The sequence below is a fragment of the Rheinheimera sediminis genome, from assembly GCF_004005375.1.
In the GTDB taxonomy this organism is placed as follows: domain Bacteria; phylum Pseudomonadota; class Gammaproteobacteria; order Enterobacterales; family Alteromonadaceae; genus Pararheinheimera.
Window position 1 is genome coordinate 1 of record NZ_RZUF01000004.1, and the last position, 115,343, is coordinate 115,343.

General features: G+C 47.2%; 101 protein-coding genes, 2 CRISPR repeat arrays and 1 riboswitch. Of the genes, 59 read left to right on the top strand and 42 right to left on the bottom strand.

Annotated features, from left to right (window positions below; all coding sequences use genetic code 11):
* Positions 1 to 634: 634 nt before the first annotated feature.
* A complete protein-coding gene (locus EMM73_RS03235; protein WP_127685027.1) occupies positions 635 to 862 on the bottom strand; it encodes a hypothetical protein in 228 nt (75 codons plus the stop codon).
* A 339-nt stretch (positions 863 to 1,201) separates the two neighbouring features.
* Here EMM73_RS03235 and EMM73_RS03240 point away from each other — a divergent pair, with 339 nt between their 5' ends.
* Entirely contained in the window at positions 1,202 to 2,224 is a 1,023-nt protein-coding gene (locus tag EMM73_RS03240; RefSeq protein ID WP_127685028.1) for an integron integrase, read from the top strand.
* 168 nt (positions 2,225 to 2,392) lie between these two features.
* Here EMM73_RS03240 and EMM73_RS03245 read toward each other — a convergent pair whose 3' ends face one another.
* On the bottom strand, positions 2,393 to 3,541 hold the full coding sequence (locus tag EMM73_RS03245; RefSeq protein WP_127685029.1) for an E22 family MetX-like putative esterase: 1,149 nt from the start codon (positions 3,539 to 3,541) through the stop codon (positions 2,393 to 2,395).
* Positions 3,542 to 3,567: 26 nt separating this feature from the next.
* A complete protein-coding gene (locus EMM73_RS03250; RefSeq protein ID WP_127685030.1) occupies positions 3,568 to 4,869 on the bottom strand; it encodes a GntP family permease in 1,302 nt (433 codons plus the stop codon).
* A gap of 211 nt (positions 4,870 to 5,080) precedes the next feature.
* On the opposite strand from EMM73_RS03250, the gene EMM73_RS03255 reads away from it, so the two are divergent.
* Positions 5,081 to 7,384, top strand: coding sequence for a TonB-dependent receptor (locus tag EMM73_RS03255; RefSeq protein WP_127685031.1), 2,304 nt, complete (start codon positions 5,081 to 5,083; stop codon positions 7,382 to 7,384).
* Positions 7,385 to 7,518: 134 nt separating this feature from the next.
* A complete protein-coding gene (locus EMM73_RS03260) occupies positions 7,519 to 8,166 on the top strand; it encodes a response regulator (RefSeq protein WP_127685032.1) in 648 nt (215 codons plus the stop codon).
* Positions 8,167 to 8,314: 148 nt separating this feature from the next.
* Here EMM73_RS03260 and EMM73_RS03265 read toward each other — a convergent pair whose 3' ends face one another.
* The 4 genes from EMM73_RS03265 to EMM73_RS19980 all read right to left on the bottom strand — a co-directional run bounded on the left by EMM73_RS03265 (position 8,315) and on the right by EMM73_RS19980 (position 13,950).
* The gene (locus EMM73_RS03265) at positions 8,315 to 9,115 is read right to left on the bottom strand and encodes a glycoside hydrolase family 19 protein (RefSeq protein ID WP_127685033.1); all 801 of its coding nucleotides are present in this window, start codon (positions 9,113 to 9,115) and stop codon (positions 8,315 to 8,317) included.
* A 164-nt stretch (positions 9,116 to 9,279) separates the two neighbouring features.
* On the bottom strand, positions 9,280 to 12,768 hold the full coding sequence (locus EMM73_RS03270) for a PAS domain-containing hybrid sensor histidine kinase/response regulator (RefSeq protein WP_261373315.1): 3,489 nt from the start codon (positions 12,766 to 12,768) through the stop codon (positions 9,280 to 9,282).
* 70 nt (positions 12,769 to 12,838) lie between these two features.
* A complete protein-coding gene (locus EMM73_RS03275) occupies positions 12,839 to 13,588 on the bottom strand; it encodes a 3-hydroxybutyrate dehydrogenase (protein WP_127685034.1) in 750 nt (249 codons plus the stop codon).
* 14 nt (positions 13,589 to 13,602) lie between these two features.
* On the bottom strand, positions 13,603 to 13,950 hold the full coding sequence (locus EMM73_RS19980; RefSeq protein ID WP_127685035.1) for a hypothetical protein: 348 nt from the start codon (positions 13,948 to 13,950) through the stop codon (positions 13,603 to 13,605).
* Positions 13,951 to 13,992: 42 nt separating this feature from the next.
* Here EMM73_RS19980 and EMM73_RS03285 point away from each other — a divergent pair, with 42 nt between their 5' ends.
* Positions 13,993 to 15,243, top strand: coding sequence for a DUF819 family protein (locus EMM73_RS03285; protein WP_127685036.1), 1,251 nt, complete (start codon positions 13,993 to 13,995; stop codon positions 15,241 to 15,243).
* A gap of 142 nt (positions 15,244 to 15,385) precedes the next feature.
* Here the strand turns inward: EMM73_RS03285 and EMM73_RS03290 are convergent, their stop codons facing one another.
* Positions 15,386 to 16,411, bottom strand: coding sequence for a LacI family DNA-binding transcriptional regulator (locus EMM73_RS03290; RefSeq protein ID WP_127685037.1), 1,026 nt, complete (start codon positions 16,409 to 16,411; stop codon positions 15,386 to 15,388).
* A gap of 485 nt (positions 16,412 to 16,896) precedes the next feature.
* Between EMM73_RS03290 and EMM73_RS03295 the strand changes: the two genes are divergently transcribed.
* The 6 genes from EMM73_RS03295 (at position 16,897) to EMM73_RS03320 (ending at position 25,997) form a co-directional block, all read left to right on the top strand.
* Positions 16,897 to 19,461, top strand: coding sequence for a TonB-dependent receptor (locus EMM73_RS03295; protein ID WP_186435108.1), 2,565 nt, complete (start codon positions 16,897 to 16,899; stop codon positions 19,459 to 19,461).
* Between the two features lie 84 nt (positions 19,462 to 19,545).
* Complete coding sequence (locus EMM73_RS03300; protein ID WP_127685039.1) at positions 19,546 to 21,093, top strand: tryptophan halogenase family protein; 1,548 nt, start codon at positions 19,546 to 19,548, stop codon at positions 21,091 to 21,093.
* Between the two features lie 28 nt (positions 21,094 to 21,121).
* A complete protein-coding gene (locus tag EMM73_RS03305) occupies positions 21,122 to 21,820 on the top strand; it encodes a SapC family protein (RefSeq protein ID WP_186435109.1) in 699 nt (232 codons plus the stop codon).
* A 12-nt stretch (positions 21,821 to 21,832) separates the two neighbouring features.
* Positions 21,833 to 23,392, top strand: coding sequence for a tryptophan halogenase family protein (locus EMM73_RS03310; protein WP_127685041.1), 1,560 nt, complete (start codon positions 21,833 to 21,835; stop codon positions 23,390 to 23,392).
* Between the two features lie 245 nt (positions 23,393 to 23,637).
* The gene (locus EMM73_RS03315) at positions 23,638 to 24,357 is read left to right on the top strand and encodes a SapC family protein (protein ID WP_127685042.1); all 720 of its coding nucleotides are present in this window, start codon (positions 23,638 to 23,640) and stop codon (positions 24,355 to 24,357) included.
* Positions 24,358 to 25,028: 671 nt separating this feature from the next.
* Positions 25,029 to 25,997 (top strand): Gfo/Idh/MocA family protein, encoded by a 969-nt coding sequence (locus EMM73_RS03320; RefSeq protein WP_127685043.1) that lies wholly within the window; start codon positions 25,029 to 25,031, stop codon positions 25,995 to 25,997.
* 61 nt (positions 25,998 to 26,058) lie between these two features.
* Here EMM73_RS03320 and EMM73_RS03325 read toward each other — a convergent pair whose 3' ends face one another.
* The gene (locus EMM73_RS03325) at positions 26,059 to 28,626 is read right to left on the bottom strand and encodes a family 20 glycosylhydrolase (protein ID WP_127685044.1); all 2,568 of its coding nucleotides are present in this window, start codon (positions 28,624 to 28,626) and stop codon (positions 26,059 to 26,061) included.
* Positions 28,627 to 28,986: 360 nt separating this feature from the next.
* Between EMM73_RS03325 and nagK the strand changes: the two genes are divergently transcribed.
* The 5 genes from nagK to EMM73_RS03350 are packed head-to-tail and all read left to right on the top strand — an operon-like array spanning position 28,987 to position 34,547.
* The gene (gene nagK, locus EMM73_RS03330) at positions 28,987 to 29,895 is read left to right on the top strand and encodes an N-acetylglucosamine kinase (RefSeq protein WP_127685045.1); all 909 of its coding nucleotides are present in this window, start codon (positions 28,987 to 28,989) and stop codon (positions 29,893 to 29,895) included.
* A 47-nt stretch (positions 29,896 to 29,942) separates the two neighbouring features.
* On the top strand, positions 29,943 to 30,941 hold the full coding sequence (nagB-II, locus tag EMM73_RS03335) for a glucosamine-6-phosphate deaminase NagB-II (protein ID WP_186435110.1): 999 nt from the start codon (positions 29,943 to 29,945) through the stop codon (positions 30,939 to 30,941).
* A gap of 10 nt (positions 30,942 to 30,951) precedes the next feature.
* On the top strand, positions 30,952 to 32,073 hold the full coding sequence (gene nagA / locus EMM73_RS03340) for an N-acetylglucosamine-6-phosphate deacetylase (protein ID WP_127685047.1): 1,122 nt from the start codon (positions 30,952 to 30,954) through the stop codon (positions 32,071 to 32,073).
* 59 nt (positions 32,074 to 32,132) lie between these two features.
* A complete protein-coding gene (nagP, locus tag EMM73_RS03345; RefSeq protein ID WP_222422588.1) occupies positions 32,133 to 33,437 on the top strand; it encodes an N-acetylglucosamine MFS transporter NagP in 1,305 nt (434 codons plus the stop codon).
* Between the two features lie 18 nt (positions 33,438 to 33,455).
* Positions 33,456 to 34,547 (top strand): acyltransferase family protein, encoded by a 1,092-nt coding sequence (locus EMM73_RS03350; protein WP_127685048.1) that lies wholly within the window; start codon positions 33,456 to 33,458, stop codon positions 34,545 to 34,547.
* Between the two features lie 118 nt (positions 34,548 to 34,665).
* On the opposite strand, the gene EMM73_RS03355 is transcribed toward EMM73_RS03350, so the two are convergent.
* Complete coding sequence (locus tag EMM73_RS03355) at positions 34,666 to 36,081, bottom strand: capsule assembly Wzi family protein (RefSeq protein ID WP_127685049.1); 1,416 nt, start codon at positions 36,079 to 36,081, stop codon at positions 34,666 to 34,668.
* A 24-nt stretch (positions 36,082 to 36,105) separates the two neighbouring features.
* On the bottom strand, positions 36,106 to 36,591 hold the full coding sequence (gene coaD, locus EMM73_RS03360; RefSeq protein WP_127685050.1) for a pantetheine-phosphate adenylyltransferase: 486 nt from the start codon (positions 36,589 to 36,591) through the stop codon (positions 36,106 to 36,108).
* Positions 36,592 to 36,697: 106 nt separating this feature from the next.
* Here coaD and EMM73_RS03365 point away from each other — a divergent pair, with 106 nt between their 5' ends.
* From EMM73_RS03365 to EMM73_RS03380, 4 genes are all read left to right on the top strand, one after another.
* The gene (locus EMM73_RS03365) at positions 36,698 to 37,357 is read left to right on the top strand and encodes a TetR/AcrR family transcriptional regulator (RefSeq protein WP_127685051.1); all 660 of its coding nucleotides are present in this window, start codon (positions 36,698 to 36,700) and stop codon (positions 37,355 to 37,357) included.
* A gap of 146 nt (positions 37,358 to 37,503) precedes the next feature.
* Positions 37,504 to 38,700, top strand: coding sequence for a glycine C-acetyltransferase (locus EMM73_RS03370; RefSeq protein ID WP_127685052.1), 1,197 nt, complete (start codon positions 37,504 to 37,506; stop codon positions 38,698 to 38,700).
* Positions 38,701 to 38,710: 10 nt separating this feature from the next.
* A complete protein-coding gene (gene tdh / locus EMM73_RS03375) occupies positions 38,711 to 39,733 on the top strand; it encodes an L-threonine 3-dehydrogenase (protein ID WP_127685053.1) in 1,023 nt (340 codons plus the stop codon).
* A gap of 212 nt (positions 39,734 to 39,945) precedes the next feature.
* On the top strand, positions 39,946 to 40,968 hold the full coding sequence (locus EMM73_RS03380) for a 2Fe-2S iron-sulfur cluster-binding protein (protein WP_186435111.1): 1,023 nt from the start codon (positions 39,946 to 39,948) through the stop codon (positions 40,966 to 40,968).
* Positions 40,969 to 41,703: 735 nt separating this feature from the next.
* Here EMM73_RS03380 and EMM73_RS03385 read toward each other — a convergent pair.
* From EMM73_RS03385 to EMM73_RS03410, 6 genes are all read right to left on the bottom strand, one after another.
* Positions 41,704 to 42,297, bottom strand: coding sequence for a class I SAM-dependent methyltransferase (locus EMM73_RS03385; RefSeq protein WP_127685055.1), 594 nt, complete (start codon positions 42,295 to 42,297; stop codon positions 41,704 to 41,706).
* Between the two features lie 441 nt (positions 42,298 to 42,738).
* A complete protein-coding gene (locus EMM73_RS03390) occupies positions 42,739 to 43,713 on the bottom strand; it encodes a tRNA-dihydrouridine synthase (RefSeq protein WP_127685056.1) in 975 nt (324 codons plus the stop codon).
* A gap of 47 nt (positions 43,714 to 43,760) precedes the next feature.
* Positions 43,761 to 44,633, bottom strand: a complete 873-nt coding sequence (locus EMM73_RS03395; RefSeq protein ID WP_127685057.1) for an HDOD domain-containing protein — start codon at positions 44,631 to 44,633, stop codon at positions 43,761 to 43,763.
* Positions 44,634 to 44,738: 105 nt separating this feature from the next.
* Complete coding sequence (locus EMM73_RS03400; protein WP_127685058.1) at positions 44,739 to 45,713, bottom strand: tetratricopeptide repeat protein; 975 nt, start codon at positions 45,711 to 45,713, stop codon at positions 44,739 to 44,741.
* A 69-nt stretch (positions 45,714 to 45,782) separates the two neighbouring features.
* Complete coding sequence (locus EMM73_RS03405) at positions 45,783 to 45,917, bottom strand: DUF2256 domain-containing protein (protein ID WP_127685059.1); 135 nt, start codon at positions 45,915 to 45,917, stop codon at positions 45,783 to 45,785.
* Between the two features lie 48 nt (positions 45,918 to 45,965).
* Positions 45,966 to 46,430 (bottom strand): hypothetical protein, encoded by a 465-nt coding sequence (locus tag EMM73_RS03410; RefSeq protein WP_127685060.1) that lies wholly within the window; start codon positions 46,428 to 46,430, stop codon positions 45,966 to 45,968.
* 236 nt (positions 46,431 to 46,666) lie between these two features.
* Between EMM73_RS03410 and glpE the strand changes: the two genes are divergently transcribed.
* Together glpE and EMM73_RS03420 are read left to right on the top strand one after the other, a co-directional pair.
* Positions 46,667 to 46,993: a thiosulfate sulfurtransferase GlpE gene (gene glpE, locus EMM73_RS03415; RefSeq protein WP_127685061.1), complete on the top strand. Its 327-nt coding sequence runs from the start codon at positions 46,667 to 46,669 to the stop codon at positions 46,991 to 46,993.
* On the top strand, positions 46,986 to 47,834 hold the full coding sequence (locus tag EMM73_RS03420; RefSeq protein WP_127685062.1) for a rhomboid family intramembrane serine protease: 849 nt from the start codon (positions 46,986 to 46,988) through the stop codon (positions 47,832 to 47,834). Before glpE ends, EMM73_RS03420 begins: the two co-directional genes overlap by 8 nt.
* Before the next feature lie 26 nt (positions 47,835 to 47,860).
* On the opposite strand, the gene EMM73_RS03425 is transcribed toward EMM73_RS03420, so the two are convergent.
* Both EMM73_RS03425 and EMM73_RS03430 read right to left on the bottom strand, forming a co-directional pair.
* Positions 47,861 to 48,271: a flagellar basal body-associated FliL family protein gene (locus tag EMM73_RS03425; RefSeq protein WP_127685063.1), complete on the bottom strand. Its 411-nt coding sequence runs from the start codon at positions 48,269 to 48,271 to the stop codon at positions 47,861 to 47,863.
* A gap of 60 nt (positions 48,272 to 48,331) precedes the next feature.
* A complete protein-coding gene (locus tag EMM73_RS03430; protein ID WP_127685064.1) occupies positions 48,332 to 49,483 on the bottom strand; it encodes an FAD-dependent oxidoreductase in 1,152 nt (383 codons plus the stop codon).
* Between the two features lie 342 nt (positions 49,484 to 49,825).
* Between EMM73_RS03430 and EMM73_RS03435 the strand changes: the two genes are divergently transcribed.
* Together EMM73_RS03435 and ubiA are read left to right on the top strand one after the other, a co-directional pair.
* Positions 49,826 to 50,365, top strand: coding sequence for a chorismate--pyruvate lyase family protein (locus tag EMM73_RS03435; protein ID WP_222422589.1), 540 nt, complete (start codon positions 49,826 to 49,828; stop codon positions 50,363 to 50,365).
* A complete protein-coding gene (ubiA, locus tag EMM73_RS03440) occupies positions 50,362 to 51,228 on the top strand; it encodes a 4-hydroxybenzoate octaprenyltransferase (RefSeq protein ID WP_127685065.1) in 867 nt (288 codons plus the stop codon). Before EMM73_RS03435 ends, ubiA begins: the two co-directional genes overlap by 4 nt.
* A 17-nt stretch (positions 51,229 to 51,245) precedes the next feature.
* Here ubiA and EMM73_RS03445 read toward each other — a convergent pair whose 3' ends face one another.
* The 4 genes from EMM73_RS03445 to EMM73_RS03460 all read right to left on the bottom strand — a co-directional run bounded on the left by EMM73_RS03445 (position 51,246) and on the right by EMM73_RS03460 (position 54,079).
* Complete coding sequence (locus EMM73_RS03445; protein ID WP_127685066.1) at positions 51,246 to 51,872, bottom strand: 2OG-Fe(II) oxygenase; 627 nt, start codon at positions 51,870 to 51,872, stop codon at positions 51,246 to 51,248.
* A gap of 110 nt (positions 51,873 to 51,982) precedes the next feature.
* Positions 51,983 to 52,894 carry a GAS domain-containing protein gene (locus EMM73_RS03450; protein WP_127685067.1) on the bottom strand — a complete coding sequence of 304 codons (912 nt, stop codon included), beginning with the start codon at positions 52,892 to 52,894 and terminating at the stop codon, positions 51,983 to 51,985.
* Positions 52,895 to 52,914: 20 nt separating this feature from the next.
* Positions 52,915 to 53,541, bottom strand: a complete 627-nt coding sequence (locus tag EMM73_RS03455) for a hypothetical protein (RefSeq protein WP_127685068.1) — start codon at positions 53,539 to 53,541, stop codon at positions 52,915 to 52,917.
* A complete protein-coding gene (locus EMM73_RS03460) occupies positions 53,516 to 54,079 on the bottom strand; it encodes an RNA polymerase sigma factor (protein ID WP_127685069.1) in 564 nt (187 codons plus the stop codon). Before EMM73_RS03460 ends, EMM73_RS03455 begins: the two co-directional genes overlap by 26 nt.
* Positions 54,080 to 54,485: 406 nt before the next feature.
* Here EMM73_RS03460 and EMM73_RS03465 point away from each other — a divergent pair, with 406 nt between their 5' ends.
* The 15 genes from EMM73_RS03465 (at position 54,486) to EMM73_RS19985 (ending at position 70,936) form a co-directional block, all read left to right on the top strand.
* Entirely contained in the window at positions 54,486 to 54,911 is a 426-nt protein-coding gene (locus EMM73_RS03465) for a hypothetical protein (RefSeq protein ID WP_127685070.1), read from the top strand.
* An 18-nt stretch (positions 54,912 to 54,929) separates the two neighbouring features.
* Positions 54,930 to 55,268 carry a CRISPR-associated protein Csx16 gene (gene csx16 / locus EMM73_RS03470; protein ID WP_127685071.1) on the top strand — a complete coding sequence of 113 codons (339 nt, stop codon included), beginning with the start codon at positions 54,930 to 54,932 and terminating at the stop codon, positions 55,266 to 55,268.
* A gap of 335 nt (positions 55,269 to 55,603) precedes the next feature.
* On the top strand, positions 55,604 to 56,932 hold the full coding sequence (gene cmr1, locus EMM73_RS03475) for a type III-B CRISPR module RAMP protein Cmr1 (RefSeq protein WP_127685072.1): 1,329 nt from the start codon (positions 55,604 to 55,606) through the stop codon (positions 56,930 to 56,932).
* Positions 56,932 to 58,770: a type III-B CRISPR-associated protein Cas10/Cmr2 gene (cas10, locus tag EMM73_RS03480; protein WP_127685073.1), complete on the top strand. Its 1,839-nt coding sequence runs from the start codon at positions 56,932 to 56,934 to the stop codon at positions 58,768 to 58,770. The genes cmr1 and cas10 overlap by 1 nt, the downstream gene beginning before the upstream one ends.
* Positions 58,767 to 59,960, top strand: coding sequence for a type III-B CRISPR module-associated Cmr3 family protein (locus EMM73_RS03485; RefSeq protein ID WP_127685074.1), 1,194 nt, complete (start codon positions 58,767 to 58,769; stop codon positions 59,958 to 59,960). Before cas10 ends, EMM73_RS03485 begins: the two co-directional genes overlap by 4 nt.
* 25 nt (positions 59,961 to 59,985) lie before the next feature.
* Entirely contained in the window at positions 59,986 to 60,843 is an 858-nt protein-coding gene (gene cmr4, locus EMM73_RS03490) for a type III-B CRISPR module RAMP protein Cmr4 (RefSeq protein ID WP_127685075.1), read from the top strand.
* Positions 60,840 to 61,256, top strand: coding sequence for a type III-B CRISPR module-associated protein Cmr5 (gene cmr5 / locus EMM73_RS03495; protein ID WP_127685076.1), 417 nt, complete (start codon positions 60,840 to 60,842; stop codon positions 61,254 to 61,256). The genes cmr4 and cmr5 overlap by 4 nt, the downstream gene beginning before the upstream one ends.
* Entirely contained in the window at positions 61,256 to 62,305 is a 1,050-nt protein-coding gene (gene cmr6 / locus EMM73_RS03500; protein WP_127685077.1) for a type III-B CRISPR module RAMP protein Cmr6, read from the top strand. The genes cmr5 and cmr6 overlap by 1 nt, the downstream gene beginning before the upstream one ends.
* Positions 62,306 to 62,369: 64 nt before the next feature.
* A CRISPR array of direct repeats spans positions 62,370 to 62,743; the repeat unit is 35 nt; unit sequence GTCTTAATCCCGTCATAACCGGGCAGTGGTTAAAC.
* A gap of 400 nt (positions 62,744 to 63,143) precedes the next feature.
* Entirely contained in the window at positions 63,144 to 63,464 is a 321-nt protein-coding gene (locus EMM73_RS03505; protein ID WP_186435112.1) for a CRISPR-associated protein Csx16, read from the top strand.
* Between the two features lie 65 nt (positions 63,465 to 63,529).
* Positions 63,530 to 64,525 (top strand): CRISPR system precrRNA processing endoribonuclease RAMP protein Cas6, encoded by a 996-nt coding sequence (gene cas6, locus EMM73_RS03510; protein ID WP_127685079.1) that lies wholly within the window; start codon positions 63,530 to 63,532, stop codon positions 64,523 to 64,525.
* 87 nt (positions 64,526 to 64,612) lie between these two features.
* On the top strand, positions 64,613 to 66,691 hold the full coding sequence (locus EMM73_RS03515) for an InlB B-repeat-containing protein (protein WP_127685080.1): 2,079 nt from the start codon (positions 64,613 to 64,615) through the stop codon (positions 66,689 to 66,691).
* 79 nt (positions 66,692 to 66,770) lie between these two features.
* Complete coding sequence (gene cas1, locus EMM73_RS03520; RefSeq protein ID WP_127685081.1) at positions 66,771 to 68,927, top strand: CRISPR-associated endonuclease Cas1; 2,157 nt, start codon at positions 66,771 to 66,773, stop codon at positions 68,925 to 68,927.
* Positions 68,927 to 69,211 (top strand): CRISPR-associated endonuclease Cas2, encoded by a 285-nt coding sequence (gene cas2, locus EMM73_RS03525; protein ID WP_127685082.1) that lies wholly within the window; start codon positions 68,927 to 68,929, stop codon positions 69,209 to 69,211. The genes cas1 and cas2 (EMM73_RS03525) overlap by 1 nt, the downstream gene beginning before the upstream one ends.
* Before the next feature lies 1 nt (position 69,212).
* Positions 69,213 to 69,488, top strand: coding sequence for a CRISPR-associated endonuclease Cas2 (gene cas2 / locus EMM73_RS03530; protein WP_127685083.1), 276 nt, complete (start codon positions 69,213 to 69,215; stop codon positions 69,486 to 69,488).
* A 319-nt stretch (positions 69,489 to 69,807) separates the two neighbouring features.
* Positions 69,808 to 70,656: direct repeats of the CRISPR family, unit length 35 nt; unit sequence GTTTGATCACTGCCCGGTTATGACGGGATTAAGAC.
* Between the two features lie 118 nt (positions 70,657 to 70,774).
* Positions 70,775 to 70,936 carry a hypothetical protein gene (locus EMM73_RS19985; protein WP_186435113.1) on the top strand — a complete coding sequence of 54 codons (162 nt, stop codon included), beginning with the start codon at positions 70,775 to 70,777 and terminating at the stop codon, positions 70,934 to 70,936.
* On the opposite strand, the gene EMM73_RS03535 is transcribed toward EMM73_RS19985, so the two are convergent.
* The 4 genes from EMM73_RS03535 to EMM73_RS03550 all read right to left on the bottom strand — a co-directional run bounded on the left by EMM73_RS03535 (position 70,933) and on the right by EMM73_RS03550 (position 75,789).
* The gene (locus tag EMM73_RS03535) at positions 70,933 to 71,694 is read right to left on the bottom strand and encodes a hypothetical protein (protein WP_127685084.1); all 762 of its coding nucleotides are present in this window, start codon (positions 71,692 to 71,694) and stop codon (positions 70,933 to 70,935) included. The two genes, EMM73_RS19985 and EMM73_RS03535, sit on opposite strands and share 4 nt — an antisense overlap.
* Positions 71,695 to 72,236: 542 nt before the next feature.
* On the bottom strand, positions 72,237 to 73,469 hold the full coding sequence (locus EMM73_RS03540; RefSeq protein ID WP_127685085.1) for a Card1-like endonuclease domain-containing protein: 1,233 nt from the start codon (positions 73,467 to 73,469) through the stop codon (positions 72,237 to 72,239).
* Entirely contained in the window at positions 73,469 to 74,704 is a 1,236-nt protein-coding gene (gene csm6, locus EMM73_RS03545) for a CRISPR-associated ring nuclease Csm6 (RefSeq protein WP_127685086.1), read from the bottom strand. The genes EMM73_RS03540 and csm6 overlap by 1 nt, the downstream gene beginning before the upstream one ends.
* A gap of 347 nt (positions 74,705 to 75,051) precedes the next feature.
* Positions 75,052 to 75,789, bottom strand: coding sequence for a hypothetical protein (locus EMM73_RS03550; protein ID WP_127685087.1), 738 nt, complete (start codon positions 75,787 to 75,789; stop codon positions 75,052 to 75,054).
* Between the two features lie 156 nt (positions 75,790 to 75,945).
* On the opposite strand from EMM73_RS03550, the gene EMM73_RS03555 reads away from it, so the two are divergent.
* The 4 genes from EMM73_RS03555 (at position 75,946) to EMM73_RS03570 (ending at position 81,712) form a co-directional block, all read left to right on the top strand.
* On the top strand, positions 75,946 to 77,079 hold the full coding sequence (locus EMM73_RS03555) for a sensor histidine kinase (RefSeq protein WP_127685088.1): 1,134 nt from the start codon (positions 75,946 to 75,948) through the stop codon (positions 77,077 to 77,079).
* Positions 77,076 to 77,720, top strand: a complete 645-nt coding sequence (locus EMM73_RS03560; RefSeq protein ID WP_127685089.1) for a response regulator transcription factor — start codon at positions 77,076 to 77,078, stop codon at positions 77,718 to 77,720. The genes EMM73_RS03555 and EMM73_RS03560 overlap by 4 nt, the downstream gene beginning before the upstream one ends.
* Before the next feature lie 134 nt (positions 77,721 to 77,854).
* Positions 77,855 to 81,079, top strand: coding sequence for a PAS domain S-box protein (locus EMM73_RS03565; protein WP_186435114.1), 3,225 nt, complete (start codon positions 77,855 to 77,857; stop codon positions 81,077 to 81,079).
* 54 nt (positions 81,080 to 81,133) lie between these two features.
* A complete protein-coding gene (locus EMM73_RS03570; protein WP_261373316.1) occupies positions 81,134 to 81,712 on the top strand; it encodes a DUF3833 domain-containing protein in 579 nt (192 codons plus the stop codon).
* On the opposite strand, the gene EMM73_RS03575 is transcribed toward EMM73_RS03570, so the two are convergent.
* Positions 81,709 to 82,107 carry a DUF2721 domain-containing protein gene (locus tag EMM73_RS03575; protein WP_222422590.1) on the bottom strand — a complete coding sequence of 133 codons (399 nt, stop codon included), beginning with the start codon at positions 82,105 to 82,107 and terminating at the stop codon, positions 81,709 to 81,711. The two genes, EMM73_RS03570 and EMM73_RS03575, sit on opposite strands and share 4 nt — an antisense overlap.
* A 168-nt stretch (positions 82,108 to 82,275) precedes the next feature.
* Between EMM73_RS03575 and EMM73_RS03580 the strand changes: the two genes are divergently transcribed.
* The 3 genes from EMM73_RS03580 to EMM73_RS03590 all read left to right on the top strand — a co-directional run bounded on the left by EMM73_RS03580 (position 82,276) and on the right by EMM73_RS03590 (position 84,366).
* A complete protein-coding gene (locus EMM73_RS03580) occupies positions 82,276 to 82,908 on the top strand; it encodes a YjaG family protein (protein ID WP_127685091.1) in 633 nt (210 codons plus the stop codon).
* A 107-nt stretch (positions 82,909 to 83,015) separates the two neighbouring features.
* Positions 83,016 to 83,099: riboswitch (cyclic di-GMP riboswitch) on the top strand.
* A 169-nt stretch (positions 83,100 to 83,268) separates the two neighbouring features.
* The gene (locus EMM73_RS03585; RefSeq protein ID WP_127685092.1) at positions 83,269 to 83,637 is read left to right on the top strand and encodes a DUF3718 domain-containing protein; all 369 of its coding nucleotides are present in this window, start codon (positions 83,269 to 83,271) and stop codon (positions 83,635 to 83,637) included.
* A 498-nt stretch (positions 83,638 to 84,135) separates the two neighbouring features.
* The gene (locus EMM73_RS03590) at positions 84,136 to 84,366 is read left to right on the top strand and encodes a hypothetical protein (protein ID WP_127685093.1); all 231 of its coding nucleotides are present in this window, start codon (positions 84,136 to 84,138) and stop codon (positions 84,364 to 84,366) included.
* 176 nt (positions 84,367 to 84,542) lie between these two features.
* Here EMM73_RS03590 and rsmD read toward each other — a convergent pair whose 3' ends face one another.
* A complete protein-coding gene (gene rsmD / locus EMM73_RS03595) occupies positions 84,543 to 85,136 on the bottom strand; it encodes a 16S rRNA (guanine(966)-N(2))-methyltransferase RsmD (RefSeq protein WP_127685094.1) in 594 nt (197 codons plus the stop codon).
* Between the two features lie 84 nt (positions 85,137 to 85,220).
* Between rsmD and ftsY the strand changes: the two genes are divergently transcribed.
* The 4 genes from ftsY (at position 85,221) to rpoH (ending at position 89,468) form a co-directional block, all read left to right on the top strand.
* Positions 85,221 to 86,420 (top strand): signal recognition particle-docking protein FtsY, encoded by a 1,200-nt coding sequence (gene ftsY / locus EMM73_RS03600; RefSeq protein WP_127685095.1) that lies wholly within the window; start codon positions 85,221 to 85,223, stop codon positions 86,418 to 86,420.
* Positions 86,421 to 86,422: 2 nt separating this feature from the next.
* The gene (gene ftsE / locus EMM73_RS03605) at positions 86,423 to 87,106 is read left to right on the top strand and encodes a cell division ATP-binding protein FtsE (protein WP_127685096.1); all 684 of its coding nucleotides are present in this window, start codon (positions 86,423 to 86,425) and stop codon (positions 87,104 to 87,106) included.
* Positions 87,103 to 88,083: a permease-like cell division protein FtsX gene (gene ftsX, locus EMM73_RS03610; protein WP_127685097.1), complete on the top strand. Its 981-nt coding sequence runs from the start codon at positions 87,103 to 87,105 to the stop codon at positions 88,081 to 88,083. Before ftsE ends, ftsX begins: the two co-directional genes overlap by 4 nt.
* Positions 88,084 to 88,613: 530 nt before the next feature.
* Positions 88,614 to 89,468 (top strand): RNA polymerase sigma factor RpoH, encoded by an 855-nt coding sequence (gene rpoH, locus EMM73_RS03615; RefSeq protein WP_127685098.1) that lies wholly within the window; start codon positions 88,614 to 88,616, stop codon positions 89,466 to 89,468.
* A 60-nt stretch (positions 89,469 to 89,528) separates the two neighbouring features.
* Here rpoH and EMM73_RS03620 read toward each other — a convergent pair whose 3' ends face one another.
* The 3 genes from EMM73_RS03620 to gpmM are packed head-to-tail and all read right to left on the bottom strand — an operon-like array spanning position 89,529 to position 93,270.
* A complete protein-coding gene (locus EMM73_RS03620) occupies positions 89,529 to 90,563 on the bottom strand; it encodes a divergent polysaccharide deacetylase family protein (protein WP_127685099.1) in 1,035 nt (344 codons plus the stop codon).
* Between the two features lie 2 nt (positions 90,564 to 90,565).
* Positions 90,566 to 91,696, bottom strand: coding sequence for a murein hydrolase activator EnvC family protein (locus EMM73_RS03625; protein ID WP_127685100.1), 1,131 nt, complete (start codon positions 91,694 to 91,696; stop codon positions 90,566 to 90,568).
* A gap of 32 nt (positions 91,697 to 91,728) precedes the next feature.
* Entirely contained in the window at positions 91,729 to 93,270 is a 1,542-nt protein-coding gene (gpmM, locus tag EMM73_RS03630; RefSeq protein ID WP_127685101.1) for a 2,3-bisphosphoglycerate-independent phosphoglycerate mutase, read from the bottom strand.
* Positions 93,271 to 93,569: 299 nt separating this feature from the next.
* On the opposite strand from gpmM, the gene EMM73_RS03635 reads away from it, so the two are divergent.
* From EMM73_RS03635 to gpsA, 4 genes are read left to right on the top strand one after another with little or no spacing between them, the layout of a single operon-like run.
* Positions 93,570 to 93,998 (top strand): rhodanese-like domain-containing protein, encoded by a 429-nt coding sequence (locus EMM73_RS03635; RefSeq protein ID WP_127685102.1) that lies wholly within the window; start codon positions 93,570 to 93,572, stop codon positions 93,996 to 93,998.
* A 12-nt stretch (positions 93,999 to 94,010) separates the two neighbouring features.
* Positions 94,011 to 94,268, top strand: coding sequence for a glutaredoxin 3 (grxC, locus tag EMM73_RS03640; RefSeq protein ID WP_127685103.1), 258 nt, complete (start codon positions 94,011 to 94,013; stop codon positions 94,266 to 94,268).
* A gap of 52 nt (positions 94,269 to 94,320) precedes the next feature.
* Positions 94,321 to 94,794 (top strand): protein-export chaperone SecB, encoded by a 474-nt coding sequence (gene secB, locus EMM73_RS03645; RefSeq protein ID WP_127685104.1) that lies wholly within the window; start codon positions 94,321 to 94,323, stop codon positions 94,792 to 94,794.
* A 1-nt stretch (position 94,795) separates the two neighbouring features.
* A complete protein-coding gene (gpsA, locus tag EMM73_RS03650; protein WP_127685105.1) occupies positions 94,796 to 95,794 on the top strand; it encodes an NAD(P)H-dependent glycerol-3-phosphate dehydrogenase in 999 nt (332 codons plus the stop codon).
* Between the two features lie 232 nt (positions 95,795 to 96,026).
* On the opposite strand, the gene EMM73_RS03655 is transcribed toward gpsA, so the two are convergent.
* Entirely contained in the window at positions 96,027 to 99,914 is a 3,888-nt protein-coding gene (locus tag EMM73_RS03655; RefSeq protein WP_186435115.1) for an EAL domain-containing protein, read from the bottom strand.
* Positions 99,915 to 100,009: 95 nt separating this feature from the next.
* On the bottom strand, positions 100,010 to 100,477 hold the full coding sequence (trmL, locus tag EMM73_RS03660) for a tRNA (uridine(34)/cytosine(34)/5-carboxymethylaminomethyluridine(34)-2'-O)-methyltransferase TrmL (protein WP_127685107.1): 468 nt from the start codon (positions 100,475 to 100,477) through the stop codon (positions 100,010 to 100,012).
* A gap of 93 nt (positions 100,478 to 100,570) precedes the next feature.
* On the opposite strand from trmL, the gene EMM73_RS03665 reads away from it, so the two are divergent.
* On the top strand, positions 100,571 to 101,476 hold the full coding sequence (locus tag EMM73_RS03665) for a cation diffusion facilitator family transporter (protein ID WP_186435116.1): 906 nt from the start codon (positions 100,571 to 100,573) through the stop codon (positions 101,474 to 101,476).
* Positions 101,477 to 101,486: 10 nt separating this feature from the next.
* On the opposite strand, the gene EMM73_RS03670 is transcribed toward EMM73_RS03665, so the two are convergent.
* Genes EMM73_RS03670 through EMM73_RS03680 form a run of 3 tightly spaced genes read right to left on the bottom strand, consistent with a single transcriptional unit; the run spans position 101,487 to position 104,546 of the window.
* Complete coding sequence (locus tag EMM73_RS03670) at positions 101,487 to 102,479, bottom strand: alpha/beta fold hydrolase (RefSeq protein WP_186435117.1); 993 nt, start codon at positions 102,477 to 102,479, stop codon at positions 101,487 to 101,489.
* Positions 102,472 to 103,851 carry an ATP-binding protein gene (locus tag EMM73_RS03675; protein WP_127685110.1) on the bottom strand — a complete coding sequence of 460 codons (1,380 nt, stop codon included), beginning with the start codon at positions 103,849 to 103,851 and terminating at the stop codon, positions 102,472 to 102,474. Before EMM73_RS03675 ends, EMM73_RS03670 begins: the two co-directional genes overlap by 8 nt.
* Positions 103,851 to 104,546, bottom strand: coding sequence for a response regulator transcription factor (locus EMM73_RS03680; RefSeq protein WP_127685111.1), 696 nt, complete (start codon positions 104,544 to 104,546; stop codon positions 103,851 to 103,853). Before EMM73_RS03680 ends, EMM73_RS03675 begins: the two co-directional genes overlap by 1 nt.
* A gap of 158 nt (positions 104,547 to 104,704) precedes the next feature.
* On the opposite strand from EMM73_RS03680, the gene EMM73_RS03685 reads away from it, so the two are divergent.
* The 3 genes from EMM73_RS03685 to EMM73_RS03695 all read left to right on the top strand — a co-directional run bounded on the left by EMM73_RS03685 (position 104,705) and on the right by EMM73_RS03695 (position 106,948).
* Positions 104,705 to 105,172 carry a Spy/CpxP family protein refolding chaperone gene (locus EMM73_RS03685; protein WP_186435118.1) on the top strand — a complete coding sequence of 156 codons (468 nt, stop codon included), beginning with the start codon at positions 104,705 to 104,707 and terminating at the stop codon, positions 105,170 to 105,172.
* Between the two features lie 337 nt (positions 105,173 to 105,509).
* Positions 105,510 to 106,154: a putative glycoside hydrolase gene (locus tag EMM73_RS03690; protein ID WP_127685113.1), complete on the top strand. Its 645-nt coding sequence runs from the start codon at positions 105,510 to 105,512 to the stop codon at positions 106,152 to 106,154.
* A gap of 278 nt (positions 106,155 to 106,432) precedes the next feature.
* On the top strand, positions 106,433 to 106,948 hold the full coding sequence (locus EMM73_RS03695; protein WP_127685114.1) for a hypothetical protein: 516 nt from the start codon (positions 106,433 to 106,435) through the stop codon (positions 106,946 to 106,948).
* 265 nt (positions 106,949 to 107,213) lie between these two features.
* Here the strand turns inward: EMM73_RS03695 and EMM73_RS03700 are convergent, their stop codons facing one another.
* Complete coding sequence (locus tag EMM73_RS03700; RefSeq protein ID WP_127685115.1) at positions 107,214 to 108,086, bottom strand: LysR family transcriptional regulator; 873 nt, start codon at positions 108,084 to 108,086, stop codon at positions 107,214 to 107,216.
* Positions 108,087 to 108,183: 97 nt separating this feature from the next.
* Between EMM73_RS03700 and EMM73_RS03705 the strand changes: the two genes are divergently transcribed.
* Together EMM73_RS03705 and EMM73_RS03710 are read left to right on the top strand one after the other, a co-directional pair.
* Positions 108,184 to 109,401 carry a M24 family metallopeptidase gene (locus EMM73_RS03705; protein WP_315851036.1) on the top strand — a complete coding sequence of 406 codons (1,218 nt, stop codon included), beginning with the start codon at positions 108,184 to 108,186 and terminating at the stop codon, positions 109,399 to 109,401.
* Between the two features lie 141 nt (positions 109,402 to 109,542).
* Complete coding sequence (locus EMM73_RS03710) at positions 109,543 to 110,235, top strand: hypothetical protein (RefSeq protein WP_127685116.1); 693 nt, start codon at positions 109,543 to 109,545, stop codon at positions 110,233 to 110,235.
* A 93-nt stretch (positions 110,236 to 110,328) separates the two neighbouring features.
* On the opposite strand, the gene glnG is transcribed toward EMM73_RS03710, so the two are convergent.
* The 4 genes from glnG to glnA all read right to left on the bottom strand — a co-directional run bounded on the left by glnG (position 110,329) and on the right by glnA (position 114,963).
* On the bottom strand, positions 110,329 to 111,738 hold the full coding sequence (glnG, locus tag EMM73_RS03715; protein ID WP_127685117.1) for a nitrogen regulation protein NR(I): 1,410 nt from the start codon (positions 111,736 to 111,738) through the stop codon (positions 110,329 to 110,331).
* Positions 111,726 to 112,811 carry a nitrogen regulation protein NR(II) gene (gene glnL / locus EMM73_RS03720; protein ID WP_261373317.1) on the bottom strand — a complete coding sequence of 362 codons (1,086 nt, stop codon included), beginning with the start codon at positions 112,809 to 112,811 and terminating at the stop codon, positions 111,726 to 111,728. Before glnL ends, glnG begins: the two co-directional genes overlap by 13 nt.
* A gap of 79 nt (positions 112,812 to 112,890) precedes the next feature.
* Positions 112,891 to 113,148, bottom strand: coding sequence for a hypothetical protein (locus EMM73_RS19990; RefSeq protein WP_186435119.1), 258 nt, complete (start codon positions 113,146 to 113,148; stop codon positions 112,891 to 112,893).
* A 405-nt stretch (positions 113,149 to 113,553) separates the two neighbouring features.
* Entirely contained in the window at positions 113,554 to 114,963 is a 1,410-nt protein-coding gene (glnA, locus tag EMM73_RS03730) for a glutamate--ammonia ligase (protein WP_127685119.1), read from the bottom strand.
* Positions 114,964 to 115,343 lie beyond the last annotated feature (380 nt).

Sequence of the window (115,343 nt, forward strand, 5' to 3'; positions counted from 1 at the left end):
ACCCTTAAAACCCGAAAACCTGCTAACGCCTTGCTAATTGGCTGCCGCAGCGAAGCGTAGGCAGTCCAGTGGTGGCCACGCTGTTTGTGGCCGGAACGAAATTAAGCAACTTGTTAACTGGTTGTACTTGGAGTTTCACAAGAACAATAGTAACCAGCATACAGCCTATTCAATAAGGTTTTTTCCATACTTTGGCTTATGTTTATAAAATAGATAGAGATGCACGATAAACATAAATATGAAATAAAGCGCGCCAAACAGTAATCCTTTATCTAAACCTTTAGCCCAACTAATTATGGTTCCTGAAAATAAAGCTACGCCTAAATGAGCAAGTAACATGTGAAAGTGTATTCTCAAAAATGCTATCAATTTATTATTCCGACTTAACTTGTCACTCAACTCTAAAAATCCAGTTAACGCTCAAAGCAGCTGCGCGGTACGCGTCGGCTGCCTTTGCTTGTTAGCAGCCTGAACCGAACTTGCGCGGCTTGCCGCACTGGCAAACCTGAACAACGGCATGACTGCTTTTTATTAAAAACTAAACCAGCCAGCTGCGATACGGCGNAAAGCTTTGGGGCGGCTGGAGCGCAGCGTAAGCCGTCCCAGCCACGATAGTGGCGACAACAGCGCCTTGTTATGTGTTGAGTTGAAGCTGCGCATTCACTTTGCCCAATAATACTTTTTGTATTGCATCATCCCAGTCACTTTTTGCTGCTGGATCTGCACTGCCGCCGTCGGGCAGCAATGATAAACCGCCAAGTAAAGCCCCAATTTCATCTGCATTAGTTAATGAATAATAGTTTTCAAGAAACGCAATCATTGCCAGGTATGCCTGCTCCGTTGTAATTTTAATTTCATCCATAATTCATCAACTACTCTTGATTAAACTGAACACATAACATTTGTATATTGTGCTGGCACGATTTACCTGGTTCTACCAGTTGGCGTGCTGCGGTTAATCATTTGATTCACAAAATGTATTTTTAAAAGGTTTATCTACGTATTGGGTAAATCGTGCTGGCACATTATTCCCTTTTGGAGGCCTGTTATTTACTTGCTCTGTGATCCTAAGCCTCTAAATTAGATTGTTTTTCCTTCTTCAGCAACAAATAACTGTGCCTGCCGATCAGCGAAAGCGTGCTTGATTTTGGGAAAAAACAAATAATACTGTATATAAACACATAGTTTGGTGGGCTTCGAAATGGCTAAAAGTGCTTTTTTACAAGCTGTATCTGAAGACATTAGGTTAAGGGGCTACAGTATTCGTACAGAGCATTCCTACTTGTATTGGATAAAAAGTTTTATTTTGTACCATCAGAAAAAGCATCCACAACAGATGGGGGCTGATGAAGTTAAAGCTTTTTTAAGCTGGTTGGCGAATCAGCGCCATGTTGCAGTGAACACTCAAAAAGTAGCCTTAAATGCGTTAGTTTTTTTGTACCACAAGTTTTTGAAAATAGAGTTGGGTGAGCTGGGGTTTACTCATGCGACGAAACAGCGCAGCTTGCCTGTCGTATTATCTGTTAGTGAAGTCGCTGCACTGCTGCCCCATCTGAAAGGGATGTGTGCACTCATTGTGTCTTTGTTATATGGCAGCGGGTTAAGAGTTTCGGAGTGTTTACGTTTGCGTGTGCAAGATATTGATCTGGAGCACTTGTCTATTACGGTCAGGGACGGTAAAGGCAAAAAAGACAGGCAAACTTTGTTGAGTAGTAGCCTGGTTACGGCACTCAAACAACAGATAACACGAGCTTTGGCGTTGCAGCAGCAAGACAATCTGCGTGGCATAGGTCCGTCTTTACCTTTTGCATTGGGGCGTAAGTACCCTTCGGCGTATCGGCAAGCGGGTTGGATGTTTTTGTTTCCTTCAACCAGTCTGTGTGCACACCCACTGACGGGGGGACTTTGCAGGCATCATTTGCATGATAGTGCGGTCAGAAAGGCGTTGCAGCCAGCTGTGGTCGCCTGCGGTATTTGTAAAAAGGTGAATTGCCATACCTTTCGCCATTCGTTTGCTACCCATTTGTTGCAATCGGGTTATGACATTCGTACCGTGCAAGAATTGCTGGGTCATAACGATGTGGCAACCACTCAAATTTATACTCATGTGATTGGCCAGCACTACGCGGGCACAGTCAGCCCGTTGGATAAGCTGTTTAACCCTCCTGAACTCAAAGAATCTCGGTGTATTTATGGCAAACAGGAACCGCATTGTGCCGCATGAATCTTTAGTTTTCTTATAGTTGTGACCATGGTGTTTAGCGCGGTATCAGTTACGTAAAAAGATCCTGGCCAACCATGCACGAAAAAAAACAGCTAAAGCAAGGGCTTTAGCTGAACCAGAGGAAGGCGAACCTCTACTTGGGGTGGATAGAAAGTGTGGTGTTTAAATTTAGTCTGCTAAAAAGCTCCGGATTTGCTCTGCTTTGCTTTGAATATTCAAAAGCCCGTCCAAATGACCTGCCTGACCTGAAATCTCTTCATACAATGCATCAGGCATCTGAGCTTTACTTTGTTTTGCCATAGCCGGAGTCAGTAATAAATCTCCTGTGGCCGGTAACCAGAGGGTTTTGGCCTTTACGGTTTTTAGCTTTTGTTGCCAGTTATCGCCCATACCAGCGCGCCATAACTGCGAAGCCCTGACCAGGTACAACAGCGAATTGGCGTCCATTTGGGCTGAACGTTGTGTAGCTGCTTTGATTAATTGATCCCAGGCTGGTAACTCTGCCTGGATATCCTGATGAATAGCTTTATCCAAAGCTGGGGCAGGGTAGCTTTGGTTAAATAAATCCGGGTGCAAGGCATCCTGCATCACATATGCCAAAGCCCGTGTTAAGCCTTGAGGTTGCTCTGTTAAGGGATATGCACCTTTATGCCACTTTGGGTCCTGTTTTATCGGCTGAGCCCAGCGTTCTAAGCGCACTGCACTGAAACTATCGATATAAGCTGTGCCTATTACGGGCAATAAACGCTCAACTTTGTCTGGATAACTAACAGCCCATTCAATAGCCTGAAAGGAGCCCATCGAAGGGCCTATCACAGCATAGAGTTTTTCAATACCGAGTTTATCCAGCAGGGCTTTTTGTACTTCGACAAAATCACGAATGGTCACCACAGGAAAACTCAGGCCATAAGCCTTGCCCGTATCCGGATTAATGCTGGCAGGGCCTGTGGTGATTACATCAGGCGAAAAGGCATTCAGATTGGCCAGACTATCAACACTTACTACATAAAATGTATTGGTATCTATGGCTTTGCCGGGGCCAATAATACTATCCCAGTAGCCAGCTGCTGCATCAGTAGAGCGGTACTTGCCTGCGGCATGGGAAGTGCCGGAAAAAAAATGAGTAATTAAAATCACATTGGATTTATCGGCATTCAGTTGGCCATAGGCTTCCCAGCCCACTTTCACCTGTTTTAATACCACGCCGCTTTGGGTGGTAAAACTTTCCAGCTCCAACTGCTGCTTTTGTACCAAAGGCAGCTCTGCTGCAGCTAAAAAGCTGCTGAAGAGTAAAATAAATCCCAGCCATAATTTCATCAGTCTGTCCTTTTAAAAGCCTTTGCTCAGAACCATTGGAACAGGAAAATAGCCATAATTACACCCAGTGTGGGTACCACTACTGTCACAGCTGCTACAGGCCAGTAGGCATTTTGATGGCTTTCACCGCAGATAGCACGAATGGTAGTGACCACATAACCATTGTGCGGCAGTGAGTCTAAAGCGCCGGATGAGATAGCAACGACGCGGTGCAGCTGTTCGGCATCTACTCCACGCTCTAAATAGACTGGGGCTATTTCTGGCAGGGCTATGGCCTGACCGCCAGAAGCTGAACCTGTTAAACCAGCAATCACACTAACAGCTACTGCAGCTCCTATCAGCTCGGAACCTGGTAAATGCGTCATGCTGTCTACCACAGCAGCAAAAGCCGGTGTTAACTTAGCAACAGAACCAAAACCAACCACTGCCGCTGTATTGCCTATAGCAATTAATGCCCCTGTTGCACCTTGATCCAGCGTCTGGCCCAAAGAGGTTAAAAATTTGCGATTCAGCAGATACAAGCTAGTGACACCACCTGTTAAAGCCACAATCAAGGCAGCTTGTTGCATGGAATCGTGCAGCAGATAAGACAATATCAACACCACCAGCAAAGGCAAAATGCCCATCATTGGATGAGGTAAAGCTTTATCACCTACTACAGGATCTGCGTCGCGACCTTCAAACACCTCACCTTTTGACATCGCAGTTTTGATCATTTTCATCAGCCAGCAGTAGCCAATAATAGCCATAAAAACTGCCACTATGATGCTGACTTCCCAGCCAGCATAAGGGCTGGTGCCCAGGTATTGAATTGGGATCCAGTTTTGAATTTCCGGTGAGCCTGCTGATGTCATGGTAAAAGTGACAGAACCTAAACCTAAAGTAGCCGGAATAAAGCGCCGTGGCAGGTTGGCGTCTTTAAATAAACTCACCGCCATGGGGTAAGCGGAAAAAGCCACCACAAAAATACTGACGCCACCGTACGTTAAAACAGCACAGGCCAGCACGACAGCCAGCACAGCGCGCTGTTTGCCTATACGTTTTACAATAGCAAGTGCCACAGCATCAGCGGCTCCTGTGTGTTCCATCAGCTTGCCAAACAGTGCGCCCAATAAAAACATCAAAAACCAGCTAGAGACAAAACCAGCAAAACCTGACATATAGCCCTGGACAAAATTGGCCGGGTTGTCGGCCAACCAAAATGGGATGCCATTAAATAAAGCGACAAACAAAGCGCACAGCGGAGCCAGAACAAACAGATTCACGCCACGCATGGTCAGCACTATCAGTAACACCAGCCCTGCTAACAGACCAAATAAACTCAGCATAGAAACAACCTTGTGTTTTTTCTTTAGTCTGGTGCAAAGCTGCAGGGCAAACCATAGTACTAAGGTACAGTCTTCTTGCTGCTACGCTAGTTAATTCTATTATTTTCAGTCGGTTAAGTGTAGTTTGTGGTGGCTATAGTACTAAGGTACAGCTTAACATTTCAGCAGGACAGCCTAGAGTGGTACTGGACAAGTTAGCAGGAGAAGGCACATGGCCCATAACAATAACAAGACGAAGACTGTATTCCACCCGACCTTATTAGCGCTGCTGGTAGGCTCAGTTTTATGTAATCCGGCCTTGGCACAACAAGCCAGCGACGACACAGCAGAACAAGAAGAAGCAACGCTGGAAGTGATTCAGGTTACTGCACGTAAAACGACAGAAAATCTGCAGGATGTTCCAGTGGCAGTTACCTCATTAGGGGCTACAGATATTAGCGAACGTGGTTTATCTTCAGTGATTGAGGTTGCACAGTTTTCACCTAATACCACCTTACAACAAAGCCGTGGTACCAATAGTACCCTGACGGCTTTTATCCGTGGCGTAGGGCAGGAGGATCCACTCTGGGGTTATGAGCCAGGTGTAGGTATTTATATTGATGATGTGTATGTGGCCCGGCCACAAGGCGCTGTGCTGGACATCATGAATATTGAACGTATTGAAGTATTGCGTGGTCCGCAGGGCACCTTATATGGCAAAAATACCATAGGTGGTGCTGTGAAGTACGTCACCAAAGCTATGTCTGGTGATGCAGAAATGGCAGTTGATTTTGGCATAGGCAGTTATAATCAGCGTGATGTCAAACTGACGGGGCAGTTGCCTCTGGTTGAAAACAAACTCTATTTAGGTGTGGGATATGCCAATCTGCAACGTGACGGTTTTGGTGAGTTTTTAACTTCAGCTATTCCTGGTCAGGACACTGAAAACTATAACAAAGATTTGCAGGCTGCTCGTTTGACTCTGGAATACCGTCCTTCTGATGAGCTATTTTTCCGGCTGAATTACGATAAAACAGATGACAAGTCGAACTCCAAGGGCGGCTATCGTTTAGTGCCAAGCCTGCTGACGAATGCTCCGGTACCAGATAGTGTGTATGACTCTTACACCAGTTTACCAACCTGGAACAAAGTCGAAACTGAAGGTCTGAGTTTAACGGCTGACTGGATTCTGACTGACAGCTTTACCTTTAAGTCTGTCACTTCTCAGCGGGAAAGTTATTCACCCACCAACATTGATTTTGATAATACCTCTGTTGTGATTTTTGACGTGCCGGCCATTTACGATGATGAGCAGTTTACGCAAGAATTTCAGTTGAATTACACAGGCGACAAGCTGACCGCTGTATCTGGTTTGTACTATTACACAGCCGACTCCTGTGGTGTGTTTGATGCTATTTTGGGCGTGTTAGGTCAGTCTTTAGGCCAGCCAGGTTTAACCCGTGAAGTAGGCGGCTGCAGTAACAGCGACAGTTTTGCGGCTTATTCACAAGGCTCTTATCAGTTGGATGAGCAATGGTCTTTGACTGCTGGTTTGCGTTACACCAAAGACGATAAAGCTGCTGTTGTGCGTAATGGCCTGATTTTTAACAATGTATATCCCGAATCGGGTTGGGTGCCAGGTTATGTTCGTCCTGATGGTTTAACGACGCCTGTGGTGCTGGATGACGAAGAAAGCTGGTCGAAACTGACGCCTAAACTTGGGGTGGAATTTAAGCAAACCGATGATCTGATGTGGTTTGCCAGTTTCAGCCAAGGCTTTAAATCCGGTACTTTTAACCCGCGCGCTACCATTGCTGAACCCGCTGCTGATCCTGAAACTGTCAACTCTTATGAGTTGGGTATGAAAAGTGACTGGAGCCGAACTGTTCGGGTGAATGCAACCTTGTTTATGCTCGACCACAAAGACCGTCAGTATATTTCAGTGATCCCTGACCCAACAGATGCGTCAGTACTGAATCAGCGTTTAGGTAACGTAGGTCGTTCTGAAGCCACGGGTGCAGAGCTGGAGTTCACCTGGGCGGCCAGTGCAGATCTTGAAATTTACGCAAACCTGGGTTTAATTGATGCTGAGTTTGAAGAAGCTATCAGCTTTACTCCTGCTGGGCAGCCTGTGGATATTTCGGATCGTTTCTCCATTACCAATACGCCTGAAACTACCGGCAATATTGGCTTTACTTACAGTATGGGCATGGCCAGCGGTGATGTTATTTTGACCGGTAACTATAGCTACCGCAGTGATTACTCTCTGGTGGAACTGGATAACCTGTTAACTCAGGACAGCTATGGTTTAGTCAACTTAGGCGTTACCTGGTACAGCAATGACGGCCACTGGATTCTGGGCTTACATGGCAAAAACCTGACGGATGAGGAGTACTTAGTGGGTAACTACGCTTTTGTAACGCCCGATGAAACTCAGCCAAGCGGATTCAGGCCTGGTTTAGGTGGAGACAATACCTTTATCGGCTACTATGGTTCACCACGAACAGTCAGCTTAAACCTCGGTTATCGCTTCTGATAAAAGATGTAGGGGAGGGGCTTGCCCCTCCCGGTCTTTTGTTCAAACTAATGTAAGTACGAGCGAAAAGCGGCCAACTAAGTGCTGGTTTAGTATGCTATAAAGGGGTTTAATTACGTTGATACAGTATTGTTATGATTGCAATTATTGCTGATGACCACCCATTATTCCGTGTCGCTCTGGCACAGGCTTCCCAACAAATTCTTGGCACTGATGCTGTGCTGCTGCAAGCCAATAGCATGGCGCAGTTATGGGCTTTATTGCTGCAACACCCTGATACCCAGTTGATATTCCTCGATTTAAAATTACCTGATGCAGAAGGTTTTGCCGGTTTAACTTCACTTCGTACTGAATACCCCGACATCTCTATTTTAATGGTGTCGGCCATTGAGGACCCGGCAGTGATTAAACAGGCGTTGCAGCTGGGTGCTTCAGCCTATATTCCAAAATCTGCGCCTTTGGATTTGCTCTCTGAAGCAGTGGCTCAGGTGGTAGCAGGAGAAAGCTGGGTACCAGCTGAGCTGGTGAACGATGTCGAAAAAGCCAGAGATCTGATTGACCAGGATTTTGCCCGCAGGCTGGAGCAACTGACCCCTCAGCAATTCCGCGTGCTTAAAATGATTGCCGATGGTTTACTGAATAAACAAATTGCTTTTGAAATGCAGGTGCAGGAAACCACTATCAAACAGCATGTGTCGGCAATACTGCGCAAATTGAACGTGAATAATCGCACTTTGGCCGGTATTTTGTTTGAGAAATTAAAGCTACCAGACGAGTTTTAATTTATCCCTGTCCGAACCGACATTGGATTTAAGTTATAGACGGGCGGGTCGTAGGGGCCGTGGCTTGTCCCGGCCCGCCCATCTGCACCGCAGTATCATTAAGAAGAGCGGACACAGGGCCCGCCTCATGTATCTGGGATTTTTGTGATTAATTTAGCCCCATTTGTTGTTTGGCTATATTGAGCAAATGCGCTCTGTCTTCAAGGCCGTTGGTGCCGCCGTTAATCAGCTTAGTGACTTTGGTTAAATCATCCGCTTGTGCTGCGGCATTAATATTGCGCTTTTGCCAATACCAACAGCCCGACGCCACAGCTAACACAGGATCTGTAGCCACTAAATCTGGTTGACTGACCACATCTACGCCCCAATCCTGGCTAAAAGCCTGATAGTTGGCTTTACCTGTCAGTTGAATAATACCCCGGCCTCTGTAAGCCCAGCCATCGCCGCTTTGTTCATCACTGTTACCCATACGCTTGGCATAGACAAGGTTGGCGATTTTTGCTGGCTGGCGGGCGTAATTATTCACATCGACGCCAACAAAGTATTTTGCAAACAAGGAAGTCAGTGCTGAAGCACTGTAGTTCAGGTTCTCTCTGAGCTGGGTATAACCTGCACTTTCGTGGGCAGTTTGAGCCATAAAATGCGCGACACATAAAGGTTGGGTAATCTGAGCTTTGGGCAAATCCAGCTCTAAGGCTTTGCAGAAAAGATTCAGATCGCTGGCGTTTAAATTAGGGCATAAGGCTGATAGCAAAGCCGGACTGACGAAAGTTGACTCTGTTGACGCTAAGTCTGGTAGCTCTGGTAGTTCCAGTTGTTGACCAGGGTAAATCTGATTGGCATTGGCCAAATGATTATGGCTGGCTATCCAGTTTGCTTTGCTGCTGTCACCATAATAACGGGCGGCAATGGCGCTTAACGTATCTCCGCTTTTGACCTGATAAAGCATGATGCTCTCCCTGTAGTTTAAGCAAAGTAGGTACAAAGTATGATGCAATTTTTATGAAATAAAAGACGATATTTTTACGTCATCTAAGGTATTTGCATGATCGCAGGCGCAATTGGGGATAAAAGTAGGGACCTGCTTTATACAAGACTTTGCTGTATAAACTACTAATTCAATAAACGCTGTAACAGCCGTTTTAACGACATTTCTTTGAGCGGTTTGAGCATAAAATGAAAACCAGCATTCAGTGCGTGTTGACGAATATCGCCCCTTTGATTGGCTGAGTTAATAACAACAGGTGCGCTGATGCCAAAATGTTCTGCCAGCTGTATCGCCACTTCAACTCCGGTAGCGCCATGATCCAGATGGTAATCAAACAACATCAGATCAGGTTTAAACCCTTGTTGTACAGCGGCCAGCGCTTCATTGGGGGAGTGAACAGCCTGAACCTCACAGTGCCAGCTTTGCAGTAATTGCGACATGGCCTGCAGCAAAACGGCTTCGTTGTCCATCAGCAGAATACGTTGTCCGGCAAAACCTGAGGGCTGGTTGGCTTTGAGTTGAGGCAAGACTCTTTGACTGACTCTGGCCAGCGGAACTGTGATGTAAAAACAGCTGCCTTTGCCAACAACAGAGCGAAAGCCGACTTGATGTCCTAACAAGCCGCAAATCCGTTGACTTATTGCAAGACCAATACCCAGCCCTTTTTGATCGGCCTGACTGCCTTGCTGGAATTCATCAAAGATTTTCTGTTGATCTAATTCACTGATCCCTATTCCGGTATCACGGACACAAATCTGGAGCTGGGTGCCTTGTCGTTTGACTCCCAACAGAATTTTGCCGCTGTGGGTGTAACGTAAGGCATTGGCTAATAAATTCTGGATCACCCGTTTTAACAGTTTGGCATCACTAAAGGTGCCAAGGCGGGTCGGAATATAACTGAAACTTAAGCCTTTGTTATGGGCTAGTACAGCAGCCTCGCGCGCGCTTTGATCCAATAATTCAGCTAAGGCAAAAGTTTCAGGTTGAGCTTTGACCACACCGGCATCCAGCTTAGTCAGCTCCAGAATAGCTGCCAGTAATTCTTCAGCCGAATTCAGCGAATGACTTAAATTTTGTGCCAGTTGCTTTACTTCATCCTGCTGGCTTTGCTGACGGATCAAGCCACAAAACAAAGCTGCCGCATTAAAAGGTTGCATCAAATCATGACTGGCGGCGGCAAAAAAACGGGTTTTAGCGGCCGTATTGGCTTCCAGTTGTTGTTGGGTTTGTTCCAGTTGGCGGTTCAGTTGTTCCAGCTCTGCAGTGCGGCTTTTCACGCGTTGTTCCAGCGTATTATTGCTTTGTTCCAGTTCACGCTGTACTTCAATAAAGGAGCTGACATCGCTGTACGTCGTGACAAAACCACCACCGGGCAACGGATTGCCCTGCATTTCAAAAATACGGCCATTTTGCTGCTGGCGCTGAAATTTATAGCTGCTGCCCTGACGTAAGTAATTTAGTCGCTTGTGTATTTCCTGGCTGAGTTCCAGTTGAGATAAAGGCTGACCCGCTAAACCGCGCTGCAGATTGTAACGGATCAGTTCTTCCACCGGCCTGCCTACTTCAACCAGACCTTGAGGATAGTCAAATAATTCCAGGTAACGCTGATTCCAGGCAATAAGCCGCATATCGGCGTCTACGACACTGATGCCCATGCTGATATTGTCGATGGTGGCGTGCAACAACGCCTGATTAAACTGAAACACCTGGCTGGCTTCGTCAACAAAACGTGCAACAGATTCAATAGGCAGCTGAGCATGCTTACCTGAAGCTTGCAGTAACAACCGCATAGAAGCGCCTCCTACTACAGCAGCCAGACTGCGTTCTACCGCCTGCATAAACTGCGGATTGGCCCATTCTTCAGGTTCCAGAGTAGTTTTGCTGTAGCGTTGCAGCAGTTTTTTTGCTTCTTTTTCTCCGGCAAAACGCCGTACTAATAAGTAGCCGTCCTGCACACTCAATATAGGGTTGTGGTTAGCGGCGTTTGGCTGACTTGGACGACGTAAAAAACGGTAACTTTCCAGCCATTCACCTAAGCGGGTTTGGCTGAAGTGACTGACCAGCAGTAACATCAAGGTATTCACAGTTAAGCTCAATACAACCCCTAAACTGACCGAATCGAGATGGCCGCCAAACAGCTGGGTGGGGGCAAGCCAGCTCAGGCCTAAAGGCCCTTCAGTCAGCCAGTCGCCGCTGATAAAACCCGCTCTGGCAAGTTCCGGCAGTAATAAAATATAAGCCCAAATCGCCAGACCGCTGCACAGTGCTGCCACTGTGCCCTGACGGTTAATGCGTTGACTGAATAAACCTAAAATCAGCGGTGGTGCCAGTTGAGCTATTAAGGCAAAAGCCATCAAACCCAACTGAGCTAAACCAGTACCAGTGCCTATCCAGCGATAATACAAATAGCCCAGAAACAGTACAGCCAACATGGACCAGCGCCTTAAAGTGACAACTTTGATTTTTTGCTGGCCCGGAGCTTCGTTGTGTTGTCTGCGGTAAATCAGCGGAGTGAGTAAGTCGTTGGTGACCATTATACCCAGCACCACAGTGGCCACTATTACCATGCTGGTGGCTGCAGAAAACCCGCCTAAATAGGCCAGCAAAGCGATATCGGTGCGGTTGGCCGCCAGCGGTAGTTGCAGTACCACTAAATCTACATTGGCTTGCGGCCCCAGCATCATAATGCCGGCTAATGCTAAGGGCAGAGTAAAGAAGCTCATCAGCAGTAAGTAGCCAGGGAAAATCCAGCGGGCCTGATGCAGGTGACTTAACTGCTGGTTTTCGACAAAACTGACATGGAACTGGCGGGGTAAACATAAAGTGGCAACAAAACCTAATAACACATGCACCCAGTACACATAAGAGGGCTGACCTTGTTGCTGCAACTCTTGCACGGCCTGGTGTTCAGCCGCTTTGCTGAAAATATCACTGATACCATCAAACATGCCCCAACAGACAAAAATACCAATGGCAATCAGCGCCAGTAATTTCACCAGAGATTCAAAAGCTATAGCCGCCATTAAACCCGGGTTCGGCTGATGGGCTTTGGCGCTACGTCCGGAAAATAGTAAAGCGAAAACAGCTAACCAAAGCGTGACATAAAGCCCTGTGTCCTGATACCAGGGCCTGTTGTCCTGCATCACCACCAGCGCCTGAATGCTGGTGCTGATGGCCTGCAACTGCAGCGAAATATAAGGAATAATAGCGATCAGCACTATCACTGTGGTGAGTATCGCCAGTAAGCGGGAATGACCATAGCGGGTGGCAATAAAGTCGGCGACAGAGGTAATACGGTAGCGACGACAGGCAATAGCTATCCGGCCTATTAAACCAAAAGCAAACCAGAATAAAATTAATGAGCCTATGTAAGTGGGAGGGATCCACCAGCCATTTACTGCAGCCTGAGCGGTAACGCCATAAAATGCCCATGAAGTGCAATAAATAGACAAAGCAAAGCTGAAAATCCAGGGCGACAGTGGATGGCGACGCTGCAGCCTGCGGCCTACAGCACCTACCCCCAATAACACCAGTAAATACAGTAAAGACAACGCAGCAATGGTTCCCAAACCAATGGTGCTGGCAGGTAAGGTCATAATCACTTCAGCGGCCACAGCATGTTTTCATTCTGCCCTGATGTTGGAGCAGCTGTCCAGCCAACTGACAATAGTTGCGCTCTGACATTTATCGCGCTGTCCAGCCGCCATCCAGTACCAGGGTTTGAGCGGTAATATGTCGGGCCGCAGGTTCGCATAAAAAAGCTGCTGTGCTGGCAATTTCGTCCACACCAATAAAAGCTTTTTGTGGCATGGGTGCCAGCATGATTTGGTCAATCACCTGCTGTTCTGTCAGGTTATGTTCTTTGCTCTGAGCTGCTATTTGCTGATCAACCAAAGGGGTGCGCACATAAGCAGGGCAAATAGTATTAATAGTGAAATCAAAGTTGGCATTTTCTAAGGCCACTACTTTGCTAAAGCCCAATAAGCCATGTTTGGCTGCCACATAAGCGGATTTAAAAGGCGATGCCACCAGCGCATGGATAGACCCTATATTAATAACCCGGCCATAGCCTTGCTGTTGCATGCGGGGTAATACAGCCTTGGTCAGCATAGCCGGTCCTGTCAGCATCACCTGTAGCAGTTGTTGCCATTTTTCTTCAGGGAAGTCTTCCAGCCGGGCTACATGCTGCACTCCGGCATTATTGATCAGAATATCGATTTGATAAGCCGAAGCGCAGGCTTCAATAGACGCCTGTTCAGTTAAATTCAGCAGTATGCTGCTTGCTTTGTAGCCTGCGGCTATTAATTCTTGCTGGCTGATCTCTAACTGGGCTGCGTTGAGATCAGCCAGAATGACATGATGGCCTAAAGCACCAAAATGTTCGGCTACTGCAAACCCAATACCACCTGTGCCACCTGTGATCAGTACATTCATTGCCAACTCCGCTACTAACACTGTTCTGTCTGGCAGGTTAAGAGTTTTGATTTTTTACCACAACGGTACTTTAGTGCTATAGCCTGACAATTTTGTCTGTGACGGGATTTAGTCGTTATTTTTTGCTGAACTATGGCGTAGCAAGCAACTTTGTTTTTGACCGTCCCGCCTGCTGTGATAGATTTAGCCGTCACGTTAAAAATAACTACAAAGTTCTGTTGGTGGAATGGCATGGATAACTGATGTTTTTGTCTGTTATCACAAATAAATAGCTTTAAAGCTGAAAATAATAGCCATTTACTACACATCACCAGCGCTATACCCAAAGTAACTGGAATTGCAGTGCGGCGACACGCCAGCAAGATTGCAGCTTCAATTAGGACGGGGATAACCGAGGAAAAATCATGGAACAATCAACCGCATTAATTACCAATGATGCTGTGGTACTGGGATTGCTGGCAGTGATTCTGGGTTTGGTATTTCATACCAGCCAAAGCAGTAATAAATATTGTCAGAGCTTCTATAAATATGTGCCGGCTTTATTGCTGTGTTATTTCATTCCTTCGCTGTTTAACAGCTTTGGCGTAATAGATGGCGATCAATCTGCGTTGTACAAAGTTGCATCACGTTACTTATTGCCTGCCAGTTTAGTGTTGTTAACTTTAAGTATTGATTTTAAAGCTATTTTAGGTTTAGGGCCTAAAGCTTTGATTATGTTTTTAACAGGCACAGCCGGTATCATTATTGGCGGGCCTTTGGCTTTAGCTCTTGTCGGAAGTTTTGCGCCTGAAGCTGTAGGCGGAGAAGGCGAAAATGCGATTTGGCGAGGTATGACGACCATTGCGGGCAGCTGGATTGGTGGTGGCGCTAATCAGGCCGCAATGAAAGAAGTATTTGAAGTAGGTGGGCCTATTTTCTCAGTGATGATTACTGTAGATGTGATAGTGGCCAATATCTGGATGGCCGTGTTGTTGTGGATGGCCAGTAATTCAGCACGTTTTGATAAAGCCAATGGTGCAGATACTTCAGGTATTGAAGCGTTAAAACTAAAAATTGAAAAATATCAGGCCGAAAACTCCCGCAACCCAAGTTTACCTGACTTAATGAAACTGCTGGCTGTCGCCTTTGGTGTCACAGGTTTGTCGCATCTGCTGGCAGACTGGATAGCTCCATGGATTGGTGCCAATGCGCCAGCTCTTGAAATGTACAGCTTAGACAGCGTGTTTTTCTGGCTGGTATTGCTGGCCACTACTTTTGGTTTGTTATTGTCTACCACGAAAGCCCGTAACCTGGAATCGGTAGGGGCCTCAAAATTAGGCTCTGCCTTTTTATATATTCTGGTCGCTACCATAGGTATGCATATGGATGTGACGGCAATTCTGGATTATCCGGTGATGTTTGTGGTAGGTATTATCTGGATGAGTTTCCATGCTGGATTACTGATTTTTGTCGCCAGGCTGATCAAAGCACCGCTGTTTTATCTGGCTGTCGGTAGCCAGGCAAATGTGGGCGGTGCGGCTTCAGCTCCTATAGTTGCCGCAGCTTTCCACCCTGCATTAGCTCCTGTTGGTGTATTGCTGGCTGTATTTGGGTATGCACTGGGTACTTATGGTGGCTACCTCACAGGTATATTGCTGCAACTGGTCGCGCCTTAAACAGAAATAAAAACATTGCCCGGAGCAATGTTTAACAACGCGGAGCCTTGGCCCTTTAGGGAGATCGCCATAGATGGCGGCGAATAAAATGGGGTGAGAATACATAAGTTATGCGTAACTTATGTGTTCTCACCCCATTTTTTTAGCTAGTGAGCTGAGCTGTAGATTCCCGCACTAAAAGTTCAGGAATAAAAACCGGCTGATCCTCTGTCTGATTTACGCTGCCTGGCCTGGTGTGTTTAAATAATAACTCCGCTGCACTTTGCGCTATGGTGCTGTTTGGCTGGTGAGCTGTGGTCAGTGGTGGCCAGGTTTGACGCGAAAATGGGCTGTTTTCAAAACCTACAATAGAAAGCTGCTGCGGGATTTCAATATGTTGTAAACGCGCGCTAAACAGAGCGCCGGCTGCAATTTCATCGTTACAGGCAAAAATAGCTGTGGGTCTGTTGGGTAATGCCAGCAATTGAGTTGCACCTTGCACGCCGGATTCAAACGAATAGCTGCCTGGCACAATAAACTTTGGATTGGCGTTTATCCCTCTTTTCGTTAACGCTGCCTTGAAGCCCGCAAGGCGTTCACCGCTTGAGCTATGCTCGTCATCGCCGCATAAAAATGCAATCTGGCTATGACCCAGTTCCAAAAGATGATTAGTGATCTTGAAGGCTGCGGTGAAATCGTCGACCAGGACGCAGTTGGTTTGCTTGGGTGATGGCGTAGAACCGGAAATAATACGGACAAAATCAACATTAATGCTGCTCAGCGCTTCAGCTATTTCCGGCATTTCGGAAAATGGCGGCGTTAATACCAAACCAGCAAGCCTGGAATGCTGCACTAGATCAATGACTTCCTGCACTATGCCAGGCGATTTTGCATTGGTAGGGTGGATCAGCAACTCGTAACCGTGACGGCGGCAGGCATCCAACAAGCCTCTCTGCATATCAATGACATAGTAGGCATTTGGATTATCGTAAATGTAACCTATGCTGTACGACTTAGTACTGGCAAGATTACGGGCAGCTGCGCTCGGTTGATAATGCAGCTCCTGCATCGCCTGATTCACTTTGTCGATCGTCGCCTGTTTTACCGACGGCTCGTTGTTCATCACCCGCGACACTGTCTTGATCGACACACCGGCTTTAGCCGCTACGTCATGAATGGTCACTTTCATTGCTGGATCCCAAAAAGCACAGCACCAAATGGCCTTATGCTGAAAATAAATAAGCTAATTTTTCTACTGATCCAGCTAACTTTATGACAGCGCTGGTCATTTTGTAACAAAGATTGAGTTTAGGCATAACTCTTTTTTGCCAAAACGGCAAACATTTATTCCATATTTTTTAGCCTGAAAAATCCTCATTTTTGGCACTTTGAAAATAAAAAACAATTTTTTGTATATAAATCAATTGGATAATTTGGTTGTTTTTTGTTTTCCTCCGGCAAGCATCAAAAACTGGTTATAAAAAACAGTTCTAACCTGCCATATGTTACTTTTTAAATTCGTTTAAATTTTCAGCTGAAGGAGTTTGCAAAGCTGGATTTTTTTGTGTATGTTAAATTTCAATGACAGCGTTGTCATGATGGAATCATGAAAATCTGTTGTTTCAGGACATAAAAAAATCATCGCACAAAAAAACAGGAATGGGAGAGAAGCTTATGCTGCACAATAAAATGAATAAGTGCGCCGTGGCGGTCAAATTAGGTTTGTTAGTAGGAACTGCTGCTTTAGCCTTTCCAGCTATGGCAGATCAGGCTGTAGAAGAAGGCGCAAAAAAAGAACAACAGGTTGAAGTCATCCAGGTCCGTGGTATTAAAGCCTCACAGGAAGCATCGTTAAATGCAAAACGTTATGCTGTTGCTACAGTAGAAGCTATCACGTCGGAGGATATAGGTAAGTTTCCTGATAAAAATATCGCTGAGTCGTTACAGCGGATAGCAGGTGTTGCTATTAACCGTGGTTTTGTTGGCGAAGGCGCAGAAGTATCTATTCGTGGTGTCGATCCGACGCTTACTCAGGTACAAATGAATGGCCAATTTGTGGCGTCCACATCCTGGTTTTCACAGGGAGCGAACAAACGTAGTTTTAATATGGATTTGATGCCATCAGAGATGATTTCAGATCTGGAAGTGTATAAATCACCAGTCGCCTCACTGGATGAAGGTGGTGTAGGTGGTACTGTGATTCTGCATACCCGCAAACCACTGGATTTGGATAGCAACACCTTGTTTGCTTCTGTAGAAGCTAACCAGAACTCACTTGCTGATGAGACTGGGTTGGGGGCTTCTACATTGTACAGTTGGAAAAATGACGACGAGACCTTCGGTGTGCTTGGTATGATTTCCACGCTGGAACAAATAGGTCGTGGCCGTAAAGCGGAGAACTATTGGGAAGAGGGCTGGTCAGCTTCTGGTATTGCTGGTTTTGATCAGGACCGTAAACGAGACGCTTACGATATCACCGCCCAGTTTCAGGCAACAGAAGAGTTAGGTATTACCTTACATGCGTTTCGCACCAAGTTAGATGCCTTTAATACCAACCAAAACTTTTTAGTCATTGGTGCAGATCCCGCTTTTATGACGAATACCAGTGGACGCGTTGCTCCTAATGGTTTGCCGTTAAAAGGAACTGTGACCAGAGCTGCCTGGCTGGCTCAGGATACCAATACTCGTAACGCCGAAATGATCAGTGACGTTCTGGATTTGCGAGTTGACTACCAGGCTTCGAATTATAAGTTGTCAGGTGTTATTGGTACTACAAAGGCCGATGGTGGTAATGGTGGCAATGCCAACGGTTTATGGGGCCAGCCTATAAATGGCACTAACGGTATCAGTGTTGATGTTGATATGGATTTAGCCAATGCCATGTTGCTTGCGCCAAAAGGTGTCAGCCTGAGCGATACTTCATGGCAGGATTTCCAGGGTGGGTCATTGGCTCGTACTGAACTGGAAGACGAAGAAAGCTATGCTCAGGCTGATTTAAAGCTGGACGTAGATTACGGTGCCATCCAGAGTATCGAAACCGGTGTTAAAATCCGCTCACATGAATTTATTTACAATTCTTATGGTGCTGAATTAGGTGATCATGGCATTACCAATATCAGCCAGTTTGATGACGGATTATTAAAAGATTTTGGCGGCGTTATGGCTGCAGGTTCGCCTGGTAGCTATGTCAAAATTGATGGTAAGGCATACTGGAATGCATTAAATGATTCGGTAACAGCCTGGAACAGGCAGCTTGCCAGTTTCAGTTCAGTGACTGAGGACGTGTATGCGGCATATGTGCAGGGTAATTTTTCTGGTGATAGTTATCGCGGCAATGTGGGTATGCGCTATGTCAAAACAGAAACTGACGGCCGTGCATATAACGGTAACCTGACCGGGATCGATTCCTTCAAAGGCGACTATAGTGACTTCCTGCCCTCTTTAAACCTGGCCATTGATCTGTCAGATGAGCTGATTTTACGCATGTCTGCCTCTAAAGTGATGACCCGCGCTGGCTATAGCCAACTAGCACCAGGTTATAAAGGTTTACCGGACACGCCTCCAGAGAGTGGCCGTTTGCAGGCTTCACGTGGTAACCCTGCTATAGATCCTTTCCGCGCTACTCAGATGGATATTGGCCTGGAGTGGTATTACAACGAATCTTCTCTGTTGTCTTTTGCCGTGTTTAATAAAGATATTGCTTCTTTTATCAGCACCAAAAAGATAGTTGAAAATTTAGTAGATGTACCTGTACCTGGTGAGTACGAAGTGTCGGTACCAGATCAGGGTCGTGGCGGTAAAATTGAAGGTCTGGAACTCCAATGGCAAACCAACTTTGGTAATGGTTTTGGTGCCTTGTTTAACTATACCTACGTGGATGCAACTGGTGAGACTGATAATGGCGAGCAGATTATTCTGCCGGGTTCATCGCGCAATCAGTTCAACGTGACTGGTTATTATGAACATGAGATGTTCTCTGCCCGTTTAGCTTATACCAACCGCAGCCAGTTCTTTGCTGAGGGCACTGCATTGGGTAACGGCAATGACTCCTTTGATGGCCAGGATTTTATTGATGCTACTTTAGTGTTCAAAGTAACTGACCAACTGGATGTCTCATTGGAGGGTGTGAACCTTGCGAATGAAATCACTTATCAGCGTCACAGTACCGGAGCTGAAACAGTGCGCGTTATTACAGAAAATGGTCGTCGTTATGCATTGAAAGCGTCTTATCGTTTTTGATTATGACTAAAAAGGAAGGCAGTCGCCTTCCTTTTTTTCTGAGTTGTTGTAACGTGAAACAGTTCCGTTTTTAAAGGTTGCAGTATGCAAACAGAAGCAATTCGCTCAGTGCTGGTCGTTGGCGGAGGCACTGCTGGCTGGCTGACAGCGGCCAATCTGGCCCAGTCATTTAACAGTGCTGAACCAGGCGCTATTCAGGTCACCTTAATTGAATCGCCAGATATAGCTACCATTGGGGTTGGGGAAGGCACCTGGCCTACTATGAGAGCGACCTTGCAAAAGCTAGGTATAAAAGAAGAAGACTTTTTGCGCAGTTGTAATGCGACTTTTAAGCAAGGCACTAAATTTGTGGACTGGCAGCACAGTGATTTGCCAGCGAGTTATCATCATTTATTCACCTCAGTCAGCGACCCGACGCAATTCAACCTGGCACCTTATTGGTTACAGGGACGTGCGGGCCAGCATAAGTCTTATGCCAGTGCAGTGAGCGCCCAAGGTGTTATTGCTGAACTTGGGTTGGCGCCAAAAAAAATCACCAATAAGGCCTATGAAGGCGTTCTCAACTATGCATATCATCTGGACGCTGGTAAATTTGCCGACCTGTTGAAAAACCATGCACAGCAAAAACTGGGCGTACATTTTATCAGTGCCAATGTGTTGGATGTCAGTCTGGCTATCGATGGCAGTATAGCTGCAGTGATAACTGACAGTGCAGGCCGACAGCAGGCCGACTTTTATGTTGATTGCACAGGTTTTCAAAGTCTATTGCTGGGGAAAGCAATGGGAGTGGGTTTCCGGCCTGTATCGGATACCTTGCTGACAGACCATGCAGTGACTATACAGGTGCCGTACCCCACGCCTGACTCTCCTATCAATGCTTGTACTCATTCTACAGCCCAAGCTGCTGGTTGGATTTGGGATATTGGTCTGACAAATCGCCGTGGTGTGGGCTATGTCTACAGCAGCAACTATGTGTCTCATGAGCAAGCTGAACAATGCTTGCGACGTTATATTGGTCCGGCAGCCGATACACTGGAAGCCAGAAAACTGGCGATGCAGGTCGGTTATCGTGAAAAGTTCTGGCACAAAAATTGTGTCGCCATAGGTTTGTCAGCAGCTTTCGTTGAACCCCTGGAGGCATCCGCGATTTTTCTGATTGAAGCTGCGGCTAATATGCTGGCCGATCAGTTACCTGCACTGAAAGAGAATCTGCCACTGGCGGAGAGTAAATTTAATAAGTCCTTTTTGTTTCGCTGGCAAAGAACTATTGATTTTATCAAGTTGCACTATGCCTTATCGGGTCGGACCGAGCCTTTTTGGCAAGCTGCAAGAGCAAAGCAATTGATACCCCAATCGCTGCAGGATGTGCTGCAAAGCTGGCAGACTCAACCTGTCAGTCCTTATGATTTTGCACATGTGTACGAACCCTTTCCAATGGAAAGTTACCAGTATGTGTTGTACGGCATGGGCTTTAAGCAGCAATTAGCCGACTTGCAACGTTATCAACAAGGTGGCAAAGCCGCTTTGTATTTTCAGCGGGTGCAGCAGTTGACTCATCAATTGCAACAGGAATTGCCAGCTCAGCGGGAGCTGCTGGCGAAAATTTATCGGTATGGTTTTTCTGCACTCTAGCAGCAGATATAAAGCGGAATTAGTAAGAATGACTCAACGTATAGCGCTGGATAGCCAGCAACATCAGCATTACAAACTACAAGAAGATAAGCTGTTTTCGCATACAAAACTTGCACATATATTGCCACTGGAGGTCAATGAATTTGCCGCAGCAGCTGCATATTTTCCTATTGTTTTTGTCAAAGACAGCAATACAGGGCAATTTCGTGCCTGCGTGATGACTGGTATCAAACCAGGGCAAAATTTGTACTGGCATCAGGCGGGGTGGCAGGCGGGTTATACGCCTCAGGCGTTGCGCAATTACCCTCTGCTGGCAGTACAGCCAGATACCACTTCAGGCGATTACGTCATTGTGGTTGACACACAAAGCAGCTTGTTTAACCCGCAATCAGGGCACTCATTGTTCGCTGCTGGGCAAGCCACTGAGTATCTGCAACAAAGAGCTGGCGCTGCGATAGCTCAGGCAAAAAGTGTTTTACTAACCCAGCAGTTTATCCAGCTTTTGCTTGAGCTCGAGCTATTAGTCGCCCGAACTCTGACGTTGACACCCCAGGGCGCTGAAGCTTATGACTTGACTGGGCTTTACCTCATTGATGAGCAACGGCTGGCAGAATTAACTGATCAGCAGTGGTTATCACTGCGGCAGAATAATAGTTTGCTTGCGGTGCACGCTGTGTTGATGTCGATGAACCAAGTGTCGGCTTTGATTCAGCGATCAGTACTTTAAAGGAATAGTAATATGTTGAAGTCAACTCTGGACGAGATTGTGATTGTTGGAGGCGGCACAGCGGGTTGGTTAACTGCGGCTATTCTGGCAAAAAAGCTCAACGCCGGTAAGCCGGGCAGCGTACAAATCACAGTGATCGAGTCGCCTGATATTGCTATTTTAGGTGTTGGCGAAGGAACCTGGCCAACCATGAGAACCACCTTGCAGACAGTGGGCGTGGATGAAGGCGAGTTTATGCGCGAATGTGATGCCACCTTCAAGCAGGGCGCTGAATTTGTGAACTGGCAACACACGCCAGTTCCAGGCGAAAAGCATAGCTATTTTCATCCGCTCAGTGCAGTGTTTCATTCATCCTATGATTTTAATCTCGCGCCCTACTGGCTGCAGGGGGCTTCTGACTTACCCTACGATTTAGCTGTGGCATCACAAAGTCGTATTTGTCAGCTGGGACTGGCACCAAAAAAAATTACCACTGCGGCTTATTCAGCACTGCAAAATTATGCTTACCATTTTAATGCGTTAAAGTTTGCTGCTTTTATGAAAAAGCACTGCACCGAAAAATTATCGGTACGTTTTATATCGGGCAACGTACAGCAGGTGAGTTTGCACCCTTGTGGTGCTATTGCCAGCGTGTCTACCGATAGCGCAGGTGAAATAAAGGCGGACTTTTTTGTTGATTGTACCGGCAGTAAGGCTCTGTTGTTGGGGGAGGCCTTAGGCGTGCCTTGGCATGGTATTAACGATATTATTTTTAACGATACAGCACTGGCAATGCAGGTGCCTTATCCTGCGCCTGACTGGCCCATAGCCACCCATACCATAGCAACAGCGCATGAAGCAGGCTGGACTTGGGATATAGGTTTACACAACAGGCGTGGAGTAGGGTATGTTTATTCCAGCTCGCACAGCACAGATGAGCGTGCTGAGCAGATACTGCGACAACACATAGGTGTGCAGTCCGAGGGGCTTGAGGCGAGAAAAATAAAACTGAATCTGGGGTATCGGCAACAGTTTTGGCGCAAAAACTGTGTGGCTATCGGAATGTCGGCAGCTTTTATAGAACCTCTGGAGGCTTCAGCCATTTTTCTGATTGAAGCTGCGGCCAATATGCTTGCAGATCAGTTTCCTCGAAGCAGTGCTTCACTGGAGTTTGTGGAAAAAAAATTCAACGATACCTTTAAGTTACGCTGGGATAAAAGCATCGACTTTATTAAGTTGCATTATTGCATCAGTCAGCGCCGTGATACAGAGTATTGGGTGGACAACTGCACAGACAGCTCAATTCCTCAGTCTTTACAACAGCGACTGGCACACTGGCGATTGCACCCGCCAGGTAAGTATGATTTTGATTATGCCTTTGAACCCTTTGTGCTCGACAGCTACTTGTTTGTCTTGTACGGCATGAAATTTAATACCGATATCAGCCATAATCTGAGTAGTTACTCTGATATACAGAGCGCACATCAGTTGTTTGCCGAGATTGATCGCACCACAGCTATACTGCAACAGCAACTGCCTACACATAGGGAGTTACTCGATAAGGTCTATCAATATGGGATGCCAAAACTATAAAGACTACTCTTTTGGCGTGTTGTGAGTCGTATTTTAGGTTTTTCTAAAGTCGATAGCCTGGCGGTCTCGAGGCCTCAGTCTTGGGTTCAATGTTAAAAGTTTTTTGTCGGGAAACCAGATGGCTCTGGTGTCAGCCGGATTTCTAAGGTAAGTTGAGGCCTCAGTTTTACACGCACTTATTGCGGTAAATTTATCACGGCCTCCTGTGAGGCTTATATTGTTGGATGTGTTAAGAGGTTTCATTCATGTCACTGCAAATTGCTCCGCTACAAAAAGAAAAACATGCACAAACTAAAATCAATACTGCTAACGCTTTTACCTTCGCACAAGAGCAGCATATTCTGCCTGTAGTGGTTCAGGAGTTCGTTCGTATTGGTGCAGAAATGCCGATAGTTTTTATTAAAGATTCTGCGTCAGAACGTTTCGATGTTGTGGCCATGCTTGGATTGAAAACAGGTGAAAACCTGATGGTGACCGAAGGTCAATGGCAGGGCTTTTATGTACCAAGAGTGCTGTGGAATCATCCATTGATTCTGGCTGATGACCCGAGCAAAGAAGGGCAGCTGTTGGTTGCATTGGTGGAGTCGAGCCATATGGTCAACACTGAGACTGGCCATGCATTATTCAACGAAGATGGTACTGAATCTGATTTCCTGAAATCCCGTGTTGAGTCTATGCGTGAGTTTTTTATGCAGTCTCAAACGACCAGAGCTTTTAACAAAACTCTGGCTGATATGGATTTATTAGTGCCTCAGACCTTAACTATCAAGCTTGAAGGCCAACCACGTGAGATTTCAGGCATCTATATTGTCGACGAGAAAAAACTAAATTCATTGTCTGATGAGCAGTTACTGGATTTAAACAAGCGCGGTCTGATACCAGCAATTTACGCACATTTAATGTCGTTGCAACAGGTTCAGCGTTTAGGTGAAAGAGCCAATAAAGCTGTAGCTAAAACGGCCTGAACCAGCGCCATCTAACCAAGCAGCACAGTATGTGCTGCTTGCTGTTCCTCCCCTGATCTTCTTTATTCGCCCTTACTGCACCTGCTGTCTTCATTCCTTACCCAGTTGGTTTAGATATACTTTTTTAGTGCAAATAACACTTGATTTGATGAAAAAAAATACATAACATCAAGATGACAGCGTTGTCATATTGTCGGGAGTGCCTTTGCTGCGGTCCTGGACTTGCAGCAATACGTTGTAAAGAAAGGGGCGGTCAGACCTTTGCTGGGGTCTGATTGTGGTTTTCACCCTTGCCAAAGTCAGGTTGATTGGTAGTTGGTCAACAGGATTTACCAGCAGACATGGATGTTGTGTTTTGTTTGCCAATCTTGATCCAAGGGATCTTTGAGGGTACTGCTTGCAGTACCCTCTTTTTTATTTATTCGCAATCATCCATGGCGCTCACTCGTCTCAATCCAAATACACAGAGTAGACTATGCTCCTTGAGTCTCGATTGCTTGTTGCCTGGCTGCAACAGCAATTAATGTGGCACATTGCTGACATGCTATCCCCAGAGTGGTGCGCCTGAATCACATCTTTGGCTCCGACGGAAGCCTTGCTCTCGTGGCAAAGACATTCTTGCCATAAACAAGTAAAGTAGCCTTAGTTCAATGAGTTGTGGAAACATGGTTATGCGGCAGATAGGGTGGGGAATTATTGGTTGTGGCAATGTCACCGAATTAAAAAGTGGTCCGGCTTTTAATAAAGTGGAACACTCCAGTCTGGTCGCTGTGATGCGTCGCGATGCGGCCAAGGCTGAAGATTATGCCAAGCGTCATCTGGTACCGCGCTGGTATAGTGATGCTCTACAACTGATCAATGACCCTGCTGTGGATGCTGTCTACATCGCCACTCCACCTGATAGTCACAAAGCCTATGCTTTGTTGGTGGCCGCAGCAGGGAAAATTTGTTGTGTCGAAAAACCTATGGCATTAAATACTGCAGAATGTATTGAAATGACTGAGGTGTTCGAACAAAAGCAATTGCCTTTGTATGTGGCTTATTACCGTCGCTCATTACCACGTTTTTTAAAAATTAAAGAATGGCTGGAACAGGATTTGATTGGTGCTCCACGCCAGGTGCAATGGAGCTTCAGCCGCACTCCGAATACGGCTGATCTGGCCGGACAATACAATTGGCGCACCGATCCGGCAAAAGCTGGTGGTGGTTATTTTGTTGATCTGGCCAGTCATGGCCTGGATTTATTACTCTATCTGCTGGGCGATATAGCCACTGTGCAGGGGATCACTACCAATCAGCAACAGCTTTATGCTGCAGAAGATGCAGTGACTGCAGTCTGGCAATTTCAGTCGGGTTGTTTAGGCGCTGGGTTCTGGAACTTTGCCGCAGCTGAGCGCAACGATAAAGTGGTGATTTATGGCAGCAAAGGCCGGATTGAGTTTTCGGTATTTGAGCAGGAACCCGTGCAGTTGTTTACCAAAGAGCAGCAGTTAAGTCTGGACGTACCGCATCCGGAAAATATCCAGTTTTACCATATTCAGGCAATGGTAAGCGACATACTCCATGGCTCAGGGCATCCTTCTACTGGAAAAACCGCGCTAAAAGCCAGCTGGATGATGGAGCAGATTTTAAAAAACTAAAATTGGGTTCAGCTCACATTGTTAACAGTGAATAATGTGAGCTGAACCCATTTTAAGACGGCTAATCCAGCTTGGTTACTCTACTGATGGCCCCATTTTTGGCTTTTGTGCGAAGCAGTAAGTTGCTACTCACTTTCACAGCTTCAGTATAAACTAACCAACTTTTTCCCTGGTCTTCACTGTATTCAACCACTAAACCTGGCCATGCACTGTTGGCCAGCAATAGGCCATCCTGCAGCACTGCACCTGGTGGTGGCAGATATAAAGCCACACCAGCTTCTGCTAAACGCGGCAATTCCTTTTGAGTTAAAGTCCAGCCAAAACGTTGCCAGTCTTGTTGTCTGGCTTTTGTGTCAGGCTTGTCAGCTTCCCACTCTGCTTTGTGCCAGGCCCGTTCTGCCAAGGCTAATAAGCGTGGATACAGCATTTGTTCCAATTGTTCTGCCGTTCTGATCGTTTCAGTCCAGATCTGGCCCTGAATACCAAGAATATTTTCTGGTTTTTCTAAGGCTGGCAGTTCCTTACCTAACAAAACCTCAAGATTTTCAATGACCTGTCCTTCCCGCGTTTTATCGGCATTAGCGTATAAATAGTCGGGCATGTAACCAAATACTTTAGCCACATCAGTGAAGCGTGCTGCCCAGTAGTAGCCTCTTTCTTCTGGATGTGCTTCGTAGGGGTGATCAAAATACAAATGAGTGCCATGCGATAACACCACCTGATAACCAGCATTAGCTAATCGGTAGGCACGATCAGCGACACCCCATTCCCAAATATTATCCCACACATTGGCATAGACATTTTCGTTAGCAAATTGCTGACGGTTAAAGGGGTTTTTAGCGTCATACATTAAACCATCTTCCCAGCCACCTAGGGTCAGCTGTCTATTGGCGGCCAGCTGCGCTACTTTGGCGACAAAATAAGGCTTTAAATCGGCCACTCCGGCCACCCCATTGTCTGTTGTAGCTATGAGTTGCTGACAAGCGGGAGACTCTGTCCATGAACCTACGCCTGTTTCATCACCGCCCATATGGAAGGTGCTGAGTTGTAAACCAGCCTGACGATACATTTGTTGCAGCTCATAAATCACTTTGTCGACAAAAGCATAAGTGGAAGGCAGGCAGACATTGATAGAGTTATCTGTATAGTTTTGCACCGTCATGTATTTCGACTGATCCAGCGGATCGGACAACAAATACTGTGTCGATTCAGCTTCTTTCCCTTGTTCTTTCAGCGTCAGATAGCGGGCCTGCATAGCTTTTACCGCAGCTCTGGCATGGCCTGGCATATCAATTTCCGGAATGATTTCGATATGGCGTTCGGCTGCGTATTTTAAGATCTCAATAAAGTCTGCCGTGCTGTAATAGCCATTACCGTTGCCTGATGTAAAAGGGCCTGTACCCAACTGAGTCAGCAGGCAGTTGCGCTCGGACAAATCAAAACAGCGATTTGCACCTATCTGAGTCAGTTCAGGCAAGCCTGGAATTTCGATGCGCCAGCCTTCATCTTCAGTTAAATGCAGGTGCAGCTTATTCAGCTTATAACGCGCCAGCTGATCGATCATGCGCAACGTCACTTCTTTACCATGGAAATTACGCGCCATATCGTAATGCAAGCCACGCCAAGCAAAACGTGGCCAGTCGGTAATAGTAGCATTTGGTAAAACAGTGCGTTCACCCTCTACCGGCAGCAATGCCAGCAAGCTTTGCACTGCATAAAAGGCACCGGCATTGTCATTGCCACTCAGGCTTATTTGTTTATCGCTGATCACCAACTGATATCCTTCAGCTTTTTCTTTCGCTGCCTGAACAGTCAAGGCGAGATGAGGCTGATTTTTGGCTGGCGCCTTGGTAGTTAAACTAAGTGATAAGCCTGCGATTTGCTGCAATTGTTGCTGCAAATAAGTCGCTTCAGAAGTTAAACGGCCACTGTGATAAATCAGCCAGTCAGCACTAAGTTTTGTTTGGCCGCGCTGATAGCTGATTTGTTGCGGGCTGGGCACTATGGATAATTGTTCTGGTTTTTTAAAAGCTGATAGTTGCTGTTGATTCAACACAAAGCGGCTTTGGCTGGTGGCTACAGGGTATAAATCCGGCGAAGGTTGATTAAAGCGCTGCAACTGCTCAGCTCTGGTATAAGGTTCAACAAAACGACTGAAATCTTCGGTATCTGTGTTGGCAAAGACTTCAGGCTTTAAACCTTGGGCGGTAATAAAAGCCCGTGGCATCCAGTCGCTGTAACTGACCATAAAGGACGATGGAGAAAATCTAAGGCGTAACTCTTCGCCTGGTTTTAAACCTTTAAAGTCTTTACTCGGCCTGAGGCTATGTAAATCGCCTTGTACATGCTGCAGCATCAAACCATGCAGCTCTGCGCCTTCCTGTTTTCGGATGGCATGAAAATACAGCACCCAGTTAGTCTTACCTGCACTCAAAGTCTGAGACGACTTATTCCTCAAAATTAGTTCGACCTGACTTTTTGGTTCAGTAGCTGAAGTGAAATTACTTTTAACCGCGAACTTTAATTCAGTGTTTTTGGCAAATTCAGCCAGTTCCGCTTGAGAAAAAGCCTGAACTTGTCCGCAAAAAAAGTAACTAATACAAAGCCATAGTAGTAAAAAATACTTCATCGCACGCTCCCCTAAACAGCGGTACACTATCACCGCAGGTTATTCCCTGATGGATTTTATGGAAATGACGCTGCCCTTTGCTGCAGCTATGACATGCAAAGTGACAGAACAATGACAAGGCAGGCCTCTCCTAATTGATTGATTTTAAAAATAAATTTTGTAATTCTTTTGCTTATTTTGAAAAATTAAGCTGGATTTTTAAACAAGGGTCTTGTTATTTGTCAAAATTATTATATGCTGAATTAAAAAAATGACAACGCTGTCAATTTGGTTTTTGATCAAATAGTGGGCAGCAACAGGTGGTAGCTTAATCAGATTGGATTACAGCTGACCAGCGGATAATGCAACGAGGTTGGTAGGATGACTACAGCAGTGGGCTATGATGGCCCGTTTTATTTAGGTGTAGATGGTGGAGGCAGTAAATGCCGGGTCATCATAGTTACAGAAGACAATCAGGTGATAGGCGAGGGTTTATCAGGCCCAGCCAATCCGTTACGTGGCATGAAAGTCGCAACAGATTCTATTCTGGCTGCTACCCAACAAGCTTTGACTTGTGCCGGTATGGCTTTTAAAGATATGTCCAGACTTATTGCTGGGGCCGGTTTGGCTGGCGTCAATATGCCTGAATACTATCGTATTTTTTCAGAATGGCAGCATCCTTTTGCGCAATTGCATTTGACCAGCGATTTACATGTAGCCTGTATTGGTGCACATCAGGGCGCTGATGGTGCCGTTATCATTGCTGGTACAGGATCTTGTGGTCTGGCTGATGTCAAAGGTCAGCTGATCGAAGTGGGAGGTCACGGTTTTCCTTATGGCGATAACGGCAGTGGCGCCTGGTTAGGTTTGCAAATGGTGCACCATGTGCTGCTAGCCAAAGATTTACTAGGCCCGCAAACGCTGCTGACTGATTTGTTATGCGATGAATTAAAACTCAGCCAGACTTTGGCTCTGGTTGATTTCTTTATGCACGCTAGTCCCACTACTTATGCCAAATACGCACCTCTGGTCTTTACTGCAGCTGATTCGGGCGATGCACTGGCGCAGCGGATAGTGCAGCAGGCTGCGGCTCATATCAGTGCCATAGCTCAACGTTTATTAAGCATCAATCCACCTCGTTTGTCCTTAATTGGTGGTTTGGCGCACAAGTTACAGCCTTATCTGGCGGCAGAAGTGCAACAAAAAGTGACCCCAGCTTTGGCTACGCCAGAATTTGGAGCCGTTTGGTTTGCTAAACAACGCCAGCAACAAGCCCAACGTATTTCTTAGCTAATAAACAACAGATCTCTTAACTTTAAGCAGTGAGTAACCCAATGATGACCCGAACTATTATGGCGCAGGAAGCTGCGGAAGCACCAAGCCGGATCCGTGAGCAATTAGCTAGCAATGCCAGCCGTATTGCTGACATAGTCGCCTTGATCAAACAAAAGCAGCCCCGTTATGTCTATATGGTAGGTCGTGGTTCATCCGATCATGCGGGTGTCTTTGCCAAGTATCTGATTGAGATTGAAATAGGTTTACCTGTTACTGCTGCTGCTCCTTCAATTGCCAGCGTCTATAACAAACAACTGGATTTGACTGGTGCTCTGGTACTGGTGATTTCACAGTCAGGCAGAAGCCCGGATATTCTGGCTCAGGTTGCTATGGCCAAAGCTGCTGGCGCCCTGGTCATTGCATTGGTGAATGATGAGAGCTCACCTTTAGCTGAACAAGCCGATCAGGTGATCCCATTGAATGTGGGCGCTGAAAAAGCCGTTGCAGCGACAAAAAGTTATCTAGCCACTTTAAGTGCCTTATTGCAACTGGTTGCGGCATGGTCTGGCAGCAGTCAGTTACAGGATGCTGTAGTTAGTTTGCCTGAATTACTGGAACGGGCTATCGAACTACCAGCTCAACTGACAGCTCAATCCTTAGAAGGGGTTAAGCATCTGGTGGTGTTGGGTCGTGGTCCGGGGTACGCCATCAGCCGTGAAATTGCACTAAAACTCAAAGAAGTCTGTGGTATTCACGCTGAAGCTTTTTCCAGCGCTGAGTTTCTGCATGGCCCTGTGACTTTAGTTAAAGATCAGTTTGCTATTGTTGATGTCAGCATAGCGGATGAAGCGAATGCGGCTCATCAGGCACAAATTGCCGAAGTACGTAGCCGTGGTGCTCGCATTGTGCATTTGCATCATGCTGATTTGTTATCTAATCCACGGGTATTACCACTGGCTTTATTGCAGCGTTTTTATCTGGATGTTGAAGCTGTGGCAAGAAGCCGTGGTGTCAATCCGGATGCACCTCCAGGCCTGAATAAAGTCACTAAAACGGTCTGATGAGGTGGTGATGCAACAGATTTCAGTAGCCCGGCTATTTGATGGTCAGAACTGGCAGCAGAATGTAACTTTAACTATAGAGGCTGATCGTATTCATTCGATTCAATCTGCTGATGGTGCCGTGCTGCAAGGTACGCTGGTCCCTGGTTTTATCGATGTGCAGGTAAACGGCGGCGGTGGCGCTTTGTTTAATACCAATACCAGTCTCGAAGCGCTGCGCACTATGGTCAAAGCCCATGCTCAGTTTGGCAGCACAGCCTTGTTGCCTACAGTGATCACTGATTCAGTTGCTGTAATGCAGCAAGCTGCGGATGTGGTAGCTCAGGCTATTGCCAGCAAAGAACCTGGTATTTTGGGTGTACATTTTGAAGGTCCGCATTTGTCTGTGCCGAAAAAAGGTGTTCACCCTGAACCTCATATTCGGCCTTTATCTGCAGCTGAGCTGGCTATTTATCGTCGTACTGATCTGGGCATCAAACTGGTGACAGTTGCGCCTGAAAACATCGGCCCTGAGCAGATCAAAGAGTTAGTCGAAGCTAATGTCATTGTATGTTTAGGTCATAGCAACGCGGATGCTGTCACAGTGCAAGCCGCTTTAGCTGCCGGAGCTACGGGTTTTACGCATTTATACAATGCGATGTCGCCTTTAACCTCGCGTGAACCTGGTGTGGTGGGTGCGGCGCTTGCCGATCCACACAGCTGGTGTGGCATTATTTTGGATGGTTTTCATGTGCACCCGCTGGCAGTAAAAGTGGCCTTAGCGGCTAAACCCAAGGGCAAACTGCTGATAGTGACAGATGCAATGTCGCCTGTGGGCACCAGTCAAACTGAGTTTGATTTTTTTGACGGTAAAGTTATACGTAACGGCAATAAATTAACCAATTTAAACGGCAACTTAGCGGGTTCAGTGCTGGATATGGCCAGTGCTGTGTCTTATGCGGTCAAAGAACTGGGCCTTGATTTGTCAGAAGCTGTGCGAATGGCTTCCTTGTATCCCGCCGAGTTTTTAAGCATTAGCACCCAGCGTGGGCAAATTAAAGCAGGGGCCAAAGCTGATTTGGTTTTGCTCAGTGATGAAGGCCTGGTACAGCAGTGCTGGCTGGAAGGCAGGGCTTTTATCGAAACCAGATAACTAATAAATATTATCCAATAAATTCAACATAATAACTATTAAAGCAACAGGAAGAAATTATGGAAATGACAGTCGATACTCCCAAGGCCCGTAGTGGCGTTTTGCCTATGGTCATAGTGGCCATGCTGTTTTTTGTACTGGGTTTTGCGACCTGGCTGAATGGCTCTTTGATGCCGTATTTAAAACAAATGCTGCAGTTAAGTCCATTGCAGGCATCGCTGGTGCTGTTTTCCTTTTATATCGCTGTGACTTTTACCGCTTTGCCTTCTGCCTGGCTGATCCGTAAAGTAGGTTATAAAAATGGCATGGCGCTGGGTATGGCGGTGATGATGCTGGCTGGCCTTTTGTATATTCCTGCTGCACAAACTCAAACTTTTGGTCTTTTTTTGCTGGCTCAGTTAGTGATAGGTACAGGCCAAACCTTATTACAAACCGCAGTGAATCCCTATGTTGTCAAAATTGGTCCTGAAGAAACTGCCGCTGTGCGCATCAGCATTATGGGTATTTTGAATAAAACAGCTGGTGTTGTTGCTCCTTTGGTCTTTACAGCTTTGATTGTCAGTGGTTTTACCGTGCCAGTGGACACTGCCCTGAGCCCAGAACAAATTGACGCTATGGCCGCCAGCCTGGTGTTGCCTTACCTTGGATTGGCTGCATTTTTAGGTTTATTGGGTTTAGCTGTTAAATACTCACCTTTGCCTGAACTGGAAAAAGAGTCAGGCACAGGCACTGGTTTCGAACAGTTAAAAGCGGTATTGGCGAAACCAGCACTGGTGTTGGGTGTACTGTCGTTATTTGTTTATGTAGCCGTTGAAGTGATTGCAGGCGACACCATAGGTTTGTTTGCCTTGTCGCTCGGTGTTGAGCGTTACACTGTGATGACCTCTTATACTATGGCTTGTATGGTCTTAGGGTACATATTGGGTATTCTTCTTATTCCAAGGGTGTTATCTCAGCAAAAAGCTTTGGCTGTTTCTGCAGTTTTAGGCTTGGTTTTAACTTTGGTCGTAGTGTTTGGTGATACCAGTTCGTACCTTATCGCGAATACGCTGCTGGTGCCTTTTGGTGGTACTGCTTTACCTGATACTTTGTTATGTATTGCCATTCTTGGCTTGGCTAATGCCATTGTCTGGCCGGCGGTTTGGCCTCTGGCTTTATCAGGTCTTGGCACTTTAACCAGTATTGGTTCGGCTTTACTTATTATGGGTATTGCAGGCGGCGCTTTTGGTCCATTGTTTTGGGGTCTTGCCAGTGGCACAGCCTTAGGGCAACAGGGCGCTTATCTGGTGATGTTACCTTGTTATGCCTTTATCCTGTTTTATGCAGTAAAAGGCCATAAGCTCACCAGTTGGAAAAGCTCTTAATTTATTAAAGGCGCCTCTATGTCTTCACCACGTTTTTATGCGCTGGATGCGTTAAGAGGCTTAGCCATAGCCCTTATGATCCTGGTCAATACACCGGGTTCCTGGCAGCATGTCTATACACCGCTTTTGCATGCTCCCTGGGATGGATTTACTTTTGCCGATATCGTCTTCCCCACCTTTTTGTTTGTGGTGGGGGCCTCCATGTTTTATTCGCTGAAAACTGCAGTCTTATCTAAACAAAGCCTGTGGCGGGTTAGTAGCAGGGCCTTAAAGTTAATAGGTATTGGCGTGTTGCTAAACTACCTGCCTTTTACTGTGGATCTGGCCGAATTACGTTTGCCCGGAGTATTACAACGTATAGGTTTGGCCTACTGGCTGGCCGCCTTGTTGATTTTGATGGTAAAACGCAGTTACTTGCCTTTTGTGGCTGTGGCTTTGGTGTTGTTGTATTGGTTAGCTCTGGTGCTGGGTGGAGGTGAATTGCCTTTTAGCCTGGAGCACAATCTGGTGCGGCAATGGGATTTAGCCATTTTTGGCGCTGCTCATTTGTATCAGGGTTTTGGTGTGGCTTTTGACCCCGAAGGCTTGTTAAGCACTTTGCCTTGTGTGGTTGCTGTTTTAATTGGTTTTGGTACAGCAGCGTTTTTACAGGGCAAACAGCAGCATCAAGCTTTGCGTCTGTTATTGCTGTCCGGTCTGGTTCTGGTGGTGCTGGCCTTGCTTTGGCATTGGCTTTGGCCCATCAATAAAGCCCTATGGTCCGGCAGTTATCTGGCGCTGAGCAATGGTTTAATTTTGTTGCTGTTAGCGGCTTTGGTTTGGTGTATTGATATCAAAGGCTGGACTAGCCTGGCTGAACCTTTAAAAGTCTATGGCACTAATCCACTGTTTATTTATATTTTGTCCTGGCTTTGGGCAGTATTGATAGGGCAGCTGATTTTTCTTACTACAGAGACAGGTTCAGTCTCTTTGTACCAATGGGGTTTTGAGCAATTAGCTTTGGTGTTCCCTGCCAAACTGGCGTCTTTTGTATTTGCACTGCTGCATGTGATTGGATTCTGGTATCTGTCACTGCTGCTGTATAAACGCAATATAATCATTAAGCTGTAAAAAACATGGTCAGGAACAATGTTTAACAATGCGAGCATTGGCCCGTGAGGGGAGCGCCAGCATAGTTGCGAATAAAAATGGGGTCGTATGACCCCATTTTACTCTGACCCGAATGAAGTTAGAACCTGTATTCCCAGGTGGTGGCTGCGGCTACTTCGTCAGCACCTTCAGGCAATAATGGTGATTGATCCAGATAACGTAACTGCAGACTCAGCAAACCATTAAAAAATGGTCGTCTGTGTTCTGCTTTGGCTTGCCAGCTTTGTTCACTTTCACCTGTATTGTCATAATAATTAGCCAGATACAGATGGCCTGACCAACTGATGCCGTCATACGTTTGGTAATGATAACCAGCGCTTAATACCCGAGCGTCTTTGCCATAACCACTGCCAATCACACGGCCGTATCTGCTATAGCCCTGAGGGTACAACTCACCCTGATAAGCGCAATCGCCTTTCATCACTGAGTCAGCACAATCAATATAAGTATCTGAATACTCCATATTGACGGTATGGATGCCTGAGCTATTGCCCCAGTAACTGCGAACACCTGCCAGTAACAAAGGGTTATCCGGCAGTCCTTTTGCGTTATCATCATCAGCCAGCTCAACATAAGCCGTCAGCGGCTGATTCAACAGATTGAAGTGATAACTTAAATCTATGGCTGCTCTTTGATCGGAATTAGCGCTGGCTTCGTCTTTGTTGATAAGCATGTCCCACCAGTCAGCAACGCCATTGTTTTTTCCTTGGCCACCCCATTGACTAACGCGAGATATTCCCAGTTCCACAGTAGCTGTAGGTCTGAAATTGAAACGCCCGCCCCAATAACGGGTTTGGCTGACAGGGCTTTGGTGTTCACCTAAGCCTATAAAGGTAGTGAAACTCCATGGTCCTAACCAGTTCAGTACTGGCAAATCTATGGCGTCCCAGCCATGCCGGGTTAAACGTACAGAAGGTAATGGCCTGGCGTTATTACTTTGCAGCAAGGCGCTTTGTTGGCCTGGACCCCACCAGGTACTGACCTGATCAACCGACAATACCCAGTTGCCCAGCAGTGCGGCCAGATAACTATTGTCGTAGGTTAAATTCTGCTCTGTGCTGCCATCATGGCGTGCGCGGTAATGCACTTCTGAGCGGCCGGCAAAGATATCATTCTGAAACTCGCTGAATACTGTAATGCTGGCTTGATCCTGATAGGTTTCGCCAAAACTCTGAATCCCCATTTCTGCTGAATTGGCCTTGAGTTTAACCCCAGCAGTTTTATCACTCTTGTTGACGTTTAAAGCTTTACGTACATGAGCCAGCGCAAAAGTCACTTCCTCACTGTAACGGCGATTCGGAGCTTTTGCTAAATCTTTGGCGATGTTTTTCCACATCAATGGATAGGTATTCACAGGACCACTGATTAAACCTGCGTGAGACAAAGTTTGCAGCGACTGACGCAGGTAATTGTCCTGCGTATCCATCCAGGGGGTAGCTTGTGCAGACAAGGCCAGAAAAGCCAGAGTAAAAGTGCTGTACTTAAGTTTTTTCATTACGACCAAAATCCGTATTTCAAATTAAACCGTTGTAAACTTTTGTTTTAATGCCTGTTCTACATGAGAAGCGACAAAACGGCTGACATCGCCAGCATGGCGGGCGACTTCTTTCACTAAAGTCGATGAGATAAAAGTATTTTTCTCTGAAGGTGTCATAAATAAGCTATCTAAATCCGGGTTTAACTGGCGATTCATGCTGGCTAACTGAAACTCATATTCAAAGTCGGCTACAGCGCGCACACCACGCAGCAAAACCTGCGCCTGATTCTGTTTGGCAAAATCGGCCAGCAAGCCAGAAAAGCCAACGACAGTTACATTCGGCAGACTAATAAAACATTGTTGTGCCAGCTGCACTCGTTCTGCCAGCGTAAATAGTGGTTGCTTACTGGGGTTAGCAGCGACGGCAACTATGACCTGATCAAACAAAAGTGCAGCCCTTTGCACTAAGTCACTGTGACCATTGGTTAAAGGATCAAAAGTGCCGGGATAAATTGCTTTAGTTTTCATTGTTTTATGGTCATCCCTGTGTTGCCTGTACGAACGGCTAGAGTTTTTCATCGAATTGGCGTTACTATAGCAAATTAATAAAAAATAAATAAAAAGAAATACGCGGATGGATAAGAAGCTACGAACCAAAGACAAGATACTGCAGGCAAGTATCGAGCTATTTAATCAGCAGGGTGAACGTTGTATTACGACTAACCATATAGCGGCGCATTTAGGTATTAGCCCTGGCAATCTCTACTACCACTTTCGGAATAAAGAAGACATAGTGAGGAATATCTTCCGTGAGTACGCCAAGCTGCTTGATAACAGACTACAGCCGCCTACCCAGCCTTCAGAAGCACTGGATTCCTTAGCCCAGTATCTGGATGTGGTATTTGAGTTGATGTGGCGTTTTCATTTCTTTTACGCCAATCTGCCAGATATTCTGTCACGTGATGCGGCTTTGCAGCAGGATTATTTAACAGTACAAAAAGCAGTACTGGCAAAAGTGATTTCAGTATTAAGTGCTCTGAAAAAAGCCAATGTAATTAAGATAGAGGATGCCGATATTGCTAATTTCGCCCATACCATCAAGCTGGTAGTGACCTTCTGGATTAGTTACTTAAAAACTCAGGCACCTCACAGGTTGATGAGTAAAGAACAGGCTTATTTGGGAGTGCTAAAAGTACTGCTGCTATTTAAGCCTTATGCGACTGAGCAGGCACTGCCCCGCATAGAAAAACTGCAACAGCATTATCAGACCTTGTCCGGAGAACCGACGATATAACAATCGACTGGCAACTATTTGCTACAGATTGCCAGGCAACTAATCCGATCTGCAGGCTTTTCTGACAGAAAAGCGCTGCATCCCTCCTGCTTAGTGATTACAATACGGCGGTTTTAACCAAGCCCTCAGCCTTTTTGGAGAAAGTTATGCGAACGACTCCTTTCCTTGCACATTTACAACAACAAATAGAAGACGTAAAAGTGCAGGGCCTGTACAAAGCTGAACGAGTGATCAGCTCGCAGCAACAAGCCGCCGTGACCGTAGGTCATGAACAAGTACTCAATTTCTGCGCTAATAACTACTTAGGTTTAGCCAATAACACTGACCTGATTAAAGCAGCCCAACAAGGTCTGGATTCCCACGGTTTTGGCGTGGCGTCCGTGCGTTTTATCTGTGGTACTCAGGATATTCATAAAGAACTGGAACAAAAAATCAGCGGCTTTTTAGGCACTGAAGACACTATTTTGTATTCCTCTTGCTTCGATGCCAACGGTGGTTTGTTTGAAACTATCTTAGGTGCTGAAGATGCTGTGATTTCAGATGCGTTAAACCATGCTTCCATTATAGATGGCGTGCGTTTATGCAAAGCCAAACGTTACCGTTACGCCAATAACGATATGGCTGAACTAGAAGCTCAACTGAAACAAGCTGACGCTGATGGCGCCCGTTTTAAATTAATCGCCACAGACGGCGTATTCTCAATGGATGGCGTTATCGCTGACTTAAAATCCATCTGTGATTTAGCTGACAAATACCATGCACTGGTGATGGTGGACGATAGCCACGCCGTAGGTTTTGTTGGTAAAAATGGCCGCGGCACCCACGAATACTGTGACGTGCTGGAACGAGTGGACATTATCACTGGTACTTTAGGCAAAGCCTTAGGTGGCGCTTCAGGTGGTTATACCTCTGGCAAAAAAGAAGTGATTGAATGGTTACGTCAGCGTTCACGTCCTTATTTATTTTCTAACTCGTTAGCGCCTTCTATTGTTACTGCATCGATAAAAGTGTTGGATTTACTGGCAAAGGGTGATGATCTGCGTGCTAAGTTATGGCACAACGTCAGTTATTTCCGCGAAAAAATGTCAGCCGCTGGTTTTACGCTGGCAGGTAAAGATCACGCTATTATTCCTGTGATGTTAGGTGATGCCAAAGTAGCAGCGGAAATGGCGCGCCGTATGCTCGCCGAAGGCATTTATGTCGTGGGATTCTCTTTCCCTGTAGTACCAAAAGATCAGGCCCGTATCCGCACTCAGATCTCGGCCGCTCATGATAAAGAACACCTGGATAAAGCCATCAGCGCTTTTATCCGTATTGGTAAAGAAATGGGCGTAATTGCCTGAGGACGCCAAAATGAAAGCATTAGCAAAATTAAAAGCAGAACCGGGCATTTGGCAAACCGAAGTGGATATGCCAAAAGTAGGCCCGAATGATGTGCTGATCAAAATCAAAAAAACCGCTATTTGTGGTACAGACGTGCATATCTATAAATGGGATGAATGGGCACAAAACACTATTCCTCATGGCATGGTGGTAGGGCACGAGTATGTTGGCGAAGTGGTCGACATGGGCTCTGAAGTTCGGGGTTTTGCCAAAGGCGACCGCGTATCAGGCGAAGGCCATTTAGTCTGCGGTTTCTGCCGTAACTGCCGTGCTGGTCGTGTGCATTTATGCCGTAACACCGTAGGCGTAGGTGTAAACCGCGAAGGCTCTTTTGCTGAATATCTGTCTATTCCTGCCTTTAACGTCTTTAAAATTCCGGACAATATTCCGGATAATATCGCCGCTATCTTCGACCCATTTGGCAACGCAGTGCACACAGCTTTGTCTTTTGACTTAGTAGGTGAAGACGTGCTCATCACAGGCGCTGGCCCTATCGGCATTATGGCTGTAGCAGTAGCCCGCCATGTCGGTGCCCGTCATATTGTAATCACAGACGTAAACCCATACCGCTTAGAGCTGGCGCGTAAAATGGGCGCGACCCGTGCTGTAGACGTCAGCAAAGAAGATTTAAAAGACGTAATGCAAGAGCTCGGTATGACCGAAGGTTTTGACGTCGGCCTCGAGATGTCCGGTGTACCTTCAGCCTTCCGTAGCATGTTAGATACCATCAACCACGGCGGTAAAATTGCTATGCTCGGTATTCCTCCTTCAGATATGGCGGTGGACTGGAACAAGGTGATTTTTAAAGGCCTGGTGATCAAAGGCATTTATGGTCGCGAAATGTTTGAAACCTGGTACAAAATGGCCAGCTTAATTCAATCAGGCTTGGATTTAACCCCAATAGTTACCCACGAAATGCCAATGGAAAACTACAAGGAAGGTTTTGAGATTATGTGCTCAGGCCAATCCGGTAAAGTCATTCTGAACTGGTAATTTGCTTCGTTCGGGTCAGAGTAAAGTTAAAGCTAAAAGCTTAATTTTGCTCTGACCCTAATCATTTCCCACTAGGCAAACTTAAATGCGATCTGTTATCATTTGATAATTATTCTTATCTGAACTTCATAGCTCCGATGATCGCCCTGACTGTTGCTCTGCTTTTTTTGACCTTGTTCTTGTTTGGCCGCGGCTACTGGCAGCATATAGCTTTGCCAAAATTACAGAATCAGCGATTAAGATTGCAGCTGGTGCGGGTAAAGCGTCAGGGCCAGTATCTGAAGTTATGGCTGCAACATCCGGACGGCTTGTTGTTACCCAAGGCCAAAGCCGGTCAGCATATTCTGTTGTATGGCAAAGATTTACAGGGCAAACCTGTCAGCCGGGCTTATTCATTGGCTCAGGATTGTAGTCAGCAGCGTTACTACCAACTGGTGATTAAAGCAGAAACCGATGGCCGCCTGAGTCAGGCATTATTTCAGCATTTGAAAGTGGGTGATTTAGTCGAAAGCTCTTATCCACGCGGCCATTTTTTATTAAATCGCTCGCGCCAGCCTTTGGTGCTGGTGGCTGGTGGTGTTGGCATTACCCCTATGCTGGCGATGGCCTATGCCGCTATCCGGCAAAAACGTCAGGTGTTTCTGGTGTATCAGGCCCGCCGTCTGGAAGATATCGTATTTTACCCTTTGCTACGGCGTTTGCCCCGCTTACAACTTCGTATTGCACTCACTCAACCACCAGCCGATTGGCAGGGGTTTAAAGGCCGGATTGACGCAGGGTATTTATATAAATTGGCAGGCCCTCAGGCTCAGTATTATTTTTGTGCTTCAGCAAAAATGGTGGAGCAGCTGATCTACGATTTAGGCATTTTAGGGGCGCAGCATTGTTATGCTGAGTTCTTTAGTGCTGCTGCAAGTGAGCACAGTTTTCCTATAGAAATCAATGGCGTATTTGCGGATAGTCAAGGCCATAAATCGGTGCTGGATGCTATTCTCGCCGCTCGCGTGCCACTGAATTACGACTGTAAAGGTGGCTCTTGTGGCCTTTGTAAAGTGCGTGTGGTCAAAGGTGAATACCAGCAAGTGCTGGAACCTAGCATAAGCTGTAGCGCTGATGAAGTATTGGCTTGTTGTATTCAGCCGACTTCGGCTTTGGTGTTGAGTGCGGATATTTTATCTGAAGATTTATCGCCAGAGCAGTTGACTGGTTTGGAACCTACTGCAACCAGTCATTGATTTATACCTACTCCTACTGGCTGCTATGTCTACCTGGAGATCTAAAGCTTTCGCCTTTGGCGAGATACTTTGCTTTTGCTTCGCCAAAAGAAAGTATCCAAAGCAAGAAAGTGCAGGAAGCACTTTCTAACAGCCGAAGGCTTGTCCCTAGGGTGAATTACATGGATGTAATTCATAAAAGGCGACCTCAGGTCGCAGCGACAACGCTTGCGTTGAACAGCTTTAGCTGGCCCCGAAGGGGTACGAACGAAGTGAGTATAAAGCCCGGCCCAAAATCGTGCGTCCAAGGCGACGCAGCAACGCGCTCGTCATTCAAACACTCCCAGCCTCAAAACCTTGGCCACCCAATTTTTTCTGGGTTCATTCGGGCTTTCGGTAAGCCAACAGTTTGGCTTGCCGCCGAATGGACGTACTGAGCTCCGCGAAGTACCGGAATCGCGCCCTAATGGGGGATTGGTGCCAGTAGTTGATATGGCTTTTCTGCTTGGCAGTTAAGAGCAAGAAACCGAAATGGGGCACACCGCAAGACCTGACTCTAAAGTTGTTTCTGACCCTGTGCGTTTCTTCTCCGCGAAGTACCGGAATCGCGCCCTAATGGGGGATTGGCGCCATAAGTTGGTATGGACTTTCCTGATTGGCAGCGAAAAGCGGAAATGACGCACACCGCAAGACCTGACCCTGTGCGTTTCTCAAATGAGCGAAAAGCGTACGTTAACGTCACCGCTTCTTGCCTTGTTAAAGCTTGGTAGCAATTGTGTAGACATGCTTTTCAGGGTACTGATCTAGCTCAAGATGCAAAATCGATAAGCCATTATTGATCAGGATTTGTATATTCTCGTTAATGCCAATAGAGCTGTAATAAAAAATGTCATTGCGCCATTGGTCGGTATGTTCGCCCTCAGCATTGCCAAATGTATATATTAAAATCCCACCCTTCGCCAAAAGCTTGCACAGCTTTGTAATAACTGGCTTCTGCATTGCTAATGGCAAGTGAAAAATGCTATCCCAAGCAAAGATGAAATCAAACTTCTCTTCTGTTTCCCAAGTACAAATATCTTGCTCCACAAATTTGTGCTCTGGATGATTAGCGCTAGCCAACTTCACCATTTCTTTCGACACATCGAGACCGGTAACGGTGTAGCCTTTATGTTGTAATATTCGAATGAATCTACCACCAGCCCCACAACCGACATCAAGAGCCTTTACTCCAGAATTCGAAAACGCAATAGCTCGCTCAAATTGTCGTACACCGTAGGAAGAATCTACGTGTTGGTCATGCCACCACTTAGCAATTTTATCGTATTTTGTTCCAAGTAAAGATGGATCCATTTGAGAGCCTTAACAATCCATTTTCAAAGGCAGTCCGCCCGCAAGTCGAACATTTTTCTGCCTTCTTTCCTGATATTCACTCATACCAAACTAACGCTGATGTACCTCTACATCAACAAGTTTTTCTGAAAACAGTAAATTTGAATCCGACAAAATTTATACAGGTAGTTCGCCAGTTGTTCTAAAATTTACTTAAGTTAGATATCTGGCTATTTAACAAGTGGTCCGAGCGAACAAAAGAAATAATTCACCAAGGTTTGTCACTATGACGAATGTCCGTTTTTGGCACAAAGTGACGATACAGATGAACTTAGGAAACGGCCGGACAACTGCGTTAGCAGACCCTGTGAGGCAAGGACGCCGAACAGGAGCCTACATGGATGTATTTACGGCGTGTCTGCGTTGTAGTTGACCGCGCCGTTTGAGTCGAATCTCTGCTGGTTAATATTCGCAGATATCTGAAATCTGACGCAAAGCCCCACGCAAAGTCGCCACTAAATCCGGTGCTTTTTGTTGTAAACGCAGTTGCTGAAACAAAACTTCAGCTTCGGTGTATTGCAGTTTCAGATAACTAAACCACTGTTTGATGCGGTTGGAATAATACAGGCCTTTATCGCCTGCAATTTCGTAGTCTGAATACTGCAATAGCAGCTCCAGCACTTGAGGCCATGGCATTTTCTGATGCACACCACTGGCAAAGTGTTGTTTGATATCGCGGGCTAAACCAGGGCTGGCTAAAGCGCCGCGGCCGAGCATCAAATCAGTACTGCCGGATTGTTCTAAACACAAAGCAGCATCTTGGGGTGTCCAGATTTCGCCATTGGCCACCACATTTAAAGGTATGGTCTGGCGAATTTTCTCTATCCAGGGCCAATAGGCTGGTGGCCTGTAGCCGTCACTTTTGGTGCGGGCATGCACTGTCAGTTCAGTTGCGCCTGCTTCATAAATAGCGCGGGCGTTGTCGAGTGTCAGGCTGGTATCGTCAAAACCTAAGCGTATTTTTGCCGTGACCGGAAACTGCGATGGCACAGCGTCACGCACCGCTTTAATGATTTGGTAAAGCGTTTCTGTTTCTTTTAAAAGTACAGCGCCGCCACGGCTTTTATTAACAGCCTTAGCCGGGCAGCCAAAATTTAAATCCACTCCGGGCGAGCCAAGTTGTACAGCCCGTACTGCATTTTCGGCAAGCCAGTGCGGTTCCTGACCTAACAACTGCACCCGCACCGGCACACCGGCTGGAGTGACACCACCTTGTTTTAACTCAGGACAAATACGGGTAAAAACCCGGCTTGGCAGCAGTTGGTCCACCACCCGGACAAATTCAGTGATGCATAAATCAAAACCACCAATACGGGTTAACATATCCCGCATTAAATGGTCCACCACACCCTCCATTGGGGCTAAAACAATACGCATCTTGTTAACTCTTCAGAATAAAAAAACGGGAGCCTAAGCTCCCCGTCTTAAGCGTGATATCTGTTAGGTACACCTTGCTGTTGCAGGTAATCGCCTAAGTCGTGCAGGGCCAGTTCGTCTAGTTCCAGAATATCCATGATGGTGGCTTTGTGCTGATCCCATTCAGGGTCTTCGTCCAAATCCAGCAAAATTTTGCTTTCATCTGTCATATGCTCCGCCAGTTTCAGCAAAGCAAATAAACGTTTTTCATAGATATCATCAGAGGCTAGTATCAACGCATGGCTATGATGATAAGCAATCACATTAGTCAGTTCAGGTGCTAAGCCCCAAGACTGAGCTATCATATAACCCAGCAACTCATGGGTGGTCTGAAAATTCTGGTCTTCAGCATCTGACATGCCAAAGCCCGCTATATGGGCTTGCTTCAGCACTTTGGCATAGTCTTTAAATTGACTACTAATTAACAACATACCGGCATTGTGGAACAAACCCAGGCTGTATGCATCATCGGCGCAATCTGTACCGTAACGTAGTTGCTGAGCCAGCAAGGTCGCTGCATTAGCGACATTGCCTGCACTTAGCCACAGGTTTTCAGTAAAACGGTCTGTCCTGCCTTCGCTTAAGGTAAATCTCAGTACCACCGAGCTGACTAATTTAATCACTCGGTTTAAGCCTAAAAACTTACAGGCATGTTCGACTGAACTAATTTTTCGGCGTAAACCAAAATAGACTGAATTCACCACTTTGAGAGTGAAACCAGCAATACCCAAGTCTTGATTGATCAGTTCGGCAATACGTTTGATATTGGGATCATCACTTTCAATTTCTGCTTTGATACTAAGTAAAACAGTGGGCTGAGGAGGAATAGTAAAGCCGCTTAACGCTTTTTCTACCTCGGTCATGTTAATTGCTTTTGCCATGATGCGGTTCCGGCGTATTCAGTGATGGAGTGAATTGCATATAGTAAAAGGCAATCGTTCAAAAAGCAAAAAGGGATCGAGAGATCCCTTCAGTTAAAGCTGAACTCAGGCATTTTTCAGCTGTTTTTCTAGTTTTTTCAACTCACTTTGTAGCCGATCATCGTCCTGCGGCTTATTTTTGATCTGTTGGATCAACTCTTTAGCTTTATCCTGCTGTTTTTGTAACAGATAAATCTGCGATAAGCGCAATTGTGCCCAACTGAACCTGGCGTTATCGCTGTCCTGATAAAAAGCTAAATACTCTAACAGCGCCTGCTGGCCGCGTTGTGGATCTTGTTGATCGGTGGCTGCAAGGCGACCCAATTGATAGTAATAACCTTGCTGTTCTGATAAGTCTGTCGCGGCAGCCGCTGCTTTTTGATACTGAATAAAAGCATTGGCTGGATCTTTGTTTAAACTCAGCAAATTTGCGTAAGCGCCTAATAATGCGGAGTGTTCCGGGTACAGCTTTAACTGTTGTTCTGCCAGCTTAATAGCGTCCTGCAATTTGTCGTCATTCATTAACACCTCTATGGTCACTAAGGTGCCTTCAGGCTGATATTTTTCCGCCATAGCTTTAGCCAGTCTTTTGGCTTCTTTGCTATCACCACCAGCAATAGCAGGTGCCTGCAGATAAAAACCAATCAGAGTTTGTTGAATTTTTAAATCTGTTGGATCTGCAGCCATAGCCTGTTTCAGTAAAGCTAAACCTGCTTTGGCATATGAACCTGCCGAAAAAATGCTGCTCTCTTGAGCCAGATTAAATTGATTTAATGCCGAAAGGCGCAGCAGCTCTGCATCTTGTGGATAAGCTTCAAGCGCCTGATTAGCCAATTGCTTAGCCTGCTCAGATTGGCGTAAACCCAACATGGTTTTTAGTTGCAGTATCCGCAGCTCTTTATCGGATAAAGTGGTCGTTTTCCCAAGCTGTTGCTGTAACTGACGGAATTTGTCCTGCTCCAGCAATAAATCGTATGAGCTTAAATCGCTGGCTAGTAAAGCAAAACTACTTAAAGCGGCAAAAAGGCATAAAGTTTTCATAACGGATCCTGCGTTATAGGTTAACCCTTATTTAACAGCTCTATTGCAGGATTTTACAAGAGGCAAACGTCATTTTTTCCGGCGGCAGCGCTCAGAGCAGTATTTCACTTCAGACCAGTTTTTTTGCCATTTTTTCCGCCAGCTAAAAGCCAAGCCACAGCAGGCGCAGATTTTTTGAGGAAGATGTAATTTGTGGTGGGTCATATCAGCTCCGTTTTTGCTGATTACGGAGCTGGCAGCGAAAAGGATCGGCTAAGAATCCAGATAAGGACGTCCTGACATCATCTGTTGCGCAAGTTGTGTCTCAGCTTCGGCATCATTGAGCTCAAGGGTAGCGAACTGTACATCAAACTGAATTAAATCATCGTTTGGCATCAATTGAGCGATCAGCTTGTCTGGCACCTGGCCGACTTGACGGTAAGCATTAATGGCCACTTGAGCCGCCTGTTCCATCAGCTGGAAAAACTGTCCTAATGGGAACTGCTGAAATATTTCAGCGTCCAGTTGTGCCCAACCTAATAAATCCCCACTGATACTGCCATCAGCATGGTCGGTAAATAACATAGATACCGCAGGGAAAGGCGGGTTTTCTCCCGATTGATAACTGTCCAGGTCCTGCTCATCAAACACCAGTATAAAACCAAATCCCGGGCAACCTTCGGCGTCCATATCATCAAAAGCAGGATCGTAAATTAAATACAGGGGACTATCTGACATGAGTATTCTGTTTCCTAACCAACAAGGCGCTCTATTTTACCTAAGCTTAGGCTTGAGCTAAAGCTGTTATTGTTAACTTGGTGTTTTAATGCGGTATTTAGCTGATTCTGCTTGATGATTTCTTCGTCAATTAATAGCAATTCGTCGGTTCTTGTGAAGGCTATGGTACTCAAGGTGGGTTAGCTAAGCTACTATACCGGTATTAGTCCGAAGTTTGAGTCTTAAGGGAGTAACCTATGAGTGAATTCAGCCGTATTTCAGTGGCTACAGCGCTAGAGCAAATAGAGCAACATAAGGCTGTAGTGGTAGATATTCGTGATGAGCAAAGTTATGCTTCCGGTCATATCGCTGATTCTTTTCATTTAACCAACGGCAGTTTGAATCAGTTTATCCAACAAACTGAATTTGAAACTCCTGTAGTGGTGGTTTGTTACCACGGCAACTCCAGCCAGGGGGCTGCTCAGTACCTGGCGCAACAGGGGTTTGAAACTGTATTCAGTATGGACGGCGGTTTTGAAGCCTGGCGTCAACAATTGCCTTTTGTTACCTCATCGCATGATTAAAATTGCTGACCTTACCTCTGCCGCCGCAGCTTTGAGTCTGGCTGATTATTGTAAAAATCAGCAGTTAGATGTGAGTGTAGTGGTTCATTCTGCAGAGCAAGCTGAGCTGTGGTCTGCACCTGAACATGCGGAGTTGGTCTTTGCCGAGTTAGATCGATTTTTATTAAATCCTTATGCCGATCGGTATCAGGCCGCAGCATGGGATAGAGCTGAAGTTGTCAGCTCTGGTGCAAGTTCCACAGGTTTATCCGGTTATTGGCGGCAGTTATGGACCAAAGGCGGCTGGTTTTGTCATCTGGTCTGGTTGTCAGCCCTACTTGTTTATGGCTGGCAGCAAGTCGACCCCTGGTCTGCTTTGGCAGCCTTGCAATTAAAACCTGAACTGGGGCTTAGTCTGCAACAAGGCTGGCGCTGGTTTACCCCAGGCTGGTTACATTTTTCAGGATCCCATTTGGTGTTTAACCTGATATGGGTCTGGTATTTGTTAGGTCCACTGGAGCTAAAACTCGGCCGTGTTATGGCTGTTAGCCTGACGCTGCTCGTGCTGTTTTTTTCTAACCTGCTGCAATTTATGCTGGTTGGTGCCAACTTTGGCGGCCTGTCAGGTTTGGTGTATGGCTTGTTTGGTTTTTATTGGATATGCGGTTTGTTAAAACCGACATGGGGCCTGCACATCAGTACTGGCTTAATAGGTTTTATGCTGATTTGGCTGTTGATTGGCTTTTTTGATTTACTGTGGATTTCGATGGCGAATTGGGCGCATTTAGCTGGCCTGATCACAGGCATGTTATGCGCTGGGTTTCTTGTTACCGCGAGTAAAGCGCTCACCGTACAACGCTGAAAGCACGGTGAGCCTTATGCTGATATTTAGTGGTACAAATATTTGGTAAACAACACATCTTTTAAAACGTCTTGTCCCGTCTCTTTTTTCAGAGTGTCACGCAATTGATTGAGGATTTTTAAGCGGATCTCTTCCCGTCCTGTTAAAGAGCGAATGGTATCGCCATTTTCCCGACCAAAAGCAAACACAATTTTATCGAGGATCAAAGGTTCGTGGTGTTCAACCACATCCAGATACTTTTTATCCATAATCATCAGCTCCATAGTGACCCGAACATAACCCAGGTCTTCAGTTGTAGGAGTGATGTAGTTAGTCACTATATCCGGATCGAAACCAAAATAAGCATAGTTACTTTTTGCAGGCGCATTGGCTGCATCCTGAGCCCAAAGGTTTTGACTTAACACTAAAAAAATAAAACAAGTCAGCGCTTTTTTCATCCTAATCACTCTTTCATTTTTATCAAACATTCAAAATGGATATTACCCCAAGGTCAAGCGTTAAGCTATCAAAGCTGGCATTTCTTTTGCCAATCGCAAACGTTGCGCTACCATTTTTCCTGTTAATACGAAACCTAGTAAGGCTCCGGATGAACTCTGAAATCTGGCCTGCCAATCTAGCCCTTGCCCGGTAAAAGACCACTCACCTTGTTGTTCTTTTGTCGCTGGCCAACTGACGATCGCCAGAGCCGGAGACTTGACTATCACCGGCATCACTGGAAATTGTACTTTGGTGCTTGTGCCTGTCAGTGTTAAAGCCAAAGCTTTGGCTGATAAAGTAATGGGCTGAATATACATCAGGTTAAAGCCACAAATTTCTGCACAATCGCCCAAAGCATAGATATCTGCCACCGAAGTTGCCAATCTTTCATTTACCTTTATGCCTCTGCCACAATCTATATCTGCCTGCTTCGCCAGTCGCATATTTGGCTGCAAGCCCGCTGCGGATAAAATCAATTCTGTTTCCATTTTGCGACCATCAGTAAGAAGGATATTTAACTGCTGTGCTTCGAGCTCTGCAGCGGCGATAGAGGTGCCGCAAAAAAATTCAACGCCAAGAGCTTTTAGCTGCTGCTGCAATAATTCACCTAATTGTGGTGGCAGCAATTGAGCTAAAGGTTGTTGCTCCAGCGCAATCACTGAGACCTGAAAGCCAGCAGTGGCTAAATCGTTTGCATATTCAATACCAACTAAACCAGCACCTAACACAGTGATTTTTTGTTTGCTCTGGCTGTGTTGCAAAAACCGCTGGTAGTCCGCTAAGTCATTGACGGATTTGACGAAGCCTTCAGTCGCAGTTGGCAGCGGCAGCTTTACCGGGCTGGCTCCAGTTGCCAGCACTAATTGTTGGTAAAATATCAGTCCCTGATCTGTCTGCACCTGATGCAGTTCTGCATCAATGTGCTCTGCATTGCAATAAGGTTTAACCTCAATATTTAGTTCTGTTGCCATTTGAGCTGCTGTTTTTTGGATGAAGTCGGCAGCACTTTTTTGTTTGCTAAAACCATTGGAAAGAAGAGGTTTGGAGTAGTAATCAGCGCTATCCTGGCTGAGCAGGCAGATGCTGCGATTTGGGTCTAACTTGCGCAGTTCTTTAGCAAGGCTGTAGCCAGCGTATCCGGCTCCAATAATTAAAGTCTGGTAATGGGTCATGAGAAAACAAAATTCAGCAGATCAATATGTCTATATTAATCAATTTCGTCACTCGAGGCATTAGATAACCTGAACTCAGGATAATGAGTGTCGACTTTTTTCGATGTAATGAATTAAATCAACGAAGTTAAATTATTACGTCAAGCAAACAAAGTCTTTGCTGACTGAATACACAGATTTTTGTGGATCTCAAAGCGCTTTGTCGTACGCCATAGCAAGCTATGGCTAGACGGAGCAACGCAGAGAGGCGCGAAAAGATGTCTATTCAGTGGCACTGCTTATCCCGAGTTCAGCTTACATACCAATACGATGGCAAAATTGTTATGATGCGGGCCAACTTAGTTGCAGTTTAATTTTATGCACAGCACAGACAGTCTTTTTCAACTTCAGGCAACGTGGCAAAACGTCCAGCAGTTGCAACTCCCCGATGCTGTCGAACCTTGGTTATTGGGGCAAGGCTCGTTAACCGCACAACTGAAAAGTCACTGCCAGAGTTTCAGGCTGGAGCTGGTGGCAGAGCATTGGCAGGCTTTACCCTTGTTTTTGCAACAGCAATGGCGACAAGCTGAGGGTTTAAAGCGCGATGTGATCCTCTGGTGTGATCAGCAGCCTTGTGTCTATGCGCAAAGTTGGCTACCTGAATCAACATTAGAAAAGATGGAGCCTTTGGCCCGCCTGGGATCGCAGCCTTTAGGGGAATATATTTTTCAGCATGCCAGTTTAGAACGTGGAGCGATAGAAGTGGCTTTACTAGAAGATGGTTTGATATTACCTGTGCTAGGTGAGCAGAAACAACTTTGGGCCAGACGTTCTTTTTTTTCAGTGCAACAGCAACCATTATTGGTGCAAGAAATTTTTTTACCCGGAGTGTTTCAACTATGAGATGGCAGTTGCAATGGCAACAGTGGCCTTATTATCGCCAGTTAATGCGTCTTGACAGACCTATAGGGATTTATTTACTGCTGTGGCCGACCTGGTGGGCTTTATGGTTACTTTCATCCGGATTACCTGATTTAACTCTGCTCGCTGTATTTAGTGCTGGTGTAGTCCTGATGCGCTCCGCCGGATGCGTTATTAATGATTATGCTGATCGCCACTTTGACGGCCATGTCGAGCGGACTAAATCGCGACCACTTGTTGCCGGATTGGTTAGCAGCAGCGAAGCTTTACAGCTTTTTTTAGTGCTCTTGTGTTGCAGCGCCAGCCTGTTGCTGTTTTTAGATCAGGCTACTGTTTTACTGGCTTTAGTGGCTGCTATTCTGGCTATTCTTTATCCTTTTATGAAACGTTTCACCTACTTACCACAGTTTGTATTAGGAGCTGCTTATAGTTGGGGTATTCCTATGGCCGCCATGGCTATCACAGGTTCTATTCCTTTGTGGGTATGGGCTTTGTATGTGGCGAATTTACTTTGGACTGTTGCTTATGACACTTTTTACGCCATGGTGGATATGAATGATGATCAGAGTATTGGTGTTAAATCTACAGCTCTGTTATTCGGTTCTTACTGTCATCCTATCATCGCCAGTTTGCAGTTAGTGTTTTTAGGCTTGATGGCCTGGGTGGGACAGCAAAATGGTCTTGGTTTGTTTTTTTACAGCGCATTGGTTTTGGTGCTATTGAGTTTTATCCATCAACACTGGCAGGCGAAAACTCAGGGCAGAGCGGGTTGTTTCCAGGCATTCTTAAATAACCACTACAGTGGTTTATTGCTGTTTGCTGGTATAGGTCTGGATTTGTTATAAATCTTTAGCAATAGTGCTTAAATCGCCGGATCTATCCAACCCTGAATACTAGTGTTATGCCTGAACCAGCCGGCTATGCTGTAGCGGGTTTGTGTTGCGGGCAAGACTTCATGTGGGAAACGACAACTCTCAAAGATCACCAGGGTACCGGCTTTCGGCTGTATTTTGCTTATTTGCTGGTCCTGCTCGTCATAAATCACCAGTTCACCGCCTTGCTCTAGGGTATTGAGGTAGCACACACTGGATAACACACGGTTGGAACGACCAACAAAAGCATCCAGATGTTTCTGATAAAAGTCGCCTTGTTGGTAGCGGGCATAGTGGGCTTCAAAATCTATTAAACCTAAAAAGCAGCGCTGATTCATATCCTGCTGCAGGAGTTGCATTAGCTGCAAATACTGCTGTTGTACCGGATTATCCGGGCTCAACCAGCAGGTCTGATCGCGGCGTATTTGCTGATCCAACTGGTGCTGGCCCTGACGTCCTACACCAGCAGTTTTTAACGACTGTTGCTGTACATCCTGATACAAGGCCCAGCATAAATCAGCTGGAATAGCCTGCTCCAGCACCATATAACCTTGCTGATAAAAGGGGGCTGCGATTTGGTTTAACCACTCTGTTGCTGTGGGCCATTGGTAGGGCATAAGGACTCTGCTATTGAACCTGAAGTTAAAACAGCGCTTTGTACGCCAGAAGTTCAGTGGCTGTCAATACAACACAGAACTTGATTCTGTGTTGTATTGAGCAGACTCAGTTAATACTGGTAGTAGCTGGCTTTTTTCAGTAAAGACTGTGCATCAATTTTACCTGTGACGCATTGATTGATATCGGCTTTTTTTACCACCCAGTAGTGATCTTTGGCATTACCGCGGCCGGATAAACTTAATTGAAAGGAAACAAACTCCTGCTCTTTTAAATCCCGTAAACTGGCACCGTAATCGCATAAGGTGTTACTAAATACCTGACCTACTTTGGCTACCAGCTCAGCCTGGCGTTGTGCAGCCTGTTTTTGCTGTTCGGCTCTTTGTTTGTTGTACAAAGCTTCTTCAGTCGCAAGCGTTTTTTGTAGCTGCGCTAGCTGAGTTTTCAGTTGCTCTGACTTTTGACCTATTTCTTTCAGTTTCTTTTGCTGGTCAGAATCTAATTTGCCAACCTTGGATGAAAACTCCAGATCCCGCTTTTCACGTTCGTAATCCCGCAAATCCCTTTCTATATCACGACGTTCTTCCCGCAGATCCCGTAGTTTTTCGCTTTGATCCTGCTGCTGTTCAGCCAGAGCTTCAGCAGCTTCCGCCATTTCTTCCACGGCTTCTTCATCGAAGCTAAAGCTAAAACTATTTGAAGTGCTGACTGGGTTGTCAACATTGGTCGAAACCACAACAGTGGTGCCAGGTGCGATATGGGTCATAGTGGGCACTGGTGGCATCACAAAATGTCGTAACCAGCCACTGTTGCTGTCTACTCGAAAGGCTACGCCCTGACCCATCAGATAACTATGCTGAATGCGGCCTATGCTGGAATGCTCTTCGCCACCTAATGAGCTTTGCAGTATGTCCTGCATTATTTTCAGGTTCTGGCCAAGTTTAGCGTTCACTTCTGTGGCAGCGAAACCGTTGCTTGCAATGATCAGGCCTGCTAACAGGGAGACTTTGCTGAATATCTTCATGAGTTTGTTACTCCACTAGGTTATCTGTTCTGAGTGTTCGGCGATGCACCAAGTTCGAGTCTGGCCTGACTTGGCTGGTAGTTTTCCTGCCAGTAGTGCCAGTCTGATTGACGTTGCTGATTGAGGTATTCCACCAGTTCCAGCATATCGGTGCGTCTCTCTTTGGTTTGTTGTTCGGTTAAATAATCTTTCAGCAAAATTAACTGCGACGCCTGCTGTTGCTGGGTGCTCTGTAATTGAGTCTGAAGATAATCCTGTTGCTCTTTGCGATAGCCTGCCAGCAAGCTTTCCAGTTGTTGCTGCTGCATCTGTTGGCCACCACGCCAGCTTAACGTCAGGCCGCTGTCCTGCATTTGTAGCTCCAGCGGTGACAAGCTAACGACTAAAGCCAGGACCGAAAAGGCCACGCTTAATTTCGGCCACCAGTTGCTGTTTTTAGCCGGTCGCTGCCATTGCTGGGCAAAGATCGACATTGTGTCCACTTCCGGCACTGGCGCAAAAAAAGGCGCTTTGGCTTGACGCTGCAACAGCTGTGCAGTCTGGAAGCGGCTGTACCATTCTGTATCAGGCTCCAGTTGCTGCTCGCATTCGCTGGCCGTAATTTTTCCGGCCAGCCAGGCTTCAAAAATTTGCTGACTGTTCGACATCTGCTAACTCCAACTGCGTACGCAGTTTATCTAAGGCCGCGTAAAATCTCGATTTGATGGTATTACTCGATAGCGCCAGCTGATCGGCAATTTCATCAAAGGTAAACTGTTGATAAAACCTCAGTTCTACCACTAAACGTTGTTCAGGTGGCAGGTGGCGCAACTGTTGCTGCACCAGACGCTGCGTCTGTTGGCCATACAGTTGCTGCTCAAAGCTTGGGGCTTCATCATCATAAAAATCATGCTCATCGGTAAACTCTGTCGTGGTTTTGCGTTTACGGAGCATATCCATTGCTCTGTAGTTGGCGATGCCAAACAACCAGCTTTTAAATGAGCTGTCGCCTCTGTACTGAGCCAGATTGCGGCACAGCACTATTAATACATCCTGCAGTAAATCGCGGGCGTCGTCGGGCGAACCCAATAAACGCAGGCCAAAATAATACAGAGGCGCCTGATATCTCGACACCAATTGCTGCCAGGCTTTGGCATCGCCGCCTATGGCTTTTTCTATTAAGCTCTCGTCGCTGCGTTTAAACACGTTGCATCTGTTTTGAAGTTGTCTTGATGGTAAGTCGTACAGGTATTGAAAATAGTTTGCCTGAATTGATAAAAAAGCAGGAATATTTCTGAAGTATTTTTAAGTGGCTCAATTTTAAGGGGAATTTTGTGGTTTGTCATAATGTTTAACATTGCGATAGGGACACGTAAAGTAACAACACATGCATCTTTAGCTGCCTCTCCGTCTGGCAGCGACAAGCAAAGCGCACGAAAACTCAGTTTAATACCCTTACTAATCTGCAAAGTCAGTAAAAGCTTAAGTTGCGCACTTAAACAAATTTGTACTTATGATTTATAGAGTAACGAGGTGTTTACAAGTTTGTCAGCACTATGTTTTTGGCCGCTACGGTTAGTATACCGGCATTGAACTGAAAGGAGGGCCTTGCATGATATTCGCTTTACTTATAGCGGCTATTTGTTGGTTCTTTGGCTTTAAGCTGGTGATCTGGTTAGTTAAAAGAGACGAAAACCTAAAAGATAAAGTGGTTACTTTAGGATTTGCTGCGCTATTTGTGTATGGTCTGGTTACCTGTACTTTTGGTTTACAGTATCTGGCCAGCGCAGAGAAACGAGGTTACGGGCAGGCTTTATTAGCTTTTGATTTACTCTGCCTCATATTAGTTTTTGTCTTTGATAAAGTGGCACCAAGTACAAATAAAACCAGGGATGATCTGATAGCTTTAGGGTTACTGGGATTTCCGGTTGGATGGTCTCTTCTGTCTGGCTTTTGGGATTTGTCCGCACCCTATTGGCTGATGGCACTGCAGTTTGTGTTTATGCCTTTTACCTGGCTGGCAGAAGGTTTTAGTTAAATTGTTAAGGAGATAAACATGGCGATTTGGTTAGTTAGCCGCCATAGCGGCGCCACGGCATGGATTGAACAGCAAGGCATTGCTATTGATCATAAGGTCAGTCATTTGGATGCTGATGCAGTGCAAAGCGGCGATACGGTGGTGGGTACCTTGCCCATACATATGGTGGCGGCGTTAAATGAGCGCGGCATTTATTACGTGCATCTGGAGCTGAATATCCCGGCGCATCTTCGTGGTCAGGAATTAACCCTGCAGCAAATGACGGAAGTGGGGGTCTCACTGGTAGCCTATAAGGCAGAGCGTGATAAAAGGCCAATTCTGTTTAATCAGCTGACTGATAAAAATGAAAATTGCTAAAAAACAGGGTTGAAAAACACAGAATTAGCATGTATCAATAAAACGTTCCTCACTCAACTCCAGACAAGTTTGTCATTTCACCCCGCGCGGCCGTCTTCATTCATGCTGAATGGGCCTAAGGGGAAGAGGAACAGGATCTGTTCACCACCAGGTTTATTAAGCCGTAAAACAAGGTTGTTGAAAGGCCAGACAGGGAGTCAGAGAGGACCACCTCTGGATGTCGACTGTGGCTGATGAACCATCTGCTTTATCCCCTGAAAAAGCTCAGGCTGCCGTTTGGCAGTTTGCCTGGCCTTGTGTTGCTTTTCATTTAATCAACGAATCAGGGGTTAAAGATGCCAAGAACAAGCAAAACACTGCAGAAAGAGCAGATAGATGCCATACAACTGAGCCTGGACCAATTGTCGCCCGACAACGGCTGGAAGCAGTACCGCTGCGAGTTGGTTACGCCTATGTTTGGCGGCGGCGTCAAAGCTGGAGTGGTCGACGAGCAAATGCCGGTGCGGGCCAGCGCCATTCGCGGCCAGTTGCGTTTTTGGTGGCGTATTGCCTGTGGCCCTTTTTCATCAGACAAAGAGATGTTTCAGCGCGAGCGGGAAATTTGGGGTGGTATTGGTGATAAGGAGGCGGTAGCCAGTAAGGTTGAAATTAGGGTTGTCGCAAAAGCTATTGAAGATAATCAACTACAAAGATCTTCAAGAGTGGCACAGAATGCAATTAAATACGCTTTTGGGCCTGCGACTATTAATGGGGAAGCAAATTGGCTTGCTGCAGGTTATGACTTCACGATTTGTATGCGATATGACGCCTCTGTTGCTAAAGATGTAGAAACCGCTTTGCGTTGGTTTGCTTGCTTTGGCGGAATCGGCGCCAGGACCCGACGTGGTTTTGGAGCATTGCAGGTCAGTGCCCTGATTGCAGTCTCGCAGGAAGAAGTCCACGATGTCGGAGGCCGTCTCGCATTTCAAGTCAGTGCCCTGATTGCAGTCTCGCAGGAAGAAGTCCACGATGTCGGAGGCCGTCTCGCATTTCAAGTCAGTGCCCTGATTGCAGTCTCGCAGGAAGAAGTCCACGATGTCGGAGGCCGACTCGCATTTCAAGCAACTGAAAAGGGGGCATCTTATTCCGCCTGGGATAGTGCATTAGAGGCCTTGCATAAATTCAGACAAGGTGCAGGCACCGGACGAAGAGCAGGAGGACAACGCCCAGGTCGAAGCTTCTGGCCGGAACCCGATCAACTGCGTCGATTCACCAATAAAAACCTCATGGGTAGGCATATGCCAGAGCACCCAGCTGGAAATGTATTCCCCCGCGCTGCATTTGGCCTGCCAATTACCTTTAATTTTAGAAATCCAGAAGAACCACGAAAAATGGAATTGCTGCCCCAAGGTGGCGCAGAGCGCATGGCGAGCCCGCTTATATTAAGACCTTACTGGGATGGCTCTAAATGGTGGTCGTGCGCGCTACTGCTCCCTGGTTGGGAAAAAGCACTTAGTCAAAAATTGACCTTTAAAAATGCAGGCTTTGAACCAAAAAGTTGGCCTGCTGATCTGACTGCAAGGCAAAAGTTAACCACTACCATCCGGCCAATGAATAAAAACGGTGAGCCAAGAGCGCTCGACCCTTTATCAGCCTTTATGCACTACTTTGCGGAGGCTAACTAATGGCTCAGTATCTGGTGACTCTGGCGCTTGGTCCTGTGCAGGGCCTGATTGAAGCGGCGCGTCGCACCCGCGATTTATGGTGTGGTTCCTGGTTATTAAGTGAGGCGGCCAAAGCGGCGGCTTTGGTGCTGCATCAGCATCAGCCGGGCTGCCTGATCTTTCCTTGCCCGGCCAACCCCAAGCAAGAGCTAAAACCTTCAGAACGCATTCAGGACGATTTTGCCAATATCGCCAATATTCTGCGTGCCGAAATCAGTGCCGACTCGGAACAGGCCGTTCGTCAGGTGTTGGAACAAGCCAAACAAGCGGCCGCAGACCGGTTGGCGGATTTGTGTCTGCGTGGCCGCGGCAAACTCAGCAACTTGCCTTTTCACGAGGATATTTGGAATAGCCAGTGCAAAGACATTCTGGAAAGCTTCGCCGCCTGGGTGCTAATAGCGGAAGGCCAGGAAGGTTATGCCAATGCTTCTGTCCGGTTAGGTGGCTTATTAGCAGCACGCAAAGCCACCCGCGATTTCGTCGCTGCGGCAGCAGAAGCCAATGGTCTGGGCTTTGGTATTCCCAAGTCATCGCTTGACGGTAGCCGGGAGTCGGTGATTAACCTGTCGCGCGATAAGCGGAAAGACCCTCAGTACCGCACTGCGTTGCTTAAATTGGGCCTTGGCGAAGGTGAAGAGCTGGATGCACTGGCGGTGGCTAAACGTATGGCCGGTGCCACCGACCAATTTACCGCCTATTCGCGTATTGCCGCCGACAGCTGGCTGGAAACTATCACGGCGGCAGCGCAAAGCCTGGATGGCGTCAACAAAGCGTACGAAGCCTTAGTGGAAGCTGGGCTTGCCACCAAGGTAGCAGGCAATAACGGCATCTATAACAACATGCCTTACGACGCCCAGATGCTATTTGGTTTTCGGCTCGACAATGCCATCACTGCTGCCCACAAAGAAAGCCAGGACGATCTGCCGCTGTTGCAGGCCATGCAAAATGAACTCAGAGCGCTGACTCGAGAGCACCAGGAGCCGGTGCCTTATGCGGTGATCCTAAAAGCCGACGGTGACCGCATGGGCGAACTGTTGAGTAAAGCCAGCAGCGCTGAAAAGTCCCGCCAAATATCGCAAGCTTTACATGGGTTTGCCCAACAGGTGCGTGCTGTGGTGCGGCAGTACCGTGGCCATGCCATTTATGCCGGGGGTGACGATGTGCTGGCACTGCTGCCACTGCAACAAGCGCTGCCGTGCGCGCAGCAACTGGCGCACTTATTTGCAGAGGCTTTAAACCCTGTGGCGGAACAGCTGGGCGTGGCCATGTCCGAGCGGCCGACTTTGTCGGTCGGTTTGGGCATCGGGCATTTAATGCAGCCGCTTGGCCATTTACGTAGCAGGGCCAATGCCGCCGAGGCCTCCGCCAAAGGCAATAGCGCCGCGCAGCCACGTAATGCGCTGGCTATTCAGTTGGGCATTCGTGGTGGCGCAGAAGTCAGTTTCCGCTGTCGCTGGGACGACCCGCAAAGCCTGGATTTTCTGCAAAAAATGACCGAGGCCTATCAAAGCAATCAATGCCCGTCGCGGCTGGCCTACGAGTTACGCGCCATAGGGCTGCGACTTAGCTGGGCCAAAGCAGAAGAGCCACAACCTCTGCCCGGTATTCATGCGGCAGAGCTTAGCCGCACCTTAGCGCGCAAACGCCAAAGCGGCGGCGAGGGCGAACTCAGTAGCGCAACCAAGGCACTGCTAGCCGCTCAGGCCGAAAAAGTTGGCCTGCTTGACCTCGCCGACAGCCTGATTATCGCCCGTTGGTTGTCGGCCCGCACAGCACAGGATTTAGGAGCCATGCAATGAGCACTAAAGCATTCACCAGCTATTTAATAGAGCCCAAAGCACCACTTATTATTCGTTCCGGCCGACCTTTTGACGACCAAACTGGCGCCGACCAAGCCCGTTTCCCGCCACCTTCTACCTTAGCCGGCGCCTTACGTACCGCTTATGCGCTGGGCGCTGGCGAGCCACTGGGGCCGCAGCTGGCCAGGCTGGCTGTGGCCGGGCCTTTGCCCGTGCGTTTGCCCGCTGGCAAAGCACCAGTGCTGCTGGTGCCAAAACCAGCCGACGCTTTGTATTTTTGGGCAGAGCAGCAAGGCAAAAAAGTAAAACAACTGGTGCGGGCTGCGCCATCAGCCCTGGCCGCAGGCGAAGGCTGCGATTTACCAGCAGATGGCTTATTGCCAGTTCAGCTCTGTGAGCCTGTGCTGGGTAAACCAGCGCCGGGTCCGCGCTGGTGGAGCTACAGCGATTTACTGGCGTGGCGCCAGCCGGACAAAGCAGCGCCCAGTTATCAGCAGCTATGTGATAACGGCTGGTTGCCACCCGAAGATGATATTCGCACCCATGTGGCGATAGACCCGCACAGCCAGGCGGCAGACAGCGGCAAAATCTTTCAAACCGCCGGGCTTAATTTCTGGCAAAAAGCCACGCCAGAGCAGGGCGCCGGGCCTTTTCCTGCGGTAGCCATTGGTTTGGTGGGCTGTATGGCGCTTCCTATAAACGCGGAGCCCATTAAGGCGGGGGTGATTACCTTAGGCGGTGAACGCAGGCTGGCGGCCATTTCCAGCAAAGATGGCTTGTGGCCTGTAGCACCAAAAGCCTTGGCTGAGTCCATCCGTCAGGCCGGGGGTCTATGCCTGACTTTATTAACCCCAGCCTTATTTAGCCAGGGCTGGCGGCCCGGTTGGTTAAACCAGCAGTTAGAAGGTACGCCACCTGGGGGAACTGGCGTCACACTGCGTTTACGGGCTGCAGCGCTGGAGCGCTGGCAACCGCATTCCGGCTGGGATTTAGCCAAACAACAACCCAGGGCAGGCCGAAAACTAATTCCGGCAGGGGCCACCTACTGGTTTGAATTGCCGGGCACACAGGACACAGCGGCAATACAGCAACTGGTGCAAGCGCTGTGGCTGACCAGTATTTGCGATAACACCCAGGACCAGCTGGACGGCTTCGGCCTGGTACTGCCACAGCCCTGGCACCCTGCATAACCTAACACTTAAGGAGGCATCTGCTATGAACCCAAAAATTTATCATCTACAGGCATTGTCGGCGCTGCATTGTGGTATTGGCCAGTCGGCCGGAGTGGTGGATTTACCCATAGCCCGTGACAAAGCCACCAATTTACCGCTGGTGCCGGGCTCATCTCTGCGTGGCGTGCTGCGCGAGGAGTTAACGGCTGAAGACGAAGCCAGTGCCAAAATATTGTTTGGCCCTAAAGGCATTAGTGGTGCCAGCGACGCTTATGCCGGTGCTTTGGCGCTCGGCGATGCGCACTTGCTGCTACTGCCAGTGCGGGCTTTAGCCGGAATTATGGCCTACGCCACCTGTCCGTTTATTTTGCAGCGTTATGCTAAAGATGCCGGGGTGGAGGAAAAAATTCCGCAGCCCGGCAACAATACCGCGCTTTGCGCCGCTGGCAACGTTAATGTGATAGACAATAAAGTGGTGCTGGAAGAGCTGGACCTGAACTGGCAGCAGAGCGACGGCGCAGCCTTTTGGGCTAAGGAGATTGCTTCCACCATCTATGCCGGTGATGACGACGCGCAGCAGGACTTCACCCAGCGTTTTTTAATACTGCCCGACAGCGTCTTTGCATTTTTAGCCGACACCGCCACTGAAATTCGCGCCCGTATTGCCATTGATCAGAACACTGGCGTGGTGGCCAAAGGCGCACTTTGGTACGAAGAAAACCTTCCCGCCGAAACTGTACTCTGGGGCATTTATGCATTGTCGGATTCTCGGCATAAAGGCGATAAACTCAGCGCCGAAGAGCTGCAGCCACTGATCCCCGCCAAAGCCTTGCTGCAACTGGGCGGCAAAGCTGGGGTGGGCCGTGGCCTGGTGAATTTTTTTAGCGGAGGTGCGGCATGAGCCAGATTCGCAGCCACCAGTTGGCCAAAGCCGCCTTTGAACGGGTACAGGCACGCAGCAAGCCACAGTTTGAGGCCTGCCAAAAAGCCTATGGCGCTTTGGCCCATAAGTTGCCGGTGTTAATTTTGCAGCATGGCCTGGCGCAGGCCACCGGCTTTTTGCTGGCCAAAGGTAAAGACGAACATATAGCCCTGTTAAACGACCTGGCCCAGGTGCTTGGCGTGCCAAGCAGTGGGAATGGCGATGGCGAAGCGCTGCATCAACGTATTATCGAGGCCGACGCGGCGAAAACCATGCTGCTGACCCGTCAGGCACTGGACGCCAGTGGTTGGTTAAAACGTTATGTGCAGGGCGTACTAAAAGTAGATGCCACAGGTGAAAGCTCGTTCGAGTCGGCTGCAGGAGCAGAATAATGACCCAGTTAATACGTACAGCGCTGAAAACAGCTTTCTCCACCGCCAAAGACGCCAACGCTGCTTTATTGTTGCAACGGGGCTGGGCAAACTTTACCCAGCAAAAATCTGCCAATGAGGCGGGCAGCAAAACCGAACATATAGCGCGGATTTGTGGGATTCCGGCGTCGCCTTTTTATACCCGTGCTTACGACCGCTGGCTGGAAAACACCAGTGGCGCCAATTTTCTTCGGCTGGTACTGAAAGTTGATAACCGATTACTGATTGGCTTAAGCGGAGGCGGCGCTTTAGAAACTGGCTGTGCTTTAAGCCATAACCACGGTATGCCTTATATTCCGGGCTCCAGCATTAAAGGGGCAGTGCGGGCCTGGGCTGAGGCTGCTTTGTCTGAGCACAAAGCTCTGTTCGATGAGTTATTTGGCGCCAAAGATTCAAGCAGTGCCGCTTTGCTGGAATTTTATGACGCCTGGTGGGTGCCGCACAGTGCGCCGGGCCATTATAACAACCGGCCTTTTGTTCAAGACATTGTCACCACCCACCACGCTGAGTATTACCAGGGTAAAGGCGCTGCGGCAAGCGACCTGGATAGCCCGGTGCCCAATGCGCTGGTGGCGGTGCAGGGCAGTTTTGTCTTTGTGGTGGGCACAGTGCCCGATTATGCGCCGCTGGTTAAAAACCTGCTGCAAAAAGCGCTGGCGGCCAATGGTATTGGTGCCAAAACGGCGTCAGGGTATGGCTATTTTTCCGCCGACGACAAAAGAACCAAAGCCTTAACGCAACAAGCGAACCTGGCACAAGTGGCTGACCTGCCGCCCGAGCAGCAACAAGACATGAGGTTGCGACACGAGTTGCAAGCCATGTCGGAAGAGGCACTGGCACTGATGTTTAGCAAAAACCGCAATCAAACCAAAGCCAGGCCAGATTTTGAGCAACTGCTGGCTTTTGTGAAAACCGAATACAGCAGCCAGATTAGCGGCTGGCCACAAAAATCGGCCAATTTTGTCAAAGCCTATAAGTTTCTGCATAACAACAGCGGCAGCGACGACTAACCCCTTAACTCAAAGTTCAGCAACTAAAAAGGCCAGAGCATAACGCTACTGGCCTTTTTTCTATGCGTCAGTCCTGGCATAACCGGGCAGTGGTTAAACTGCTCTCGAAGATTTCAGAAGGACATACAATAGTCTTAATCCCGTCATAACCGGGCAGTGGTTAAACTCTCAGACTTTTCCGCCTACGAAGGCACTTAGGTCTTAATCCCGTCATAACCGGGCAGTGGTTAAACCAAAACAAACTCACGTTCTATCAAAGCTATGCTGTCTTAATCCCGTCATAACCGGGCAGTGGTTAAACAGGGCCGGGGAGTGAATGCATGTCCAAATCAGAGTCTTAATCCCGTCATAACCGGGCAGTGGTTAAACAGGTTTTGAACCAAAAGCAGGTGCCGTAGCGTTTGTCTTAATCCCGTCATAACCGGGCAGTGGTTAAACTCTAGCTTCTGGAGGCCGCGCCAGTCAAGGGCTGCAGACCCCAAAGTCGGTGCGAACCTACCAAATTCCCTAATAAGTAAACAAAACCGTCCATAAACCACAAACTCTCGCAAAAAGACGTGATTATTGCTAATAAAAACAACGGTCTGCGCCAAAGCCCAAAAATGGCCAAAAACAGCCGTTTTACCCTAAAAAACGCCCTTATTACCACGCCAGTTTGCATACGCTTTTTGCAACTTCAGCCTGAGTGCTTTTTAAAGCAGCTAAAACAAAAACAGCCTGGATAACGAAGATAACAAACAAACTTGTCTGGGCGTCAGGCGCGCTTTGCATGCCCATAATGCCAAGCCACCATAAGTTGGTTTTAAGTTCGATGGTTAATCACAGAAGGAGCCTGACAATGGCGTTTTGGTTAGTCAGCCGCTACAGCGGCGAACAGAACTGGATAGAACTTGATCGTATGCCTTGTGATTCCACCTTAGTTGACTGGTTAGACCCCGGCGTCACACCAGGCGATATAGTGCTGGGGGCTTTACCCATGCCGGTGGTGGCGCAGTTAAATTTAATGGGGGGGCATGTGGTGCAGCTGGCGTTGGCCGAAGCCGACGGGGCGGCGCAGAACCTGGCTCAGATGGCGGCGGCTGGGCTAACGGCGGTTTGTTACAAAGCCGCGCCAGCCGAGCGGGTTTCATTTTTAGAACGATTAGGCATAAATAGCTGATTGAAAAACAATCAATTTATCTGTATCAATAAAGGCTGACTGCTGGAGTGACGGAGAGCCAACGCATGATCAATGCCAAACCGCTGCTGGCACAACTGCCTTACGCCCATTGGACTGTCGAGCTTGAATTTAAGCAAAGGGCAGAGCTGGAGCCTTACAAAGGCAATGTACTGCACGGCGGTTTTGGCCGGGCTTTGGCGATGGTGTCGCAGCAGCTGTTTAACCAGCTGTTTGTTCAGCCCGCCGACAATAACCAGTGGGTCACACCTTTTGCACTTTTTAGCCACAATCAACAGCAGCATTTTGCCGAAGGCTCTGTGCTGCAATTTGAATTGATATTGCTGGGGCCCGCCGCGGCAGCGCAGCAGGCGGTGCTGGATTGTCTGATGGTGTGGCAGGTATTGGGCCTGGGTGCCCGGCATGCCCGCTTTCAGGTTCGTTCGGTCACCGACAATCAGGGGGCTTTGTTGTATCAAGCCGGTCGGCCGCAATTAGCCGTATTACCTGCTTATAGCCTGGCGCACTTTATGGCCACTGACGTTAGCGCCATTGCCGCCAGCTGCAACGCTGTCGGCCAGGCGCTGGGCTACCGGCTCTCTACGCTGACCCGTTGCCGTTTACAGCACAAGGGCAAGCCGCTGCACCAGGCGCCGGCTTTATCCTTATGGTGCCGAATCGTCAAGCGCCGTTTTTGGCAGTTAGTGCCCGACGATATGCGCCAGGCCTCTGGCCAGATGCAGCCAGAACAGCCGCCAGAGAAAGTTGCGGATCAACTGGCGGATCAGCCCCAACAAACACAGGTGCATTTTCACGACTGGCAGCGTTTTAGTGCCAAAGAACAGCGCCAGGTACCTATGGGGGGACTGGAAGGCCAGTGGTTGTACCCGCAGGTGACTGCCGAACAGTACTTTTGGTTACAGCTGGGCGAGCTGATTGGTGTTGGTAATAAAAGCAGCTTTGGCTTTGGCCGCTACCGCGGCGAGCTGGTGATTGCTGCCATGGCCGATCGTCACAGCGCCGAGCATCAAAGCGCCGATCATCAACGCGCTGCATCAGCCTGACAAGTTTGTGCTACCGCTCTGCAGCTTTGTTTCTCTTTAGGCTAAATGCACTGGCTGTTTCGGCCAGCATTCGCAAAGGAGAATGGCATGTCCCAACGCAATTTTTGCTCGCTGTTACTGCTTGGCAGCGCAGTGCTAATGTCGGCCTGTGGCGGTTCTGACGGAGCCAGTGGCGGCACTGAACCACTGCGCTATTACACCGCTACTGCTAATGCAGGTGCAGGCGGCACTGTAACCCCCGCCAGCCAGCGCCTGGTGGAAGGCAGCAGCGCCCAGTTTAGTATCAGCCCTCAGGCTGGTTATCAAATTGCCTCCGCCACTGGCTGCAACGGCAGCTTAACCGGGCAAAGCTATAAAACCGCCGCCTTAACCGCCGATTGCACGGTCAGCGTCAGCTTTCGTTTAAACAGTTACGCAGTGACCGCCACAGCCGGACCAGGCGGTAGTATTAGCCCTGCGCTGCAGCAGGTGGAACATGGCAATCAGGCTGAGCTGCAAATTACAACAGACAATGGTTACCGGATAAGCACTGCCACTGGTTGTGGCGGCAGTTTAAATGGCGATCGTTACCTTACAGCAGCAGTGACGGCAGATTGCGCTGTGGCAGTGCATTTTGCGCTTAAGAGCTATGAAGTTAGCGCCACAGCCGGGCCAGGCGGTAGTATTAGCCCGGCGCAGCAGCAGGTGGAGCATGGCGGCCGAGCCGTACTGCAACTGAGCACTGAAGCGGGCTACCGTTTAGCAAGCGTCAACGGCTGCGACGGTGTGCTGAATGGTTTGGTGTACACCACAGCGGAAATTACCGCGCCCTGCGAAGTACAAGCCAGTTTCAGCGTACTGCAGGCACCTGTGGCCGTGATTAAAGCTGAAGCTGAACTTACAGATAACCAGCTGCTGTTACTGGATGGTAGCGCCAGCAGTGCCGACCCCAGCCTTAGCCTGAGTTATCAGTGGCAGCTGGTGACAGACAACAACCTGACACTGACACTGGAGCGCAGCACTGAACAAAACGCCAGGGTGCAACTACCTGACCTGATGCAAGACCATCACCTCACAGTGCGTTTAACAGTCACCGACAGCTCGGGTGCTACAGCCCAAAACGAACAACAGACCCTGCTGAAAAATGCTGAGCATAACCATAATGTGATTTTAAGAGTGGTTCGGGTGACAGAAGACTGGATGCCTTACAGTGATCCGGGTGGCTGGACTAATGCCGTAGTGTTAAAACAAAGCGACTTTGTAAAATATTACGAAGTGGCCATTTGGGAAGAAACCAAAAGCGTACAGCTTTATGCCTTTCCCAATAGCTACGACCCGTTATTTGGTTTGCATGTGGGCCAGCCCAAAACAGATGCAGAAAAAATAGCCTACCGTGAACAGTATGCCGTACTGAGGTTTGATGGTTTTCCGCCAGAAGAACTATGGGAGCAGCGCAATGAATTTCTGATTACAGCCTTTGAACGGATTTCTGACTATCTGGTGCAGGCCCACCCCAATTCGGACCACCACCTGATGTTCAACGGTCATGGTGGACCCGGCGGCCGTTTGTTTGAAGGTATGGTGAGCTACCAGGGCGCAGGGCAGCTGCTGGGCAACTATCAGCAGCAATTGGGCCGCAAACTTGGGGTGATTGATATGGGCGGGCCCTGCAATAAAGGCAGTTTCTCCGATGTAGAAAACTTTTGCCGCCATGCCCGTTATTATGTGGCCTCGGATTTAGAAAATGGTGGTTATCAGTTTGATAACTGGACTTATGAGCAATACCTGGAGACACACCCGGAGCACCAATACCACAGCTTTTTTGCGGTCAAAGCCAATCTGGAGCAGCAATTAAAACAACGTATTGATATTACCCAGCAGCGGTATCTTTATGCCTGGCAGGACATGATTAACCGCCAGCTGATGCAGGCTAATTATTTGTATTCCTGCGACCAGTTCAGCCAGTTTAAGCCGCTGTTTGACAGCTTTATGCAGCCACAGCAGAAAGACTACCTGATCACAGAGGATCTGAAAGCCTATCTGCAGCTGCATCAGGCCAATACGGATTTGCTGGACGCCTTTGACCGGGTGATCCTTCATAGCGCCACTAACAAAGCGGCCTTTGATTGGCCGGAACAGCGCCACGGTATGCTGATGCCAGACCCCTGGCTACCAGCAACGCCGTAACCGCTGACAAACTTGTAACCACAAGCCCCACCCAACCGCGATGTAGTCTGGTGAGTTCAACCAGCGCGGCGGAGGGGCTATGACCAAACAGAGCAGCAATTTTCCGTTTCACCGGCTTCAGCCGCAATTTGCTGAGATCAGCCTGCTGGGACTACTTAACCAAAGCAATCTGGAACTGGCCTTTAAAAAAGTGTCTGAAAACAACGGCGTTGCCGGGCTAGATGGCGTAACCATCGCTCAGTTTGCCCAGCGTTTACCACAAGAGCTGCAAAAACTACAGTACGAAATCACCAATGGCCGGTACAAGGCTCAGCCGTGCAAAGTGGTGGAAATTCCCAAAGCCAACCAAAAGTTTCGCCGGCTGGCTATTCCCTGTATTCGTGATCGGGTGGTGCAGACGATGCTAAGCCAGGCGCTGATGCCTTTTTTTGAACCGCATTTTGAACGCTGCAGTTACGGCTACCGGCCGGGGCGCAGTTATATCCAGGCCGTACAACAAATTTGTCGCTTCCGTGACCAGGGCTTTGCTGTGGTGTTTGACGCCGATATAGAGCAGTACTTTGACGGTATCCCGCAAGATTACCTGCTGGCGCAGTTGGCCGATTACCTGCCAGACCCTGCACTGTTAGGGCTGATTGAACGCTCGTTGCAGCAAATGCAGTGGCATAAGAACCAGCTGGTGTACGGCAAAAGCAGGGGCATAGGGGTACCGCAAGGCTCGCCTTTGTCGCCTGTGCTGGCCAATTTATACCTGGACCCGTTAGACGAAGCGTTATTAAGCGGTGACTATAAACCCGTGCGTTTTGCCGACGATTTTATTGTGATGTGCCAAAACCAGAAATCGGCCGCTTATGCGCTGGCACTGACCCGCGAGGTGCTGGACCAGTTAAAGTTGTGTTTTAATGCCGATAAAACCCGCGTCACCGACTTTGAACACGGCTTTGTGTTTTTAGGTCATTACTTTATTGAACAGTGGGTCGAACCCATTAAGAAGCTGGCCACCCAGCAGCTGGAATACCATGCCTTTGCGCCATTACCGGAGGCCGAACCCGCCACCACAGCGGCACAGGCGGCCGCTTTGCTTGGCAACGAAAGCCTGACAGAGCAGGGCGACGACAGCAGCCAGCAGGAACCAGAGCGGCCCTTGCTGAGTTTTATGCAGCGTGAAATTCAGGATTTACTGCAACCCGAAGACTGGCCTGCCGCTTCGGCGCAGCAAAGCGACAGCCGGTTGGTGAGTAAATTGCGCTGCTTGTATGTCAGCCGTCAGGGTGCCGTACTGCATAAAGTGGCCGGCAAAATAGAAGTGCGCAGCGGCGATAAAGTGCTTAGTCGCCAGCCATTGGCCCAATTGGATTGCATTTTATGTTATGGCGCCGTGCACTTAACCCGCGCTGTGTTGCATTACGCCATGAAAACTGCGCTGAATGTGGTGTTTATGAGTCGCTATGGCGGCTATTACGGCCAGTTGCAAAGCAGCAACTGCTACACACCTGAGTTGTTGCAGCGTTGTTTAGAGCTGCACCAACAGCCGCTGCCACTGGCCGCTGAACTAGTGCGGGCCAAGCTATTAAACCAGCTGACTGTGCTGCGCCGTTTAGCGCGTTACCGCCAAAAAGAAGGCGAAGGCTTTGCTCGATTATTGCTGCAACTAACTGATCTCACTCAAAAAGCAAGCCAGGCCAAAGATATAAACCAACTGCGAGGCTACGAAGGCCAGTTTGCCAAAGTGTATTTTGCCGTACTGAAAAGCCTGATAAGCCCAGAGTGGAATTTTACCCAGCGTAACAGGCGGCCACCAAAAGACCCGGTTAACCTTATGCTCTCAGTCGGCTACGCCTTGTTATTTAACCATCAACTGGCCTTTTTGCACCACCGACAGCTGCCGGTCAACCTGGGCTATTTGCATCAGGGCTACCATAACCAACCGGCTTTGGCGCTGGATTTAATGGAGCCGTTTCGGGCTCCAGTGGTCGACGCCACTGTGCTGCAACTGATTTTTTCCGGCGTACTGACGCCCGTTAGTTTCAGTTATCAGCAGCAGGAATGTGTAATGGACAAAACCGCCTGGCAGTTGCTGGTAGGCGCGCTTGAAGCCAAATTGCAAAAACAGGTGCAATACCGCGCGTTAAATGTCAGCACCGATTACCGCCGGGTGATGGATTTGCAAACCGCGCTGTTAAAGCAGCATTTACTAAACCCAGAGCAGGCTTTTAAAGCCTTTCGGGTGCGCTAATGCGAACCGCTTTGCTGGTCTGTTACGACATCGCCTCTAACCAACGCCGTCGCCGTTTGGATCTGTTGCTGTCGCAACATGGCGAACGCCTGCAATACAGTGTGTTTGAATTGGTGGTCAGCGACGCCGAATGGGGCCAGCTCAGGCAACACATTCGTGAGCTGATAGATGAAACAACAGACAGCATCCATTGTTACCCTTTATGTCGTTGGTGCCGCCAACAAATTCAGTTGCAGGGCAGTGCCTTATTGCCACAAACAGAGGGTTTTGTATGTGTAGGTTAAAATGCATTGGTTAGTCTGCTTTGACATTAGTGACGATAAACGACGGCGTAAGGTGGTAAAACTGCTGCAACAGCATGGCGAGCGGGTGCAGTTTAGTGTGTTTGAACTGCGCTTACATGGCCAGCAGCTCAGTGAGCTTAAAACGCAGGTGGCGAAAGTCATCAAGCTGCCCGACCGGCTGCATTATATTCCGCTCTGTGGCAAAGATTTAGGCCGCCGTATGGCTGATGGGCAAGGCACAGTGCTGTATTTTCAGGACTACCGGCTGGTCACTTAGCGGTTGGCCGCAGGTTATGGCAGCGAATCATTACGCCGTTTGTAAGCTGGGTTTGTGGTTAAAAAATGCAGCGTGCGCTGAAATTGCAAAACAGTATTGCAAATTGCCGTGCCGGCAAGGGCGTTTTTAGCGCTAAAACTGGCATTTTCAGCCCTTTTTCGACTTTGGCGCAGGCCGTTGTTTTTATTAGCAATAATTGGGGTTTTTAGTGAGAAATGGTGATTTATGACTGGTTTTGTTTGGTTATTCGGGAATTTTTTCGTTTCGCACCGACTTTGGGGTCTGCAGCCCTTGACTGGCACGGCCTCCAGAGGCTAGAGTTTGATCACTGCCCGGTTATGACGGGATTAAGACTTTCTAAGAAGGCCCTTGAAATTTTACCTTTCAGTTTGATCACTGCCCGGTTATGACGGGATTAAGACTGAGCCCGCAGGCTCAACAGTTCATTTTTTGTGTTTGATCACTGCCCGGTTATGACGGGATTAAGACCGTGCATCAGAAGTGCTTTCATGGGTGTACTCGTTTGATCACTGCCCGGTTATGACGGGATTAAGACTCTGCCGCCAGCATAGCTTTGATAGAACGTGAGGTTTGATCACTGCCCGGTTATGACGGGATTAAGACGGCCTAAGCCTGCTGAGAAAACCACACCCGCCATGTTTGATCACTGCCCGGTTATGACGGGATTAAGACTTGCGTCGCGCAGGATGGTTTTAATCACCATCGTTTGATCACTGCCCGGTTATGACGGGTTTAAGACCTCTGTTGAGGAGGTTGAGTTATACAGAGCAGCGTTTGATCACTGCCCGGTTATGACGGGATTAAGTCGGCCTAAGCCTGCTGAGAAAACCACACCCGCCATGTTTGATCACTGCCCGGTTATGACGGGATTAAGACCTCAGTTGAGGAGGTTGAGTTATACAGAGCAGCGTTTGATCACTGCCCGGTTATGACGGGATTAAGACTTATTGGGTAGTACCAGCAGTCAGTCATGGAGGTTTGATCACTGCCCGGTTATGACGGGATTAAGACTCACGAACACGCTTCACACGCCCTTCCTGTTGTGTTTGATCACTGCCCGGTTATGACGGGATTAAGACTCACGAACACGCTTCACACGCCCTTCCTGTTGTGTTTGATCACTGCCCGGTTATGACGGGATTAGCCGTATTTCCTTTTCAGAGATCCATCTGCTGTATTCAGCGTTAACACAAGTTTGTTCGGGATGAAGATAAGGCCGTTGTCGGTAGGCTTTTGACTGAATTTGCATTGAAAGGAGAAGAGTCATGCGGATTGAGTTGCAGCTATTTTTAAGCCGCTTTAACAGCCTTGAAGTGATAAGTGTGTTGCTTACATTGCCAATCTTGCTGCAGTTGCAACCCACGGATATTCCGCTGTGGGCCTGTACAATCTGGCTAGCCAGGCCCAGTGCTGAGGTGGATAGCTAAGTTAATTTAGTAAAGTCGTTAAAGGTGAAGTCGTAGCTAATCACTTCTTTGCTATTAGTGTCGACGTATTGGTTATGAACATCTGTGACTGTCGCCACCAGAACACCGGCGACAGAAGTATGTTTTTGCCAGCCGGTAATATCAATCACAATATCTGACTCAGTAACCTGTTGTTGTATTAAGGTATGCACCGCAAAAAATACTGCAGCACTGGTTTCTTCAAAATCTGCACTATTAATACCTAGCATCTCATAGTTTTTCCCTGGTTCAAAAGTAGTCAGCTCAAAAGGCTTTTCTGAACTGTTTTCTCGCTTTATTAACAGTTTAAGTTGAGGTGGCTGGCTAACGTTCCACAGCATCATCAGGGCTTGCAGGCCCTCAAAAAACTCTGCAACCATGGCGGCGCTACCGTCAACCTTATCACCTTTTTTGTTTTTCGATGGTGCGGAAAGGGCGACAATGACTTGCTGTAATTTGCTGGGCAGGTCCGATGAAGGGAAAAGCTGGCTGTGAATTGATCGGTAGGACATTTCCCAGTTTATTCCCTGATTTTCCATTGACTTATCCATTTTTCGCCAATTTTCCGCTCTCTCTTTAAACTCGTCGAGTAAAGGAAAAGTGCTGGTATCGTCTTCTGTAGATTGACTTCTTCTAAACGTTTTTGGAAGTGGTGACAAAAAAAGTATCAAATGTGTTTTAGGTGTAGTTTTTTTGTTGACCAGTTTATTGTAAGGCTGGATTAAATGACGGCTGATCATATAAAAGAGCTTCAGGCTATATAGCGTGATAATGGCCAGAAACGACCAATTGGCGAGCGTTGGTAACCAGTAACTGGTGACAGAGCAAATAAAACCTGCGCCCAACAAATAAAACGCAGATGGAGAGCGGTAGCTTTTATAGTCTGCTATGACCATCAATCCCAACAAGGGCAGCAATAAAACGCTCAAGCTTTGGTGGTTGATCGTTGAGGTAAGAAAGGGCAGCAGTAAATTGCCGGATAAGCCAATCATGGTACCCAATAAAATAGCCAGCACGATCAAGGCGCAGCTTCGCAGTATTAAAATGGACAGGCCGCCGGCGGTTTGTTGAGCGCTATGCTGTTTTTGCTTGAAATAAGTAAGGATTGTCAGCACGGCAAGCAGTAACAGTAACAAGCCCACAGCCAAGGCCAGGGTACCGTTATCATTTAAATGTTTCTTTAGGTAGCCCTGCAAAACAGCGACAAAATAGCCCACACTAATCAGCATCAGCGGCGTAACCACATACCCCAGTATATTTTTTACAGACATAGCGTTTAGTTTCATCGTGCTTGTGCTCCAGTGTTTGGCCAGACGCCTTTTTGTTGCCATTGGGCGAGTTTATCTTTGAGCTGTAATAGCTCGGCGCCTTCCACCACATGAATATCGCGGGCTAATGCGTTTTCGCGGACAAAGACTTTGTGCTGGTCCTGGGTTTGGTGGTTTACCGGCAGGGCGGATAACAAAACCCGGCTGCAATACTGGCCGCCAACTTGGCTGGCGATGCTGTCGAGTTTGTAAATAATCTGGCTGTCTTTCAGGCTGTCTTTACCCAGACGGGCTGTTTTACATTCCACCAGCAATAAGCGGTTGTTGTGACACACCAGGCCGTCCAGCTCATTGCGGATATTGGCTTTGTGGTTCTGGTCGTTGGTAATTTCTACCCCGGCATGGCAGTCGGCCAGCCCTAATTGCTGGCACACCAGGTAAAAATACTGCTCCAGCCAGCCACCATGCAAATACAGCAAGGCGCTGTGGCTGGCAAAACGAATGCTTTTGGCGTTGTCGGCCTGCCAGTGCAGCAAGCCGCATTGCTGCATCTGCGCCAATAAAGGTTTAAAGGCCGAGTGCATGCTAAATAGCTGTTGTTCCGGGTAGTTGGCCTCCGGCAGCCTGGCCACGTCGGCGGCTAATTTATTCAGCTGGCCAATCAGTTGAGCGGTCAGGTCGGGTTCTTTATTTAGTTGGGTGGCCAGCGCAAAGCTAAGGGCTTTGCAGTGCTGCAGTTGGTCCAGCCAGTCGGGCTGGTCTGACTGGGCGCGCCGTCTGCTATGGCCAGTGGCTTTGAGGTAGGCGCTGCTGTCCAGCAGCCCAGCTACATAAGCAGGTGGCTGGTTCAGCGGCAAAATATATTCCAGCTGGTTAATATCGCTGTTTAAATACAGCTGGCGGCAATCGCTGTCGTTAAATACGGTGGCCAGCGCCAGTACCATCAATTTGGTGCCGCCTGTGGTGTCAAAATCAAAGCTGGCATTTGGGTACTGCTGCTCCAGACTGGCTTTGCATTCCAAGCCAAATTCCTGAATTTTTTGCACATTGCTGGAGGGTAAACCGGCAAAGTCGAGCACTGTGCACTGGCTTAAGGCGTCACTGCTTTGAATTAATTTATGCAGCGCCTGTTGTTTGGCCGCCATTTCTTTGGTGGTCAGGCAGGCAATGACATCGGGAGGGTTATGCAGCAAAGGTAACAAGTTGGCCATCGCCTGGCCTGTGACCACCACTAAATGAATACGCATTAGTCCTCCTTGCTGGTGTCGACCATCTGTTGCATCTGAATTTGTTCTGGCGCTAACCACATGCCGTAACTGCCGCGCTGGCTGGACTGGCCAAATTGCAATTTACTGCCGTCGGGCCGCTGGATAATGGCCGGCATCAGCACTTCGGTAAGCGCTGAGGGCAATTGGCTATGCAGAAATTCTTTTAAGTTGGTACGGCGGGTATCAAAAAAGCTGCCGTTCATGCCCTCGTTGCTCTGCAAGGCTTCCAGCGTTTTTTGCTCCAGCAGGTCGTGGTCGTACAGCAGTTCCAGGCTGTGGCCAAGCTGGCGGCTGTTGAGTGCTAAACCCGCCATTTCAGCCAGCTCGGCAAGATACAACTTGGTGACCAGCGCTTTACTCAGCTCATCGACCGGCCGTTCAATGCTGACATCCTCGTCAGCACCGCGAGGCCGGGCTACCATAGCCCAAAAGGCGAATTCCAGTTTGCGTTTACTGAAGTCCAGGCATACGTCATTCAGCCAGACTTGGGGTTGATGCCTGTGATGGCAAAACCTGAGTTGTAATTGGCCTGGTTGCTGCGCCAGTTGCAGTAAACGGATAAGCTCGACATAAGACACCCGGCTGAATTGTTGCAGCAAAGCGCTGCTGACCATGCTGCGCTGGCTGATAAAAGGGATTTCCGCCAGTGTAACTTCGGCATCACGGGCGTCGAGCTGGCGGCCGTCGCGCGCCACAATACGTTTGCTCTGCCGGGTTGGAAAATAAAAATCGGGGATGGATTCGTACGGTTCAGACACCAGCACATGGCTGAGCCGGTCGAAAGGGCGGCCAAATAAGGTCATGGCATAACCCAGGTAAAAGGTCATGGTCTTGCGGCCACCGGCAATAGAGGCGTGAATTCGCTGGCTAAGGTTTTCACTTAAGCTGGCCACTTGCGCGGTAATAAAATCGGCTAAGGCTTCCTGGTCTTCTAGCGTGCGGGCATCGTCCACTGCGTTGCCTGCAGCGTCTGGGATCACCAGTATGTCCTGCTCGTCAAAAACCGGCATAGGCCGCTGAACCTCCTGGCAGAGCGCAGCCAGTTGGCCGGACACCAATAACCCCAGGCGTGCTTCCTGCTTGCCGCGTTTGGTGGTGAGGATAAGGATTCGGTCCGGCCATTCCAGTTGTTGCTGAGCTATGGCGTACAGGGTTTCTGTCACCACTTGAGGTGACAAGCCAGTGACGGCTAATAAAAGGGTTTGGTTGACCATGGCAAATCCTTTTTCATTACTGATCTGTGGGGCAGATCATCGCGTTATCCTTGAGCTTCAGCTGACAGACAAGTTTGTCAGTACATAGAAAAATTAAAATAACGGAAAAACATGGGTTGAGCAATTATTGAACAGATTTGATCAAGGCAAAAGGTGGTGTTGCCTTTAGCTTTCTATTGTTGCCGGGTCTGTGGCTGGCGGAAACTCTGACTCAGTTGTGTCGACAGGCAGTTATTCACTGGCCTGTCACGCTCATGTTTCTTTCAGTCAGATGCGGTTTGGCAACCAGATTAATAGGAATTCTTTATGCCAGTAGACCGCTACCCTGTAGTGGTCAATACACTTTTTTAGACTCTGGCACCTTGTGATAAACGACGTTTATACCAGATTGAAGTAGGTACGCCGATAAGGCTTGGCAGTAACCAAGGCAACATCATCCAATAGCCTGGTAATACGTCGGCAAACAAAGTCCTGCCGCCAAAGGCGAAGAATGCGGTATAGGCGGCTATGCCAGAGCCCAGCATGGCGGCGGCATGTTCGATCAGCCAGCGATTGGCTGTGACTGTTGTTGTATGCAGGTAGTTCAGAATGCCAAAACAGGTGATGAGGGAAATACCAGCAAATACCATCACCAATGGCATATTAAAGACAAAACCTTGCCAGGCCGCATAGGGGGCAATCAGGCTCAGTAACCAGACGGGCGCCTGATAAGTCCAGTGTTTCAGCGGATCGCGGTTTTGTTTGCATAACAGACTGCCTGTGGCATGGCGTATCGTGACCCAGGTCAGCAGGCTCAGCAAAAACAAAAACAGATTCAGCATCATAAAAAAGTCTAATTTACGCTGCGGGATTTGGCCGTCTGCCATTAAGCTGGCACCTTTAATCGCTATAGGGTCAAACCAGACCATACAGGTCATCACTAAACCACTCAGCGCTACAGCTTTCATGATATGGCCATAATAACGGCCAGAGCTGCGGTGCAATGCGCTGCCTTTGCGGCTTAACATAGGTATCCAGAACAAGAAGAGTGCAATGACACCTAAGGCAATATGTAGTTTTAATAACAGGCTATGTAACATCAACATGATTTTTCTCCTTCAGCAGATGCACTCAGACTAAAACTTCCAACGCCGTGGCGCAGGTGCCATTAGTCAGGATTTTGTACTGTGACTTTTGGCCTATTGAGCCATCACTGAAATCAGGCATACTGCATGGTGGTTCAGTAAAGGTTTTAATCAGTGATGAAACGAAACAATTCAATAGCATGGGATGTGTTGGCTGGAGTGCTGACCTGGTTTTTAGTCTTTGTATTGAGCCTGTGGCTGATGTGGCCTAAAGAACAACTTTGGTCTTTATGGCCCTGGGTTGTCCCCTTATTTTTGCTCAATGGCCTTTGTTTTTTCCTGACGACTCGCAATGATGAGCGTCATGGTTCCATTTCCCCCTTTGCGCTCTGTTGCTACCTGCTACAGCTATTGTCTGCTTTGGCATTAAATTGGCTGCTGCCTCTGGATTATCTGGCTATCCTGAGCATTATCTGGGTCTCAGTTCTGCCTTATCTGGTTTCTATGCGAACAGCGGTGATAATCACTGTCGCCTTGCTGTCGCTATGGTATGGCGTAGATTCGGCCTTAGAACAGCGTTCTTTGTGGATCACCGGGCTCCTGTTCAGTAGTTTTCACTTTTTTGCTCTTTTGATGACAAATCAAGCCCGTTCTGAACAACGGGCTAAACAGGAGTTGCAACATGCTCATCAGCAATTGTTGGCCACTCAGGATTTACTGATGGTAGCATCTCAGCAGCAGGAGCGGACCCGTATAGCCCGCGACCTGCACGATGTGCTGGGGCATCATTTAACAGCTTTGACTATTAATCTGCAGGTAGCAGGGCATTTAACTCAGGGCGAGGCCAAGGTTAAAGTGGACCAATGCCATCAGATCGCCAAATTGCTGCTGTCTGATGTGCGTGAAGCTGTCAGCGCTTTGCGCGAACACCAGCAGTTTTCTATTTATCAGGCACTGGAAAAGCTTCTGACTGCAGTTCCTGGTGTTCGAGTGCATTGGGATTGTCCGCAAGGTGTCGAACTGGCTGATGTGAAAGTTGCTCAGCAATTACTGCTGATTGTGCAGGAAGCGCTGACCAATACCTTAAGGCACAGTCAGGCCACAGAGTTTTATTTATTGATCAAACCGGTAGAGGACGTTTTACAGTTAGCTATATATGACAATGGCAAAGTAGCGCCAGACTGGAAGCCTGGCAACGGTTTAACTGGCATGAAGGAGCGGGTCGCTGCCTGCAACGGGACTTTGGTGTGGCAGCTCAAAGACAATCACTTTCATTTACAGGTCACTTTACCTGCAGGATTGGTGGTATGACATTAAGAGTGTTATTAGTCGACGATCAAATGTTGATCCGTCAGGGCATTAAAAGTTTATTGCAGTTATCTGGTTCAGTAGAGGTTGTAGCGGAAGCTCAGGATGGCTCAACAGTGGTGGAGTTAGTGCAACTACATCAGCCTGATGTGATTTTATTAGATTTATCTATGCCTAAAGTCGATGGTATTGCCACACTGGAGCTGCTGAAGCAGCAGCAACTGAAAACTCCTGTGCTTATTCTGACCACCTTTGAAGAGCATGATTTGGTTCTGAAAAGCATCCAGCTGGGAGCCAAAGGTTATTTGCTCAAAGACGTATCGCTGGACAGCTTAGTGTCTGCTATTCAGATGGTGCAGCAAGGCGGCACCTGTTTTCAAAGCACTATTACAGAACGTTTATTATCCGGTCTGAGTCCGGTCAGTAATTTCCCCCGTCCTGCTGCTATTGAAGAATTGTCGGACAAAGAGCTGCAAATTTTGCAGTTGATGGCATCAGGTTATGCCAATAAAGAAATAGCCAGTGCTTTGTATAAATCCGAAGGCACCATTAAAAATCAGATCTCTAGTATTTTGGCTAAGTTAGGTGTGCGTGACAGAACCAGGGCTGTACTGCTTGCCTTGGAGTTAGGTTTGATCCATTAAAATTGCTAAGTTGCTGATTTAAGCTGCGGTTGTAGCCATAATTATCGCTATACTGGAACTGTCGTTCCTTGTGTCTAGATCCGGAGTTTTTTGTCTTTATGCGGTCAAAGCGTTCTTCGCACCAAGGGATCTCCTTGCGGTTATTTTTTACAGTGCCTGTTTTGTTGCTGTTTATCCTGACAGTCGGCCTGGTCAGCTTGATTTCTTACCTCAACGGCCAACAGGCCGCCTCGCATTATGGCCAAAAATTAGCAGATCAAATCAGTCTTCGTGTGAACTCACATATGCACTACTTATTAGAAGTGCCAAAAACTGTGTTGGATTCTACTTTACAATCTATTAACAGCGGAATTCTTGACTTAGGGTCAGAGCAGGATCTGGCTCGTTTTATGACAGTGCAAATCCGTAGTGCACCTTATTTAACCTACGTCTCAGTGGGGTTTGCCAATGGTCGCTATCTTGCCGTGAACCGTGATGTTGGCGATGGAAAGCTGACGCTTATCAGCTCCATTAATCAGCAAGACCTGGTTCGTGTGCGATATACCTTGCGGGAGGTCGGTCTACCTGGAGCTATTTTAGAGCAGGGCATACCTTACGATGTCAGAACCCGAACCTGGTTTCAGTATGCGGTGCAACAAGGTAAACCGAGCTGGTATCCCATCTATAAGTACCAGGCTTATGACGGTCTTGGGGTTGGATTGGCTGGGCCCACTTATGATCAACAAGGGAAGTTACAAGCCGTTATTGCCGCCGACATGAGTCTGCGTCATTTGGAGCTGTATCTGCAGGCTCAGCCTGTAGAAGGCGATGGTATGATTTTTATTACTGATCAGCAAGGACATCTGATTGCCTCTTCGATTCAAGCGCCGCTGGTTAGCAAGCGTGGTGCAGTATTTACTCAATTGATGGCCAGTCAAAGTGAGAATCTTTTATTGCAACAGGCTGCTGCTGCGCTCAACGGCTTACAGCAAAGCAAAGGGCAGCAACAATTTGAGCTCGATGAGCAGCATTATTTGCTTAATTTTAGCGAATTCAATGATCCACAAGGCTTAAAACTTCGCATTGCCGTGGTTTTGCCGCAGCAACAGCTGATGAGTTTTGTGGATGAAAACTCTCTGCAGGCACTGTGGTTAATTTTGTTAGCTTTGATCGTGGGAGCGCTGCTGATTTTTGTATTAAGTCGCAAGCTGGTTCAGCCTATAGAGGCCTTGCATCGGCGTGCCGATCTGCTGGCCAGCGGCGACAGAACAGATGTTGAACTCTTTCAGACTCCAGTTTATGAACTTAATGGGCTGATCCAGTCTTTTGATCTGATGGCGACCAAACTCAGCGACGCTTTTTTACAACTGGAATATAAAGTAGAGCAGGGCACGGCTTCGCTGGATCGCCTGTCTTTGGTTGTCAGTCGAACCAGTAATGGAGTCATAGTAACTAACCCAGTTGGGTTGATTGAATGGGTGAATCCTGCTTATGAACGTTTATCAGGCTACAAAACCAGTTATCTTCAGACCAAAGCCATCACTGACGTATTGGCCGCTCAAAAGGCTGATGCTTTAGTCATTGAGCGAATTCATCAGGCGATTCATCAGAGCGTAGGTTTTTCTGAAGAACTCCTCTGTTACAACGCTTCAGGTCAAGGCTGCTGGTTGAGTTTGGAATGTGATGCTGTGTTCAGCGAACAAGGCCAGCTAACAGGATTTGTGCTGATTTGTCTGGATATCAGTAGCAAGAAAAAGTCTGAATCAGCAGAAAAAGATAGTCAGGACCGTACTTTGCGTCAACGCAGTACTTTGGCTCAACTTGTAGTTGATGAAGCTGTTGCTAACGGAGATAGCCTGGCTTTTGCTAAACATCTGGTACGTTCTACCTCTTCGGCTCTTCTTTGTAATAGAGTCAGTGTCTGGATGTTGTCTGAGCAAGGTGATGAAATGTTTTGCCTTGCTTTGCATCAGAGTGATGGCGAACAGCAACTGGGTCAGTTGCTGTTACGAAAGTCGGATTACCCTCAGTATTTTTCTGCTATCGCTTCACGCGGCTGGATTTGTGCCAATGACGCAGTGAAGGATCCCTTAACCCGTGAATTTGCTGGACTTTATCTAAAACCTTTAGGTATCAGCTCTATGCTCGATGCTGGAATTATAATAGCTGGTAAAGTGGTAGGGGTATTATGCCTTGAGCATATAGGACCTCAACGGCAATGGCATTCCGACGAGGAGGCTTTTGTCAGCGCCAGTGCTGCGGTGATGGCTCAAACTCTTTCAGTAGCTCAGCGTAAAGACGCTGAACAAATCAGCAAAGAATATGCGCAACACACACAAACCATTTTAAACAATGTGGTGGACGGCATTATAACCATTGATGAGAATGGCCGTATAGCCAGTATGAACCCTGCGGCCCAGACTGTATTCCGATGTAAAGCAGAGGATTTTTTAGGGCATTACGCCACCAGACTATTACCATCAGTATTGCGGCAGAACCAGGACTCTGAGCAGGCCTATTTACCTACGCCCGGTGTCAAACCATTGCTTGGATGCAATCGTGAATTAGATGGATTGCGTGCGGATGGCAGTATTTTTGCAATGGAAATGGCTTTATCTGTGATCCGACGGCAAGGGCGTCTTATTTATATCTGTACTTTGCGTGATATCAGCGACCGTAAGCGGGTTGAGCGACTCAAAAACGAATTTGTCTCTACTGTCAGTCATGAACTTCGCACACCATTAACCTCTATCACCGGAGCCTTAGGTTTACTGAATGCTGGGGTTATGGGTGAAATGCAGGAAAAAGCTACTCATCTGATCAGTATTGCCTACAAGAACTGTCAGCGCTTAACCTTATTGATCAATGATTTGCTTGATACTGAAAAAATAGCAGCAGGAAAAATGCGGTTTGATTTGGAGGTGGAGTTGGTCTTGCCACTGATCCAGCAAGCGTTGGATGCGAATAAAATCATGGCTCAGGAGCGGCATATACAACTAAGCATCAAGACAACAGTGGCTGACGCCAGGATCAGAGTGGACGCGAAACGTTTTATTCAGGTGTTATCTAATTTCTTAAGTAATGCGATTAAGTTTTCGCCAGTAGCAGCCACAGTGCTAATCGAACTGAGCCAGACAGCTCAAATGCTACGAATTGCAGTGATTGATCAGGGGCCTGGCATACCGGAGAAATTTCGCGACCGTATTTTTCAGCGTTTTGCCCAAGCTGATGCTTCAGATACCAGACAAACAGGTGGCACAGGTCTTGGTTTAGCTATTTCAAAAGAGCTGGTGCATGGTATGAATGGACGTATTGGTTTTGAATCTGTTGAAGGTCAGGGGGCGACTTTTTATTGTTGCTTTGCTTTAGTTATGGACTGACCCAGACAGACCTGAATGCCGTATAACATGCTTATACAAATCAAGGAATTTTTTATGATGCGTTTTCTAGCGTTATTTGCCCCGCTGTTGATGTGGGGTTGTAGTCATCAGGTCCAGGACTATCAGCAACAAAGCCCAGTGTTTCACTTACCTGATTACTTCAGTGGTTCTCTTCATGCGTACGGTGTTGTGAAAAACTGGCAGGGCAAACAAAGTGTGCGTTTTTCAGCAGAACTTTGTGGACAGTGGCAAGGCAACACCGGTACTTTATTTGAGTTGTTCCATTTTAGTGATGGCAGGGTAGAGCAACGGATTTGGCAACTTGCGGTAGATAAAGAGGGTAAGGTTACAGGCTCAGCTGCTGATGTTACAGGTCAGGCAACAGGGCAACAGGCCGGTAACACCTTGTATTGGGAATATGTATTACAAATTCCGGATGGCGATGGGATTATTGAAGTAAAAGTAGAAGACTGGCTTTATCTCGTTACGCCACAACAATTAATGAACCAGTCGACTTTATATAAATTTGGCTTGCCTGTGGGGGAGATCATTTTATCTATTCAGCAACAGGATCCTGCAGCAAATTGCAGTGCATTAGAGCAACAACTGGCAAAATTAAGAGCAGCAAGTTAAGTCTGCTCTTGTTCCATGCTTTCCAATTCTATTTTAATCGCATTGCACGAAATCTGGATCTCATATAAAGACACCAGTAAACTCAGCATTAAACTGCCGAGGCTGGCAGCAAAAGCAATTTGACCTGCTAATCCCCACTGCATAAACAGAAAAAACATCGACAAGGTACAGAGTACAAAGCTGATCACGCCCCAACGCTGCATTGAGCGTATCAGGAACATGCGTTGTCGTAAATTTTCTATCTGGCGTTTCGCCATATCACGTACTGTCCCACCTTCACGGGTGTTGAGTTGACGAATAAGCTGCGCCAGCACTAAAAACCTGTTGGTGTAGGCCAGCAACAGTAAAGAAATAGCCGGAAAAAGCAAAGCGGGAGTCGTCATGGTCATCGACATAAAATCACCTGTATTGACAGTAGACTAGATAAAGGCGGACTAAGATCCTGATCATATTCGCATTGGTGGCTTGCTGGTAGTACACTGGACAAAAATAACAGAGTTTTCTGAGCAGCATCTGTTGTGTATGATGCGCAGCCAGAAGTGCCAGACCAGAACGGATGAAAAATGAAACAAAAAGCAAATAACTTCCAGAACATGCGTGAACTGGGGTTTTATCAGCAAGCGGCCATAGCTGCCACCCTGCTGGAACGCATGCTGCCCAACTATCAACTGTTTAGTGAAGTGACAGGTTTTGGTGACGCTAAGTTGTGTCGTGATATTCTGAACCTGGTGTGGGAATGGCTTTTTGTTAAAAAGGTGAAGATTAACTTTGAGCGTTTATGCAACGAGTTAGAACTTGCAACACCGGATCAAAGCCAATTTGATATGTTTGGTGTGTACCCTGCTATTGATACAGCAACGGCTCTGGACTCCATGCTCAACGGCATTTTGTCACAGGATGCGACAGAGTTTGTCAACGTCGCCAAAATTTCACAGGCCTCAGTGGCCCGCTTAATTGAGTATCAGGCTGAAAACATCGACATTACCACTGAAGCTGAATTAAAAAAGTGGGTGCGCGATCACGAGCTGATGGAATATGAAATGGACTGTCTTGCTGAACTCATCGAACTGGTGACCCCATTAAATGACGGTTTTCAGCGTGAGCAGGTGCAAATGTTAAAAGCCTGGGTACGTGAACAAGGTTTAAGCAATCTCGGGATGGAACTTGCTGCTGATAGTCAAAATGCAGACGGCTAAAAGTCTTGCTGTCTGGAAGAATAGTTGCTTTTAAGTCAATGCCTTAACTTTTTCAAAAAGCCTTAAAATTATTCTTGCATAATAAACAGTCACTGCTTAAAATGCGCGCGCTCGAAAGGCAAGTCTCCCGAAAGGGAGTACACGCAAAGCTGCAGATCTAAGGGGAAACCTATGATGGCTGGGCTGCCGTAATCTAATGATTACGTAGGACGCATCTACACCAGTTTCTGGTACCAAAGCTCCTCCTTTCGTGTTCGCTGATAAACAACAGCTAACATGCTGTTTTTGAAGTTTCAGCCTGTTTATACAGACCAATCAGCCTGATCCTATGGTCAGTGTTAGCCAACACCGGAGCTTATTATGAAATTTAAATTTGTTGCTTTAATCACTATCGCTGCTGCTCAATTTGTTGTTCCAACTGCATCTGCTAACGAGCAAATGGTTCAGTCTATCTGCTCTTATGTGGCTGATAACAACAAAAACAACCTGCGTAAAACACTGTCTGATAACCGTATGCGTTTAAAGAACGTGTATGACGGTATTATGTGTGACGGTTTACCTCTGGTCCGTCATGCAATCAAACACAATGCAGCTGATACTGCTGAATTCATCATCAAGCAGTTACCAGGCAGCCAGGTTGCAGCATCAGGTGATTTAGAGTGGGCAGCAAGCAACGGTTTTGCAGCTTCTCCAATACTGGAAGCTATCAAGGCCCGTAGCGCAAGCTAATCAAATTTTTTATAAAAAGAAGGCGCCTGATGGCGCCTTTTTTGTCAGTTCTAAATCCGCATGCTAAGTACTAAGGATCATATGCACTGGCTTATAAATGATCTGACACTGTTAGCATTGTGCCAACTGCCAACTGCCAACTGCCAACTGCCAACCACCAACCACCAACCACCAACTTTCGTTGCAGATATGGACGAATGCACAGTGTTATTTATTTCCACTATAAAACTGGCATGCTTTGAGTACAGCAACGGGCACATTTATCTGTTGCTGAAGAAGGAAAAACACTTTAATTTAGATACTTAGCGTGGACCAACCTAAAAATAACAGGCCAGATAAAAGCAATAAAGTGCCAGCACGCTTTTGGCTGAAGCTAGCAGTGTTTGATTGTAATTAATATTTTTTATCAATAAGTTAACACTGGTTGGTCATTTGGTAGAACCAGAAGATGCGTGCCGGCACAATATACAAATGTTATATAACAAGAGGCAGATTCAAGTGAGTAAAGCCCTGGTCATCGTTGGCTGTTTAGTTCTTTTATATGCGGTTGCAGGCTTTGCGGTAGACGTCTTGCCAGTTGATGCGCTTCAATCGTCATCTAATGATTCTTACTTAAAAATTGCGCCTACTGATGAAAGCTCATTTGATTGGGCCAAATTTAGGTTACCGGCATTAGTTGTTGGGGCAATATTAATTGCCATCGGCAAGTTTATCGGTGGTAAAAACTAGCATGTTATATAACAAGCGCAGTCACAATCGGCCACTGCGTGGCCTGGACCTCAACCGCTGCGCGGGTTTCGGCCTGTGCTGCGAGCGTTAAATCGCTTATAGCAGCTTGTCACAGAAGTGAGAGAGTCTTGCCAATCCCCTAGCGTAACGGTTAATCCTCTTCAATCTGTTCCATATCAGGCTTGCCAAAGGCGATAAGCCAATTGCCCAGCTACTTTTTCCTTTAACAATACCCAGTCTGCCGGCAGTTGATCCAGCGCCAGTTCTTTTTCCGTTTCCAGATAAATCAAAGCTCCGGGCTTAAGCCAACCTTGTTCGACTAAAGCCTGGCAGCAGGGTACGGCCATATTCTGGCGAAAAGGCGGGTCAATAAAAACTAAATCAAATTGGCGCACAGCAGGCTTTTTCAGCCATACCAAGGTATCTGTTTGTAGTACTTCGGCTTGTGTACTGCCCAGACTAGTCAGATGCTGCTTTAGCAGGCTGGCCGCTTTGGCTTCCTTTTCCAGCAAGACTACAAAATCGGCGTACCGTGATAAAGCTTCTAAACCCAAACTGCCGCTGCCAGCAAAACAATCCAGCACAGTACTTCCTGCTACATCCTGCATCAGCCAGTTGAACAAGGTTTCCTTCACTCTGTCTGAAGTAGGTCTTAAACCTGCAGCATCCAGCACGGGTAAACGTCTGCCTTTCCAACGGCCACTAATTAGCCTGACAAAACCCGGTCCCTGATGTGTCGCAGTTGTGCTGCGGCCCTTTGCTGTTTTCATTGAGTATTTTTGTCCTGCATCTTAAAGATGGTACTATATGAATCAATTTTACCCTAGTTTTCGGATCTTCTGGCAGCGACCTTTATGACAAAGCAAAATAAACTCTTTTCCTGGCTTGGTTTTGGTAAAAAAACAGAGGCTGTGCCTGTTGAAAATGCAGCAGAACAGCGGATCCAGCCGACAGAACCTCAGGCTGACACTGAAGTCGTGCAGCTCACTGAAAGGACGGAAATCACAGAAATCATTGCGCCTGTTGAAGCGTCGGATGTAGTGGAAGTAAAACCTGAAGTGGTTCAAACCGCTGCTTTGCCCTCTGCAACTGTTGCTGCTGTGACCGAATTACAGCCCCAACCTGCTGAACGTCCGGGCTTTTTTGCCCGCTTAAAACAAGGCTTAACGAAAACCAGTCAAAATTTAGGCAATGGTTTAGCCAGCTTGTTTTCAGGTAAAAAAATTGACGACGACTTATACGAAGAATTAGAAACTCAGCTGTTAATGGCCGATGTGGGTGTAGACACCAGTCAGAAACTGATTAAACAGCTGGTGCAGCACGCCGATCGCAAGCAATTAAAAGACGCCGATGCCTTGTATGGCAAGCTACAACATGAAATGGCGCTGCTGTTAGATGAAGTAGAGCAACCATTGCAATTAAAAGGAGCTGATGGTCCTTTTGTTATTCTGATGGTGGGTGTCAATGGTGTAGGTAAAACCACCACTATTGGCAAGATGGCCCAGCAGTTTAAGCAGCAAGGCAAGTCGGTGATGTTAGCCGCTGGCGATACGTTCAGAGCTGCAGCAGTAGAGCAATTGCAAGTTTGGGGCGAGCGTAATGCGATACCTGTTATTGCTCAGCACAGCGGCGCCGACAGTGCATCGGTAATTTTTGATGCTTATCAGGCGGCCAAAGCCCGTGGTATTGATGTATTGATAGCTGATACTGCAGGTCGCTTGCAAAACAAAGCGCATCTGATGGAAGAGTTGAAAAAAATTGTTCGCGTGATGAAAAAAATAGATGCCAATGCACCGCATGAAGTGATGTTGACGCTGGACGCTGGCACAGGCCAGAACGCCTTAAGCCAGGCGCGGTTATTTAAAGAAGCTGTGGATATTAGTGGTATCAGCTTAACCAAGCTCGATGGTACTGCCAAAGGTGGTGTGATTTTTGCCATCGCCGATCAGTTTAAATTACCTATTCGCTACATTGGTGTGGGTGAAGGCATAGACGACTTGCGGGTATTTGATAGTAAAGACTTTATCAAGGCATTGTTTGCCAGGGATCTCTGATTATGTTGCGTTTTGAGCAAGTCACAAAAAGTTATAGCGGTGGTTTTGTCGCGCTCGACAGGGTTAGTTTTCATCTGGAAAAAGGTGAGATGGCTTTTTTAACAGGGCACTCTGGCGCTGGTAAAAGTACCTTATTAAAACTGATCAGTCTGATTGAGCGTCCAACCACAGGCAAAGTCTTTATTAACGGTGTCGACTTAAGCCGGGTCAACAGAGGTCAGGTGCCTTATGTTCGTCGTGATATAGGCATGATTTTCCAGAACCATAAACTGCTGATGAACCATAGTGTGTTTGATAACGTGGCTTTGCCTTTAGTGATTGAAGGCTTTAGCGGCAAAGACATGACTAAGCGAGTGCATGCGGCTTTGGATAAAGTAGGGTTGCTGGATAAAGTGCGTTGCTTACCTCACACCTTATCTGGTGGTGAACAACAACGGGTAGGTATAGCCCGCGCTGTGGTGAATCGCCCGCCTTTATTATTAGCCGATGAGCCAACGGGTAACCTGGACCCGGATTTATCCAAAGACATCATGAATGTATTTGAAGCCTTTAATCAGGTGGGCGTGTCTGTGCTGATTGCCAGTCACGATTTAAGTTTATTAGCTCGCATGCGATACCGTACCCTGACGCTGAAAAATGGCCGTATGATCAACGATGGCTTAACATACTCCGGAGCCGACGAATGAGTATTTTATTTCAGGGCCGTGCCACTGGCGCCACAGCCGTTAAGCAAAACTTGTGGAACAGATTTGTGATGTTTTGGGTGCATCATGTTCGTCAGGCTATAACCAGCTTAGGTGAAATATGGTTAACTCCGGCTTCTTCTTTATTAACTGTGGCCGTATTGGGGGTGAGTTTAACTTTACCTGTTACTTTGCATTTGATGGTGAAAAACCTGCAACAGGTCAGTAGTAGTATCGATCAGGCGGCTCAAATCAGTTTGTTTTTAAAAGCCGACACCAATGAGACTCAGATTGCTGAACTCATAGCATTATTGCAGGCGAATCCAGAAGTAGCAGATGTGCAGTTTATCGATAAAGGCCAGGCTTTGGCGGAATTTACTGCTGAATCTGGTTTTGGCGAGGCTTTTAGTTATATTGAAGACAATCCCTTACCTCATGTGATGCTGGTGAGTCCAAAAAATACGTCTAGTCTTGCTGCTTCTGCGTTACTGGACGCTTTAAAACAAGAACGTTACGTAGAGCTGGCAAAACTGGATATCGGTTGGCTGGAACGGCTGGATGCTATCGTCAGTTTAGTGCGTCAGGTGGCTATGGCGGTGGCGTTATTACTGATGATCGCAGTGCTTTTAGTGGTGGGAAACACCATTCGACTTATGATCCTGACAAAAAAAGACGAAATTGAAGTGATGAAGCTGGTGGGGGCAACCAACAGTTATATTCAACGTCCTTTTTTGTACACTGGTATTTGGCTGGGTTTTTTTGGTGGTATTCTGACCTTTTTAATCGAAGAGTTGCTGTTATGGTGGTTAAAGCACGCTATCAGGGGTGTTACTCAATTGTATGAGAGCAGCTTCAGCTTACAACCTATGAGCCTGGCAGAACTTGGCTATTTATTGCTGGTGGCGATCAGTTTAGGATTTTTTGGCTCTCTGCTGGCCGTGCGGCGCAATATCAGTCAAATTGAAGCCACCGGGCTTTAGTTCAGATGCAGGCCGACGGTCATAGCATGTGTTGGTCGTAGTCCGAAAAATACTCTGTCTGATCAGCGTGATGGTTCTCACAAAGTTATAGTCCTCTCTCCAGCCCATCTGGCGTTCAGCGCAATGGGCTTCTACTGAGTTATTGCGATAATTCCTGTAACAAAGGCTGGTTGTCTGGCTGGGAGTTTGCAGTGTATTTGACGATAGGGTAGCAATAACTGCCAATCTGCAGCATGAATAAGATCTGCTTGAAGGCGAGCAGAGAGTGACATAGTGGATTAAAACCCTGCTCTCATCAAAGTTGGCGTTTCGCCTGTTGATCTCCAGATCTGGCCTTGAGGTATTTTTATCATGAACACAGATCTTAATTTCTGGATCAATCATAGAAAGAGTTAGTTTTTTATATAAATTGATATTATTAAAAAACCAGGCTTATACAATTCAGATCTTAAAAGATATGAATTTCTTTTAGCACTCTCTGCTAAAGAGTGCTAATATTTGGACCAGTTCGGCAAATAAGGGGAATTTACATGACTCAGGCTTCACAAATGATGACTCTGACAGTGGCTGGAAGTGGCAGCCTTGAAGCTTACACTCATGCGGTAAGTACCATCCCTATGCTCACAGCAGAAGAAGAACGTTCTTTAGCTGAAAAATTACAGCAAGACGGCGATTTAGAATCGGCCCGTGTATTAATTATGTCTCACCTGCGTTTTGTAGTGCATATTGCCCGTAGCTACTCAGGTTATGGTTTACCAATAAGCGATCTGATCCAGGAAGGCAATATTGGCCTGATGAAAGCTGTAAAACGTTTTGACCCTTCTGTGGGCGTGCGTTTAGTGTCTTTTGCAGTGCACTGGATCAAAGCGGAAATTCATGAGTTTGTGCTGAAAAACTGGCGTATTGTCAAAGTGGCAACGACCAAGGCGCAGCGAAAGTTATTCTTCAATCTGCGTAAAGCCAAAAAGCATTTGGGCTGGTTCAGTAAAGAAGAAGTGCAAAATGTAGCAGACTCTTTAGGCGTTCCTGTCCACGAAGTGGTGGAAATGGAATCTCGTATGAGCAACTATGATATGCCTTTTGATGCATCTGATGATGAAGAGGATAGTAATTACACTGCTCCGGTATTTTATTTGCAAGATAAAGAGTCTGATTTAGCTAACCGTATTGAAGAAGACCAGTGGGACAATGCCGCTGTGGATCGACTGCAGGCTGCAGTAAGCACATTGGATGACCGTAGCCAGGACATTATCCGTGCCCGTTGGTTAGATGATCAGAAACTGACGTTGCAGGAATTAGCGGACCGTTATCAGGTGTCTGCTGAACGAGTGCGTCAGCTTGAGAAAAACGCGATGAAAAAACTGCAGGCTGCCATGGTTGCTTAATGTTTTTCTGAGAGTAAAAAAGCCCTGACTTGTCAGGGCTTTTGCGTTTCTGGAGGTCTGTTATAAACTGCCACCTAACTGATAAAACGGCAGAGACCGGGTTGGTTTTTTAGCTGGCTCTGGTAAGGACCAGGGTTTTGTTATCAAGGCTGGAGTTGGTTTTATCAGGGGTAAAGTCATAGGATTCAGCAGGGCAGGTATCTCCCATTGCAGCTGGTACATGGTGATAATAGCTGCAGGATCATCAATGGCTGGGGTAAATACTGCCGTGGTTTCAGCACTTTTGCCTTTTTTCTCTGCTTTTGCAAGCTGTACAGCTTGAATTGCATCCTGTTGCGGTAAGGATAAAGGCACATCTGCAGTTTGCGCTGCATTGATAATGACATAGTCGGAGGGTAACAAGCTGGATAGTTTTACCACTTCTATGCCCTGGGCTGCCAAATCGGGTAAGTGTTTTTTCAGATAGGCGTAAGTTTCAGGATATGGATGACCTATAGCTATGGCCTGTTGCTGCTGTTTTGCCAGTTTGATCATCAATTTAAATTGTTTATCCAAAGCCTGATAAGAGCGGTCGTTGTCCAGAAAAACATGGCGGGTTAACAGCGGAATTTGGTGTTTTTTGGCGTAAACACCAGCCTGGCTGCGGGCTGTGGTTTTACTGTCGAGGAAAAACAGCTGGCGTTTGGCAATATAAGCTAAAGTCCAGTCCATCACGTCTGTTTGCTCAGTAAAATAACCGCCCATATGGTTATTCATACCAATAGCATAAGGTACATCGGCAAAAGCGGCCTGAAGCTTGCTCTCTATTTGAGATCGGCTCATTGTCACTTTAAGTGCATTTTTACTTAAATCAGCCCGGCGTGCAGATTCCATTGGCATATGCAAAATCACATCACGGCGCTGCTGATAGGCCGCTTTGGCTACCGCGTTACTGTGCGTGGTATGAGGAATGACGGCAAAGGTTAAGTCATAAGGTAATTCCAGCAGCTGGTAGTCAAGCTTGTGGTAACCAATGTCGTCAATCACTATAGCCACTTTAGCGGCGATAGAAGGTAAGCTGCAAAGCGCAAAAGCTAAGCTGATCCAATACTTCATGACTAAGATCCTGCGCGTTTTTGTAACCAGGTAATAGGGTTAATGGCTGAGCCTTTTTGCCGGATCTCAAAATACAATCCTGCCTGAGCCTGACCGCCACTGGCACCCACTAGAGCCACAGCGTCACTGGCATTGACAGACTCGCCTGGCTTTTTCAATAAGGTTTGATTGTGACCATACAAACTCATAATGCCGTTGCCATGGTCCAGCACTATCACCCAACCATAGCCTTTTAGCCAGTCGGCATAAATCACTTGGCCGTCTGCCACGGCTTTGACTTTAGAACCTTCAGCTGCAGCTATTAAAATTCCTCTGGAACTGACACCTGCCAGTCGTTTTTCACCATAGCCCTGCAAAATATCACCTTGCACTGGCCAGGGTAGTTTGCCTTTAGTTTTTGGCAAATTGATGCGTTTCTTCGCGGCTATGGCTGCAGCTTTTAGCGTGCTCAAAGTAGTCTGCAGGCTTTGTTCGTTTTGTTTCAGGTAGTTTAATTGTCGCTCTTGATCAGTTAAAAAGCCTTTCATCTTTTTAACTGACGCCAGCTGGCTACTTTTTGCTTCTGTCAGCTCTTGCTGTTGGTGTTCTAGCTGTACCTGCAGTTGTTGTTGCTGTAGCGCTTTTGTTTGTAAGTCCAGCTCTACTTTTTTCAGTTCTGCAGCTGTTTGCTCTATCTGTTTTAGCTGTTGCATCCGCGCCTGATTCAGGTACTGGTAATAAGTTAACATGCGCTCGAGCTTAGTGCTGTCCTGTTGGTTCAGCAGCATCTTGGTGTAATCATGCTCACCTGTAACAAAAGCGCCTTTGAGCTGCTGCGCAAGCAACGACTTTTGTAACTCGAAACTTTGCTGTAACTGTTGCAGTTGTAGTTGCAACTGCTGTTGCTGTGCATTCAGTTCCGCCAGCTCTGTAGTGCTCTGACGCAGTTGTCGAGCCAGCCGGGCTAAGGACTGGTCAGCAGTTTTCAGCAAATCCTGAGCTTTGGTAAAGGCTTTCTGCTGTTGCTTCAACTCTTTTTCAGTTTGTTGAATTTGGCCTTTGAGTTGCGACAGCTCCTGCTGCACCTCTTTTTGATCCTGAGCCAATAAAGGAGCTGAGGCTAAACAGAGCAGCAGAGCTAAGCTCTGCTGCATCTTTGATCTAGATTTGACGGGTCTTACTGGCATTAATTGGTCTTCATCAGAATTTTGCCTGTCATCTCTGTAGGAATTGGCATTCCCATCAAATGCAGCATAGTAGGTGCTATATCACTTAAAATACCACCAGAGGTCACAGCGGCTTGACGACCGACATAAATCAGTGGCACCGGATCGCTGGTGTGGGCTGTATGAGCCTGACCTGATTCCGGGTCCATCATTTGCTCAGCATTGCCATGGTCGGCTGTAATTAAACATTCTCCGCCCACTTGCTGTAATGCTTCCACTACACGGCCAATGCAGTGATCCACCGCTTCTACCGCTTTAATAGCCGCAGATAAAATACCAGTGTGGCCGACCATGTCGCCATTTGGATAGTTACAAATGATCACATCAAACTCGCCGCTGTGAATAGCGCCCACCAGTTTATTGGTCAGTTCAGTAGAATTCATTTCTGGCTGCAAATCGTAAGTGGCTACGTTAGGGGATGGCACCAGAATACGTTGTTCGCCATCGAATACATCTTCACGACCACCGCTGAAAAAGAAGGTGACGTGAGCATATTTTTCGGTTTCGGAAATACGTAACTGAGTTTTCTGATGTTTCGCCAGCCATTCACCCAAGACATTATTCAGACTTTCTGGCGGATAAGCACAAGGCGCCTTAATATCTGCAGCGTATTCAGTCAACATCACAAAGCTGGCCAGTTCTGGCTTATATTCGCGGGCAAAACCTGTGAAGTCGGCATCAATAAAAGCACGGCTGAACTGGCGGGCACGGTCGGCACGGAAGTTCATAAAAATCAGGCTGTCGCCTTGTTGCATTTTAATCAGATCACCAGCCGCATTTTTAATAGCAGTGGCTTTTACAAATTCGTCATTTTCATCGCGGCTGTAGGCTGCTTTTAATGCGTCCACTGCGGTAGTTGCAGTAAATTCAGCTTTGCCTTGTGTCAATAAATCATAGGCAGCTTGGACGCGGTCCCAGCGTTTATCACGGTCCATCGCAAAATAACGCCCAATCACAGAAGCAACCTGGCCTACACCTATAGCTTTAAAGTGATCTTCCACCCGTTGCAGTGAAGCTTCCGCACTACGTGGAGGGGTATCGCGGCCATCTAAAAAGGCATGCAGGTAAATTTCAGTGGCGCCTTGTTGTCTGGCTAAATCAATCATCGCAATAATATGATCTTCGTGACTATGCACGCCACCAGGTGACAACAAGCCCATCAGATGTACAGCTTTGCCGTGGCGCACTGCGGCCTGTGTCGCTTCAACCAAAGCTGGGTTGGTAAAAAAATCACCATCCTGGATAGCTTTAGTAATGCGGGTAAAATCCTGATACACCACACGGCCTGAGCCTAAATTGACATGACCTACTTCAGAATTGCCCATCTGACCATCTGGCAAACCTACATCCAGACCTGAGCCTGAAATCAGCGTATGAGGATACTCTGCCCATAACTTGTCCATTACCGGAGTATTGGCTTGTAAAATGGCATTGGATTCACGTTCTTCTCTGTATCCCCATCCATCCAATATCAGTAAGACTAACGGCTTTTTCGGCTGCATGTATTTAGCTCCGTATCTTGTTGCTTGAATACCCGTTCTACTTGAAGCCGCTGCTTTGTTGACCGCATGGATTCGCCCTAATCACATAGGGAAACTATGCTCTTGGGGTCTCACACACTTGTCGCCGCGCTGCAACTTCAATTACTTTGGGTATGATTTTGATGAGCTATCTTACCTTGTTTTTCCTGTGAAAACAGTGACGAAATAGTACGGATAGGCCTTCAATGCTGCATTCTTTTATCAAACTAGGTATACTCGGCCGCAAAGTTTTGCTCCTGAAATGAAACAGAATGGTGTTTATGCAGCAATATATTGATTTTTTAAGTAATCATCCGTACCTGACCGCCGCTTGGGTAGCGTTATTTTTAGCCTTAGTGGTCAGCTGGATTAAATCTTTAACTTCTTCAGTCAAACAAATTACTCCTACTCAGTTGACGTTGATGGTGAACAGAGAGGATGCAACAGTGATCGATATTCGCGCTGAAGCCGACTTCAAAAAGGGCCATATTACCGGTGCCCGCCATCTGACTACAGAACAAATTAACACTCAAGCTGTGGGCGGCCTTGAAAACAAAAAAGACGCACCCATCATAGTAGTCTGTCAGGCAGGTATGTCTGCACAAGGCGCAGCTGCTACCTTGTCGAAACAAGGCTTTACAAAAGTCTTTGTTTTACAAGGCGGTATGGGTAGCTGGACGGGTGCAAACCTGCCGGTTGTTAAAAAGTAAGTCGGAGTAAAGATGGCACAAGTCACTATTTACACTAAGGCCTATTGTCCTTATTGTGTTCGCGCTAAGGCGTTATTAGGTCAAAAAGGCGTGCAGTTTGACGAGATTAAAATCGACGAACAGCCAGAGTTGCGTCCAGCCATGATCGAGCGAGCCAATGGTCGTACTACAGTACCGCAAATTTTTATCGGCGATACTCATGTCGGTGGCTGTGATGATCTTTTTGCACTGGAAAATGCCGGTACTTTGAATTCGATGCTCTCTGCATAACTGCGGCTGGCTTTCTACCTATCATTAAACATTATTAAAATTAGGATTTATCATGGCCGAACAACAAGCCGCTGAACAATTTGCCATCCAGCGTATTTACGTCAAAGACATTTCTTATGAGTCACCTAACGCTCCGGCAATATTCCGTAAAGAGTGGCAACCAGCAATTCAGCTTGATTTGGACACCCGCAGTGAGAAGTTAGATGACAATACTTTTGAAGTCGTGTTATCTCTGACGGTAACGGCACGTATCGAAGAAGAAGTGGCATTTTTATGTGAAGTGCAACAAGCGGGCATTTTCAGTGTTCCAGTGCTGGAAGATGCGCAAATGGCGCATATGCTGGCTTCATTCTGCCCAAATATTCTGTTCCCTTATGCTCGTGAAGCTGTGTCTAATCTGGTAAACCGCGGCACTTTCCCACAATTGAATCTGGCACCTGTAAATTTTGATGCCTTATTTGCTCAATATGTACAAAAACGTCAGGCTGAAGCTCAGGCCCAGCAAGGCGTAGAACTACAGTCTTAAGATGAACGCTGCAATTGCTGTGTTAGGGGCGGGCTCGTACGGGACCGCCCTTGCTATTTCACTGGCCCGCAATGGCAATCCCACTTTGTTATGGGGCCGCAATGCGGATGATATCCGTGTGATGGCAGAGCAACGAATGAATCAGCGCTATTTGCCGGATATTCGTTTGCCGGACTCTTTAGCTGTGACTGATGATCTGGCTTATGCTGTGGCTTCATGCCGCGATATTCTATTGTCTGTGCCAAGCCATGCTTTTGCGGACACCTTAAGACAAATCAAACCTTTTTTGCAGCGCGATGCCCGAGTGGCTTGGGCTACTAAAGGTCTGGAGCCTGAGACTGGCCGTTTGCTGCAGGATGTTGCCAAAGAAATTTTGGGTGAGCAGGTATCTTTAGCTGTATTGTCAGGTCCAACTTTTGCCAAAGAGCTTGCCAAAGGCTTGCCTACCGCTATTTCACTGTCTTCAACGGATCCAGAATTTATTTCGGCGCTCTCTGACTTATTGCATTGCACTAAAACCTTCAGGGTTTACACCAATCCTGATTTTATTGGGGTGCAACTGGGTGGTGCTGTGAAAAACGTTATCGCTATTGGTGCTGGTATGGCCGACGGTATTGGCTTTGGTGCCAATGCACGTACAGCCTTAATTACCCGTGGTTTAACAGAAATGTGTCGTTTAGGTTGTGCCTTAGGTGCGAAAAAAGAAACCTTTATGGGTATGGCTGGTTTAGGTGATTTAGTGTTGACCTGCACAGATAACCAATCCCGTAACAGACGATTTGGCTTATTGCTGGGTGAAGGCAAAGGCGTAGAGGAAGCCATGGCGGCTATTGGTCAGGTGGTTGAAGGCTATCGTAATGCCAAAGAAGTCTTTAATCTGGCGCAACGTGTTGGCGTCGAAATGCCGATCAGTGAACAAATTTACCAGGTGCTGTACCAGGGTAAAGATGCTCGTTTAGCAGCGATGGATCTACTAGGCCGCGAAAAACGCGACGAATAATTTAGCCGTCGTACTCGGCGCCGCAGTGTTCGGGAATAAAGCCTATCCCCAGATTGTATTGATGTTAAGTAGAGTTATTGTAGGGGCGACCTTTAGGGTCGCCCGTAGTTTTTAATCAATTTGATGACTCGTCGTTCGTTAAGCCCAAGTTTGTTGGCTGCACCAGCTTGCCTGGATTGAATTGGAATTTGAAACAGGCGGGGCTGTCCAGACGGGAGAGAAACAGTCTTTACTATGGGCTTTCTTTCTTCGGTTCTTTGTTTAGCAGTAAAGCAACCTGCTCCGCTTGCACAGGAGGGCTGAACAAGTATCCCTGTACAACCTGGCATCCCATAACATGCAGCAAATAAGCCTGCATCTCGGTTTCTACGCCTTCTGCAACCACTGCAATTTTTAAATAACCGGCCAGCCGGATAATAGTGGATGTGATATTACGATCCTGCTCTGAACTATCCATATCTTTGATGAAAGCCCGGTCAATTTTTAAGGTATCGATCGGAAAACGTTTCAGGTAACCCAAAGAGGAATAACCAGTACCAAAGTCATCCAGAGCCAGAGTAAAGCCCAAGGCTTTCAGTTGTTGCATTATCTCAAGGCAATGCTCTGCATCCCTCATCATAGCGGTTTCAGTAATTTCCAGTTCTATAAGAGTTGCATCTAACTGATAATGATTCAGTTCTTGCTGTAAAAAATCTAATAAATCTGCTTGTTGTAGTTGCTGTACTGACAAATTGACTGCCACACGACCGCGCATTCGACCTTGCTCTAGCCACAGACGGATTTGAGCACAGACCTGACTGAATACCAGCCGGTCCAGCTGAATGATGACACCATTTTCTTCAGCAATAGGGATAAACACGGCAGGGGAAACCGTGCCTCGGCTTGGATTGTGCCAACGACACAAGGCTTCATAGCCGACTATGGTGTTAGTACCGACATTATATTTCGGCTGGTACAGCACTCTAAATTCGCCCTGATTGACGCCTCGCCATAGATCGCTTTCCAAAGCCAAATATTCTGGCGTTCGTTGCAGCATTTTATTATTAAAAAACTGGGCGTTATTTCGACCCATTTGTTTGGCATGATGCAAGGCAGTATCAGCACTGCGTAGCAGAATATCTGAAGAGCGACCATCGTCTGGATAAATGGCTATACCAATACTGGCGGTTAAGGTAATTTCTAAATCGTTTAGCGCCAAAGGCTGACGAATTTGTAACAGCAGTTGCAGACTCAGACGATTCAGTAACAGATCAAACTGTTCAAGACTAAAATGCGATGGGACCAGAATAGCAAATTCATCTATACCTAATTTCGCCAGGATATAGCCGGCTGGTAGCAGCTTTTGCAGTCGCTCAGAGACCATTTGCAGCAACATGTTACCGCTGCCATGCCCTAAGGAATCATTTATTTTGGCAAAGCGGTCCAAGTCAATCAGCAGCACGGCAAAATGAGGAAAACGGCTGCTACAGCTAAAAAATGCTCTGTCTAAATGCTCCAGAAATAGAGCCCGGTTTGGCAGTTGGGTCAGAGGATCTCTGGTGCTGAGTTTACGCAGCTCACGTTCATTCAGCTTACGATTGGTGACATCAGAAAAGATCGCCAGATAGAGCTTACTCTGTGGTTCTGATTTTTCTGACAGTAAGGTGATAGCCAACGACAATGCAAAACTATCACCATTGGCTTTTTTACTCCAGACTTCGCCCCGCCAGAAACTGAATTGATGTAATTGTTGAACTATGGTTTTTAATAGCTCAGTTTGATGGCCTTGCGCTGTGTAAAGCTGCAAAGTTTTACCTTCTATCTGAGCAGGTTCAAAGCCAGTGATCTGACAAAAAGCCTGATTCACTTTTTCAATACGCAGCTGTTCATCGCCTAGCCAGACTGCATCTTGCGTGTTATCGAACAGAGAGCTGATCATCAGTTGTTGATCCATCGCATGATGCAAACGATTCTGATGCTTTTTATAGCGCCATAACAGTAGTGCCAACATCAAGATGGATACAAACAACAGCAACCAAAGCCAGCTTTGCTGGATCCACAAGTAGCGGTTAAATTGTAATTGATAGTCGCCAACCTGTTGCCAACTGATACCATCCTGACTTGCTTCGATAGATAACGTATAGGCTGCGCTGTTATTAAGTTGCAGTGTGAATTCACGTTGCGGATAGGCCAACATAACAGCAGCGTCATTATCCAAACTATAACGGAAGTAATTCCATTGTTTACCTGCGGTAGGGTAATGGCTTACACGAAACCTTAGCTCTGGGCCCCGACTGTCCAGCTGCAACACATGCTCTTGCTGCTTTAAGCGCTGTCCATGTTCGGAAATAAGCTCAAGACGCAAAGGGTTCGCTATCAAGCTACTGTGTTGTTGGGCCAGTGGCAGTCGGTAGTGAGCGATAGAGCTGTTGATATGCAGTTGCTTATCCACTAATTGAACGTGATAAGGATTCAGCTGTTCTGCCTGATTCACTTGCCATTGCAACAGAGAGTGGTCAGTCAGGTCTAGTACACTTAACTGTTGCCTGGACCACAGCCAGACCTGCTGGTCTTGCTTCATCATATGCTGTTGCTGCCTGGGAACCTGCCATTTTTTCTGCAGCACCAGAGTCAACTTCGTCTTGTTTTGCTGAGCCTCATACTGATACAACTGATCCGGAGTCAGCAGCCACAACTGCTGTTGTTCTGGCACTAAGTCTGTTATTTGCCTGGCATCCAGACAGGGCGGTGATGCACAGGGGCTAATATCGTAAGCCAGCAACTGCTGGTCAGCCAGTTGGTAGGAATAAAGCCTGTTATCGCCAGAGAGCCAGAGTTGTCCGGATTGATAGCGTACCAAAAACCAGTGTGCCTGATCGGTGAGTAAGCTCGGGCTCACTGATGATGGATTCCATTGCCAAAGTCCCTGAGGCGTCAGATACCAGAATTGCTCATCTGCCAGACTAAGATCCAATACGGGCTCTTGCTCCACTGGTACCCAGTTTGTTGTGCTATCGTCATAGCGCCAAATGCGCTGATCGGTCCAGACAAAATAATACTTTTGGTACCAAAATTTTTTCACCTGCTCCATAGCAAAAGGAAAAACCAGGGCGGGAGTGTTATTTGGCTCTGCTGTGACGGGGGCTAGTAACTGTTGGTGTAACTGCCAGCTTTGCCCTTGGTTATCCAGCAGTACAGCCTTGCCCTGAGCCCGAACTTCTAGCTCGGAAGCTTGTGCCAGCGCTAAGGTACCGCTTGCATCTGCCAGCCAGATATTCTGATGTCGGTCGGCAAAAAGTTGTACCCAAGGCTGTGGCAGTTGCTGAGATTGCCAGCTTTGCGTGTCGCTCTGGTACAGATAAAGTTTATGGGCAGAGAGTAGCCAAACCTGGCCTAAAGGGTCTACTTCCATGGCTGTGGCGTAAAAGCTTTCTGGCGTCTTGATCTGCTGCAACTGCTGGGCTTTTAACTGATAAAGAGTTTGATTTTGCGCCAGTAGCCAAAGCTGTTGGTCTGGACCTAAAGCTAAATCAGTCTGTTGAGGTAAACTTATGGGGTAATGCTGCCAGCTTTGCTGGTTCAAATGAAAGCGTGAGAGTTTTGCATCTTTAGACCATAACCATAGGGAGCTTCCATCGCTGACTCCCTGTTGCCAGCCTGAGGCTGAGCTGCCACTGCGCCATAATAACAGGGCCTCATCAGATTCAGCTGACCACTGCCAGATTTCCTGTTCGGTTAAGATATAAGGCGTTGAGCTGGTGGATAAAAATAGTGATTTAATGGGAACGTTGCTTTGCCAAAGCTGACGGAACTCGCCACTTTGCTGCTCAAACAACCAGAGCTGATCCAAGCTTGCCAGCCATAACTTATCTTGCTCCAAAGTCAGTAACTGCACCAAAGTCTGAGTCTGTAATTCACTGGGTAAAGTATAAGACCTGTGGTCATGACCATCAAAACGGTGCAGCTGGGTACTAGTGCTCCACCATAATAAGCCTGATTTATCCTGAGTAAAAAGCTCTATGGCCAGATGCTGCGACTGGCGGGAGTGAACCATAGGTTGTAGCTGCAAATAGGCCTGCAGACCAGTACTACTGCAGATAAGCCAAAGTGCCAGACAAATTTTTAGGCCGCGCAGCAGCATCTGAGATCCCCAGGTAGTTACAATGTCGATTAAAAATGCTGATAAATCAGTAAGCTGAGTATCACTATAACGCTGTGTTTCTGTGCTTGGCAAACTCAGGTTCTTGCACCTGCATAACCCAGCTGACGCCATGATTCATAAACAAATACAGATACCGCATTGGACAGATTCATCGAACGGCTATCTGGTGTCATGGGGATGCGCAACCACTGCTCTTTTGGCAAGGTTGCCAGCACATCAGCAGGTAAGCCACGGCTTTCAGGGCCGAATACCAAGGCATCTCCTAACTGGTACTGCGCATCACTATGATGATTACTGCCTTTGGTGGTACAGGCAAATACCCTTGTGGGCTGCACTTCTGCTAAAAAAGCTGCAAAGTTGGCATGACGTTTCACGTCAGCAAATTCGTGGTAGTCCAGGCCAGCTCTTTTGATGCGTTTATCGTCCCAGGCAAAACCCAGTGGCTCAATTAAATGCAGGCGAAAACCTGTGTTGGCACAAAGGCGGATAATGTTGCCGGTATTTGGCGGAATTTCAGGTTCGTATAACACTATGTCTAGCATGATGATTTCCAGTATCTGAAGCGCGGTGAGTGTATCAAAAATGACGTACAATGCCTATGGATGCAAATGCTGAAAGAGGCAGAGGTGAGCCGTTTGAATAAGCAAATAAATCAAAGCATAGATTATCAACTTTGGGTGAAGCGCTCTGGTTATCTGACCCTGACCTTCGCATTGACTATTTTAGTGCTGAAGTTATGGGCCGTACTAGCCACGAATTCGAGCTCTGTACTGGCTTCATTTACCGATGCATCGCTGGATTTATTAGTGTCGGTATTAAACTTTGCAGTGCTGAGTTACGCACTGCGTCCTGCGGATAGCAACCATAGTTTTGGTCATGGCAAAGCAGAAGCTGTAATGGCCTTGTTACAGGCTGCCTTTTTAACCGGCGCCGCTTTGCTGTTATTCACCCAAACGGTGAGCCGCTTTCATCAAACCGGAATGGTGCAGCAACTGGCTTTTGGTATGTGGATCACTGTGCTTTGCGCTGGCTTAACTTTAACATTGGTGTTGATCCAGCGCTGGATTATCCGGCGCACAGGCTCTTTGGCTGTGAAAGCTGATTTATTACATTATCGCAGTGACTTGCTGATGAACCTGTTGGTGTTGGTGGCACTATTTCTGACCAGCCAGAATTTTTTATGGGTAGATAATCTGGTAGCGGCACTAATCTGTGGTTATTTGCTGTACAGCGCTGTAGTACTGGCGAAAGAAGCCTTGCAGCATTTGTTGGACGAGCAATTGCCTGCTGAACAATTGCAGCGCATCAAAGACACAATACTAACCCAAACCGAAGTGTTGGCGGTCGAACAACTAAAAACCCGCCAGGCGGGGCCTGCTGTATTTATTCAGCTACGGCTGGTGTTACAGGATGATTTATCCTTGCTGGCGGCTCACTCCATAGTAGATCGAGCTGAGCAGCAACTGATGGCCTTGTATAAACAGGCGGAAGTGATTATTCACGCTGAGCCTTATTCAGAGTCTGAGTTAAGGCAGAAGTGATGATTCGAGCTCATAGTCCGACTTGAAGAAAAAACCTATTTAGTGCTCTGAACAACTGGTTACGCAGTGCATCGCTTTCAAAAATAATTTCGTGCAAGGCGCCTTCAATCTTAACTAACTCAGCGGACGGATTTTTTTGTTGATAGCGCTTTTGTTGTTCGTTATCCACTACCGGGTCTGCAGTCGCCTGAACAATCAGTTGAGGTAAAGACAAAGCCGGGGCTTGCTGTAACTCTTCAATAGCAAGCAGAGCCTGTGTCAACCAACGGCAGGATACTCCGCCTAATTGCAGTTCAGGCTGCTCCAGATAGAGTTGTCGAAACTGCTGATAACGCACCTTGCTGTGCGTCAGATGATTGCCGGTAAAAGGCTTGTCTTTATAGCGGGATTGACCCGGAAAATACCAGTTTTGCGTACTGCATAACTTGTTGAGTCTTGCCATCAGGCGGGCAAAAGGCTTAGCTATTGCTTTGGGTAAAGGGTGACTTCTTATGCCAAACATAGGGGAGCAATACACAGCCCCAATCAGCCCATGTTGTGCATACTGCTGCAGATAACGACACAAAATGGCGCTGCCCATCGAATGAGCCAGCCCCAGCAAAGGTGCTTGCTGCTGCGGCAGAATATGACACTGTAACCAGAGCGCAAAATCCTGCACATAATGCTCAAAATTAACTACGTCGCCTAAATGCCGATCCGGGTTTATTCTGTCAGACAAACCCTGACCTCTGTGATCAATCAGATGCACAGTAAAACCGGCCTGATATAAATCAAAACAGAATTCCTGATATTTCTGGCTGGCTTCAATTCGTCCGGGTGACAGCACTATTTCAGCTCTGGGCGCTGGATGGCGAAAACTACTGTAACAAAGCCGGGTTTGGTCAAAACTCAAAAAAGACTGGTGTTGGCCTTGTTGCCAGAATTGCTGCAGCACAGGCAATGCCGATGCCAGTTGTTCTTCAGTAAAACTGGCAGACAGAGGTTGAATCTTTGTATCAGGCAAAGGGCCGTCCTTCATTGTGCAGGGGTAACAGAATACGGATCACTAAACCACCGGTTTCAGGCAAACTGGCACTGATACAGCCTTGATGTTGCCGTATGGCTGAAGCAGCAATAGCTAAACCCAAGCCTGTGCCATTCTGGTGTTCACGCACTGTGGATACCCGGTAAAAAGGTGCAAAAATTTGCGATAAACTCTCTGCTGGCACGCCTGGTCCCTGATCCTGGATCAGTAACTCCAGCTGCTGTTCGTGCTGTTTCAGTATGCATAAAATCAGGCTTTGCTCAGGGCTGTATTTAATGGCATTACGCAGCACGTTTTCAATAGCACGGCCTAACAAACGTTGATCGGCATCCAGCCAGCACTCTTCAGGCGCATTCAGATGCACCTGCTGTTGTTTAGCGTCGGCTTCGAGCTGATTCAGTTCAATAATGGCATTGAGCAACTCAGTTAAATCCAGTTGCTGTTTTTCCAGAGGGTATTGACCTGCATCCAGTCGGCTGAAGGTTAACAATTCATCCAAGAGTTGATCGAGCAACTTCAATTCCATTTCTATACGTTGCAACTGAGGATGATCGCCTTGCCTTTGTTGCAACGCCAGTGCCAGTTGTGAGCGGGTAAGCGGAGATCGTAGTTCATGCGACACATCCCGCAGTAAACGCTGCTGGTTATGGATCAGGTTTTCTATCTGAGCGGCCATGGTATTAAAGCCCCGGCCTAAATCACCCAATTCATCTTTACGGGCAGCTAGCGCTGCGACTCTATTGTCGAGCTCACCTTGGGCAAATTTTAAATGGCTGCTGCTTAGTTCACGCAGAGGCCGGGTGATGGACAAGGCCAGAATTAAGCTGGCGACGGCAGATACGGCCAGCAGTAAGGTCAGCAAAAAGCCTTCCGGTAATGCATGCAATTGCCACCAGGCTTGTTCAGGCCGTTGTTTTAGCTGAAATAAGGCGACATTTTTATCCGCAGCCACTATCACTAATGGCCCCATCACAAAAGTATTTTTATACACCAGCATACGAGGCCTGTTCAGCTGCGACAGCTCAGTTAACCAGTTCGGATCAAAGTTTTTCGGTAAGGACTCAGGATTCAGCACCTGATTATTGTCTACATCGACCATCAGCCAGCGGTCTTTGTATTTGCGTTCTAAATTATGTTGTAGCTTATTGAGGCTGGTTGTTGGCTGTAAATGCTCTTTCAGGTATCTGAATTGTTCAGCCACGGGATGAGGCAAACGCCGTATTTCGGTTTGTTCAGGCCAGCCTCTTGCCAGTAAAACAGCGCCAGCTACAGCCACAGATAAAACCAGCCAGAACCATAAAAATATGCGGCCAGCCAGATAATTCACTGGGTTACAGCGCGACCAATTCATCAGTTATCACCCTGCAGTAACAGATAACCTAAACCTCTTAAGGTCTGAATTTTTTCACCTTCATCGTATTGAGCAATTTTTTTGCGGATATTACTGATATGCATATCCAGGCTTCGATCGTATGGCTGCAGTCTTTTACCTAAAGCCAACTGGCTTAAGTCTTCTTTACTGACCACATCACCCGCATGACGCATCAAGAGCTCAAGAATTTGATATTCAGTAGCTGTTAACACCAGTGGGTTATCCAGCACAGAGATCTGGCGTTTGGCGCTATCGAGTTTCAGCTGATTCACCTGCAAAGAACTGGCTTGGGGTTGCTGCTGCTGTTGCACCAGCTCGACCCGGCGCAAAATAGCTTTAATGCGCGCTACCAGTTCTCTTGGACTAAAAGGCTTCGCCAGATAATCATCAGCGCCGAGCTCAAGGCCAACCACCCTGTCTATCTCATCCCCCCGGGCTGTTAACATCAGCACAGGGCAATAGCTGTGCTGGCGTAATTGCTTCAGCACAGTTAAACCGTCCATACCGGGTAACATAATATCTAACAATACCAATTGAAAGGCGTTGGATTTAGCAAGTTCAAGACCTTCAGGCCCCTGATGTACCGCAGTAAACTGATAACCATCCAGCTGCAGGTATTCCGCCACCAGTTGGGTCAGCGCCATATCATCATCAATCATCAATATAGAAGTCATTTCAGCTCCGGCTGTTTTTTTGCCAGTGTAAAAGACAAGGCGATCTTGTTGCAGCCCTTTACACAACCTTTACGTTGGCTTTGCGCTGCTTTGCATTCAGTGTCGTAAGCTATCACTGTCGCAATGAAAGCCGAACAAGGCAAATGAGGAAAGACACTATGAAACATTCTACAGTGATTGCATTATTATTCAGTGGTTTAGTTACCGCAACCAGCATCAGCAGCTTTGCTGGTCCTGAGCGTGGTCATCAAGGCCAAGGTCCGGCAGCAGTATTGCATATGAAAGCTTTAAAAGGGCTGGATTTAACCGATGCGCAAAAAGATCAGATTAAAACTCTGATGGAACAACACCGCGCCACTATGCCAAAGCGTGGTGAAGCAAAACCAGACATGGATCAGTTAAAAGCTCTGGTACAGGCGGATACTTTTGATGAAGCTGCAGTGCGGGCTTTATTAGAGTCTAAACAAAAAGACAGACTGGATCACGAAGTGGCTCGCGCCAAATTACAGTTTGAGATCAATCAGGTACTGACGGTTGAACAAAAAGCTAAACAGGCAGAGCGTCAACAGAAATGGCAGGAAAAAGCCAAAGCAAAGGCAGAAGCCAGAGCTGAAGCCAAGTCTTAAGTTGTAGTACCAGAAAACGGCGGTCTGTTCAGCAGACTGCCGTTTTTTAGTGTCTGAAGCTCCTTATCAGTTGATCATAACGTTCAGAATATAAGTTCTAACCTATGTCGCGCGCATCAATGCAACAGGTAGCTGGCCTGACCGACTATAGAGGGCAGTAAAAAGCCGAAGCTATAGCTTTAACCTATATGCAGTAGCTGTACTATGAGCCGAATAGGTAGAGTGCAGATAAAATTTAATTTTTTACCATGGACCTTTATTGACAATTTGGCATTGAGTGTGAAAATTGTACACATTTCAACCACTGAGTTTCTGCTATAACAACAAGGTATCTATGATGAATACATATCGATTTGCCCTGCCTGCTGCAATCTGCCTGTTCGTTTTTGTAGTCCCTTCGAGCATTTATGCGCAGGACTCGGGTATCAATCCCCGCTTTTTCTACATGGTAAATGGACAACCTGTTAACAGGACTATTTCTCTTGGCGATCCAACTAATTGGAGCCTGAACCTTCAGGGTAGGCAAGGCGCATCAGCGGGCGGAAAAATAGAAATTGTGCCAGCCGAGTTTAAGGCAAAAGACGATGCTATTCGTATCAGTTGGAACCCTAAAAAGGATATCCAGGGAAATCTTGGTTTATATGGTGCCCCAATAGACATCAGTTCGTTCAAAAATACCGCCTCTTTATCTATCGATATGCGGGTTGAGAAAAAGCCAAATAAAGATGTGAATGTTGGGTTGGATTGTGGCTATCCTTGCCGGGCAGATCTTAAAATCAATGGGTTAATCAAAGCCATGCCGATGAATGAATGGTTCACTCTGCCACTGCCTCTGAACTGTTTTAAAGGTGATAATTTTGACCTGAGCAAAATCAACGGCGCTTTTACTATATCAACCAGCGGAAGACTGACGATGAGTGTCGCCAACGTACGCTTGGAAAAACTGGCTGAAGGCGAGAAAGGTTGTGTCGAGGTACAATAGTAAGAACTAACGGAGAGAAGCAGAACCTACAGGCTTCAGTCTTGCTTCTTTCCCCAAAATCTTGAGTACAAGAACACCCATTAAAAGCTGTCCTTATTTTACCTAATGTGAGCAAAGCCACCAGCAGCCTGGTCAGTAATGTCCAGTAGAACGGAGCAGTGCTCACCCGCACTGCTGACGGTTTTGTGCTGAGTCTATAACTATACTCACCGTTTTCCGCTTTCCTAAAACCCGCGGCACTGCTACCTTAGCGGCTTTTACACTCTTTGGGGAAAGCGATGAAAAAAAGCCTGTCTTATCTGAACTGGAGTTTGCGGCGTTTAAAATGGAGCAGTCTGTTCAGTTTTTTGTTGGCTGCGGCTGCAGTGGCTGTTTTTATCTGGTATCCAAAATACACAGTGCAAAGTGATGGTTCTGATTTGTTGCAGGTACCTGCTGTTTTAACTGGAATGAGCTGTGATGCGGGTGCTGATCGTAAAGGTATTATTTACCTGAAAAGTAGCTTATCGACCGAATGGTTGCCACTACAAGAGCGGCAAGACTGTGACAATACCCAGCAGTTGTATGGCTCTTTAAATAAAGAAAATCAGCTGATCTTTTTTATTGAAAACAAAGTGGGTGACTTCTCCATTCATGGCATTCGCACTGCGGCAACTAATAAAAAAATGTTATGGCCAGAGGACAACATCATTGTTATGCAAAAGTGGAACAGCCTTCCACTGGTGCTGGCTTTTATGTTTTTAATATGTGGTGTGATGTTCTGGCGCGCCTACGCTCAGCGCACCGAATTTTGAACTTCTTGTGGCTGCACTTGTTCGATACCCAAGTGACCTCAAGATGCGAGTTTCAGAGCCGCTGGGCGCTTGCAATGCAAGGCAGCCTGGCGAAGCAATGTCGACTACCTTGTGAGACAGGCTAACACCGCAGTGCAATCGCCCAGCGACTCCCGAAGGGCGGGTCTAAAAGCGCTTTATGCCGCGTTAACTGTTGTCGCTTTAGAACCACTAAAGCTTCCAACAGCTGCCTTGCCTAAAGCGCTTTTATCTCCCGCTGAATTCTTCATCTTGAAGTTACTTGGGTATAAAGCCACTGAATAAATTGCTTTACAGCAGTAGCTTGCACACTGTCGGCTTTGTAATGCAGCTGATACTGGCCCCAAGGCAACTGATAACTAAACTGACGTAAAGCAATCAGCTGACCTGCTGCTACTGAGGGGCCTGCAATAAAATCATTCGACAAGGCAAAGCCGCTGCCACAGCTAACGGCTTTCGTCGCCAACAAAGCCAGATTAACATAACGCAATTGCAAAGCCGCAGGGCTGCGCACTTGTTGATGCTGACACCACAACTGCCAATCTTCGCCTGTTTCCGAGCTATACAGAGGGTAATCCAGCAGTTCTGCTGCTTCTGCGCCAGTTAACAACTGAAACTGGGCCGGTGCACAAACTGGGTACCAAAACTCTGTGCGTAATTGCTGGCTGACAAAACCGGCTGGAGCGGGCCAGGTTCCAAGGATGATATCGTACTGCTCTGCATCGGCGTGGTGCGCCATAGACGCCATATCCAGTAAGGTGTCCAAATCCGGATAGCGCTGTTTAAATAATTCCAGTCGGGGCGCCAGCCATTCCACTGCAATAGAAGTTTGTGCCAGAATTTTTAATTGTACAGGGGGCTGATTTAATAAATGCTGAGTGACAGAGTTCAACCGGACAAAACAATCCCGCACCACTGAATACAACATATCGCCAGACTGGGTTAACTCTACACTTTTGTTTTGCCGCAGCAACAAAGGCTGGCCGATAAAATCCTCCAGCTGTTTTACCTGATGACTAATAGCGCTTTGTGTGACAAACAGCTGTTCTGCGGCTTTGCTGAAGCTTTTTAGTCGTGCTGTGGCTTCAAAAGCCTGTAGAGCTTTCAGTGGAGGTAACATAGATGAGTTCAATTCATGAGTTGTTGAGTTTATATCATTTTAATTCATGCAATCACAGTCGCATACTCAACACATCAGTTTAAAAGCGGAGTGCATAATGAGTCAGATCGGTGGTCAAACCAAACAACAAGCGCTGGACAGCTTAAGCCTAATGACGGCGGGCGCACAGCCTATAGGGCTGGCGGAATACCAGGCTCGGATCAAAAAGGCTCAGCAGTTGATGCGTCAGCACGGCATCGATGTGTTGTATTTGAATGCTGGCACTAATTTAAGCTACTTCACTGGGACTGCCTGGTATGCCAGCGAGAGGTTAGTGGGGGCCCTGCTTTTTGCAGAACGGCAGGCTGAAGCTGAATTGCTGTATATCAGCCCTGTGTTTGAAATTCCTACGCTCAGCGGTTTTCAGGTGGTACAGGGCGAAGTACTGGGCTGGCAAGAGCACGAAAACCCCTATCAATTACTGCTCGATAGCGTGAAACGCATTTGTCATAAAGCAGATGCTGTATTGGCTTTGGATGACAGCAGCGCATTTTTTATTTTTGAAGGTCTACGTCAGGCCAATCCACAGCAACAAATCCTCAGTGGTAAAGTCATCACTCAGGGTTGCAGGGCACAAAAGTCAACGGCTGAACTTGCTATTATGCAGCGGGCTATGGATATGACACTGGCAGTGCACAAAGCCGTTGCCAGTATCCTGTATGAAGGTATCAGCACTGCGGAAGTCGAAGCTTTTATCGACGAGGCTCATCGCAAAGTGGGTGCCAGCGGTTCGTACTTTTGTATTGTGTTATTTGGATCAGATTCGGCGTATCCACATGGCGTGAAAACACCAAAAAATCTGGAAAGCGGCGATATGGTGTTAATAGACACGGGTTGTCGTTTATTGGGTTATGTGTCTGATATCACTCGAAGTTATGTGTTCGGTGTACCAACAGAGCGGCAGAGGCACATCTGGGCTGTAGAAAAAGCGGCTCAGGCTGCTGCTTTTAACGCGGCAAAGTTGGGTATGGCTTGTGGTCTGGTGGATGCCGCTGCGCGCCAAGTATTAGAAACTCATGGCTTAGGGCCAGATTATGCACTACCAGGTTTACCGCACAGAACTGGCCATGGCATTGGCATGGATATTCATGAAGGCCCTTATCTGGTGCGTAATGAACATACTTTATTGGCGCCAGGTATGTGTTTCAGTAACGAACCTATGATCTGTGTGCCGGGTGAATTCGGGGTGCGGCTGGAAGATCATTTTTATATGACTGCGGCTGGTCCTCGCTGGTTTACACAACCTTCCGTCAGTATTGATCAACCTTTCGCTTAAGCCTAAAAAAAACAGCCACATTTTTCGGCTGGTTTTACCTTCGGTTGTATCCGTTAACTTTTGCCAACCTAACCATTACAAATGGTCACATGGTTTTCTGCCGTTTTTCTTAGACTGGATCTGTGCAAAAGGAGATCGAAGATGCGGCGCTTGGCTTTAGTGATGGTTTTCAGTGGGGTGTTCCTTTCAGCTTGTGATGTGGAGCTGATCTCAGGGCAAGACAAGGCCTACAATTTTAATTTTAACTCCGGATCTCAGGGCTGGGCTGCAGGCTTCTCTGACTATCCCGCTGATGAGGCGCCAATTTACCAGCTAGAGTCGGGTATCCGTGCTCTGCCCGGTGAAGCATCAGCGAAAGGATTCTTTCTCTCAGGGATGAATCGCAGCGATGATTTATTTATGTTTCTGAAAACTCAGTTTTCTAATCTGGAACCTTCAACAAAATACTACGCCAGGGTTCGCCTCACTTTTTTATCCAATGCCGGTGTTGATTGTGCAGGCGGATCGAACGCTCCGGGTGAAAGCGTTTATCTGAAGTTTGGGGCTGGCGACAGAGAGCCTAAACAAGAGGGCTACTATTTGAACCTGGACAAGGGGCAGCAATCGCAATCAGGTCGTGATGCCAAAGTAATAGGTAACGTTGCAGCACAGGGCGCTGCTTGCGATGGTTCAGTATTTGCTGAGAAAACGATACAAACTACCACCCGTGAGCGCATTCCTTTGTACAGTGACGGGCAGGGCAGAGTCTGGATTTTTGTTGGTACAGATTCAGGTTACCAAGGTTTAACCTCGCTGTACTACAAAAGCATAGAAGTTGCACTTGAGGCTTTTTAACGCTGTGTGTTGATTGCTCTGTTTTCCCACCGGCCAGATGGAGTGATGTGCCATCTGGCCGGTTTTTTTATTGATCAGGTTAAAGAGGATTTTCTATTCCATATTCAGCTCTTTTAATTTACGTGTCAGAGTGTTTCGGCCCCAACCCAGACGTTTGGCCGCATCTTGCTTGTGACCATGGGTGTAATGCAAGGCTTGTTGCAGCACAATCTTTTCAAACTCTGGCCCAGCTTCCGCCAGAATATTTTCTTCACCGGCGTTAAGTTTTTGACTGACCCATGCTGCCAGAGCCTCTTGCCAGCTTTGTTGACCCCCAGGTGTTGAGCTGGTGAGGACTTTAGGAGCACTGGTGAGTTCTGGAGGCAAGTCGGATAACAATACTTGCTTGCCACTTGCCATTACCGTAAGCCAGCGGCAGCTGTTTTCCAACTGACGTACGTTACCTGGCCAGTCCAACTGAGCTAAAAATTTCTCAGTTTCCGGGGCCAGATTTTTTGCCTCAACGTTGAGTTCACGGGCAGCTTGCTGCAGGAAATGCTGAGCCAGTTTTGGAATATCTTGTTTGCGGTCTTTCAGCGCGGGAATTTGAATACGGATCACATTAAGGCGGTGAAACAAATCTTCGCGGAACTTACCTTCAGACACCAGGATTTCCAGATTTTGGTGAGTTGCAGCGATAATACGCACATCGACACTGATGCCCTGATGGCCACCGACCCGATAAAACTGGCCATCAGCCAGTACCCGCAATAAACGTGTCTGTACGTCCAGCGGCATATCACCAATTTCATCGAGGAATAAAGTACCTCCGTCTGCTTGTTCAAAACGGCCTTTACGTAGGTTCGCGGCGCCGGTAAAAGCGCCTTTTTCGTGACCAAAGAGCTCGGATTCTATTAAGTCTTTTGGAATAGCCGCCATATTCAGCGCGATAAAAGGCTGCTCTGAACGTGGGCTGTGTTTATGCAGTGCATGAGCTACCAACTCTTTACCTGTTCCGGACTGACCGTTGATCAGCACACTGATACTAGAGCGGGATAAACGGCCAATAGCGCGAAATACTTCCTGCATAGCCGGAGCTTCGCCGATGATTTCCGGTACTTCAGTTTGTACTACAGCCTGTTGTTTTGGCTGCTTGGCCTGACTATGCGCCAAAGCCCGTTGAATAAGCGACACAGCTTCATTGATATCAAAAGGTTTAGGCAGGTATTCAAAAGCGCCTTTTTTAAACGCATTGACTGCGCTGTCCAGATCGGAATGCGCTGTCATGATAATCACCGGAAGCTCTGGTGATAAGTCCTGCAATTTGCTGAGTAAAACCATACCGTCAGTACCAGGCATCCGAATATCAGATACCACTACAGTTGGCTGTTCATATTGTAGTCTTTGTAGCATTAAGTCAGCCGAAGCGTAACTTTCACAGGCTATATCTGCCCGTGCTAATGCTTTTTCCAATACCCAGCGGATCGAATTGTCATCATCAATAATCCAGACTACTTGCTGCATTCTTCTTCTCCAGAGTTATTGAGCGGTAAATACAAAGTAAAAGCGGTTTGCCCTGGCCAGCTTTCGCAGTCAATCCAGCCACCATGCTGGTGAATTAAGGTTTGAGCTATCGACAACCCCAGACCTGTTCCGCCGGGTTTTCCTGTGACCATAGGGAAAAATAAGGTGTCTTTAATTTCAGGCGGTATACCGGGACCGTTGTCTATGACTTTAATGGCCGCGACTAAACGGTGGCGTCGTCCGTGTATAGTGTGCTGATTTAAAATCCGGGTCTGCAGGGTGATTTGACCACCCTCAGCCAGCACCTGTTGAGCATTACCAACGATATTTAATAAGGCTTGTTCAATCAGTTCAGGATCAAAGGAAAAGTCCGGGATGCTGGGGTCATAATCGCGCACAAACTGTACTTGGGTCGGGTTATCCATTTGCGCCAGCTGACTGACACGTTCCAGCACCTGATGCACATTGGATATTTGTTTACTCGGCGCTTTGTAAGGACCTAATAATCGATCGACCAGATTACGCAACCTGTCGGCCTGAGCGATGATCAGCTGAGTGTATTCTTTCTGGTCCTCATTCAGCGATTCTTCAAGTAGCTGCGCTGCCCCGCGCAAGCCCCCTAAAGGGTTTTTTATTTCGTGGGCTAAACCACGGATCAGTTCACGGGCGGCTAAATGCTGATGCTGCTGCAAGCTTTCCAAACTGATTTTACGCTGCTGGTCCACCTGACGTAGTTCTAGCATCAAAGCTAAATGCGGTTGCTCAATCAGATTGACTGTGACGTCGAGCAAGATATGACGACCATCCAGTAACACAGCTTGCACGTCACTGATGCCGAAACCTTGTCGATTTTGCAGCGCGGTTAAAAAGAAACTGGACGTTAAATCCGTATATTGAAATAAAGTGAAAAAATACTGCTGAGCCAAGCGTTTTTCACCAACACCAAACATAGCCGAACTCGCGGTATTAAAATACTGCACCTGTAACTGGCTATCCAATACCAATATGGCGGTACTGAGCTGATCGGTAAAGTCGGTGGTGGAAAAGTCCATCGTCTTTTTTTGTTGGGTCACTGCGTTCACCTACCGCACCAAAATAGTGCTTCATTTTTACAGTGTACTGTAAAATCAGACGAACTATCGTCAGGGCGCACTATTTTGGTGAAGTTATTGTCGTTTTGCGTAAATAAAAGGTTGTTACAGAACTTTCTGCAATTAGCTTGCCGTTTTGATCAAGGGCTTGTAATTGTAATTGATGGGCTCCACGTTCCACACCCAGCAAGCGAAAAGTATTGCTTTGCTGTACAGGGCTTTGCTGAGTGTTGTCCAGCACCAAACGTAGTTTATGCTGACTGGTAAGCGCCGGAATGACTTGGCTTTGCACCAGTACTTCACCCTGATTCGAGAACACTGTGCTTTCCGTTTCTGGCTTTAGTATTTTGAGTTGATAGGTCCTAGTATCGGCATCAGCCCTATTCAAAGCATTAAACCTCAGATCCGAACTATTCAACTGGGGGGGCTGACTTTGAGGAGATACTTTGAGGTCTAGCTTTTGCGCCCCAGCAAGCTGCCTGTCTGAATAAAGCGGGACGCCATTTTTATCGACGCTGACGTAGACCTGCTGGGCGACAGTGCCGCAGCAGATAAAAAGAAAGAAGATACTCAGCTTTTTCATCTGGTTTCTGATCAATAGTCTTGCTGTATTTACTCTAATGCGCCCTGCTTGAGATCTCAAATATTAACCAAAGAAAAACCCGCGACAGGCGCGGGTTTTGCTGTTGCAAGCAGGGTGTTCTCTGCCGCTTTTAATGCCAGATTAAACGCTGTAGTACAGTTCGTATTCCAGCGGGTGAACTGCGATAGAAACACGCTTAGCTTCTGCACGTTTCAGTTCGATGTAGGCATCGATCATAGCGTCAGACATGACGCCGCCTTTAGTGAAGATAGCGCGGCTTGCATCCAGTGCATCCAGAGCTTCGTCTAAAGAACCACAAACCTGAGGGATCAGTGCTTCTTCTTCTGGTGGCAGGTCATACAAGTCTTTATCCATGGCATCGCCTGGGTGGATCTTGTTCTGAATACCATCTAAACCAGCCATTAACTGAGCTACGAAAGCTAAGTACGGGTTAGCTGCCGGATCCGGGAAACGCACTTCGATACGACGTGCTTTAGCACTTGGTACCAGAGGGATACGGATAGAAGCTGAACGGTTACGGGCTGAGTAAGCCAGCATTACAGGAGCTTCGAAGTGTGGTACTAAACGCTTGTACGAGTTAGTAGAAGGGTTAGTGAAGGCATTGATTGCTTTTGCATGTTTGATGATACCGCCGATGTAGTACAGGGCAGTTTCTGATAAACCAGCATATTTATCACCAGCAAACAGGTTTACACCATCTTTTGCTAATGATTGGTGACAGTGCATACCTGAACCGTTATCACCAACCAGAGGTTTTGGCATAAAGGTTACAGTTTTGCCGTACAGGTTAGCAACGTTGTGAACAACGTATTTTAATACCTGAATTTCGTCAGCTTTCTTAGTTAAGGTATTGAAACGAGTAGCGATTTCGTTCTGGCCAGCAGTAGCTACTTCATGGTGGTGAGCTTCAACGACCTGACCCATCTCTTCCAGCACCACACACATAGCGCTACGGATATCATGGTGTTGATCTACTGGTGGCACCGGGAAATAACCGCCTTTGATACCTGGACGGTGAGCTTTGTTACCGCCTTCATATACTTTGTCTGAGTTCCATGCAGCTTCAGCTGAGTCGATAGCGAAGAAAGCGGTAGACATAGTATTTTTGAAACGCACGTCATCAAACATAAACCATTCTGGCTCAGGTCCAAACAATACAGTGTCAGCAATACCGGTAGACTTCAGGTACTCTTCAGCACGTTTAGCGATAGAGCGTGGGCAACGCTCGTAACCTTGCATTGTGCTTGGTTCGATCACGTCACAGCTGATATTAACCGTAGTTTCTTCAGAAAACGGGTCCAGTAACATGGTGTCTGCCTGAGGCATCAGGATCATGTCTGAGTCGTTGATACCTTTCCAGCCGGCTATGGAAGAGCCGTCAAACATTTTGCCGTCTTCGAAGAAATCTTCGTTGATTTGGCTGACTGGAATAGTCACGTGTTGTTCTTTACCTTTGGTATCTGTAAAACGTAAATCAACGAATCTTACGTCATTCTCTTTAATGAAACTCAGTACTGTAGATGCAGACATGCATTCCTCCGGTTTGTGCTGTTGACGGGCGTAAAAAAACGCCTGTTTTTATAATGCTGGCTCAGGCCAAAGATTTAAGTTTTCTGATGCCATTCTTGTGCCAAAGATTTATGATCATGATTTTCAAAGGTTTTTCGTTAAGCTGACTCCTGGATATACACGCATTTGCATTAATATGGTGCAATCTTGCCCCATTCTGATGCGAAGGCCCCAGACTGGTGCTTTTAAAACAGGCTCCGCCTTAACATAGCAAGTTTCATCGCCCTGTCACTAAAATACGTTGAAATATATAATCTACCCATGTACTGCCAAAAATAAGCCGTCGCAGAACACAGTTATTTTTTCTTTCTGCGTAAAAACAGAGTAGAATACGCGCCCTT

Bases quoted from the DNA above. Each gene is read 5' to 3' on its own strand.
- EMM73_RS03235 (WP_127685027.1), bottom strand. From the start codon at position 862: ATGGATGAAATTAAAATTACAACGGAGCAGGCATACCTGGCAATGATT.
- EMM73_RS03240 (WP_127685028.1), top strand. From the start codon at position 1,202: ATGGCTAAAAGTGCTTTTTTACAAGCTGTATCTGAAGACATTAGGTTA.
- EMM73_RS03245 (WP_127685029.1), bottom strand. From the start codon at position 3,541: ATGAAATTATGGCTGGGATTTATTTTACTCTTCAGCAGCTTTTTAGCT.
- EMM73_RS03250 (WP_127685030.1), bottom strand. From the start codon at position 4,869: ATGCTGAGTTTATTTGGTCTGTTAGCAGGGCTGGTGTTACTGATAGTG.
- EMM73_RS03255 (WP_127685031.1), top strand. From the start codon at position 5,081: ATGGCCCATAACAATAACAAGACGAAGACTGTATTCCACCCGACCTTA.
- EMM73_RS03260 (WP_127685032.1), top strand. From the start codon at position 7,519: ATGATTGCAATTATTGCTGATGACCACCCATTATTCCGTGTCGCTCTG.
- EMM73_RS03265 (WP_127685033.1), bottom strand. From the start codon at position 9,115: ATGCTTTATCAGGTCAAAAGCGGAGATACGTTAAGCGCCATTGCCGCC.
- EMM73_RS03275 (WP_127685034.1), bottom strand. From the start codon at position 13,588: ATGAATGTACTGATCACAGGTGGCACAGGTGGTATTGGGTTTGCAGTA.
- EMM73_RS03285 (WP_127685036.1), top strand. From the start codon at position 13,993: ATGGAACAATCAACCGCATTAATTACCAATGATGCTGTGGTACTGGGA.
- EMM73_RS03290 (WP_127685037.1), bottom strand. From the start codon at position 16,411: ATGAAAGTGACCATTCATGACGTAGCGGCTAAAGCCGGTGTGTCGATC.
- EMM73_RS03295 (WP_186435108.1), top strand. From the start codon at position 16,897: ATGCTGCACAATAAAATGAATAAGTGCGCCGTGGCGGTCAAATTAGGT.
- EMM73_RS03300 (WP_127685039.1), top strand. From the start codon at position 19,546: ATGCAAACAGAAGCAATTCGCTCAGTGCTGGTCGTTGGCGGAGGCACT.
- EMM73_RS03305 (WP_186435109.1), top strand. From the start codon at position 21,122: ATGACTCAACGTATAGCGCTGGATAGCCAGCAACATCAGCATTACAAA.
- EMM73_RS03310 (WP_127685041.1), top strand. From the start codon at position 21,833: ATGTTGAAGTCAACTCTGGACGAGATTGTGATTGTTGGAGGCGGCACA.
- EMM73_RS03315 (WP_127685042.1), top strand. From the start codon at position 23,638: ATGTCACTGCAAATTGCTCCGCTACAAAAAGAAAAACATGCACAAACT.
- EMM73_RS03320 (WP_127685043.1), top strand. From the start codon at position 25,029: ATGCGGCAGATAGGGTGGGGAATTATTGGTTGTGGCAATGTCACCGAA.
- EMM73_RS03325 (WP_127685044.1), bottom strand. From the start codon at position 28,626: ATGAAGTATTTTTTACTACTATGGCTTTGTATTAGTTACTTTTTTTGC.
- nagK (WP_127685045.1), top strand. From the start codon at position 28,987: ATGACTACAGCAGTGGGCTATGATGGCCCGTTTTATTTAGGTGTAGAT.
- nagB-II (WP_186435110.1), top strand. From the start codon at position 29,943: ATGACCCGAACTATTATGGCGCAGGAAGCTGCGGAAGCACCAAGCCGG.
- nagA (WP_127685047.1), top strand. From the start codon at position 30,952: ATGCAACAGATTTCAGTAGCCCGGCTATTTGATGGTCAGAACTGGCAG.
- nagP (WP_222422588.1), top strand. From the start codon at position 32,133: ATGGAAATGACAGTCGATACTCCCAAGGCCCGTAGTGGCGTTTTGCCT.
- EMM73_RS03350 (WP_127685048.1), top strand. From the start codon at position 33,456: ATGTCTTCACCACGTTTTTATGCGCTGGATGCGTTAAGAGGCTTAGCC.
- EMM73_RS03355 (WP_127685049.1), bottom strand. From the start codon at position 36,081: ATGAAAAAACTTAAGTACAGCACTTTTACTCTGGCTTTTCTGGCCTTG.
- coaD (WP_127685050.1), bottom strand. From the start codon at position 36,591: ATGAAAACTAAAGCAATTTATCCCGGCACTTTTGATCCTTTAACCAAT.
- EMM73_RS03365 (WP_127685051.1), top strand. From the start codon at position 36,698: ATGGATAAGAAGCTACGAACCAAAGACAAGATACTGCAGGCAAGTATC.
- EMM73_RS03370 (WP_127685052.1), top strand. From the start codon at position 37,504: ATGCGAACGACTCCTTTCCTTGCACATTTACAACAACAAATAGAAGAC.
- tdh (WP_127685053.1), top strand. From the start codon at position 38,711: ATGAAAGCATTAGCAAAATTAAAAGCAGAACCGGGCATTTGGCAAACC.
- EMM73_RS03385 (WP_127685055.1), bottom strand. From the start codon at position 42,297: ATGGATCCATCTTTACTTGGAACAAAATACGATAAAATTGCTAAGTGG.
- EMM73_RS03390 (WP_127685056.1), bottom strand. From the start codon at position 43,713: ATGCGTATTGTTTTAGCCCCAATGGAGGGTGTGGTGGACCATTTAATG.
- EMM73_RS03395 (WP_127685057.1), bottom strand. From the start codon at position 44,633: ATGGCAAAAGCAATTAACATGACCGAGGTAGAAAAAGCGTTAAGCGGC.
- EMM73_RS03400 (WP_127685058.1), bottom strand. From the start codon at position 45,713: ATGAAAACTTTATGCCTTTTTGCCGCTTTAAGTAGTTTTGCTTTACTA.
- EMM73_RS03405 (WP_127685059.1), bottom strand. From the start codon at position 45,917: ATGACCCACCACAAATTACATCTTCCTCAAAAAATCTGCGCCTGCTGT.
- EMM73_RS03410 (WP_127685060.1), bottom strand. From the start codon at position 46,430: ATGTCAGATAGTCCCCTGTATTTAATTTACGATCCTGCTTTTGATGAT.
- glpE (WP_127685061.1), top strand. From the start codon at position 46,667: ATGAGTGAATTCAGCCGTATTTCAGTGGCTACAGCGCTAGAGCAAATA.
- EMM73_RS03420 (WP_127685062.1), top strand. From the start codon at position 46,986: ATGATTAAAATTGCTGACCTTACCTCTGCCGCCGCAGCTTTGAGTCTG.
- EMM73_RS03425 (WP_127685063.1), bottom strand. From the start codon at position 48,271: ATGAAAAAAGCGCTGACTTGTTTTATTTTTTTAGTGTTAAGTCAAAAC.
- EMM73_RS03430 (WP_127685064.1), bottom strand. From the start codon at position 49,483: ATGACCCATTACCAGACTTTAATTATTGGAGCCGGATACGCTGGCTAC.
- ubiA (WP_127685065.1), top strand. From the start codon at position 50,362: ATGAGATGGCAGTTGCAATGGCAACAGTGGCCTTATTATCGCCAGTTA.
- EMM73_RS03445 (WP_127685066.1), bottom strand. From the start codon at position 51,872: ATGCCCTACCAATGGCCCACAGCAACAGAGTGGTTAAACCAAATCGCA.
- EMM73_RS03450 (WP_127685067.1), bottom strand. From the start codon at position 52,894: ATGAAGATATTCAGCAAAGTCTCCCTGTTAGCAGGCCTGATCATTGCA.
- EMM73_RS03455 (WP_127685068.1), bottom strand. From the start codon at position 53,541: ATGTCGAACAGTCAGCAAATTTTTGAAGCCTGGCTGGCCGGAAAAATT.
- EMM73_RS03465 (WP_127685070.1), top strand. From the start codon at position 54,486: ATGATATTCGCTTTACTTATAGCGGCTATTTGTTGGTTCTTTGGCTTT.
- csx16 (WP_127685071.1), top strand. From the start codon at position 54,930: ATGGCGATTTGGTTAGTTAGCCGCCATAGCGGCGCCACGGCATGGATT.
- cmr1 (WP_127685072.1), top strand. From the start codon at position 55,604: ATGCCAAGAACAAGCAAAACACTGCAGAAAGAGCAGATAGATGCCATA.
- cas10 (WP_127685073.1), top strand. From the start codon at position 56,932: ATGGCTCAGTATCTGGTGACTCTGGCGCTTGGTCCTGTGCAGGGCCTG.
- EMM73_RS03485 (WP_127685074.1), top strand. From the start codon at position 58,767: ATGAGCACTAAAGCATTCACCAGCTATTTAATAGAGCCCAAAGCACCA.
- cmr4 (WP_127685075.1), top strand. From the start codon at position 59,986: ATGAACCCAAAAATTTATCATCTACAGGCATTGTCGGCGCTGCATTGT.
- cmr5 (WP_127685076.1), top strand. From the start codon at position 60,840: ATGAGCCAGATTCGCAGCCACCAGTTGGCCAAAGCCGCCTTTGAACGG.
- cmr6 (WP_127685077.1), top strand. From the start codon at position 61,256: ATGACCCAGTTAATACGTACAGCGCTGAAAACAGCTTTCTCCACCGCC.
- EMM73_RS03505 (WP_186435112.1), top strand. From the start codon at position 63,144: ATGGCGTTTTGGTTAGTCAGCCGCTACAGCGGCGAACAGAACTGGATA.
- cas6 (WP_127685079.1), top strand. From the start codon at position 63,530: ATGATCAATGCCAAACCGCTGCTGGCACAACTGCCTTACGCCCATTGG.
- EMM73_RS03515 (WP_127685080.1), top strand. From the start codon at position 64,613: ATGTCCCAACGCAATTTTTGCTCGCTGTTACTGCTTGGCAGCGCAGTG.
- cas1 (WP_127685081.1), top strand. From the start codon at position 66,771: ATGACCAAACAGAGCAGCAATTTTCCGTTTCACCGGCTTCAGCCGCAA.
- cas2 (WP_127685082.1), top strand. From the start codon at position 68,927: ATGCGAACCGCTTTGCTGGTCTGTTACGACATCGCCTCTAACCAACGC.
- cas2 (WP_127685083.1), top strand. From the start codon at position 69,213: ATGCATTGGTTAGTCTGCTTTGACATTAGTGACGATAAACGACGGCGT.
- EMM73_RS19985 (WP_186435113.1), top strand. From the start codon at position 70,775: ATGCGGATTGAGTTGCAGCTATTTTTAAGCCGCTTTAACAGCCTTGAA.
- EMM73_RS03535 (WP_127685084.1), bottom strand. From the start codon at position 71,694: ATGATCAGCCGTCATTTAATCCAGCCTTACAATAAACTGGTCAACAAA.
- EMM73_RS03540 (WP_127685085.1), bottom strand. From the start codon at position 73,469: ATGCGTATTCATTTAGTGGTGGTCACAGGCCAGGCGATGGCCAACTTG.
- csm6 (WP_127685086.1), bottom strand. From the start codon at position 74,704: ATGGTCAACCAAACCCTTTTATTAGCCGTCACTGGCTTGTCACCTCAA.
- EMM73_RS03550 (WP_127685087.1), bottom strand. From the start codon at position 75,789: ATGTTGATGTTACATAGCCTGTTATTAAAACTACATATTGCCTTAGGT.
- EMM73_RS03555 (WP_127685088.1), top strand. From the start codon at position 75,946: ATGAAACGAAACAATTCAATAGCATGGGATGTGTTGGCTGGAGTGCTG.
- EMM73_RS03560 (WP_127685089.1), top strand. From the start codon at position 77,076: ATGACATTAAGAGTGTTATTAGTCGACGATCAAATGTTGATCCGTCAG.
- EMM73_RS03570 (WP_261373316.1), top strand. From the start codon at position 81,134: ATGATGCGTTTTCTAGCGTTATTTGCCCCGCTGTTGATGTGGGGTTGT.
- EMM73_RS03575 (WP_222422590.1), bottom strand. From the start codon at position 82,107: ATGTCGATGACCATGACGACTCCCGCTTTGCTTTTTCCGGCTATTTCT.
- EMM73_RS03580 (WP_127685091.1), top strand. From the start codon at position 82,276: ATGAAACAAAAAGCAAATAACTTCCAGAACATGCGTGAACTGGGGTTT.
- EMM73_RS03585 (WP_127685092.1), top strand. From the start codon at position 83,269: ATGAAATTTAAATTTGTTGCTTTAATCACTATCGCTGCTGCTCAATTT.
- rsmD (WP_127685094.1), bottom strand. From the start codon at position 85,136: ATGAAAACAGCAAAGGGCCGCAGCACAACTGCGACACATCAGGGACCG.
- ftsY (WP_127685095.1), top strand. From the start codon at position 85,221: ATGACAAAGCAAAATAAACTCTTTTCCTGGCTTGGTTTTGGTAAAAAA.
- ftsE (WP_127685096.1), top strand. From the start codon at position 86,423: ATGTTGCGTTTTGAGCAAGTCACAAAAAGTTATAGCGGTGGTTTTGTC.
- ftsX (WP_127685097.1), top strand. From the start codon at position 87,103: ATGAGTATTTTATTTCAGGGCCGTGCCACTGGCGCCACAGCCGTTAAG.
- rpoH (WP_127685098.1), top strand. From the start codon at position 88,614: ATGACTCAGGCTTCACAAATGATGACTCTGACAGTGGCTGGAAGTGGC.
- EMM73_RS03620 (WP_127685099.1), bottom strand. From the start codon at position 90,563: ATGAAGTATTGGATCAGCTTAGCTTTTGCGCTTTGCAGCTTACCTTCT.
- EMM73_RS03625 (WP_127685100.1), bottom strand. From the start codon at position 91,696: ATGCAGCAGAGCTTAGCTCTGCTGCTCTGTTTAGCCTCAGCTCCTTTA.
- gpmM (WP_127685101.1), bottom strand. From the start codon at position 93,270: ATGCAGCCGAAAAAGCCGTTAGTCTTACTGATATTGGATGGATGGGGA.
- EMM73_RS03635 (WP_127685102.1), top strand. From the start codon at position 93,570: ATGCAGCAATATATTGATTTTTTAAGTAATCATCCGTACCTGACCGCC.
- grxC (WP_127685103.1), top strand. From the start codon at position 94,011: ATGGCACAAGTCACTATTTACACTAAGGCCTATTGTCCTTATTGTGTT.
- secB (WP_127685104.1), top strand. From the start codon at position 94,321: ATGGCCGAACAACAAGCCGCTGAACAATTTGCCATCCAGCGTATTTAC.
- gpsA (WP_127685105.1), top strand. From the start codon at position 94,796: ATGAACGCTGCAATTGCTGTGTTAGGGGCGGGCTCGTACGGGACCGCC.
- EMM73_RS03655 (WP_186435115.1), bottom strand. From the start codon at position 99,914: ATGCTGCTGCGCGGCCTAAAAATTTGTCTGGCACTTTGGCTTATCTGC.
- trmL (WP_127685107.1), bottom strand. From the start codon at position 100,477: ATGCTAGACATAGTGTTATACGAACCTGAAATTCCGCCAAATACCGGC.
- EMM73_RS03675 (WP_127685110.1), bottom strand. From the start codon at position 103,851: ATGAATTGGTCGCGCTGTAACCCAGTGAATTATCTGGCTGGCCGCATA.
- EMM73_RS03680 (WP_127685111.1), bottom strand. From the start codon at position 104,546: ATGACTTCTATATTGATGATTGATGATGATATGGCGCTGACCCAACTG.
- EMM73_RS03685 (WP_186435118.1), top strand. From the start codon at position 104,705: ATGAAACATTCTACAGTGATTGCATTATTATTCAGTGGTTTAGTTACC.
- EMM73_RS03690 (WP_127685113.1), top strand. From the start codon at position 105,510: ATGAATACATATCGATTTGCCCTGCCTGCTGCAATCTGCCTGTTCGTT.
- EMM73_RS03695 (WP_127685114.1), top strand. From the start codon at position 106,433: ATGAAAAAAAGCCTGTCTTATCTGAACTGGAGTTTGCGGCGTTTAAAA.
- EMM73_RS03700 (WP_127685115.1), bottom strand. From the start codon at position 108,086: ATGTTACCTCCACTGAAAGCTCTACAGGCTTTTGAAGCCACAGCACGA.
- EMM73_RS03705 (WP_315851036.1), top strand. From the start codon at position 108,184: ATGAGTCAGATCGGTGGTCAAACCAAACAACAAGCGCTGGACAGCTTA.
- EMM73_RS03710 (WP_127685116.1), top strand. From the start codon at position 109,543: ATGCGGCGCTTGGCTTTAGTGATGGTTTTCAGTGGGGTGTTCCTTTCA.
- glnG (WP_127685117.1), bottom strand. From the start codon at position 111,738: ATGCAGCAAGTAGTCTGGATTATTGATGATGACAATTCGATCCGCTGG.
- glnA (WP_127685119.1), bottom strand. From the start codon at position 114,963: ATGTCTGCATCTACAGTACTGAGTTTCATTAAAGAGAATGACGTAAGA.